At 68.8% G+C, this 112607-nt stretch carries 115 protein-coding genes (2 of these 115 only partly in view); 39 read left to right on the top strand and 76 right to left on the bottom strand.

Annotated elements, in window-relative coordinates; genetic code table 11:
• A protein-coding gene (locus V9K99_RS27820; RefSeq protein ID WP_337006730.1) for a hypothetical protein crosses the window boundary here: on the bottom strand, positions 1-251 show its 5' portion. Its footprint begins 202 nt before the window's first position; only the first 251 of its 453 coding nucleotides appear in the window; it begins with the start codon at positions 249-251; its stop codon lies off the left edge, out of view.
• 154 nt (positions 252-405) lie between these two features.
• Between V9K99_RS27820 and V9K99_RS27825 the strand changes: the two genes are divergently transcribed.
• From V9K99_RS27825 to V9K99_RS27855, 7 genes are all read left to right on the top strand, one after another.
• Positions 406-1683, top strand: coding sequence for an MFS transporter (locus tag V9K99_RS27825; protein WP_337006731.1), 1278 nt, complete (start codon positions 406-408; stop codon positions 1681-1683).
• The gene (locus V9K99_RS27830; protein ID WP_337006732.1) at positions 1683-2321 is read left to right on the top strand and encodes a pyridoxamine 5'-phosphate oxidase family protein; all 639 of its coding nucleotides are present in this window, start codon (positions 1683-1685) and stop codon (positions 2319-2321) included. Before V9K99_RS27825 ends, V9K99_RS27830 begins: the two co-directional genes overlap by 1 nt.
• Positions 2322-2399: 78 nt before the next feature.
• Positions 2400-3539: a sensor histidine kinase gene (locus V9K99_RS27835; protein ID WP_337006733.1), complete on the top strand. Its 1140-nt coding sequence runs from the start codon at positions 2400-2402 to the stop codon at positions 3537-3539.
• Positions 3540-3646: 107 nt separating this feature from the next.
• A complete protein-coding gene (locus V9K99_RS27840) occupies positions 3647-4561 on the top strand; it encodes an ABC transporter ATP-binding protein (protein ID WP_337006734.1) in 915 nt (304 codons plus the stop codon).
• Entirely contained in the window at positions 4558-5322 is a 765-nt protein-coding gene (locus tag V9K99_RS27845) for an ABC transporter permease subunit (protein ID WP_337006735.1), read from the top strand. The genes V9K99_RS27840 and V9K99_RS27845 overlap by 4 nt, the downstream gene beginning before the upstream one ends.
• 22 nt (positions 5323-5344) lie before the next feature.
• Positions 5345-6043 (top strand): response regulator transcription factor, encoded by a 699-nt coding sequence (locus tag V9K99_RS27850; protein WP_337006736.1) that lies wholly within the window; start codon positions 5345-5347, stop codon positions 6041-6043.
• Entirely contained in the window at positions 6040-7524 is a 1485-nt protein-coding gene (locus V9K99_RS27855; protein ID WP_337006737.1) for a sensor histidine kinase, read from the top strand. Before V9K99_RS27850 ends, V9K99_RS27855 begins: the two co-directional genes overlap by 4 nt.
• On the opposite strand, the gene V9K99_RS27860 is transcribed toward V9K99_RS27855, so the two are convergent.
• On the bottom strand, positions 7471-8682 hold the full coding sequence (locus V9K99_RS27860) for an alpha-hydroxy acid oxidase (RefSeq protein WP_337006738.1): 1212 nt from the start codon (positions 8680-8682) through the stop codon (positions 7471-7473). The genes V9K99_RS27855 and V9K99_RS27860 overlap by 54 nt on opposite strands.
• Before the next feature lie 106 nt (positions 8683-8788).
• On the opposite strand from V9K99_RS27860, the gene V9K99_RS27865 reads away from it, so the two are divergent.
• Positions 8789-9487 (top strand): FadR/GntR family transcriptional regulator, encoded by a 699-nt coding sequence (locus V9K99_RS27865; protein WP_337006741.1) that lies wholly within the window; start codon positions 8789-8791, stop codon positions 9485-9487.
• On the opposite strand, the gene V9K99_RS27870 is transcribed toward V9K99_RS27865, so the two are convergent.
• The gene (locus tag V9K99_RS27870) at positions 9484-9912 is read right to left on the bottom strand and encodes a DUF6069 family protein (protein ID WP_337006743.1); all 429 of its coding nucleotides are present in this window, start codon (positions 9910-9912) and stop codon (positions 9484-9486) included. The genes V9K99_RS27865 and V9K99_RS27870 overlap by 4 nt on opposite strands.
• Positions 9913-10063: 151 nt before the next feature.
• On the opposite strand from V9K99_RS27870, the gene V9K99_RS27875 reads away from it, so the two are divergent.
• From V9K99_RS27875 to V9K99_RS27900, 6 genes are all read left to right on the top strand, one after another.
• Positions 10064-11233, top strand: coding sequence for a sensor histidine kinase (locus tag V9K99_RS27875; protein WP_337006744.1), 1170 nt, complete (start codon positions 10064-10066; stop codon positions 11231-11233).
• A complete protein-coding gene (locus V9K99_RS27880) occupies positions 11230-11877 on the top strand; it encodes a response regulator transcription factor (protein ID WP_337006745.1) in 648 nt (215 codons plus the stop codon). Before V9K99_RS27875 ends, V9K99_RS27880 begins: the two co-directional genes overlap by 4 nt.
• A gap of 22 nt (positions 11878-11899) precedes the next feature.
• Positions 11900-12565 (top strand): response regulator transcription factor, encoded by a 666-nt coding sequence (locus V9K99_RS27885; RefSeq protein WP_337006747.1) that lies wholly within the window; start codon positions 11900-11902, stop codon positions 12563-12565.
• A 33-nt stretch (positions 12566-12598) separates the two neighbouring features.
• On the top strand, positions 12599-13060 hold the full coding sequence (locus tag V9K99_RS27890) for a hypothetical protein (RefSeq protein WP_337006749.1): 462 nt from the start codon (positions 12599-12601) through the stop codon (positions 13058-13060).
• Positions 13061-13356: 296 nt separating this feature from the next.
• Positions 13357-14253, top strand: a complete 897-nt coding sequence (locus V9K99_RS27895) for an ABC transporter ATP-binding protein (RefSeq protein WP_337006751.1) — start codon at positions 13357-13359, stop codon at positions 14251-14253.
• The gene (locus tag V9K99_RS27900) at positions 14243-15088 is read left to right on the top strand and encodes an ABC transporter permease subunit (protein ID WP_337006753.1); all 846 of its coding nucleotides are present in this window, start codon (positions 14243-14245) and stop codon (positions 15086-15088) included. The genes V9K99_RS27895 and V9K99_RS27900 overlap by 11 nt, the downstream gene beginning before the upstream one ends.
• Here the strand turns inward: V9K99_RS27900 and V9K99_RS27905 are convergent.
• The 4 genes from V9K99_RS27905 to V9K99_RS27920 are packed head-to-tail and all read right to left on the bottom strand — an operon-like array spanning position 15081 to position 20438.
• The gene (locus tag V9K99_RS27905) at positions 15081-16361 is read right to left on the bottom strand and encodes a glycoside hydrolase family 125 protein (RefSeq protein WP_337006756.1); all 1281 of its coding nucleotides are present in this window, start codon (positions 16359-16361) and stop codon (positions 15081-15083) included. The genes V9K99_RS27900 and V9K99_RS27905 overlap by 8 nt on opposite strands.
• Positions 16362-16371: 10 nt before the next feature.
• On the bottom strand, positions 16372-17637 hold the full coding sequence (locus tag V9K99_RS27910) for an ROK family transcriptional regulator (RefSeq protein WP_337336411.1): 1266 nt from the start codon (positions 17635-17637) through the stop codon (positions 16372-16374).
• The gene (locus tag V9K99_RS27915; protein WP_337006760.1) at positions 17634-19196 is read right to left on the bottom strand and encodes a hypothetical protein; all 1563 of its coding nucleotides are present in this window, start codon (positions 19194-19196) and stop codon (positions 17634-17636) included. Before V9K99_RS27915 ends, V9K99_RS27910 begins: the two co-directional genes overlap by 4 nt.
• Positions 19197-19235: 39 nt before the next feature.
• Positions 19236-20438 carry a cysteine desulfurase-like protein gene (locus tag V9K99_RS27920; RefSeq protein WP_337006762.1) on the bottom strand — a complete coding sequence of 401 codons (1203 nt, stop codon included), beginning with the start codon at positions 20436-20438 and terminating at the stop codon, positions 19236-19238.
• Positions 20439-20566: 128 nt separating this feature from the next.
• Between V9K99_RS27920 and V9K99_RS27925 the strand changes: the two genes are divergently transcribed.
• Positions 20567-21520, top strand: a complete 954-nt coding sequence (locus V9K99_RS27925) for a DMT family transporter (RefSeq protein ID WP_337006764.1) — start codon at positions 20567-20569, stop codon at positions 21518-21520.
• Between the two features lie 163 nt (positions 21521-21683).
• On the opposite strand, the gene V9K99_RS27930 is transcribed toward V9K99_RS27925, so the two are convergent.
• From V9K99_RS27930 to def, 4 genes are all read right to left on the bottom strand, one after another.
• Positions 21684-22670 (bottom strand): DMT family transporter, encoded by a 987-nt coding sequence (locus V9K99_RS27930; RefSeq protein WP_337006965.1) that lies wholly within the window; start codon positions 22668-22670, stop codon positions 21684-21686.
• A 54-nt stretch (positions 22671-22724) separates the two neighbouring features.
• Positions 22725-24104 carry an RsmB/NOP family class I SAM-dependent RNA methyltransferase gene (locus V9K99_RS27935; protein WP_337006766.1) on the bottom strand — a complete coding sequence of 460 codons (1380 nt, stop codon included), beginning with the start codon at positions 24102-24104 and terminating at the stop codon, positions 22725-22727.
• A gap of 76 nt (positions 24105-24180) precedes the next feature.
• Entirely contained in the window at positions 24181-25110 is a 930-nt protein-coding gene (gene fmt, locus V9K99_RS27940; RefSeq protein ID WP_337006768.1) for a methionyl-tRNA formyltransferase, read from the bottom strand.
• A complete protein-coding gene (gene def / locus V9K99_RS27945) occupies positions 25107-25655 on the bottom strand; it encodes a peptide deformylase (RefSeq protein ID WP_337006770.1) in 549 nt (182 codons plus the stop codon). Before def ends, fmt begins: the two co-directional genes overlap by 4 nt.
• Positions 25656-25816: 161 nt before the next feature.
• On the opposite strand from def, the gene V9K99_RS27950 reads away from it, so the two are divergent.
• Positions 25817-27088 carry a C39 family peptidase gene (locus V9K99_RS27950; RefSeq protein WP_337006771.1) on the top strand — a complete coding sequence of 424 codons (1272 nt, stop codon included), beginning with the start codon at positions 25817-25819 and terminating at the stop codon, positions 27086-27088.
• A 4-nt stretch (positions 27089-27092) separates the two neighbouring features.
• Positions 27093-28220, top strand: a complete 1128-nt coding sequence (locus V9K99_RS27955) for a hypothetical protein (protein WP_337006772.1) — start codon at positions 27093-27095, stop codon at positions 28218-28220.
• Here V9K99_RS27955 and V9K99_RS27960 read toward each other — a convergent pair.
• Both V9K99_RS27960 and V9K99_RS27965 read right to left on the bottom strand, forming a co-directional pair.
• Positions 28213-28833 carry an HAD family hydrolase gene (locus tag V9K99_RS27960; RefSeq protein WP_337006773.1) on the bottom strand — a complete coding sequence of 207 codons (621 nt, stop codon included), beginning with the start codon at positions 28831-28833 and terminating at the stop codon, positions 28213-28215. The genes V9K99_RS27955 and V9K99_RS27960 overlap by 8 nt on opposite strands.
• Before the next feature lie 10 nt (positions 28834-28843).
• Positions 28844-29842 (bottom strand): Lrp/AsnC family transcriptional regulator, encoded by a 999-nt coding sequence (locus V9K99_RS27965; protein WP_337006774.1) that lies wholly within the window; start codon positions 29840-29842, stop codon positions 28844-28846.
• A gap of 97 nt (positions 29843-29939) precedes the next feature.
• Between V9K99_RS27965 and V9K99_RS27970 the strand changes: the two genes are divergently transcribed.
• Positions 29940-31268: an MFS transporter gene (locus V9K99_RS27970; RefSeq protein WP_337006775.1), complete on the top strand. Its 1329-nt coding sequence runs from the start codon at positions 29940-29942 to the stop codon at positions 31266-31268.
• Here V9K99_RS27970 and V9K99_RS27975 read toward each other — a convergent pair.
• Entirely contained in the window at positions 31201-32412 is a 1212-nt protein-coding gene (locus V9K99_RS27975) for an MDR family MFS transporter (RefSeq protein ID WP_337006777.1), read from the bottom strand. The genes V9K99_RS27970 and V9K99_RS27975 overlap by 68 nt on opposite strands.
• A gap of 72 nt (positions 32413-32484) precedes the next feature.
• Between V9K99_RS27975 and V9K99_RS27980 the strand changes: the two genes are divergently transcribed.
• Positions 32485-33474, top strand: a complete 990-nt coding sequence (locus tag V9K99_RS27980) for an ArsR/SmtB family transcription factor (RefSeq protein ID WP_337006779.1) — start codon at positions 32485-32487, stop codon at positions 33472-33474.
• Here V9K99_RS27980 and V9K99_RS27985 read toward each other — a convergent pair.
• The 10 genes from V9K99_RS27985 to V9K99_RS28030 form a co-directional block, all read right to left on the bottom strand.
• Positions 33471-35495 carry a primosomal protein N' gene (locus tag V9K99_RS27985; RefSeq protein ID WP_337006780.1) on the bottom strand — a complete coding sequence of 675 codons (2025 nt, stop codon included), beginning with the start codon at positions 35493-35495 and terminating at the stop codon, positions 33471-33473. The genes V9K99_RS27980 and V9K99_RS27985 overlap by 4 nt on opposite strands.
• Positions 35496-35576: 81 nt before the next feature.
• Positions 35577-36770 carry a methionine adenosyltransferase gene (gene metK, locus V9K99_RS27990; RefSeq protein ID WP_337006781.1) on the bottom strand — a complete coding sequence of 398 codons (1194 nt, stop codon included), beginning with the start codon at positions 36768-36770 and terminating at the stop codon, positions 35577-35579.
• Between the two features lie 178 nt (positions 36771-36948).
• Positions 36949-38064, bottom strand: coding sequence for a winged helix DNA-binding domain-containing protein (locus V9K99_RS27995; protein WP_337006783.1), 1116 nt, complete (start codon positions 38062-38064; stop codon positions 36949-36951).
• A 187-nt stretch (positions 38065-38251) separates the two neighbouring features.
• On the bottom strand, positions 38252-39562 hold the full coding sequence (gene coaBC / locus V9K99_RS28000) for a bifunctional phosphopantothenoylcysteine decarboxylase/phosphopantothenate--cysteine ligase CoaBC (protein ID WP_337006785.1): 1311 nt from the start codon (positions 39560-39562) through the stop codon (positions 38252-38254).
• Between the two features lie 36 nt (positions 39563-39598).
• Positions 39599-39901 carry a DNA-directed RNA polymerase subunit omega gene (gene rpoZ / locus V9K99_RS28005; RefSeq protein WP_337006787.1) on the bottom strand — a complete coding sequence of 101 codons (303 nt, stop codon included), beginning with the start codon at positions 39899-39901 and terminating at the stop codon, positions 39599-39601.
• A 2-nt stretch (positions 39902-39903) separates the two neighbouring features.
• Positions 39904-40515, bottom strand: a complete 612-nt coding sequence (gene gmk, locus V9K99_RS28010) for a guanylate kinase (RefSeq protein ID WP_337006967.1) — start codon at positions 40513-40515, stop codon at positions 39904-39906.
• A gap of 71 nt (positions 40516-40586) precedes the next feature.
• A complete protein-coding gene (mihF, locus tag V9K99_RS28015) occupies positions 40587-40901 on the bottom strand; it encodes an integration host factor, actinobacterial type (protein WP_132320042.1) in 315 nt (104 codons plus the stop codon).
• Positions 40902-41027: 126 nt separating this feature from the next.
• Positions 41028-41402 carry a hypothetical protein gene (locus tag V9K99_RS28020; protein ID WP_337006794.1) on the bottom strand — a complete coding sequence of 125 codons (375 nt, stop codon included), beginning with the start codon at positions 41400-41402 and terminating at the stop codon, positions 41028-41030.
• Between the two features lie 221 nt (positions 41403-41623).
• Entirely contained in the window at positions 41624-41956 is a 333-nt protein-coding gene (locus tag V9K99_RS28025) for a hypothetical protein (protein WP_337006796.1), read from the bottom strand.
• A 45-nt stretch (positions 41957-42001) separates the two neighbouring features.
• Positions 42002-42850 (bottom strand): EamA family transporter, encoded by an 849-nt coding sequence (locus V9K99_RS28030; protein ID WP_337006797.1) that lies wholly within the window; start codon positions 42848-42850, stop codon positions 42002-42004.
• Positions 42851-43089: 239 nt separating this feature from the next.
• Between V9K99_RS28030 and V9K99_RS28035 the strand changes: the two genes are divergently transcribed.
• Positions 43090-43944: a LysR family transcriptional regulator gene (locus V9K99_RS28035; protein WP_337006799.1), complete on the top strand. Its 855-nt coding sequence runs from the start codon at positions 43090-43092 to the stop codon at positions 43942-43944.
• Here V9K99_RS28035 and V9K99_RS28040 read toward each other — a convergent pair.
• The 9 genes from V9K99_RS28040 to pyrR all read right to left on the bottom strand — a co-directional run bounded on the left by V9K99_RS28040 (position 43941) and on the right by pyrR (position 54661).
• Positions 43941-44951, bottom strand: a complete 1011-nt coding sequence (locus V9K99_RS28040; RefSeq protein ID WP_337006801.1) for a DUF4037 domain-containing protein — start codon at positions 44949-44951, stop codon at positions 43941-43943. The genes V9K99_RS28035 and V9K99_RS28040 overlap by 4 nt on opposite strands.
• A 20-nt stretch (positions 44952-44971) precedes the next feature.
• Entirely contained in the window at positions 44972-45829 is an 858-nt protein-coding gene (gene pyrF, locus V9K99_RS28045; RefSeq protein WP_337006803.1) for an orotidine-5'-phosphate decarboxylase, read from the bottom strand.
• Complete coding sequence (locus V9K99_RS28050; RefSeq protein ID WP_337006805.1) at positions 45826-46842, bottom strand: quinone-dependent dihydroorotate dehydrogenase; 1017 nt, start codon at positions 46840-46842, stop codon at positions 45826-45828. The genes pyrF and V9K99_RS28050 overlap by 4 nt, the downstream gene beginning before the upstream one ends.
• Positions 46835-50137: a carbamoyl-phosphate synthase large subunit gene (carB, locus tag V9K99_RS28055; RefSeq protein WP_337006807.1), complete on the bottom strand. Its 3303-nt coding sequence runs from the start codon at positions 50135-50137 to the stop codon at positions 46835-46837. The genes V9K99_RS28050 and carB overlap by 8 nt, the downstream gene beginning before the upstream one ends.
• On the bottom strand, positions 50137-51258 hold the full coding sequence (gene carA, locus V9K99_RS28060; RefSeq protein WP_337006809.1) for a glutamine-hydrolyzing carbamoyl-phosphate synthase small subunit: 1122 nt from the start codon (positions 51256-51258) through the stop codon (positions 50137-50139). The genes carB and carA overlap by 1 nt, the downstream gene beginning before the upstream one ends.
• Complete coding sequence (locus V9K99_RS28065) at positions 51255-51749, bottom strand: PH-like domain-containing protein (protein WP_337006811.1); 495 nt, start codon at positions 51747-51749, stop codon at positions 51255-51257. Before V9K99_RS28065 ends, carA begins: the two co-directional genes overlap by 4 nt.
• Complete coding sequence (locus V9K99_RS28070) at positions 51746-53041, bottom strand: dihydroorotase (RefSeq protein WP_337006813.1); 1296 nt, start codon at positions 53039-53041, stop codon at positions 51746-51748. The genes V9K99_RS28065 and V9K99_RS28070 overlap by 4 nt, the downstream gene beginning before the upstream one ends.
• Positions 53042-53117: 76 nt before the next feature.
• Positions 53118-54062, bottom strand: a complete 945-nt coding sequence (locus tag V9K99_RS28075; protein WP_337006815.1) for an aspartate carbamoyltransferase catalytic subunit — start codon at positions 54060-54062, stop codon at positions 53118-53120.
• On the bottom strand, positions 54059-54661 hold the full coding sequence (gene pyrR / locus V9K99_RS28080) for a bifunctional pyr operon transcriptional regulator/uracil phosphoribosyltransferase PyrR (protein ID WP_337006817.1): 603 nt from the start codon (positions 54659-54661) through the stop codon (positions 54059-54061). Before pyrR ends, V9K99_RS28075 begins: the two co-directional genes overlap by 4 nt.
• 205 nt (positions 54662-54866) lie before the next feature.
• Here pyrR and bldD point away from each other — a divergent pair, with 205 nt between their 5' ends.
• Positions 54867-55379, top strand: a complete 513-nt coding sequence (gene bldD, locus V9K99_RS28085) for a transcriptional regulator BldD (RefSeq protein WP_026163359.1) — start codon at positions 54867-54869, stop codon at positions 55377-55379.
• A 240-nt stretch (positions 55380-55619) separates the two neighbouring features.
• Here the strand turns inward: bldD and nusB are convergent, their stop codons facing one another.
• Both nusB and efp read right to left on the bottom strand, forming a co-directional pair.
• Positions 55620-56030, bottom strand: coding sequence for a transcription antitermination factor NusB (gene nusB / locus V9K99_RS28090; RefSeq protein WP_337006827.1), 411 nt, complete (start codon positions 56028-56030; stop codon positions 55620-55622).
• A gap of 25 nt (positions 56031-56055) precedes the next feature.
• Positions 56056-56619: an elongation factor P gene (gene efp / locus V9K99_RS28095; protein ID WP_337006829.1), complete on the bottom strand. Its 564-nt coding sequence runs from the start codon at positions 56617-56619 to the stop codon at positions 56056-56058.
• 106 nt (positions 56620-56725) lie between these two features.
• On the opposite strand from efp, the gene V9K99_RS28100 reads away from it, so the two are divergent.
• The gene (locus tag V9K99_RS28100) at positions 56726-57439 is read left to right on the top strand and encodes a hypothetical protein (protein WP_337006831.1); all 714 of its coding nucleotides are present in this window, start codon (positions 56726-56728) and stop codon (positions 57437-57439) included.
• Here V9K99_RS28100 and V9K99_RS28105 read toward each other — a convergent pair.
• Positions 57423-58310 (bottom strand): LysR substrate-binding domain-containing protein, encoded by an 888-nt coding sequence (locus V9K99_RS28105; RefSeq protein ID WP_337006833.1) that lies wholly within the window; start codon positions 58308-58310, stop codon positions 57423-57425. The two genes, V9K99_RS28100 and V9K99_RS28105, sit on opposite strands and share 17 nt — an antisense overlap.
• 87 nt (positions 58311-58397) lie before the next feature.
• Here V9K99_RS28105 and V9K99_RS28110 point away from each other — a divergent pair, with 87 nt between their 5' ends.
• Positions 58398-59489, top strand: a complete 1092-nt coding sequence (locus V9K99_RS28110) for an alpha/beta fold hydrolase (RefSeq protein ID WP_337006835.1) — start codon at positions 58398-58400, stop codon at positions 59487-59489.
• A 1-nt stretch (position 59490) separates the two neighbouring features.
• Here the strand turns inward: V9K99_RS28110 and fxlM are convergent, their stop codons facing one another.
• Positions 59491-60690, bottom strand: a complete 1200-nt coding sequence (gene fxlM, locus V9K99_RS28115; protein WP_337006837.1) for a methyltransferase, FxLD system — start codon at positions 60688-60690, stop codon at positions 59491-59493.
• Between the two features lie 4 nt (positions 60691-60694).
• The gene (locus tag V9K99_RS28120; RefSeq protein ID WP_337006839.1) at positions 60695-61192 is read right to left on the bottom strand and encodes a MarR family winged helix-turn-helix transcriptional regulator; all 498 of its coding nucleotides are present in this window, start codon (positions 61190-61192) and stop codon (positions 60695-60697) included.
• Between the two features lie 68 nt (positions 61193-61260).
• On the opposite strand from V9K99_RS28120, the gene V9K99_RS28125 reads away from it, so the two are divergent.
• Entirely contained in the window at positions 61261-62157 is an 897-nt protein-coding gene (locus V9K99_RS28125) for an EamA family transporter (RefSeq protein ID WP_337006841.1), read from the top strand.
• 2 nt (positions 62158-62159) lie between these two features.
• Complete coding sequence (locus tag V9K99_RS28130) at positions 62160-62771, top strand: NAD(P)-dependent oxidoreductase (RefSeq protein WP_337006843.1); 612 nt, start codon at positions 62160-62162, stop codon at positions 62769-62771.
• Positions 62772-62809: 38 nt separating this feature from the next.
• Here the strand turns inward: V9K99_RS28130 and V9K99_RS28135 are convergent, their stop codons facing one another.
• From V9K99_RS28135 to V9K99_RS28145, 3 genes are all read right to left on the bottom strand, one after another.
• Entirely contained in the window at positions 62810-63508 is a 699-nt protein-coding gene (locus V9K99_RS28135) for a helix-turn-helix transcriptional regulator (RefSeq protein WP_337006845.1), read from the bottom strand.
• A 258-nt stretch (positions 63509-63766) separates the two neighbouring features.
• Positions 63767-64207 (bottom strand): type II 3-dehydroquinate dehydratase, encoded by a 441-nt coding sequence (gene aroQ / locus V9K99_RS28140; protein ID WP_337006847.1) that lies wholly within the window; start codon positions 64205-64207, stop codon positions 63767-63769.
• A gap of 9 nt (positions 64208-64216) precedes the next feature.
• Complete coding sequence (locus tag V9K99_RS28145; RefSeq protein WP_442914749.1) at positions 64217-65056, bottom strand: zinc-binding dehydrogenase; 840 nt, start codon at positions 65054-65056, stop codon at positions 64217-64219.
• On the opposite strand from V9K99_RS28145, the gene V9K99_RS42765 reads away from it, so the two are divergent.
• Positions 65037-65126, top strand: coding sequence for a hypothetical protein (locus tag V9K99_RS42765; protein WP_442914750.1), 90 nt, complete (start codon positions 65037-65039; stop codon positions 65124-65126). The two genes, V9K99_RS28145 and V9K99_RS42765, sit on opposite strands and share 20 nt — an antisense overlap.
• On the opposite strand, the gene V9K99_RS28150 is transcribed toward V9K99_RS42765, so the two are convergent.
• A complete protein-coding gene (locus V9K99_RS28150; protein WP_337006851.1) occupies positions 65107-65700 on the bottom strand; it encodes a TetR/AcrR family transcriptional regulator in 594 nt (197 codons plus the stop codon). The genes V9K99_RS42765 and V9K99_RS28150 overlap by 20 nt on opposite strands.
• Before the next feature lie 67 nt (positions 65701-65767).
• On the opposite strand from V9K99_RS28150, the gene V9K99_RS28155 reads away from it, so the two are divergent.
• The gene (locus V9K99_RS28155) at positions 65768-67807 is read left to right on the top strand and encodes a HelD family protein (protein ID WP_337006853.1); all 2040 of its coding nucleotides are present in this window, start codon (positions 65768-65770) and stop codon (positions 67805-67807) included.
• Here V9K99_RS28155 and V9K99_RS28160 read toward each other — a convergent pair.
• The 8 genes from V9K99_RS28160 to V9K99_RS28195 form a co-directional block, all read right to left on the bottom strand.
• On the bottom strand, positions 67765-68850 hold the full coding sequence (locus V9K99_RS28160) for a Gfo/Idh/MocA family protein (RefSeq protein WP_337006855.1): 1086 nt from the start codon (positions 68848-68850) through the stop codon (positions 67765-67767). The two genes, V9K99_RS28155 and V9K99_RS28160, sit on opposite strands and share 43 nt — an antisense overlap.
• A gap of 29 nt (positions 68851-68879) precedes the next feature.
• A complete protein-coding gene (locus V9K99_RS28165; RefSeq protein ID WP_337006857.1) occupies positions 68880-71663 on the bottom strand; it encodes a carboxypeptidase regulatory-like domain-containing protein in 2784 nt (927 codons plus the stop codon).
• An 87-nt stretch (positions 71664-71750) separates the two neighbouring features.
• Positions 71751-72848 carry a 3-dehydroquinate synthase gene (aroB, locus tag V9K99_RS28170; protein WP_337006859.1) on the bottom strand — a complete coding sequence of 366 codons (1098 nt, stop codon included), beginning with the start codon at positions 72846-72848 and terminating at the stop codon, positions 71751-71753.
• A complete protein-coding gene (locus V9K99_RS28175) occupies positions 72845-73345 on the bottom strand; it encodes a shikimate kinase (protein WP_337006861.1) in 501 nt (166 codons plus the stop codon). The genes aroB and V9K99_RS28175 overlap by 4 nt, the downstream gene beginning before the upstream one ends.
• A complete protein-coding gene (aroC, locus tag V9K99_RS28180; protein WP_337006863.1) occupies positions 73342-74547 on the bottom strand; it encodes a chorismate synthase in 1206 nt (401 codons plus the stop codon). The genes V9K99_RS28175 and aroC overlap by 4 nt, the downstream gene beginning before the upstream one ends.
• 43 nt (positions 74548-74590) lie before the next feature.
• Complete coding sequence (locus tag V9K99_RS28185) at positions 74591-75004, bottom strand: type II toxin-antitoxin system VapC family toxin (RefSeq protein WP_337006865.1); 414 nt, start codon at positions 75002-75004, stop codon at positions 74591-74593.
• The gene (locus tag V9K99_RS28190; protein ID WP_337006867.1) at positions 75001-75261 is read right to left on the bottom strand and encodes a type II toxin-antitoxin system Phd/YefM family antitoxin; all 261 of its coding nucleotides are present in this window, start codon (positions 75259-75261) and stop codon (positions 75001-75003) included. The genes V9K99_RS28185 and V9K99_RS28190 overlap by 4 nt, the downstream gene beginning before the upstream one ends.
• Before the next feature lie 114 nt (positions 75262-75375).
• On the bottom strand, positions 75376-75576 hold the full coding sequence (locus V9K99_RS28195) for a hypothetical protein (protein ID WP_337006869.1): 201 nt from the start codon (positions 75574-75576) through the stop codon (positions 75376-75378).
• 114 nt (positions 75577-75690) lie between these two features.
• On the opposite strand from V9K99_RS28195, the gene V9K99_RS28200 reads away from it, so the two are divergent.
• The gene (locus V9K99_RS28200; protein ID WP_337006871.1) at positions 75691-76812 is read left to right on the top strand and encodes an ADP-ribosylglycohydrolase family protein; all 1122 of its coding nucleotides are present in this window, start codon (positions 75691-75693) and stop codon (positions 76810-76812) included.
• Between the two features lie 194 nt (positions 76813-77006).
• Here V9K99_RS28200 and V9K99_RS28205 read toward each other — a convergent pair whose 3' ends face one another.
• From V9K99_RS28205 to V9K99_RS28250, 10 genes are all read right to left on the bottom strand, one after another.
• Entirely contained in the window at positions 77007-77714 is a 708-nt protein-coding gene (locus V9K99_RS28205) for an A24 family peptidase (RefSeq protein WP_337006873.1), read from the bottom strand.
• 11 nt (positions 77715-77725) lie between these two features.
• On the bottom strand, positions 77726-78799 hold the full coding sequence (locus tag V9K99_RS28210) for a DUF2330 domain-containing protein (RefSeq protein WP_337006875.1): 1074 nt from the start codon (positions 78797-78799) through the stop codon (positions 77726-77728).
• Positions 78800-78812: 13 nt separating this feature from the next.
• Complete coding sequence (locus V9K99_RS28215; protein WP_337006877.1) at positions 78813-80258, bottom strand: FAD-binding oxidoreductase; 1446 nt, start codon at positions 80256-80258, stop codon at positions 78813-78815.
• Positions 80245-81069 carry a shikimate dehydrogenase gene (locus V9K99_RS28220; protein ID WP_337006879.1) on the bottom strand — a complete coding sequence of 275 codons (825 nt, stop codon included), beginning with the start codon at positions 81067-81069 and terminating at the stop codon, positions 80245-80247. Before V9K99_RS28220 ends, V9K99_RS28215 begins: the two co-directional genes overlap by 14 nt.
• A gap of 1 nt (position 81070) precedes the next feature.
• Positions 81071-82264, bottom strand: a complete 1194-nt coding sequence (gene mltG, locus V9K99_RS28225; RefSeq protein ID WP_337006881.1) for an endolytic transglycosylase MltG — start codon at positions 82262-82264, stop codon at positions 81071-81073.
• The gene (gene ruvX / locus V9K99_RS28230; protein ID WP_337006883.1) at positions 82261-82719 is read right to left on the bottom strand and encodes a Holliday junction resolvase RuvX; all 459 of its coding nucleotides are present in this window, start codon (positions 82717-82719) and stop codon (positions 82261-82263) included. The genes mltG and ruvX overlap by 4 nt, the downstream gene beginning before the upstream one ends.
• Positions 82720-82740: 21 nt before the next feature.
• The gene (gene alaS / locus V9K99_RS28235; RefSeq protein ID WP_337006885.1) at positions 82741-85410 is read right to left on the bottom strand and encodes an alanine--tRNA ligase; all 2670 of its coding nucleotides are present in this window, start codon (positions 85408-85410) and stop codon (positions 82741-82743) included.
• Between the two features lie 5 nt (positions 85411-85415).
• Positions 85416-85655: a DUF6167 family protein gene (locus V9K99_RS28240; RefSeq protein ID WP_337006887.1), complete on the bottom strand. Its 240-nt coding sequence runs from the start codon at positions 85653-85655 to the stop codon at positions 85416-85418.
• A complete protein-coding gene (locus V9K99_RS28245) occupies positions 85652-86074 on the bottom strand; it encodes a DUF948 domain-containing protein (RefSeq protein WP_337006889.1) in 423 nt (140 codons plus the stop codon). Before V9K99_RS28245 ends, V9K99_RS28240 begins: the two co-directional genes overlap by 4 nt.
• 129 nt (positions 86075-86203) lie before the next feature.
• Positions 86204-86332, bottom strand: coding sequence for an excalibur calcium-binding domain-containing protein (locus V9K99_RS28250; RefSeq protein WP_337006891.1), 129 nt, complete (start codon positions 86330-86332; stop codon positions 86204-86206).
• On the opposite strand from V9K99_RS28250, the gene V9K99_RS28255 reads away from it, so the two are divergent.
• Positions 86322-86915, top strand: a complete 594-nt coding sequence (locus V9K99_RS28255) for a hypothetical protein (RefSeq protein WP_337006893.1) — start codon at positions 86322-86324, stop codon at positions 86913-86915. The two genes, V9K99_RS28250 and V9K99_RS28255, sit on opposite strands and share 11 nt — an antisense overlap.
• Positions 86916-86946: 31 nt before the next feature.
• On the opposite strand, the gene V9K99_RS28260 is transcribed toward V9K99_RS28255, so the two are convergent.
• The 4 genes from V9K99_RS28260 to V9K99_RS28275 all read right to left on the bottom strand — a co-directional run bounded on the left by V9K99_RS28260 (position 86947) and on the right by V9K99_RS28275 (position 92019).
• On the bottom strand, positions 86947-87255 hold the full coding sequence (locus V9K99_RS28260) for a nuclear transport factor 2 family protein (protein ID WP_337006895.1): 309 nt from the start codon (positions 87253-87255) through the stop codon (positions 86947-86949).
• Entirely contained in the window at positions 87252-88619 is a 1368-nt protein-coding gene (locus tag V9K99_RS28265) for a replication-associated recombination protein A (RefSeq protein WP_337006897.1), read from the bottom strand. Before V9K99_RS28265 ends, V9K99_RS28260 begins: the two co-directional genes overlap by 4 nt.
• Positions 88620-88681: 62 nt before the next feature.
• Positions 88682-91159, bottom strand: a complete 2478-nt coding sequence (secA2, locus tag V9K99_RS28270; RefSeq protein WP_337006899.1) for an accessory Sec system translocase SecA2 — start codon at positions 91157-91159, stop codon at positions 88682-88684.
• Between the two features lie 62 nt (positions 91160-91221).
• The gene (locus tag V9K99_RS28275; RefSeq protein ID WP_337006901.1) at positions 91222-92019 is read right to left on the bottom strand and encodes a GNAT family N-acetyltransferase; all 798 of its coding nucleotides are present in this window, start codon (positions 92017-92019) and stop codon (positions 91222-91224) included.
• A gap of 103 nt (positions 92020-92122) precedes the next feature.
• On the opposite strand from V9K99_RS28275, the gene V9K99_RS28280 reads away from it, so the two are divergent.
• Together V9K99_RS28280 and V9K99_RS28285 are read left to right on the top strand one after the other, a co-directional pair.
• Positions 92123-92725 (top strand): AMIN-like domain-containing (lipo)protein, encoded by a 603-nt coding sequence (locus V9K99_RS28280; RefSeq protein ID WP_337006903.1) that lies wholly within the window; start codon positions 92123-92125, stop codon positions 92723-92725.
• A 136-nt stretch (positions 92726-92861) separates the two neighbouring features.
• The gene (locus V9K99_RS28285) at positions 92862-94085 is read left to right on the top strand and encodes a vanadium-dependent haloperoxidase (protein WP_337006905.1); all 1224 of its coding nucleotides are present in this window, start codon (positions 92862-92864) and stop codon (positions 94083-94085) included.
• A 48-nt stretch (positions 94086-94133) separates the two neighbouring features.
• Here V9K99_RS28285 and V9K99_RS28290 read toward each other — a convergent pair whose 3' ends face one another.
• A complete protein-coding gene (locus V9K99_RS28290; protein WP_337006908.1) occupies positions 94134-96149 on the bottom strand; it encodes a GxGYxYP domain-containing protein in 2016 nt (671 codons plus the stop codon).
• 285 nt (positions 96150-96434) lie between these two features.
• On the opposite strand from V9K99_RS28290, the gene V9K99_RS28295 reads away from it, so the two are divergent.
• From V9K99_RS28295 to V9K99_RS28305, 3 genes are read left to right on the top strand one after another with little or no spacing between them, the layout of a single operon-like run.
• Positions 96435-96776 (top strand): ArsR/SmtB family transcription factor, encoded by a 342-nt coding sequence (locus V9K99_RS28295; RefSeq protein ID WP_337006910.1) that lies wholly within the window; start codon positions 96435-96437, stop codon positions 96774-96776.
• 3 nt (positions 96777-96779) lie between these two features.
• On the top strand, positions 96780-97286 hold the full coding sequence (locus V9K99_RS28300) for an SRPBCC family protein (protein WP_337006912.1): 507 nt from the start codon (positions 96780-96782) through the stop codon (positions 97284-97286).
• Positions 97286-97906, top strand: coding sequence for a dihydrofolate reductase family protein (locus tag V9K99_RS28305; RefSeq protein WP_337006914.1), 621 nt, complete (start codon positions 97286-97288; stop codon positions 97904-97906). The genes V9K99_RS28300 and V9K99_RS28305 overlap by 1 nt, the downstream gene beginning before the upstream one ends.
• Before the next feature lie 20 nt (positions 97907-97926).
• On the opposite strand, the gene V9K99_RS28310 is transcribed toward V9K99_RS28305, so the two are convergent.
• From V9K99_RS28310 to V9K99_RS28320, 3 genes are all read right to left on the bottom strand, one after another.
• Positions 97927-98280 carry a GntR family transcriptional regulator gene (locus V9K99_RS28310; protein ID WP_337006917.1) on the bottom strand — a complete coding sequence of 118 codons (354 nt, stop codon included), beginning with the start codon at positions 98278-98280 and terminating at the stop codon, positions 97927-97929.
• 90 nt (positions 98281-98370) lie between these two features.
• Positions 98371-98796 (bottom strand): VOC family protein, encoded by a 426-nt coding sequence (locus V9K99_RS28315; protein ID WP_337006919.1) that lies wholly within the window; start codon positions 98794-98796, stop codon positions 98371-98373.
• Entirely contained in the window at positions 98793-99260 is a 468-nt protein-coding gene (locus V9K99_RS28320; RefSeq protein ID WP_337006921.1) for a helix-turn-helix transcriptional regulator, read from the bottom strand. Before V9K99_RS28320 ends, V9K99_RS28315 begins: the two co-directional genes overlap by 4 nt.
• A 70-nt stretch (positions 99261-99330) precedes the next feature.
• Here V9K99_RS28320 and V9K99_RS28325 point away from each other — a divergent pair, with 70 nt between their 5' ends.
• Positions 99331-100668 carry a DUF2254 domain-containing protein gene (locus V9K99_RS28325; protein ID WP_337006923.1) on the top strand — a complete coding sequence of 446 codons (1338 nt, stop codon included), beginning with the start codon at positions 99331-99333 and terminating at the stop codon, positions 100666-100668.
• Here V9K99_RS28325 and V9K99_RS28330 read toward each other — a convergent pair.
• On the bottom strand, positions 100626-101543 hold the full coding sequence (locus V9K99_RS28330) for a proline iminopeptidase-family hydrolase (RefSeq protein WP_337006925.1): 918 nt from the start codon (positions 101541-101543) through the stop codon (positions 100626-100628). The two genes, V9K99_RS28325 and V9K99_RS28330, sit on opposite strands and share 43 nt — an antisense overlap.
• A 185-nt stretch (positions 101544-101728) precedes the next feature.
• On the opposite strand from V9K99_RS28330, the gene V9K99_RS42770 reads away from it, so the two are divergent.
• On the top strand, positions 101729-101905 hold the full coding sequence (locus V9K99_RS42770; protein ID WP_442914745.1) for a hypothetical protein: 177 nt from the start codon (positions 101729-101731) through the stop codon (positions 101903-101905).
• Positions 101906-101922: 17 nt separating this feature from the next.
• On the opposite strand, the gene aspS is transcribed toward V9K99_RS42770, so the two are convergent.
• From aspS to V9K99_RS28350, 3 genes are read right to left on the bottom strand one after another with little or no spacing between them, the layout of a single operon-like run.
• Positions 101923-103707: an aspartate--tRNA ligase gene (aspS, locus tag V9K99_RS28340; protein WP_337006928.1), complete on the bottom strand. Its 1785-nt coding sequence runs from the start codon at positions 103705-103707 to the stop codon at positions 101923-101925.
• Positions 103704-105038, bottom strand: coding sequence for a histidine--tRNA ligase (hisS, locus tag V9K99_RS28345; protein ID WP_337006930.1), 1335 nt, complete (start codon positions 105036-105038; stop codon positions 103704-103706). The genes aspS and hisS overlap by 4 nt, the downstream gene beginning before the upstream one ends.
• Positions 105035-105724, bottom strand: coding sequence for an MBL fold metallo-hydrolase (locus tag V9K99_RS28350; protein WP_337006932.1), 690 nt, complete (start codon positions 105722-105724; stop codon positions 105035-105037). Before V9K99_RS28350 ends, hisS begins: the two co-directional genes overlap by 4 nt.
• Positions 105725-105919: 195 nt before the next feature.
• Between V9K99_RS28350 and V9K99_RS28355 the strand changes: the two genes are divergently transcribed.
• The 3 genes from V9K99_RS28355 to V9K99_RS28365 all read left to right on the top strand — a co-directional run bounded on the left by V9K99_RS28355 (position 105920) and on the right by V9K99_RS28365 (position 108567).
• Positions 105920-107188 carry a DUF349 domain-containing protein gene (locus V9K99_RS28355; RefSeq protein WP_442914746.1) on the top strand — a complete coding sequence of 423 codons (1269 nt, stop codon included), beginning with the start codon at positions 105920-105922 and terminating at the stop codon, positions 107186-107188.
• A gap of 58 nt (positions 107189-107246) precedes the next feature.
• A complete protein-coding gene (locus tag V9K99_RS28360) occupies positions 107247-107918 on the top strand; it encodes a hypothetical protein (RefSeq protein WP_337006936.1) in 672 nt (223 codons plus the stop codon).
• A gap of 223 nt (positions 107919-108141) precedes the next feature.
• Positions 108142-108567: a hypothetical protein gene (locus V9K99_RS28365; protein ID WP_337006938.1), complete on the top strand. Its 426-nt coding sequence runs from the start codon at positions 108142-108144 to the stop codon at positions 108565-108567.
• Between the two features lie 84 nt (positions 108568-108651).
• On the opposite strand, the gene V9K99_RS28370 is transcribed toward V9K99_RS28365, so the two are convergent.
• The 4 genes from V9K99_RS28370 to secF all read right to left on the bottom strand — a co-directional run.
• Positions 108652-109125 (bottom strand): hypothetical protein, encoded by a 474-nt coding sequence (locus tag V9K99_RS28370; protein ID WP_337006940.1) that lies wholly within the window; start codon positions 109123-109125, stop codon positions 108652-108654.
• A gap of 5 nt (positions 109126-109130) precedes the next feature.
• Positions 109131-111494: a RelA/SpoT family protein gene (locus tag V9K99_RS28375; RefSeq protein WP_442914747.1), complete on the bottom strand. Its 2364-nt coding sequence runs from the start codon at positions 111492-111494 to the stop codon at positions 109131-109133.
• A gap of 152 nt (positions 111495-111646) precedes the next feature.
• Entirely contained in the window at positions 111647-112186 is a 540-nt protein-coding gene (locus V9K99_RS28380) for an adenine phosphoribosyltransferase (RefSeq protein WP_337006942.1), read from the bottom strand.
• Positions 112186-112607 carry the final stretch of a protein translocase subunit SecF gene (gene secF / locus V9K99_RS28385; RefSeq protein WP_337006944.1) on the bottom strand. Its footprint extends 760 nt past the window's final position, so 422 of the gene's 1182 nt are visible here — the last part of the coding sequence; its start codon lies beyond the right edge, outside the window; the stop codon is at positions 112186-112188. Before secF ends, V9K99_RS28380 begins: the two co-directional genes overlap by 1 nt.

Raw genomic sequence — 112607 nt, forward strand, 5'->3', positions numbered from 1 at the left:
GGCATGATCGGGGTCAGGGCGGACGTGCACATGTCGCCGGCGGCCAGGGATCTGGTGCGGTGCTCGAACTCCGTCGGCAGGTCGACGGCGATGGCGGCTCGGTAGTGGGTGTCCTCGTCGCACAGCACGACGGTGAACGTGCCGCGCTGGCGGTCGCCGAGGCTCACCAGAAGGTCGACGACGTCGGCTGCCAGCGCGGGATCGGAGAGTGGGTGATCGGTCCAGGTCTGTGGGAGGTCTTGGAAGCTCATACCTACAAGGTGCCGTCGTTTCGGCCCCGCTTCTGAGTTATCCACAGACCAATTTCCACTCACAAATGGCCCATCGGACAAGCACTGAAGTGGACCTGCCTGATGGGCCGGCAGGCTCCTAGGCTCAAGACATACCGAGCCGAGGGAGACTCCGATGAGCATCACGACCGACCGCATCCGCAGCGGACGCGACAGCGTTCTCCCGCCGGCCGGCGCGCCGCGGGACCTGGCCATGGCCCAGCTCGCCAACTCGGTCGGCGACGGCGCCTTCATCGTCACGAGTGCCCTGTTCTTCACCCGCGTGGTCGGCCTCTCGACAGCACAGGTCGGCCTCGGACTGACGATCGCCTGGTTGGTCGGATTCTTGACCGGCGTACCGCTAGGCAACCTGGCGGATCGCAAGGGCGCGCGTGGGGTTGCGGTGGTGCTGGCGTTGACGACGGCGGCTTCGGTCGGGTCGTTCATGGTCGTGCGGAGCTTTCCGTTGTTTCTCCTAGCGGCAGTCACCTATGCATGCAGTCAGACAGGTCTCACCGCCGCGCGTCAGGCACTGCTGGCAGGGTTGGTGCAGCCGGCCGAGCGCACCCGGATCCGCGCGTTCCTGCAGTCCACAGTCAACGCCGGACTCGCAGTCGGCGCGGCACTCGGCGGTATCGCGCTCCACTACGACACGGCAACGGCGTACCTGATTGTCTTCGCTCTCGACGTTCTCAGCTTCCTGATCGCAGCCCGGCTCATCCACCGAGTGCCACGAGTCGCGATCACCACCCGCGTCCAAGGTGAGCCGCGTCTCGCCGTACTGCGCGATCGTCCGTACGCCGTACTCGCACTGCTCAACGCGATCATGCTCCTCTTCATGCCTCTCCTCAGCCTGGTCGTACCGCTGTGGATCGTCACCCGCACCGACGCGCCGGACTGGGTCGTCGCCTCGCTCCTGATCGTCAACACGATCGGAGTCACCCTCTTCCAGGTGCGCGCAGCGCGCAGCGTCAAGGACCTCACGACAGCCACTCGCTCGATCCGGTACGCCGGAATCGCCATGCTGGCCGCGTGTTCGGTGTTCGCCATCTCGGCCGTCGACATGAGCGCCACGACGGCTGCCGTCGTACTCATCGGCGGTGCGGCACTCCTGACCCTTGGCGAGATGAAGCTGGCGTCCGGGGCGTGGGAGATCAGCTTCGGACTGGCGCCGGCCGACAAGCAGGGTCAGTACCAGGGCTTCTTCGGAACCGGCCCGGCCATCGCCCGCATGCTCGGTCCGGCGCTGCTCACCACAGTGGTTCTCGGATGGGGTCCGATCGGCTGGATCGCTGTGGGTGCACTGTTCCTGGGTACCAGTTGCGCAACTGGTCCCGCCGTACGATGGGCTGCGCGGACGAGGGCCGTCAACGAGGACGCCCTGCCGTCGTTGGTAGAGGAGAACGCCGCCTGATGGAGATCCCAGGACTGGTAGAGATCACGACGTACGACGAACTGCGCGAGATCGTGCCGGCACCACTGGCTGCCGCCGCAGGGAAGACCCGCAAGGAACTGCACGAGCTGGATCGGCAGTGGCTGGCCGCGTCGCCGTTCTGCCTGATCGCCACCTCGGCGGCCGACGGTTCCTGCGACGTGTCCCCCAAGGGCGATCCAGCCGGATTCACCAAGGTCTTCGACGACAGCACGATCGCGATCCCGGAGCGTGCGGGCAACCGGCGGGTCGACGGGTTCACCAACATCCTCTCCAACCCGCACGTCGGGCTGATCTACTTCATCCCCGGACGCGGTGACACGCTGCGGATCAACGGGCGGGCGCGGATCGTCAGGGAGGCCCCGTTCTTCGACGAGATGATCGTCCGGGGCAACCGTCCGCAACTGGCCCTGCTGGTGGAGATCGAGGAGATCTTCCACCACTGCTCGAAGTCGTTCCTGCGCTCGCAGCTGTGGAAGCCGGAGACCTGGGAGCCGGACGCGATGCCGAGCCGCGCGAAGATCTCCAAGGCGCTGGAGCGCAAGGACGACGACCTGGCCGAGCTCGAGGCGTACTACGGCAAGACGTACGAGGAGAAGATCTACCAGGTCAAGTACTGAACTACCGCGGATGGAGCAGAGCCGGATACTCCGTGGCGACGATGACACCCGGCTCTGCGGCCTCTACGGTTTCGTACTGTGACCACGACTGAGCCGATCGCCGCACCGACCCTGGGATCCCGGGTGCGGCGCATCGCGCTGCCCGTGATCCTCAGCGTCTTCATGGTGGTCGGCACGTTCGGCGCCGCTGACGGCCAGCCGGAGCGCCGGGACGCCGACTGGTTCATGGTCGTCCTGCTCCTGATCGGGTCGCTGTCGCTCTACTGGCTCCGGACCCACCCGATCCCGGTGCTGTGGGCAACGGTCGTGTCCACGCTCACCTACATGCTGATGCAGTACCCGTGGGGCCCGGTCATCTTCTCGTTCGTGATCGCCGCCTTCACGGTGATCCGCTACGGTCACCGGCTGGCCGGCTGGGTCGGCATCGTCGCCCTGTACGTCGGTCATGTCGGCGGCCGGATGGTCCTCGGGATCAACGAGCAGGGCGTGTACCAGATCCTCCTGGTCGGCACGTGTTTCGTCGTACTGGGGTTCACCGCGGAGCTCTTCCGCGCCCAGCGGGACCGGGCCATGGCGGCGGCCCGGACGCGGCGGGAGGCCGAGCTGCGGAAGGCCGGCGAGGAGCGGCTGCGGATCGCGCAGGAGCTGCACGACGTGGTGGCGCACCACATCTCGCTGATCAACGTGCAGGCGTCGACCGCGCTGCACCTGGTCGATCGGCAACCCGAGCAGGCCGGTCCGGCCTTGGCCGCGATCAAAGACGCGAGCAAAGAGGCGCTGGTCGAGCTGCGGTCGATCGTCGGGATCCTGCGGCAGTCGGACGAGTCGGCGCCACGGCAGCCGGTCGCCGGGCTGGAGCGGCTCGACCACCTGGTCAGCCGGACGTCACGTGCCGGTCTGGAAGTTCACACCATCGTCCACGGCGACCCGCACCCGTTGCCGACCGGGCTGGACCGCGCGGCGTTCCGCATCATCCAGGAGTCGCTCACCAACATCGTCCGGCACGCCAAGGCGAGCTCCGCGACCGTCCGCATCCAGTACGGCGACCAAGCGCTCGTACTGCAGGTCGACGACGACGGCCAGTCCCTCACCGGCCCACCGAAAGAGGGCAACGGCATCATCGGCATGCGAGAACGAGCCACCGCCCTCGGCGGCACCCTCACCGCCACCCGCACCCCCGCCGGCGGCATGCGCATCACCGCCCACCTACCGCTGTAGATTTCCTGCGAAAAACCACCACCGCCCGGCCCCGCCACCAGCAGATTCACAGAGAACTCCCAGAAGCTCACAACGACCGTCCAGATCCGCTGGTCAGGCTCTGGGCCATGACAACGATCGACGTACAAGGGCTGACCAAGCGGTACGGGTCCGACACCGTGGTGGACGACTTGTCCTTCACCGTGGCACCCGGGCAAGTGACCGGCTTCCTCGGCCCGAACGGCGCAGGCAAGTCCACGACCATGAAGATGATCATCGGTCTGGCCGCTCCGACCCGAGGTTCCGTCAGCATCGGCGGCCGGCGCTATCGAGACCTCCCGGTGCCACTGACCGAGGTGGGCGCGCTGCTCGACGCGAGTGCGGTCCACGGCGGACGTACGGCGTACAACCATTTGCTGGCGCTTGCCGTCAGCAACGGACTCCCCCGGCGCCGGGTCGGCGAAGTGCTCGCCCGGACCGGGCTCGAGGGCGTGGCCGGCAAGCGGGCCGGCGGGTTCTCGCTCGGCATGCGGCAGCGGCTCGGCATCGCGGCGACGCTGCTCGGCGATCCGCAGGTGCTGATCTTCGACGAACCGGTGAACGGTCTCGACCCCGAGGGCATCCGCTGGATCAGGGACTTCATGCGCTCGCTGGCCAGTGAGGGCCGGGCGGTGCTGGTCTCCAGCCACCTGATGAGCGAGATGGCACAGACCGCCGACCACCTGGTCGTCATCGGCAAGGGCCGGCTGATCGCCGACATGGGCATGGCCGACCTGATGCACGCCAACGGCGAAGGCACCGTGCTGGTCCGCACATCGGATCCGGATGACTTCGCACGAAGGCTGACCGCGGCCGGCGCCGCCGTACGGGACGGGCTGGAGAACTCACTCGTCGTCTCCGCGATGAGCAGCGCGGAGATCGGCAAGCTCGCCGCCTACCACGGCGTCGCGCTCAGCGAACTCACCCCGCAGCGGGCGTCACTGGAGGACGCCTTCATGGAACTGACCAGGGACAGCATCGAGTACCAGGGGGCGGCCGCATGACGATTCTGCACGCGGAATGGATCAAGCTCCGCAGCCTCCGCTCGACCTGGTACACCCTGGCCTGCCTCTTCGTGGTCGGCCTCGGGATCACCTTCCTGTCCATGAGTTCGGCCGGGAAGCAGTACGCCGGCGCTACCGCCGAAGAAAGGTCGGTCTGGGATCCGACCAGCATGAGCCTGACGACGTTCATCGTCGCCCAGCTCATCATCGGCGTACTGGGCATCCTGATCGTCACCTCCGAGTTCGCGACCGGCCTCATGCAGACAACACTGGCCGCCACACCCCGCCGGCATCGACTGCTGGCGGCCAAGGCGGTGGTGGCCACCGCTGTCGCCGTACTCGCAGGCCAGGCGCTGATGTTCGCCGCGTTCTTCCTCGGACAGACACTCCTCGCCGGACACGACGTACCGAACGCGGCGCTCGGCGATCCCGGCGTACTGTCCGCGGTGAGCGGAGGCGGTCTCTACCTGTCGGCGATCGCCCTTCTCGCGCTCGGTCTCGGCACGATCATGCGGGCCACGGCGGGAGCGCTCGCCACCCTGGTCGGGATCGTCTTCCTGGTCCCTGCCATCGCAGGCCTGTTTCCCTCGTGGATGAAGGGTCTCTTCAACTTCTGGCCGACCCTGGGACCGACCGCTGTCTTCAAGACGGTGCCGGATCCCGACTTCCCGCACCCCTGGCTGAACCTGGGCGGGATGTGTCTCGGTGTCGCCGCCGTACTGGCCGTCGCGTTCGTCGTGTTCCGGCGCCGCGACGTATGACCGTCTCCGTATCCTGGCGGGCATGGCGATGACGCGGCTGCTCGTGGTCGACGACGAAGCGACCGTTCGTGAGTTGCTGTCCGCGACACTGCGTTTCGCCGGATTCGAGGTGACCTCCGCGGCGACCGCTTCCGAAGCGGTCGCCGCGGCTGCCGAGGAGCCGCCGGATCTGGTGCTGCTCGACGTCATGCTGCCCGACATGGACGGTTTCGAGGTGGTACGGCGGCTGCGCGAGCAACGCGTGGACACCCACAACGGGCCGGTGCCCGTGCTGTTCCTGACCGCACGGGACCGTCAGGCCGACAAGATCACCGGGCTCTCCCTCGGCGCCGACGACTACGTGACCAAGCCGTTCGACCTGGAGGAGCTGATCGCCCGGATCCGCGCGATCCTCCGTCGTACAGCCGGCCACCAGACCGACGTACTGACCGTGGGGACACTCGTGCTGGACGCAGAGGGGCACCAGGTGACGCGGGCGGGCCAACCACTGCGCGTCTCCCCAACTGAGTTCCGGCTGCTGCATTACCTGATGGAGAACGCCGGGCGGGTGGTGTCCAAAACACAGATCCTCGACCGGGTATGGCGCTATGACTTCAACGGAGACACGAGCATCGTCGACACCTACATCTCCTACCTGCGGCGCAAGGTCGACGACGAAGAGCCCAAGCTCATCCAGACCGTGCACGGTGTGGGCTACGTGATGCGGGCGCCGAAGCGATGAGGCGCGTCTCGCTGCGGGCCCGGCTGTTGCTGCTCACGACCGCGTTGCTGCTGGCCGGACTGAGCCTGATCAGCGCGGTCGTCTCGACCCAGCTGGAGCGCTATCAGCTCGACCGGCTCGACGGCCAACTGCGCTCGTTCACCGAGATCATCTCGAGCGTTTCGACGACCGGGCCGTCCAGGAACACGCCTGCTCAGCCCCAGCTCCTCGACCCGGCCCTGGAGCTGATCGGTACGCCGTACCTGGTCTATCTGGACAAGGACGGCGCGATTGTGGGGTCTATTCACTCCTCGCGATTGGACCCCTCGACCCTGCCATCGCCCGACGAACTGCGGTCGCTCAAGACTGACGGGACGGCCGTCGACCTGCTCGCGGCGGACAGCTCGGGACGGTGGCGAGCCATGGCACGGCCGACCGTCGGATGGGCCGGAAAGGTGATCGCCGCCGCGCCACTGACCGAGGCCGATGCCACGATCGCCCGGCTCCGGGCCAGCAGCCTGGTCAGCGGCGCCGCACTGCTCGTCCTGCTGACAGCGGTCGGCTGGTGGGCCCTCGGCCGGGGTCTGCGACCGCTGCGCCGGATCGAGCACACCGCGGCCGCGATCGCCGACGGCGACCTGAGCCGGCGAGTACCCGGGCTCGCCGCACCCAGCACGGAGATCGGCCATCTCGCGACGTCGCTCAACACCATGCTCGGCCAGCTCGAACAGGCCTTCGCCGACCGGGCCGCGTCCGAGGCCCGGATGCGCACGTTCCTGTCGGATGTCAGCCACGAGCTGCGCACTCCTCTCGTCGGCATCAAAGGCTCGACCGAGCTCTACCGAATGGGCGCGCTGCCCGACCGGACCGACGTCGACGAGGCGATGCACCGCATCGACCGCGAGGCCACCCGGCTCGCTGCCCTCACCGAGGACCTCCTGCTGCTCGCCCAGCTCGACGAGGCACCCGAAGGACAGCTCGACCAGGCACCGATGGACCTACGCACTCTCGCGAACGACGCCCGCCACGAGCTACGCGCCCTCGACCCCTCCCGCCTGATCACACTCACCGGCCCGGACGGGTACGCCGTACCCGGCCCTGCGCCTGTCCACGGCGACGAGAACCGACTGCGCCAGGTCATCACCAACCTGGTGGGCAACGCCGCCGCCCACACCCCGCCCGGCACACCGGTCCGTATCGGCGTCGGTACGACGGACGGCCGCGCCGTACTCGAAGTCGCGGACCAGGGCCCGGGCATGACACCCGAACAGGCGGAACGTGCCTTCGACCGCTTCTACCGAGCCGACCGCTCCCGCAACCACTCCGGCGGCGCCAACACCGGCCTCGGCCTGGCCATCGCCCGCTCCATCGCCCGAGCCCACAACGGCGACGTAGAACTACACACAGCCCTAGCCAGAGGCTCGACCTTCCGCCTCACGCTCCCCTGCTTACGGCAGGCGGACGTGGGAGGGGTTGAGGTCGGCTACTCGGGAGACGCCTAGGAGGGCCATGGTGCGGCGGACTTCCTTGGTGAGGATCTCGGCGGCTCGGGCGACGCCGCGTTGGCCGCCGGCCATCAGGCCGTAGAGGTAGGCGCGACCGACCAGGCAGGCGTCGGCGCCCAATGCGATGGAGGCGACGATGTCGGCGCCGGACATGATGCCGGTGTCGAGGTAGATCTCGGCGTCGCTGCCGACTGCCTTGCGGACCTCGGGGAGGATGCGCAGCGGGGTGGGTGCCCGGTCGAGCTGGCGGCCACCGTGGTTGGAGAGCACGATCGCGTCGGCGCCCGCGTCGACCACCCGGCGCGCGTCCTCGACGGTCTGGATGCCCTTGACGATCAGCGGGCCGGACCAGATCGAACGCAGCCAGTTGAGGTCGTCGATCGTCATCGTCGGGTCGAACAGCTTGTCCAGCAGCTCCGCGACCGTGCCGTCCCAGGTGGACAGCGACGCGAACGTCAACGGCCGCGTGGTCAGCAGGTTGGCCCACCACGCCGGGTGCAGCGACGCGTCCAGCACGGTCTTCGCGGTCAACGACGGCGGGATGGTGAACCCGTTCCGTACGTCGCGCAACCGCGCACCTGCCACCGGTACGTCGACCGTCAGCATCAGAGCCTCATACCCGGCCGCGGCCGACCGCTTCACCAGGTCCTCACCGGCGTCGCGGTCCTTCCACACGTAGAGCTGGAACCACTTGCGCGCATCCGGTGCGGCCGCGGCGACGTCCTCGATCGACGTCGTACCCATGGTGGACAGCGCGTACGGGATGCCGATCTGCTCGGCGACCTTGACGACCGCGCTCTCGCCCTCGTGGTTCATCATCCGGGTGAACCCGGTCGGCGCGAACGCGAACGGCAGCTCCGAGCGCCCGCCGAGGATCGACGTGCCGAGATCGATGTCGGAGACGTTGCGCAGGATCGACGGCTGCAATTCCATCTCGGCGAACAGCTGCCGGGCCCGGCGCAGGCTGATCTCCGCCTCGGCCGCACCGTCGGTGTAGTCGAACACCGAGCGCGGCGTCCGGCGCTTGGCGATCGCCCGCAGGTCGGAGATGGTGAGCGCCTTCTCGAGCCGGCGGTCGGTCGCGTTCACCGTGATCGGCTTCGGCCGCAGCAGCGGCTTGAGCTCGGACCATTTGGGTAGCTGTCGATCGGTCATCAGTACTCCGAAAGGCCGGCAAGGGCGGACGGGGTCGTGTGGTCGGACCACAGCATAGCCTGTGGTCCGACCACACAGGTAGAGTCGTCCACATGGGGAACCGCGGGTGAAGAACTACGAGCTGGTCCTGCATCGGGTCGAGGCCGACCTGGCGGCCGGACGACTGCGGATCGGCGAGCGGCTGCCCGGGGAGCGGGTGCTGGCCGAGCAATTGGGGATCAGCCGGCCGTCGGTACGCGAGGCGGTCCGGGTGCTGGAGGCGATGGGAGTCGTCCGGACGGCGACCGGGTCCGGGCCGGAGGCGGGTGCGGTGATCGTCGCGGAGCCGGTGTCGCCGCTGACCGCCGTACTGCGGTTGCACCTGGCAACCAATCACCTGCCGATGGGCGACGTCGTCCAGACCCGGATCCTGCTGGAGTCCTGGGCCGCCCGGGAAGCCGCCGGGCGGCAGGTGGAGACCGGCGACCTCAAGCTCGCGGAGGACCTGCTCGACCAGATGGACGCTCCTGGGTTGTCACCCGAGGAGTTCCATCTGCTCGATGCCGAGTTCCATGTCGCGTTGTCCGGCCTGGCGGGGAACGTGCTGATCGCGGCGGTGATGGCTTCGTTGCGTTCGGCGATCCACGGGTACGTGCTGGCCGCCGTACCCAATCTGCCGGACTGGGAGGCGGCCACGGTCGGGCTTCGGGCTGAGCACCGCGCAATCCTGCAGGCGATCCGGGCCGGTGAACCCGACGACGCCGCCGACCTGGTCACCGCGCACATCCGCGGCTTCTACCAGGCTGCCCGACTCAACCTGCCTTAGCAGCGTTCAGCCGCGGACAACGCGGTACGACGGAGGCCGAGGACGACTGCAGCCCCGACGACGAGGTGGAACGAGGCGAGGCCGAGCTTGGCGCCGAGACCGACACCGCCGACGAGCGGGCTGCCGAGTGACAGGACGCAGGCGGCCACGGCGAGGATGGTCCAGACCTTGCGGGCGTTGAGAGTACGGCGTTCCAGGACCGCAAGCAGACCCCATCCAGCGAAGGCCATCGCGGCCGAGGCGAAGAGGATCGAGCCGACGCCGACGTGGATCCGTCGAGTCCCCTGCAAGGCTTCGAGTTCGACACCGGCGACCGGTGCCAGCAGAGCCCACAGCGCGAGGGCGGCGACCACGGTGATTCCGACAACCGCGAGCCGGCTGCGGCCCTCGACGCGGGTCGGACGGACATCGAGTTGGACTGACATGAATTCCTCCTGAGGGTTGGACCCCCAACGTCGCCGACCAGACCATCTACTGGCATCGGCCGGAAAGCTCGGCCGACCCGGTCCGAAGTCGGCGAGACACCCGACTTTGGTCGGTGGTCGCGGACCGGATGAGCGGCCTAGGGTCGGCAGCATGCAGGAAGACCGAGCCGACGACCGGCGCCCAGTGATGTGCGCGTCGGTACTGCGGCCCAGATGGGCCGACCTGATCGCGGTCCTCGCGATCGGTGGGTTGTCCGCTGCCACGATCGTCGGCCGTCACAGCAACCCCGCCGAGCGGCCGTGGCTGGTCCTCGACATCATCGTCGGGATCGTTGCTTCCGGCCTCATTCTCGTCCTGGGCCGCCGCCCGGTCGGCGGTGCCCTCGTCCTCGCCGGGCTTGCCGCCCTCTCCCCCGCCGCGACGCCACCGGCCACCGTCGGCACCCTGACCGTGTCGCAGCGCCGTCCGCTCCGGACCGCGGTTCTCGTCGCACTCGCGGGCATCGCCGGCCACCTGATCCAAGGACTCTGGCGGCCGATCGGCAACCTCCCGTTCGGCTGGTTCGCCGTCCTCGACGTCGCCGTCCACGCCGCGCTCCTCGGCTGGGGCCAATGGACCCAGGCGCGGCAGCAGGTGCTCGACTCACTCCGGGAGCGCGCGCGGAGGGCCGAGGCCGAGCAGGGTCGCCGGGTCGCGGAGGCGCGGGCCCTCGAACGCACCAAGATGGCTCGCGAGATGCACGACGTACTCGCGCATCGGTTGTCCCTGCTGGCGACGTACGCCGGGGCCCTCGAGTATCGGCCTGACTCGTCACCCGAGAAGCTCGCTCAGGCGGCCGGGGTGATCCGTGGCGGCGTCCACCAAGCGCTCGACGAGTTGCGCGAGGTGATCAACGTCCTCCGGGATGAAGACGTCTACGAGGGCCGTCCGCAGCCGACGTTCCGGGATCTCCGGGCGCTGGTCGAGGAGTCCCGCGAGGCCGGTACGGCGATCGCGTACGACGACCGGGTCGCCGACGCCGCGACGTTGCCCCCGGCAACCGGACGAACGGCGTACCGGGTCGTGCAGGAAGGACTCACCAACGCACGCAAGCACGCGGCCGGGCATCCGGTGACACTGACCGTGACCGGGCGGCCGGGTGAAGAACTGCGGATCGAGCTGACCAACCCGGGATCGAACGGCACCTCGCTCACCCCCGGTAGCGGCACCGGACTGGTCGGCCTGACCGAGCGGGTCCAGCTCGCCGGCGGAACGCTGGATCACGGCACGCGGCCCGGTGGCGGCTTCCGGCTCATGGCCTCGCTACCGTGGCCGTCATGACCATCCGCGTATTGGTAGTGGACGACGACGCGTTGGTTCGGGCGAGTCTGGAGATGATGCTCGACGGGGCGAACGGGATCGCGGTGGTCGGCCAGGCGGCCGACGGCGACGAGGTGCCGGCGGCGGTGGACGCGCACTTCCCGGACGTCGTACTGATGGATCTACGGATGCCGCGGGTGGACGGGATCGCGGCGACCCGGCGGGTCCGGGCGCGGACCAATCCGCCTGAGGTCGTCGTGCTGACGACGTTCGACACCGACGAGAATGTGCTGCACGCGCTGCGGGCCGGGGCGAGCGGGTTCCTGCTGAAGGACACCCCACCGGCGCAGATCGTCGACGCCGTACGGCGGGTTGCGGCGGGCGACCCGATTCTGTCGCCCGGCATCACCCGGCGGCTGATGGACCGGGCCGCCACCCAGGCCGACGCGCACACGATCGCCCAGGAGGCACTCAAACGGTTGTCACCACGGGAGTACGACGTGGTCCTCGCGGTCGCTCAGGGCAAGTCGAACGCCCAGATCGGCTCCGAGCTGTACATGAGCGTGGCCACGGTCAAGGCGCACATCTCCCACATCCTCACCAAGCTCGAGCTCGGCAACCGGACCCAGATCGCGCTCCTCGCTCACGACGCGGGCTTGGCCTGACGGATGCTCTAGCGTGGGCAGCATGATTCGGGTGCTGCTGGCGGATGACCAGGCGTTGGTGCGGGCCGGATTCCGGTCGTTGCTGAACGCCGAGGACGACATCACGGTGATCGGCGAGGTGTCGGACGGCGCCGAGGCGGTCACGGTGGCGCGGGCGGAGAAGCCCGATGTGGTGCTGATGGACATCCGGATGCCCGGCACCGATGGGCTGGAGGCGACCCGGCAGATCGGCGCCGACGCGGAGCTGGCCGACGTCCACGTGGTGATCCTGACGACGTTCGACCTGGACGAGTACGTGTTCGAGGCGCTGCGGGTCGGGGCGAGCGGGTTCCTGGTCAAGGACACCGAGCCGGTCGAGCTGCTCCAGGCGGTGCGGGTGGTAGCGCGCGGCGATGCGCTCCTTTCCCCCGGTGTCACCCGGCGGCTGGTCGCCGAGTTCGCGACGCGGAGCCGGCAGCCGCACGCCAGCAAGGAACTCGACGTCCTCACCGACCGCGAGAAGGAGATCGTCGCCCTGGTCGGCGAAGGACTGTCGAACGACGAGATCGCCGAACGGCTCGTACTCAGCCCGGCGACCGCGAAGACCCACGTGAGCCGCGCGATGATCAAACTCGGCGTCCGCGACCGCGCCCAACTCGTCGTCGTCGCCTACCAAACCGGCCTGGTCCGCCCAGGCTGGCTCGGTTGACCTTCAACCAGGTCGAAGCCGGAGAGTCCGGGTATGACGCTCCTGGACAAGATCACCGCCGCGGTCGAGCTCGGCCGCACCGGCGCGCCTGAGACCGCTCGCACCCGGCTGACCGAGCTGTGGGAGGAAGCGGGTGACGATCAGTTCGCTCGCTGCACGGTTGCGCACTATCTGGCCGATCTCCAGGCGGAGACTGCGGACGAGCTGACCTGGGATCTCCGGGCGCTCCAGGCGGCCGGAGTGGCCGAGCCCGCCGAAGGCGTTCCGTTCACGGTGGGCGCGATGCTGCCGTCGCTGCACCTGAACCTCGCCGACGACTACCGACGGCTGGGTGACGCCGCGAAGGCCGAGGAGCATCTGGGGATCGCCCGGGCGCGCCTCGGTGTTCTCGGTGATGACGCGTACGGCGACCTGATGCGAAGTGCTGTGGAGCACGTGACGGCGGCGCTGGCAGCAGGAAGCACCAAGCGGCTGGCGAGCAACCCGAGCACCTGACCGCACCCCCGCCACTGAAGCCACCGTGCGGACACCATTGAAGCCACCGTGCGCCGCCACTGAAGCCACCGTGCGGGCACCACTGAAGCCACCGTGCGCGCGGGCCATCGACTGTGGCGACCTTGCTGTTGGCAAGCGTGTTCCCGCGACCAAGTCGCCACACTCGAGGTATCGCAGGCCGTCCGTGCCCGCGAGTGAAGCCACCGTGCGTGGGGCAGAAGTACTCCGGCTGCGGTAGTGGCGGTCACTCCCACGGGACGACGCGGGACTGCGCCTGTGACCGGCAGGCTCGGGGTATGGATGCACTAGTTGAGGTGACCGGGCTGACGAAGCGGTACGGCGACACTCTCGCGGTCGACGGTGTCGATCTGACTGTTCTTCCCGGGGAGGTCTACGGGTTCCTCGGGCCGAACGGTGCCGGGAAGACGACGACGCTGCGGATCCTCACCGGGCTGATCGCGCCGACGAGCGGTGACGTGCGCGTGCTCGGCGGTTCGCCCGGGCAGGCCGACGTACTCGGGCGGACCGGGTCGATGATCGAGTCGCCCGCGTTCTACCCGTACCTGTCCGGCCTGGACAACCTGCGACTGCTGGCCGAGTACGCCGAGGTGCCGCGGCGGAAGATCGACGAGGTGCTGGAGCTGGTCGACCTGACCGATCGGGCCCGGGACCGCTTCTCGACGTACTCCCTGGGGATGAAGCAACGGCTCGGGGTCGCCGCGGCGCTGCTGAAGGATCCCGAGCTGGTGATCCTGGACGAGCCGACCAACGGGCTCGACCCGGCCGGGATGCGGGACATGCGCCGGCTGATCCGCGAGCTCGGCTCCGGCGGGCGGACGGTGCTGCTGTCCAGCCATCTGCTCGGCGAGGTGCAGCAGATCTGTGACCGGGTCGGGATCATCAACTCCGGCCGGATGGTTGCCGAGCACAACGTCGAGGAGTTGCGCAGTGAGCGGGAACTCGTCGTTCGCGCCGAACCTCGCGACCAGGCGCTGTCGGTGCTGACCAGCTTCGGCACGGTGCACCAGTACGACGACACCCTGCGCGTGCAGGTGGATCCGGACCGCGCGGCCGAGGTCAATCGAGTCCTGGTCGAGGCCGGGATCGCGGTGTCCGAGCTGCGCAGTACCGAACGAGCTCTGGAGGACATCTTCTTCGAGCTCACGAGCGAGGAGAAGGCCGATGTTGGGTAGCTACCGCGCGGAGGTGCTGAAGCTCCGCAAGCGTTCGGCGGTCTGGGTGCTGTTCGGCGCAGGGCTGGTTCTCAGCCTGATCTTCGGCTACCTGCTCCCGTATCTCGGCTACGCCACCGGTGACGAGAACCCGCAGACCGACGGCGTACCGCGCAGTGCGATCCTGCACGGGATGCTGCCGGCCCGCGTCATGGACAACACGATCGGCGGCTACCCGATCTTCGCCGGCGCGCTCGCGCTGGTGCTGGGCGCGATCGTGGTCGGTGGCGAGTACACCTGGGGCACGCTCAAGACGATCCTCACCCAGCGCCCCGGACGAGTCTCCGTCCTGGCCTCGCAGTTCCTCGCCTTGGCGACCATGATCGCGGTCTGGGTGCTCGGCATCTTCGTCGCCTGCGCGCTCTGCAGCATCGGGATCGCGGCGGCGGAGAACGGCTCGATGGACTGGCCCGCAGTGACGGCCATCCTCGAGAGTCTCGCCGGCGGCTGGCTGGTGCTGATGATGTGGTGCCTGGCCGGCGCGGTCCTGGCCGTTGCCTTCCGCAACGTCGCGCTGCCGATCGGACTCGGCGTGGTCTGGATCCTCGGCATCGAGACGTTACTGGCCGGGGTGGTGAGCAGCCTGCTGCCAGATCTGGAGTTCCTGTCCGACGCGTTGCCGGGCACGAACGCGGGCTCGCTGGTCTTCAGCGTGACCGGGATGGCGGCCGCCGACGCGCCGCCCGGAGTCCGGGATGCGGTCGGCGGCGGGCGGGCCCTGCTGACCTTGCTGGCCTACTGCGCGATCTTCGCCGTACTGGCGGCCTGGACGACGCGCCGCCGGGACGTCACCTGATCCCCGCGTGGACCCCTGCATGTACCAAGGCCAGCTCGCAGAACATCGCGTTGGCCCAGGAGAACCACTCACGGGTGAACTGCGTCGGGTCGTCGACGTCGAACCCCTCGTGCATCTGGCCGGTGCCGCCGGTGGTGTCCCGGAGGAGCTCCAGCAGCCGCTGGCGCTCCTCCGCCGACGTACTGGAAATCCCCTGCACAGCAAGGGCGATGTGCCACACGTAGTTCGGCGGGGTGTGCGGGCTGCCGATGCCGGCAGCGTGCGAACCGCTGTAGTAGTAGGGGTTCTCCGGGCTGAGCAGGAGCTTGCGGGTGGCAAGGTACGTCGGGTCGTCCGCGGCGGCGTATCCGGTGAGCGGGATCGACAACAGGCTCGGCATGTTGGCGTCGTCGATCAGCAAGGTCCCGCCCATACCGTCGACCTCGTAGGCGTAGACGCGACCGTGGACAGGGTGCTCGACCGTGCCGTGCTGGGCGATACCGTCGTCGATATCGGCCCGCAACTCCTTCGCCCGAGTGGCCAGCCCCGAGTCGTGCAGGACCTCGGTGGCGATCACCTCGAGGTATCCGAGCACCACCGACGCGAACATGTTGCCGGGCACGTTGAACCCGAGCTCGGTCGCATCATCACTCGGCCGGAACGCACTCCACGACATCCCGGTCGGCTGCGTCAACCGCCCGCGTCCCTCCCGGACCAGCGTGTCCGTCGGTACGTCGTCATGCCGCTGGAACCGGTACGGCGATCTGTTCTCGTGATCCTGCTCGACCGTCCACAACGCGATGATCGCCTCGGCCGCGGCCTTGAACCGCTCGTCGATCACATCGGCACGGCCGGTGATCCGCCAAAGCCGGTAGGCCAGCTCGATCGGGTAGCAGAGCGAGTCGATCTCGTACTTGCGCTCCCACACCCACGGCGACATCTCGGTCTCGTCGGTCGTGTGCCCGGCGCCGTTCGCTTCCCGGTTGAAGGCGTTCGCGTACGGGTCGAGGACGACGTACTCCAACTGCCGGTGCAGCACTCCGATCAGCACGTCCTGCAACGCGGGATCCTCGGGACACAGCAGCAGGTACGGCCGGAGCTGAGCGGCGGAGTCGCGCAACCACATCGCCGGGATGTCACCGGTGAGCACGAACGTGGTCCCGTCCGGCAACCGCTCGGCCACCGCCGGCAGGTTCTCGGCCATCGACCGCCGGAACATCTCCGCGATCACCTCGTCCCCGGTCGCCCGGCGGACATCCTCGGTGGCGCGAGCCAGCACCTCGGCATCGATCATCGACAACACATCACCTTTCAACAGCAAGTTCTGGCAGGAGCACCGACGGGTTCGGCGAGAAGGTCTGGTCGAGTACCAGGCTGGCTGCCCCGATCGCGCCGACGTCCGCGCCGAGCGCCGTACCGGCGACCTCGAACGGATGGACCGAACGGACCAGGAAACGTTCCTCCAGTGCGGCCTGGACGGCGTCGCCGAAGAACGGGGCGAGCTGCTCCCAGTGCGGGCCGCCGAACACCACCCGCTCGAGATCCAGCAGGTTCGCGATGTCCTCGACCACCTTGGCGATCCGCTCGGCGAGCGCCACCACGATCTCGCGCGCGATCCCCGGTCCGGACGCCAGCGAACACAGCTCGGCGAACGCCGCGTCCACCGCGTGCCGGTCGTCCAGGTCGATGCCCTGGGCAAGTATTCCGGCCTGGACCGCCTGCTGGACCAGGTATCGCGGCTGACTCGTCTCGCCGACGCAGCCGCGCCGTCCGCAGTAGCAGACCGGGCCGTCGGGATCGACGATCACGTGACCGATCTCGCCGACGTTGCTGGACGAGCCCCGGATGACCTCGTCGCCGATCACCAGACCCGCGCCGATCCCGGTGCCGAGGTAGAAGAACACGAAGCTGCCGCGTCCGTTCGGACCACCGGCCCACTTCTCCGCCGACGCCGCGGCCGTCACATCCTTGTCCAGCAGGACAGGCAGACCGGTCCGCGCACGCAACTCATGCCGCAACGGCACGAGATGCCACGCCGCCAGATTGGGCGGATCAACGACGACACCACGCTCGACGTCGATCGGACCGGGCGCCGCGATCCCCACACCGACCACCCGATCCCGCGGTGCCTTCGCCTCCTCGATCGCCTCCTCGACCGAGACCGCGATCGACGAGATCAGTACGTCGGGGTTGTCGCCGTACGGCGTCTCGACTCGGCGCCGGGCGACGACCTCGCCGGTCAGATCGAGCACCACGACGGTGACGACGGCCGGGTCGAGGTGGACACCGACCGAGTACTGCCCGGTGGGTTCGAGCTCGAGCAGGGTGCGCGGTTTGCCGAGGCCGTTCCCCCGCTGCCGACCGGCTTCACGGACCAGTCCAGCGTCGAGCAACCGCCGCGTGATGTTCGAGATCGCCTGCCCCGACAGGCCTGTCGCTTCCGCGAGCTCGACGCGGCTCAGCCTCTCTTCGGTACGACGGATCGCGTCCAGCACCACCGCATCATTGAAGCCGCCGACACGATCCAGATTGGTCCCCCGGCGTACTGCCACAAGTCCCCCAGCCGTCACGATGAAACCGGATCCGCGCCCCACGCACGTGACCAGTCGTAGTGGATCGTTTCGGCGCCGGATCGCCACGAGGTCGGCGCGGTGTTCACCAGCCAGTCGGCCGGCTCGATCCCGGACGCGTCTCCACCACTGAGCGCCAACCGTATACCTTCGCTCAACGCGCGGTCCGACTGCTCCGTCCGCGCCGCCGGATCGACCGACACGAAGAGCGCCGTACCCGAACGTGCGATGAGGTCGAGGAACCGTTGGTTCAGCTCCCATGGCGTCTCCGGCGTGCACGGCACACAGTCCGCGTCGACGGTGAAGAACCGGTTGTGCTGCGGCAACCGGAACGCGAGGCTGTTCACCCCCATCTTCCGGGTCCGCTCCCAATCGCGTCCCGAGGTGTCGTCCCCGGTCCGCTGTACGTCGACCAGCCCGGCCGCGAGGTGGCCGACCGTGTTGCACCCGATCAGTACGACGTCGTCCGCGGCCGAACGGATCTCGCGATAGAACGCCAGCACGATCTCGGCCGTCGTACGTGTGACGTCGTGGAACTGCCAACCGCTGTTGGTGAGCTCCGAACCCATCGCCGGCCCGAACCGTCCGAAGACGTCGAACGTGCTGAAGTCGTGCTTGACCAGCTCGAAACCCCAGTCCTTGAACCGCCGCAGATCCGCGCGGACCAGATCGAGGACTTCCGGGTACGACGGATCGAGCGTGCGAACGCGACGGTCCGGGATGCCCCACGGACCGGGCTCGCGCGACAGCAGTGGGCGGAACCACAGACCGGGGCGAGCACCGATTGCCTTGATCGCAGCGGCGGTGCCGGCCATGTCGTCGAAGACTCCGGGAGTGCCGGCGTCCCAGGGTCCGCCGACCGCGATTCCGCCCGGGTACCAGCCGTCGTCGACAACGCTGAAGGGCTTGACCGGGTGACCGTCGGCGAGCTCGACGATGGTGGTTGCGTCGTTGAGGACTGCCTTCTCGTCGAAGTTCTCGCCGTACGCGTAGTACCAGTTGTTCGCCCCGACCACCGGCGCGGGCTCAGGTCGCGCCGGCAGCCGGGAACTCATGGCGGCGACCGCTGCATGCAGGGTCAGCCAAGGGGTGCCCGCGTCCTCGAACCGACGGACGGTTGCGGCGGTGAGGGTCCGGCCGTTCAGCTGGGTCGGGCCGCCGCCGTTGCGGAGATCGAGCCAGAGGGTGAAACCGTCGGCGTCGACCGTCCAGGAGCAGAACGCGTTCGGCTGGACGTCCACGCCGGCGCCGCTGGACCGGCCGGTCCGGGGGTCATGGGTGAGGAAGTACCACGGCAGCAGTCGCTCGGGTTGCTGGTGCCGCCACTGCAGGTCGCCGTACGAACGTTCCCAGGCGTCGCCGAGGATCAGCGCCTCGGCGGGCAGCGGTTCAACCCAGCGGAGGGCGACGCGGGAGACGGTCTGTGCACTGACGTCGATGACACCGTCCGCCCAGGTGACATCAACGCCTGGTGCCGACCAAGTAGCGCCGGTGCGGACGGCTGTGGTCTGGGTGTCCGAGGGGCCGACCTGGACGAAGACCGCGCTCGGTTCGTTCACCTGACTCCCTCGCGGACGGAATTACCCCACGGACTTTAGTTAGTGGTCAGAAGAACCGTCAAGACTGCTCACGGCGTCGACGAGACGGTCGACATCCGACTGGTCCGTGTACGGCGCGAGCCCGACGCGGACGGCTCCGGCGGCGCCCAGGCCGAGGTGCCGGGCCGGCTCGTAGGCGTAGAACGACCCGGCCGGCGCGTTCACGTTGACCGCCGCCAGACGCTCCGCCACCGCGGACGGCGTCCAGCCATCCACGGTGAAGAGCAGGGTCGGCGTACGACGTGCCGCATGCCCGTAGAGCGTGACGCCTGGGATCGCCGCCAACCGGGCTTCCAGATCCTCCCGGAGGTTGTCCTCGTACTCCTCGACGAGCTGCAACGAACTCTGCAGCCGCTCACGCCGAGTCGATCCGGAGCCGCCGAGACCGGCCAGGAAGTCAACGGCCGCGGTGGTTCCGGCCAGCATCTCGTACGGCAGGGTGCCCAGCTCGAACCGCTCCGGTACGACGTCCGTCGCCGGTGCGAGCTTGTCCGGCCGAAGGGTCTCGAGGAGCTCCGGCGAAGCGGTCAGCGCACCGAGATGCGGACCGAAGAACTTGTACGGCGAGCAGACGTAGAAGTCGGCGTACGACGCGTCGATCGGCGCATGCGCGGTCAGGTGGACGCCATCGACGTACAGCAGGGCCCCGGCCTGATGGACGAGGCCGGCGATGCGGACCGTGTCGGGCCGGGTGCCGATCAGGTTGGAGGCGCCGGTGATCGCGACGAGCCGAGTGTTCTCGTTGAGGAGCGGCGCGATGTCGTCGAGCTCGGACGTCTCGGTGTCGAAGCTGAGCCAGCGGATCGTCGCGCCGACCGCCTCGGCGGCCTGCACCCACGGGCGGACGTTCGCGTCGTGGTCGAGGCGGCTGACGATGACCTCGTCGCCGGGCCCCCAGGTCTTGGCGAGCGTCCTGGAGAAGTCGTACGTCAGCTGGGTCATGCTGCGGCCGAACACGATGCCGCGCGAGTCGGTTCCGAGCAGGTCGGCCACAGCCTCGCGCGCGGCCACGACGATCTCGTCGGCTCGGCGCTCGGCGGCGGTGAGCGTGCCGCGGTTGGCGAGCGCCGACGTCATCGTCGCGGCGACCGCATCGGCGACCACCTGCGGGGTCTGCGAGCCGCCGGGACCGTCGAAGTGCGCGGCCCCTTCGTCGAGGGCGGGGAACTGCTTCCGGACAGCAACGACATCGAAGACACCCATGACGGTCATCCTCTCCCGGTACCACCGCGTCTGCCACCGGTTGTCCATTTCCGACGAGCGCTGCCCGATGACGGGCAAATTTGTACAAGTTGTCGGTGAGGTAGTGCAGGATGTCAGGAGTGAGCACCGTGACGACTACTGACCGGGTCCCGCTGCAGGCCTGGCTTCCGACCATGCTGGCCCTGGCGGCCATCTGGGGTTGCAGCTTCCTGTTCATCTCCGTCGGCGTACGGGAACTGCATCCGCTCTACCTGGCCCTCGGGCGGGTCGTCGCCGGGTCGCTGGTCCTCGTGATCATCCTGGCGGTGAAGCGCGAGTCACTCCCTCGCGAGCCGCGGTTGTGGGTGCACTCGTTCGTGGTCGGCGCGGTCGGGTCGGCGATCCCGTGGACGCTGTTCGGGTACGGCGAGCAGCGGATTCCGTCCCTCCTGGCGGGGATCTGGAACGGCATCACCCCACTCGTCGTGCTGCCGATCGCGGTGCTGATCTTCCGGACCGAGACGTTCTCGCTGCAGCGGGTGGTCGGACTGATGGTCGGGTTCGGCGGCATGCTCGTCGTACTCGGCGCCTGGAACGTCCAGGGCGGCGCCGACCTGACCGGTCAGCTGCTGTGCATGCTCGCGGCCGTCTGCTACGGCTTCGCGGTGCCGTACCAGAAGCGCTTCATCGCCGGCACGACCCTGTCCGGTACGGCGTTGTCGGCGAGCCTGCTGATCTGCGCAACGGTGCAACTCGCGATCGTCGCGCCGATCGTGACCCGCGAGGCGCCGCCGGTGCCGTGGTCGCTGTCGATCGAGGTGCTGGGCAGCGTGATCGCACTCGGCGCGCTCGGGAGCGGGCTCGCGTTCGTGCTCAGTCTGCGCAACATCCGGCTGATCGGCGCGAGCCGGTCGTCGATGGTGACCTACCTGATGCCGGTGTTCTCGATCCTGGTCGGCGTGATCGTGCTGCACGAGCACATCACCTGGTACCAGCCGGTCGGCGCACTGATCGTCCTGCTCGGCGTCGCGGTCTCGCAGGGCCTACTACGCAACCTCAGGCGCAAGCCCATCCTCACCACAGAGGCACCGGCAACCACCTAGCCCTTCCCCCAACCACGGTGCCTTCAGTCGCCAAGCTCACCCAGGGGCTCGGGATGATCGAGTGTGAGTTCCGTGCGTCCGGAGAGCGCTTGTCGACGGCACAGTTCTTTCACTCGATCACGTCACCGCCTGCGGATGCACGGTGGCTTCAGTGGCGGGGGTGTCAGCGGCGGAGGTTGGGGAGGGCGGCGACGACCACGGCGAGTAGGGCCAGCACGGTGCCGGCGACGACCGGGAAGGTGACGGCCTTGTCGGCGGCGGGGACGAACAGGTCGATGAACAGGCTCGCGATCAGCTGACCGGCGATCGTCCCCAGCCCGAGCACGAACACGCCCACCACCCGGACGACCGCCGCGGCCGCGCAGATGAAGACCACGCCGCACGAGCCGCCGAGGTACAGCCAGGGTTCGCTCGGCAGGTGATGCGACGCACCCCGCATCGTGAAGTCGGCGAGGAAGACCACGAGCAGTGCGCCGAAGCCGACGAGGAAGTTGACCACGCCGGCCGCGACCGCGCCGTACGCATCCTGCGAGGCAGTGCGTGCGACGCGCCCGTTGATGGCTTGCTGGACCGCCGTACCGATGCCGCCGAGTGCGGGAAGTACGGCGAGCAGCAGGCCGCCCGGGTGACTCAGTTGCGAGGACACCGCCAGTACGACGGCCGCCAGCGCCATGACCGCACCGACGACGCGGAGCGTGGTGTACGGCTGTGGACCGGCCGGACCGAAGCCGAGGCGATCGACGACCAGACTGCTGACCGCCTGCCCGGCCACGACCGCGACCGTGAACACGGCGACCCCGATCACGGACACGGTGACGGACTGGGTCGCGACCAAGAACGCACCCGACAGTCCGCCGAGACACTGCCACCAGCGCAGACCGCCGTACCCGCGCATCGGGGTCCGGATCGCCCGCCAGACGTTGCCAAGTGAGCGGCGGATCTGCGGCACCAGCGCCGTACCGATCAGCAGGACCATCAGGCCGGTGCCGAACGAGATCAGCGCGGCCGCGACACCGTCGGCGAGGACATGGCCGAGTTCGCCGTTGAGGCGGGACTGGATGGCGACCAGCATCCCGATGCCGAAGGCTGCACTCAGACCGACGAGTTGGTACTGCCGGTCCGAGCGGGCAGGGCGGCGGGTGGCGGTCATTGTCACCGGTCTATCATGACCGTCGCGCCTATTGCACCTGACAGCAGGTCCGGCCTATGACTTCCTGATCAGCGCGAGATACATCGCGTCCGTCCCGTGCAGGTGCGGCCAGAGCTGCACGTCCGGGCCGTTTCCGAGATCAGGCACGCCTGGGAACAGGTCCCGCGCGTCCTCGAGACGTGCGTCGTCCCTCTTCCCGAGTACGGCGTCCACCACGGCGCGGGTCTCGTCGGGATGCGGCGAGCAGGTGACGTAGGCCACCACGCCGCCCGGCCGGGTCGAGGTGATCGCCGAGTCGAGCAGGTCCTCCTGCAGAGGACGCAGATCCACGACGTCTTCCGGCGTACGACGCCAGCGAGCTTCCGGGCGACGGCGAAGCGCGCCGAGACCGCTGCACGGTACGTCCGCGAGCACCCGGTCGAACGAAGCGGCCGGCCAGGTCGGCTTGGTGCCGTCGCCGACCAGGACCTTGTGGTCGCCGGGGATCGCGCGCAGGTTGGCGCGGACGAGTTCGGCGCGATGCTTGAGCGGCTCGATGGCCGTCAGCTGTCCTTCACGCTGGTGAACGATCGCCGCGAGCAGAGCGGACTTCCCGCCCGGCCCGGCGCACAGGTCGAGCCACTTGGTGTCCTCACCATCGAGCGGTGCAGTCGCCAGGGCGGTCGCGACCAGCTGCGAGCCTTCATCCTGAACACCGGCCCGACCGGTGGCCACCGCGTGGATCCGCCCGGGATCACCGCCACCCTGCAACACAGCGGCGTACGGCGACCACCGAGCCCGCGAAGCACCGGCCTCGATCAGCTCGTCCACATCCGACAGGCCAGGCCGAGCCACCAACATCACCCGAGGCGGCTCGTTGTCGGCATCCAGCAACTCCTCGAGACCCTTGCCGTCCAAGGCCTCCGCGAACGCTTCGATGACCCAGCGCGGGTGTGCTTTGGCGATCGCCAGGTAGCCGAGGCGGTCCTCGTCGGCGGGCGGGGCGACAGCGCCGATCCACTGCTCGAGGGAGCGTTGACTGATCTTGCGAAGGACGGCGTTGACCAGGCCGCTGCGCTTCTGTCCGATCTCCGAGCGGGTCAGCGTGACCATCTCACTGACGGCGGCGTACGAGTCGACCCGCATCCGCAGCAGCTGATGTGTGCCCAGGCGAAGCAGGTCGAGGAGCTCCGGGTCCAGGTCGGCCAGTGGGCGTGACACGTTGCGTGCGAGGAAGGCGTCGTACGTGCCCTGCCAGCGCAGTGTGCCGTGCACGAGTTCGGTGCAGAACGCGGCGTCCCGGCCGCCGAGGCGTTGCTCGCGGAGCGCCTTGTTGAGCGCGAGGTTCGCGTACCCACCCTCGGAAGTCACCTGCCGGATGACCTGATAGGCGACCCGGCGAACCCGATCCGGCCGCCGCTGCGGCGCCCTATTGCGAGGCGAACGGTCACTCACGCCTCCACCTCGCTGGCGCTCGGCTCCGGCGTGAGCGACAACACTGCTCTGCAAATTGTTCGCTCGCTACGCTCGCTCACGTGGCCGGTCCCAGGCGGTCCTCATCGGTGAGGCGAACACCGCGGGCCCAGTCGGCCGCGGCCATCGGCTTCTTTCCCTGCGGCTGCACCGTCACCAGCTCAACCGCCTTGCTCCCGGTGCCGATCTTCACGCTCGACTTGGTGGCCTGAAGCTCACCAGGCTTCAGCTCCTCGTCGGTCCGCCGTACGGCGAGCACCTTCAACCGCTCACCGCGGAACGTCGTCCACGCGCCCGGCGCCGGGTTGCAACCGCGCACCAGCCGATCCACCCGCTGGGCCGGAGCACTCAGGTCCAGCTCGGCGTCCTCGACATTGATCTTCGGCGCCAGCGTGACACCGTCGGTGGGCTGCTCCCGCGCCTCGAGTACGCCGGCCTCGACCCCGTCCAGGGTGTCGACCAGCAACTTGGCCCCGGACTCGGCCAGCCGGGTGAGCAGATCACCGGCGGTGTCCTCGGGACCGATCGGCTCGGTCAGTACGCCGTACACCGGGCCGGCGTCGAGCGCCTTCACGATCCGGAACGTGCTCGCCCCGGTCACGTCGTCACCGGCGATGATCGAGTGCTGCACCGGCGCCGCACCCCGCCAGGCCGGCAACACCGAGAAGTGCAGGTTGATCCAGCCGTGCACCGGGATGTCCAACGCTGCCTGCGGCAACAATCCGCCGTACGCGACGACCGGGCAGCAGTCCGGCGCGATCTCGGTCAGCCGGGCCAGGAACTCGGGGTCACTCGGCTTGACCGGCTTGAGGACCTCGATCCCGAGCTCCTCGGCGAGCTGAGCGACCGGCGACGCGACCAGCTTGCGACCACGGCCGGCCGGCGCGTCCGGTCGGGTGACCACGGCAACCACTTCGTGGCGGCTGGCAACGATCGCCTTCAGTGCGGCGACAGCGGGTTCCGGCGTACCGGCGAAGACGACTCTCACAGACCAAAACCATTCATCGAGTGCGGTGACACCTTCACCTGCGGGACGCCGCCGAGACCGGACCAGTCCGCCTCACGGATCGCCTTCATCGCCTGTTTCCGGGTCTCGGTGTCGAGGCGGTCGACGAACAGGACGCCGTCCAGGTGGTCGGTCTCGTGCTGGATGCAGCGGGCCAGCAGGTCGGATCCTTCGATCACGATCTGGTCGCCGTACATGTTGAAGCCCTTGGCGATCACCGACTGGGCACGGCGGCAATCGAAGGTGAGGCCGGGGATGGACAGACAGCCCTCCGGGCCGAACTGCTCGTCCTCGGACAGGGTCAGCTCCGGGTTGACCAGGTGGCCGAGCTCGCCGTCGATGTGCCAGGTGAAGACGCGCAGACCGACACCGATCTGCGGCGCGGCCAGGCCCGAGCCGGGAGCAGCCTGCATGGTGTCGGTGAGGTCCTGGACCAGGCGGCGCAACTCGGCGTCGAAGTCGACGACCGGCTCAGCCTTGGTGGTCAGGATGGGGTCGCCGAACAGGCGGATGGGTGTGACCGACAACAGACTCTCCACAGCGTTCCACGGACCTGGACGTGGTCAGTCTAGTTGGGTGCGGCGGTGGGTCCCGGCCGGGAGGCCTCTCCACATTGTTGCCACAAGCACGTACTGTGGTCTCAGGCGTACCTACAGTCACTACCGTCACACGCCCAACGGGAGACCCAATGCCCACAGCAGCACGGGGGGCAACTCTGATCCTCCTGGGTGTCTTGCTTGCTCAGGCACCCCTCACCGCCGCCGCCTACGAGCCGCGCGACAGTACGACGTCCAGCACACCGACCACCGCGGTCCCCGCCGCCACCCCCTCAGCCGAGCCGATCGTCACCCCGACGCCCACCGAGACGCCGAGCCGGCCCGTCGCCGAGCCTCCGGCCGCCCGGTCATGGAGCGAGCTGGCGAAGCAGGTGACCGAGACCTCACCCGACAACGTCGAACTGCGGGCCGCGGACACCTCGACACAGGCTTCGTCGGTGATGCGGTGCTTCAAGCTCGAGGACGAGAACTACTGCCTGGGGCTGGGCTTCGTAGATCAGCTCCCGACTGGCGCTCAGGAGCAGGAGATGATGGCACCGCCGAGCCTGCGGGCCGATGGTGAAGTCGGCGTCGAGCAGGACATCCCGACCGGCGACCTCACTCCGCAGGCCTTTGTGGCGAACCGTACGACGATGCCGAAGAGCGCACGCCTGACCGCCGAACTGGACGAGATGCAGGACGCCTGGGCCGGCCGCGAGAAAGCCCGCTCGCTCCGGCTGCTCGACGCGTCCACCGAGACTCCCGCACCGAAGCCGACTCCAACCACACCGGCTCCGAGCACCACACCGACACCTAGCACGCCGACGCCCACGCCGACCCCGAGCACACCGACTCCCGTCGCGCCGGTGAAGTTGCCGGCGTCGTCGTACATCATGAAGGGGTTCCAGACCTCGCAGGAGAAGGGGTACTGGTGTGGGCCGGCGACGTTCCAGTCGATCGACTGGGCCGACGACAACCAGCGGGACACCCAGGCGTCCTGGGCCAAGGATCTCGGTACGACGACCTCCGGCACAGGCATCTCCGCGATGGTCAAGCAGACCAACCTGAAGACCAACTGGGACCTCGCGGCCGGGACCTACATCGTCCAGAACGTCGGCCACTGGAACGCGCAGAAGTTCTTCACCGTGCATCAGAACCACCTCGGCGACGGTCAACCGGCGCCGGTGATCGAGCACACCCAACTGCTGAAGCGCTACTTCCCCTACCTGGCCTTCAACCACAGCGGCCACTACCAGGTCGGCCGCGGATACGACCGGGCGAAGGGCACGATCGCGATCTACGAGGTGTTCAACGAGCGCCGGTTCAACAGCCGCGGCAACGTCACCGACGGCCCGAAGAACATCCCGGCGACCGCCCTGTTCAACGCGACCCTGGCCAACTCCTTCCAGAACATCGGCCTCTGACACCATGCGTCGTACACCCGTGGCGGCCGTCGCCGTCCTGCTGCTCGTCGCCGGCTGCTCCTCCACGGACAGCGGCACCAGTAGCCCATCCAGTACGCCGACCAGCCGCAGTACGACGCCCACACCGTCAGCGCCCACCGACACCGGTACGGCGCTGCCAGTGTGGACCAAGATGATGCGGCAACCGGTCGACGGGCTGCACCTGGTCACCCAGCAGCGGAAGTACCTCGTCACCCGCGGCAGCGACGAGGCGGGTACGACGACCATCACCGACCGGACGAGCAAGAAGGTCGTCGTCCGGCACATCCCGCCGGCCGGGTTCGTCGCCCAGTCGCCGGTCGTGATCGACGACCGATGGGCGCTGATCGAAGACATCCGGTCCGAGGGGCCGGACCCGGAGATCCGGGTGTACCGCTACGACCTGGCCACCGGCCGGCCGACGGACCTGGGCAAGCAGCTACCGAAGGTCTCCGAGCCGGAGATCGGCGCCTCCGATGGCACGTTCGCCTACAGCTCGACCGACGCCCGCAACCGGTCCTGCCTGATCATCGCCGAACTCGCGACGCTCGAGTCGCGGACCGTCGCCTGCGTGGCGAATCCCGGGTACGTCGCCGATCCGGTGGTGTCGGCGGACACGGTGACGTTCAGCGAGATCACCGCGCCGGAGACCTCTCGACGCTGCAAGCGCATCCTGACCGCCGCGCTGTCCGGCGGCCAACCGCGACCCGTGCCAGCGGCAACGAACTGCATCCAGTGGAGCGGCGCTTCCTTGCGCGGGGCAACGGTATGGTCCGAGGTCGGCGCGTCCGATCCGGACCAGTATCAGAGCAAGGCGTACGTCCGGGAGTCCGCCGACTCCCCCGCCCGCGCCCTCGGCGTGATCGTCACCGACACGATCATCTCCTGTGGCATCTGGATCCTCTGGGAAACCAGGACCGTCGACAACGGCAACGAGGCCTACCAGATCAACCGCTGGCGCCCCGGCCTCGAGCGTCCACAGCGCATCTACACCGGCAAACCAGGCACCGCGCTGACTCCCCTCACCTGCCAAGACAACACCCTCTACGTCGAGGCAGCCCAGCTAGCAACCACCCCGGCCTACACCGAAACCTTCTCCGCCCCAGCTACTTGAGCGGGAGGCCGCGGGCGCGGAGGTGCTTCCGTAGGGACGCCGCGTCGGTGAAGAGTTCGGCGTCGAGGCCGACTGTGCGGGCGCCGTCGACGTTGTGTTGGACGTCGTCGGTGTAGAAGGTGCGGGCCGCGTCCAGGTCGAACCGCTCCAGCAGGATGCGGTAGATCTTCTCGTCCGGCTTCGTGGTCTGCTCGACACCGGACACGACCTCGCCGTCGAACCCGGTCAGGATCGGGAACGTCTCCTTCGCGACCTCCCACTTCTCCGCCGAGAAGTTGGTCAGCGCGTACGTCGGGATGCCCAGCTCCCGCAGTTCGGTGACGACCGCGACGGTGTCCTCGAACAAGCCCTTCACCATCTTCAGCCAGCCGGTGTCGTACGCCTCGATCCACTCGGCGTGCTCGGGGTGCAGCGCGGTCAGCTCCGCGATCGCCTCCGCCCACGACCGGCCCGCGTCCTGCTGGTGGTTCCACTCCCGCGTCGTCACCTCGGTCAGGAACCGGGTCCGCTGCTGCTCGTCCGGGATCAGGTCGGCGTACAGATAGTCGGGGCTCCAGTCCAGCAGCACCCCACCGATGTCGAACACCACCACGTCGATCGTCCGCTCCGTCATGCCCGCAACCCTATGCGAACGGCGCCGCGGCCTTGACGGTCCGCAGAATCGGCACGGTCTCGAGAGCGGTGATGTGCTCGATGGCGCCGAGTCGCTTGGTCAGATAGGTGTGCAGGGCGTCGGGGCTTGCGCAGAGCGCCTGGGTGACGAGATTGGTACGGCCGGTGGTGGCGGCGACGAATCCGAGTTCGTCGTGCTCGGTCAGGGCCTGTCCGACCGCGTCGAGGTGCGCCGGCGGAACGGACAGCCAGAGCATCGCGCTGGTGGTGAAACCGAGCGCGCCGGGGTCGACATCCACGTCGAAGTAGATCGCACCGCTGTGCTGCAGTTCGTCGAGCCGCCGGGCGACGGTCGCAGTCGACCAGCCGGTGCGTACGGCGAGATCCGCAAGGGTGGCCCGCCCATCGTTGCCGAGAGCGGCGAGAAGCTTCCCGTCACCCGCGTCGAGCGCCCGAACCGGCCCACGACCGGCGTGGGGTCCGGCACCGGCGATCGGTCCAGAGCCGGCGGCCCCGGCCGCGGGGATCGGTCGGAGGGCCGCTTCCTGCGCGGGGGTCAGGCTCTTGGCCCGTCCACGCCAGGCGGTCGGACCGCCGACGTACATGTGCAGGAGGTGGTGCGCCGACACCGACGTGATGCCGGAGGTCCGCGGGATGTCGTGCAGGAGCAGGGTGTTCCCGTCGCTTGGGGTGGTGTGGACGATCGAGACGATCTCGGTCCCACCCGACGCCAGTTTGATCCAGCTCGTGTCGGGCCGGCGGGCGAGCGCCGCCGCGAGGTCCTGCGCTGCCTGCGGTGCCGCAGTCAATCGAACGAGCCACAGCGACCGACCGGCGACCTGCGGATCCGGCAGCCCGACCACCCGCAAAGCCGCCTCCGCCCGCAGCCGGTTGAACCGCCGCGCCACGGTCTGCGTCGACACCCCGATCACCTCGCCGATCCGGCTGTACGGCGCTCGTCCGTCCAGCTGCAGCGCGTGGATCAGGCCCCGGTCGATCTCGTCCAGCATGTGAAGATCATCGCGCGATCCCGGCTTGGATGGAAGATTTCTGCAGCTTGCACGATCTTTATGGAAGCTCAGACCACCCGACGCGATCGTTCTGGATATGACAAAGATGCGATGGGTAGGGCTGATCGCCCTGTTGGTGGCCGAGGCGATGAACTTGCTGGACGCCACGATCGTGCAGGTCGCTGCCCCTGTGATCCACGGTGATCTGGGCGGGCGCGCGGCGGACATCCAATGGTTCAGCGCGGCGTACACCCTGCCGTTCGCGGCCCTGCTGATCACCGGCGGCCGGCTCGGCGACCGCTTCGGCCGGCGCCGGATGTTCCAGCTCGGGGTCGCTGGATTCGTGCTGACCTCGACGATCTGCGCGCTGGCGACCCAGGCCGCCGTACTGATCGGCGCCCGGGCGATCCAAGGAGCCGCGGCGGCACTGGTGATCCCGCAGACGATCGGCTTGATCAAGAGCAGCTTCGACGGGCCGGAGCTGTCCAAGGCGCTGGGCACCATCGGCCCGGTGATGGGTCTGGCGGGGATCTCCGGTCCACTGCTCGGCGGCTTCATCACCGAGGTCAGCTCGTGGCGAGCCGTCTTTCTGGTCAACGTGCCGCAGGGCATCGGCGTACTGGCGCTGGCTCACCTCTTGCCCGAGTCGCGTGCACCTCGCCGACCCGGCCTCGACCTCGCCGGAACCGCTTTACTTGCTGCCGGTACGGGACTCGTCGTCTACCCGATCCTGCAGTCGCGGGACTGGATACTGCTGCCGATCGGCGCCATCGTCCTCGGCCTCACGGTCCTCCAGCAATCACGGTTGAAGAACCGGCTCGTCGAGTTGAGTCTGTTCCGGAATCACGGCTTCGGTGCTGCGTTGATCACGTCGACGCTGTTCTTCGCGGTGATGAGTGGGCTGACGCTGGTCGTCGTACTGCATCAGCAACTCACGCTCCACCACGGTGTGATGCGGTCCAGCCTCACGCTGCTGCCCTGGTCGGCCGTCTCCGGGATCACGTCTTGGTGCGCCGGGCGGTGGCTGATCCCGCGGTTCGGTTCGCGACTCATGTACGTCGGCCTCGCCGTGCTGCTCGTCGGAGTACTAGGAGCTCACGTCTGGTTGCTGCCCGCACTGGCCGTGTGCGGAGCCGGTGTCGGTCTCTTCACGACGGCCTTCTTCACGGAGGCGTTGCACCGCGTGCAGCCGCAGGAGACCGGGTCAGCGGCGGGGTTGCTCAACGCTGTTCAGCAGTTCGGTGGGACGCTCGGCGTCGCCGGGCTGGGCACGACCTTCCTGCACCACCCGGCGACACCGGATCGATCCTTCTGGGTCGCGACCGCGGTGATCGCAGCGACGGTCGCGACAGCTCACGTCATGCGGTCGCCGCGTTCGCGGCGGCTCGAGCGTGCAACGCCGGCGCCAGCGCGAACTGCCCGATGAAGATGACCACACCCAGCAGTGCGCAGCCGACCCAGGTCGCGGTCGGGCCGAGGTATTCGAGGGCGTTCGTCCCGGCCAGCGGCCCGACCACCGTGCCGATCCCGAAAGACATCCCGGACATGCCCATATACCCGCCGCGCAGGTCGACCGGAGCGAGGTCCGCGAACACCGCGCCGATCACCGCCGCGAACCCGATCTCCCCGATCGTCCACACGACGACCGACAGCCCGTAGCCCCACCAGTCGTGGACGACCGCGCCGAGTCCGAACCCGAGTCCGACGACCAGCATCGACACCGCCAGCAGCTTCGGCCGGTCGAACTTCGCCAGCCGCTTGCCGAGGAACGGCTGGACCAGCACGATCACCACCCCGTTGAGAGCGATCACCAGCCCGTACGTCGACGACGGGAGACCGTCATCCGCCATCGCCAGCGGCAACGTCGAGTAGCCCTGGAAGTAGATGGTGGCGTAGCCGATCTGGAGCAGGATCATCAACAGGAACACGGTGTCCCGGAGTGCGACCGGCAGCAGCGGTCGGCGCGAGGTGCCCTCGTCCAGGGCCGGTCGGCTCTCCGGCACCATCGTCCAGATCACCAGGCCGGCGATCACCGACGTACCGGCGTTCAGCCAGAAGAGCAGGCCGTAGCCGATCGACGCCAGCACACCCGCGCTGACGGTCGAGACGGAGAAGCCGAGGTTGATCGCCCAGAAGAGCAGGCCGTACGCGCGGACTCGCTCGCCCGGCTGCAGCATGTCGGCCACGGTCGCCGACACCGCCGGACGGAACAGGTCGCCGAGCAGACCGACCACGAATGCCGCGGCCCAGATCATCGCCATCGACCGGACCGAGCCCAGCAGGATGAGTGCGGCGGCGGTGCCGAAGAAGCACGTCAGCATGGTGACGCGGCGACCGACGCGGTCGGCCAGCCAGCCGCCGACGAGCTGCGACGCGACCGAACCGGCACCGACCGCAGCTGCGACGGCACCCGCCGTACCGGCCGAGAGGTGACGATCCTGGGTCAGGTACAGGACGAGGAACGGCTGGACGAAGCTGCCGAGGCGGTTGACCAGCTGGCAGACCCAGAGCGCCCAGAACGCCCGCGGCAGGGCGGGCGCGGGCGACTCGGCAACGGCGACAGAACTCATGAGGACAACACTCGGCGGCGGCCGTCCGATTGTCGACGATTAGGCAGAGGCCTAATCGGCTAGGGTGGGGAGGTGATCACGATCAGGTTGAACGCCGGTGACGTGGGCCGGATCCGGTTCGCGCTGTCGCCGGTGTGGGAGGCCGTGACCAGCGTGCGTGCGTTGAGCAACGACACCGCGCGCAGCGTGCACGGGCCGTGGTTGCAGAAGGTCCGGCCGTTCATCGACGGTCCGGACCTGACGTTGCTCAAGGCGCTCATCCCGGCAGACGGGTACATCCCCGACTTCATCACCCCGGCTCCGCCGCGGCGGTCGACCAGTCTGGAGTCCGGGCTGGCCACCATCGCCGCCACCCCGCACCACCTGGTGGTGGACGAGATCACCAAACTGCACCACGAGAATCCGCACCCGATGCTGCCGGATCTGATCGCTCATCCGGCCAAGGCCGTCGACCTGGTCACCGCCTCGCTGGAGACGTACTGGCGGCGGGCCATCGAGCCGGACTGGCGGCGGATGCGGTCCCTGCTGCAAGACGATCTGACCTTCCGGCTGGACGAGCTGGCGAGCGGCGGGATCGAGCGCCTGTTCCGCAATCTGCATCCGTCGTTGCGCTTCAGCGGCGACCGGATCGAGATCGAGCGGCCGTTCTGCTGCGACGGCGAGCCGATGGCCGGCCAAGGGGTGCTGCTGGTCCCCTGCGTGTTCGCCTGGCCGGTCGCGCTCGGGGTGACGGCGGCGCCGTACGTGCCGACGATCACCTACCCGCCGCGGGGTCTCGGGCGTCTGTGGGAGGACCGCCAGGACACGACGGATTCACCGCTCGCCGACCTGGTCGGGCGGACCCGCGCGGCGATCGTGAGTCACCTCGATCTGCCGATGTCGACCACCCATCTGGCCCACCAACTCGGGGTCTCCGCGCCGACCTTGAGCGTGCACCTCGGCATCCTGCGCAACGCCGGCGTGGTCGACTCACGCCGCGACGGCCGGGCCGTGCTCTACTACCGCACCGAGCTCGGTAGCCAACTGCTCACCGCTGCCACTCCTCTGGCTTCCACGGCCTAACCGAAGCTCGGCGGGTCCACCTGGACTCGGACCGAACCGGGATTCTTCTTTGCACTGCGGGCGGCCTGAGCCTCCTTCAACGCGCGGGCAAGGACCGACCCGGCGGCTCGAGGCGTCCGCACAACTGCTCGCACCGTCTCGTCGTCAACGTCCACCGGGCCAAGCACCTCCAACCCAGCGGTTGCCGGCAGCAACTGCCTGAGCCGGGCGATCAAATCGGTGACAGCCTCGGACGCACCAGTGAGCTCGGCCAGCTTCGCAGCCGGCGCCAGGCGAGCGGCCCGGCGTTCCTCGACCTCCCGGGCCGCGAAGCCCTCAGGACTCCAGCGGACGACCGCCTGCAACGGCAACGCGGACGGTTCGCCGACCAGGATGACGGCCCCATTCGCGCGGACCAACGCGGCCGCATTGAACCACCGTCGTACCGCCTCCTCCGGCGCACGAAGGTCAGGACGAGCGAGCATCAGCCAGGTGTCGAGCAAGAGCGCGGCGCTGTAGCCGCCTTCGGCAACCGGCTCGGCACCGGGTGTGCTGACGATCAGGGCCGGCTTGTCCGGTACGACGTCCAGGACGTTATCGCCCCCCGACGTACGCACGACCAATCCAGGAAACGCGCGCCCCAACTCCTCCGCCGTACGACGAGCGCCGACCACGGCAGCGCGCATCCGGGTGTCACCACACTCCGGGCACCGGTGATCTGTCGCCGGCCGGCCACAGATGCTGCAACTCGCCGGGCCGGCTCCCCCGGTCCGACGCAACGTCCCGCCGCACGTCGAACACCGCGAAGGAGCCCGGCAGGTCTGACACACGAGGCTCGGCAGATAGCCCGCCCGCGGCACCTGCACCAGCACGGGCCCCGACCGCAACCCCTCCCGCGCGATCTCGAACGCCCGATGCGGCAACCGCGCCGCCCGCGCCCCGGGATCACGCGCGAGATCGGTGTCCGACTCCCCCGCGATGTGCACCGCCGGAGCCGCCGCCCGGATCACCGTCCGGTCCGCGATCAACTCGGCCGCGAACCCGGACTCCAGCAGCGCCGCATCCTCCACCGATCGCGCGAACCCACCGAGCAACGCGGCACAGTTCTGCCGAAACGCCCGCAGCAGAAGGACTTCCCGGGCATGCGGATACGGCGCCCGCGGCTCGGCGTACGAGTCGTCGCCGTCGTCCCACACCGCGACCAGCCCGAGATTCGCCACCGGCGCGAACGCGGCCGCCCGCGTCCCGATCACCACCCGCGCACACCCACGCAGCGTCGCGAGGAAGGCCCGATAGCGAGCAGTCGGCCCGAGATCCGCCGACAGCGTGACGAACCCTCCTCCACCGAGCACCGCCGTACAGGCCGCCGCCAACCGCTCGAGATCACGCGCATCCGGCACGAGCAGCAACGCACCACGACCCGACGCCGCACACACCGCCGCGGCCTGCGCGAACGCGAGCGCCCAATCAGCCCCCGGTACGGCGGTCCAGATCGCGCGCGGCGACTCCGACCGAGCGACCGCATCGAGGAAGCCCGGCGGGTACGCCGACCATTCGGAGCGCGAGGTGGACAGCGGTGGCGGCGCGGGCTGGTCGCAGCGCAGCGGCTCACCCTCGACCTTCGCGTGCCGCGGCGGGACGGCGAGACGCGTGACGTCCGCGAAGACCCCGGCGTACCGGTCGGCGACGGCGCGACACAGTTCGGCGATCTCCGGCGTCAGCACCTGCTCGGGCGAGACGACCTTGCGGATCCGGGACAGCTTGCCGTCGTGCTCGGAGGACTCGAGCCGCTCCAGCACGAACCCGTCCAGATCCTTGCCGGCGAAGCGCACCTTGACCCGCGCCCCCGGCTGCGCGGCCTCGGCCACGTCGTCCGGGACCAGGTAGTCGAACGGGCGGTCCAGGTGCGGCAGCGACACGTCGACCGCGATCCGGGCCACCGGCAACGTCGACGTGATCCCGGCCGGTTCCTTCGTCCGGGACTTGCGAACGGTGTCCCGCAACAGCGTCAGCTGCTCAGCTGAGTCCCCGTTCGATGTCACCGGGAAACTCTAGTCCTCAGGAGCGACAGTCCGGGCGAAGACAGCGCCCGGCTGTGGACAAGCCACAGCCGGGCGCGCCGATCACTTGTTGATGGCTGCCTTCAGCTCCTCGACCCGGTCGGTCCGCTCCCAGGAGAAGTTCTCGCCGGTACGGCCGAAGTGGCCGTTCCGCGCGGTCTGGGCGTAGATCGGCCGGAGCAGGTCCAGGTCCCGGATGATCGCGGCCGGCCGGAGGTCGAAGACCTCGCGGACCGCGTCGCTGATCTGGTCCACCGGCACCTTCTCGGTCCCGAACGTGTCGACGTAGAAGCCGACCGGCGCGGCCTTGCCGATCGCGTACGCGACCTGGCACTCGACCCGGTCCGCCAGCCCGGCGGCGACGATGTTCTTGGCCACCCAGCGCATCGCGTACGCCGCCGACCGGTCCACCTTGGACGGGTCCTTGCCGGAGAACGCACCACCGCCGTGCCGCGACATCCCGCCGTACGTGTCGATGATGATCTTCCGGCCGGTCAGCCCGGCGTCGCCCATCGGGCCGCCGACCTCGAACCGCCCGGTCGGGTTCACCAGCAGCTTGTAGCCGTCCGACTCGATGTCGAACTGCTCGAGCACCGGGTCGACCACGTGCTTCTTGATGTCCGGGGTCAGCATCGAGTCCAGGCTGATGTCGGCCGCGTGCTGGCTGGACACCACCACGGTGTCGATCCGGACCGCCCGGTCACCGTCGTACTCGACCGTGACCTGGGTCTTGCCGTCCGGCCGCAGGTAGGCCATCGTGCCGTCCTTGCGGACCTCGGACAGCCGGGCGGACAACCGGTGCGCGATGGTGATCGGCAGCGGCATCAGCTCGGGCGTCTCGTTCGACGCGTAGCCGAACATCAGTCCCTGGTCGCCTGCCCCCTGCAGGTCCAGGACGTCCTGGGACGCGTCCGCGCGCGACTCGTACGCCGTGTCGACCCCCTGCGCGATGTCCGGCGACTGGCTGCCGATGGCCACGGTGACACCACAGGACGCGCCGTCGAACCCCTTCAGCGACGAGTCGTAGCCGATCTCCAGGATGCGTGCCCGCACGATCCCCGGAATGTCGACGTACGCCGTCGTGGTGACCTCACCCGCGACGACGACCAGCCCGGTGGTGACCAGGGTCTCGACCGCCACGCGGCTCTTCGGGTCCTCGGCCAGCAACGCGTCGAGGATGGAGTCGCTGATCTGGTCAGCGATCTTGTCCGGATGACCTTCGGTCACCGACTCGGACGTGAAAAGGCGCCTCGCCACAAGTTCTCCTCGGATTCCTCTTGTGCCGCGCGGCCTCGACCGCGCGATCCCCCCATGCACCGGCGGTTGGCGATGCATCTTCGAGAGTATGCCAGCAGTTTCCACCGGAGTCCCGGTGACGCTCCGAAATCATCCACTATCCGAGACTTGTGATCATATTCTGGACAATCTGTGGATTTCAGGCGTGCGGACCGACCGAGACGTCGCCCACGGTGAGCGAAGGGGTGCAGCCAAGGATGGCAGCCAACCGGTCCACCTCGGCGTCCAGCAGGCGCAGCCGGGTGCGGCTGAGTGAGGTCAGTGCCTCGACGGTGACCTGCAGCTTCCGGCCGGATTTCTTCTGGTGCCACACACCGGCGACCACGCCGTCGACCAGCAGCAGCGGGTAGTTGCCGGCCTGACCGCGCGCGAGTGCCCGGGTGAACGCCTTGCCGGGGAAGAGCAGCTCTCTCGGGAAGCTGCCGACGCCGTACGCGTCGAAGTACGGCAGCAGCCTGACACCACGGACCGGCTCGTCCGGGAACTCGTCGTCTCCGGGTGCGCACCAGGCAGGTTGGCCGTCGAGCTCGACCTGCGGCAGGCCATCGAAGTACGGCTTGACGAACCCGAGGCTGGTCTTGAGCCAGCGGGCGAACTGCTGCGGAGTCGCCGGGCCGTACGAGTACAGGTAGCTGTGGAGGAGTTCGGTGAACGCCTTCTCGGCAGGCAGCGGCTCGAACGGCTTGAGGCGATGCGGGTTCGAGTACGTCGTGTTGCGGCCGCGATTCGGTCCGTAGCAGAGGACACCGGCGTTGGCGGCGTCCGGAATCACCTGCCGCCAGCGTGGCCAGTTCCCCTGGAAGGCCTCCATGACCGGATCACCTGCCCATGAGCCTGTCCGCCGTACGACCTCCTCAGTCAGTTCGTCGACGGTCAGGTCGTCTGCGGCGAGCGCCTCACCGATGGCAGCGATCACCTCAGCGGTCTGCTCCGGCGTCATCCGCATCGGCTCGGGCCGCGGCGGACCGGGCGGCAGAGCCGACAGCGCACCGGTCCACATCGGCAGGTCCTCGAGCGGAAGCAGATGAACAGTGCCACGCGGCCCGAACGACTTCACGACCCCATCGGCCTGCTGGACCGTCTCCCTGGTCGCACCGTCAAGCCGGAGTGCGACAGACACCTCCCCCGCCGACAGCACCTGCGCATGCGCCCCACACATCGCCCGTACGACGTCCGCCGCCGAGCCAGCCGGGTTGTCTGCCAGGTGGTGCCGCCGCATCCGGCGAGCAACCACCGACCGCCAAGAGATCTCCATAGCTCCGACGCTAAAGCCAGAACCGGTCAGCTATTGACCGCTCCTCCCCCGGCACCATTTCAGGGGTCAACCCCCGAGGTTGTGGGTTGCGTGTCCAAAATACGGGTCCGCAACCCACCAGTTGAGGGGTTGACCCCTCAAATGGGACACGGCGCGGGGTGGTGGAGGCTGGGGCTGGGAGTGGGCGTTAGGGCCAGTGGCTGGCGACCAAGTTCCAGATCACGCCCGCCAAGGCGTCCTTGGAGCCCGACGGGACGGGGAGGGCGTTGCCGTCGCGGTCGAGGATGACGGCCTCGTTGTTGTCGCTGCCGAACACCTTGCCGCCGGAGACGTCGTTCACCACCAGCAGGTCGCAGCCCTTGCGCTCCAGCTTGGCCCGGCCGAGCTCGAGCACACTGTGCTCCGCGTCGCCGGTCTCGGCCGCGAACCCGACGATCACCTGGCCGGACCGGTTGCGGTCGTGCGAGATCGTCTGCAGGATGTCCGGGTTCTGCACCAGGTTGACCGCTGGGACCGAGCCGTCGGAGGTCTTCTTGATCTTGTGCTCGGCCACATCGGCCGGCCGGAAGTCGGCCGGGGCCGCCGCCATCACGATCGCGTCCGCGTCACCCGCGCGGCCGGTGATCTCGTCGTACAGATCCCTGGTGCTGGTCACCGGGACGACCTGGACACCGGCCGGGTCGGGCAGCTCGGAGTTGGCCGCGACCAGGGTCACCTTGGCGCCCCGGGCGGCGGCGATCCGGGCCAGCGCGTAGCCCTGCTTGCCGGACGAGGAGTTGCCGAGGTACCGGACCGGGTCGAGGTGCTCGCGGGTCCCGCCGGCGCTGATCAGGACGTGCTTGCCGGTCAGGTCGGCGACCGCCTGCCCGGCGGCCCGGGCGGCCTCGTCGGCGAGCATCAACTGGCTGATCGCGAAGATCTCGGACGGCTCGGGCAACCGGCCGCGACCGGTGTCGGTGCCGGTGAGGCGCCCGACCGCGGGGTCGAGGACAGTGATACCGCGGGACCGGAGCGTGGCCACGTTCGCCTGGGTGGCGGGGTGCTCCCACATCTCGGTGTGCATCGCGGCCGCGAACAGGATCGGGCAGCGAGCCGTGAGCAGCGTGTTCGTCAGCAGGTCGTCGGCCAGACCGTGCGCGGCCTTGGCGATCAGGTTGGCCGTGGCCGGGGCGACGACAACGAGCTCGGCCGCCTTGCCGATCCGGACGTGCGGGACCTCGTGCACGTCGTCGAACGGGTCAGCCGTCACCGGCTGTCCGGACAGCGCTGCCCAGGTCGCCGCGCCGACGAACTCCAGCGCCGCCGCGGTCGGCACCACCCGCACACTGTGCCCGGACTCGGTCAGCCGCCGCAGCAGATCACAGACCTTGTACGCCGCGATGCCGCCGCCGACTCCGAGGACGACGTTCGGGCGCGCCGACTGAGCGGTCTGCGCGGGAACGACAGAGTCCCCCGGGCCATGTATGGCTCCGGGGGTCTGGTCACCGGTTGCGGACATCAGCTGACCCCGTTCCCGGTCGTCATCGCGACTGAGTTAGGCGGACTTCTCCGCGGCAGCGGCTTCCGCCTCGGCCTCGGGGTCGATGTCGGTGCAGGTCAGCACGCCCTCGTTGATCTCGCGCATCGCGATCGACAGCGGCTTCTCCTGGACGTGGGTCTCGACCAGCGGACCGACGTACTCCAGCAGGCCCTCGCCGAGCTGCGAGTAGTACGCGTTGATCTGCCGCGCCCGCTTGGCCGAGTACAGCACCAGCTTGTACTTGGAGTCGGTGTGGGTGAGCAGGTCGTCGATCGGCGGGGAGGTGATGCCGATGGCGACTGGTTCCTTGGCAGACAAGTTCAGCTCTTTCCAGGGATGTGGGGTGATCGGATCAACTTTACCAACTGATCGGCGGCTTCCCGAACCGAGGCGTTCACGATCGTCACGTCGAACTCCTTCTCGGCGGCCAGTTCGAGCGTCGCGGTCTCCAGCCGGCGCTCCCGCTCCTCGGCCGTCTCGGTGCCGCGGAAGACCAAACGCCGTACCAGCTCGTCCCAGCTCGGCGGGGCGAGGAAGACGAACTGCGCCTGCGGCATCGTCTCGCGGACCTGGCGGGCACCCTGCAGGTCGATCTCGAGCAGCGCCGGCCGGCCCTCGGCGAGCTTGTCCAGCACCGGCTGCTTCGGCGTACCGTACCGGGCTGCCTTGTGGACGACGGCCCACTCGAGCAGCTCGCCGTCGGCGATCATCCGGTCGAACTCCTGGTCGGACACGAACAGGTAGTGCACCCCGTGCACCTCGTTCGGCCGGGGCTTGCGGGTCGTCGCCGACACCGAGATCCAGATGTCCGGGTACCGCTCGCGAATGTCCGCGGCCACCGTGCCCTTGCCGACCGCGGTCGGCCCGGCCAGCACGGTCAGCTGGGCGATCCCGCCGCCCGAGGTGCGTGGCGGGTCCTGCCGCGGAGCCATCGTCTCGTCCGTCCTGTGCGTGGTCATGTTCACACCAGTGTCCAACGAGCCGGCCAGGGTTTCGGTCTGGCTCACTCGGCGAATTCGCGTTCGAGGGCGGCGATCTGGTTCGAGCCGAGGCCGCGCACCCGCCGCGTCTCCGAGATCCCCGCGCGTTCCATGATCTGCTGGGCGCGGACCTTGCCCACGCCAGGGATGCACTGCAGCAGCGCACTGACCCGCATCTTGCCGATCACGTCGTTGGTCTGCCCCTCGTGGAGCACCTCCGTCGGAGACGCTCCCGAGTGCCGGATCCGGTTCTTGATCTCGGCTCGTTCACGCCGCGCCGCCGCGGCCTTGTCCAGAGCCGCCGCTCGCTGCTCCGGGGTCAAAGAAGGAAGTGGCACCGTTTCACCTGTCCCGTTGTATGGCTTCGCAAGGGAACCTAACACGGGTTCGGGCAGGTCACGGCGCAGGAGCCGCGCAGGTTGCGCAGTCTGCCCCGCGAGGCAGGGGAATCGATCGTTCAAGTCTCAGTTCAGCTGCGGGACGTCGACCTTGCAGGAGTCCTTCGCGTGGGTGGTGATCGTCTTGTACGCCGTCATCACACTGCCGGTCTGCTTGCTCAGGCGAGCCAACTCGACACTGTCCGTGCCCGCTGCTTTGGCCTTCTCGGCGAACGCGACCACGACACCCCAGTCGTCCTTCACCTCGGCCGGCGCGGAGCCCTGCAGCTTCTTCGCGTCCTCGAGGATCTTGGTGTAGTCCGCCGGGTTCTGCGGGTCCACGTTGACCGCGCCGGCGGCGTACCCGGCCAGGTCGACGCAGTAGGCCTGCTCTTCGGTGCAGGCGGTCAGGCTGGCGGTGCCGGCGATCAAGGTCGCGGCGACGGCGAGTGTGCGCTTCACAGCTCTCATCCTCGGGGGTCGGGAGAGGTCGGTCCTCGGGGGTGGTGCTGTCTGCGACGCTACAGCTCGTGACCAAAAGATCCGAAACGCCCACTTTCCCGTTCGGGCTTGCCCCCTGAGCTGGAGGGTTGCCCCCTCGGATTCTCAGTGGGCAACCCCCGAGCTGAGTGGATGCCCACTCAGCTCGGGGGTTCGCGCGGTGGGGGACGGCCCGGTGCGGGTCAGGCGTCGAGGTCGAGCTTGCAGGTGTCTTTGGCCTGCTTGCTGATCGCCTGGGCGGCCGGGGCGACCTTCTCGGCCTCGTTCTTCGACAGCTCGGACAGCTTGCCGGTGTCACCCTTGGCCTCCGCGGCCTTCTCCGCGAAGTCGATGATGATCTTCCAGTCGTCCTTCAGGTCGTCCGGCGCGGACTTGGACACCTTCTTGGCCTCGCCGAGCATCTTGTTGACGGCGTCGGCGTCCTTGATGTCGAGGCCCTTGCTCGCCTCGGCATAGTTCTTCAGCTCGCCGCAGTAGTCGCCGCCCGAGCACGCCGTCAGCGTACCGACGCTCATTGTCACTACCGCCGCGAGGGCCGCAACCTTACGCAAATCCGTTCCTTACTCTTCCGCGGGAAGACCGTCGCTCCCCGTCGAACCGCCACCTTTCCGAACCGCGGGGTCAAGATCGGGCCGGCCACGCCGTGAAGAACGTCGCATCGAGAGACTGGAACCGCGCCGTGATGTCCCGCGTCGCCCGGCCGACAAGGCCACCGCGTTGGCGCTCACGATCACCCCGATGGCGATCCATTCGAACTGCCCCAGGCGCTGGTCGAGGACCACGAGGCCGACGAGCGCGGCGAGGACCGGGTTGACGCTCATGAAGACACCGAAGAACTGCGCCGACACCCGCCGCAGGCTGAGTAGATCGACGAGGAACGGTACGGCGGATGACAGCACGCCGGCCGCAACGGCGTACGCGAGGGCCGCAAGTGTCGGCGGGTGATGCCAAAGCACCACGATGCCGATAGGTACGTAGGCCAGCCCGGACACCGCGGCGGCGGCTCCCACGCCCTGTACGCCGGGGAGCTCCCGGCCGATGCGACGGTTGAGCAGGATGTAGCAGGCCCAGCAGAGAGCGGCCAGCAAGCCCAGTCCGACGCCGAGGTAGTCCGTGGTCGCCTGCGGCCGGGTCAGCACCACGACAGCGGGCGCCACGGCGAGGGCACAGACGAGGTCGATCAACCGCCGCGAACCCAGCAACGCGACCGCCAACGGCCCCAGGAACTCCAACGTCACCGCCAGACCGAGCCCCACCCGATCGATTGCCGTGTACAACGAAAGGTTCATCACGGCGAACACCGCCGCCAACCCAAGCACCAGTCGCCACTGCCGCGCCGTCAGCTCCCGCAACCTCGGCCGCCCAACCGCAACCAGCACCACCCCAGCCACCCACTGCCGAACCGCCACCACCCCCACCGGCCCAACCACCGGAAACGCCAAGGTCCCCACCGCAGCCCCCACCTGCGTAGACAACCCAGTCCCCAACATCATCAACACCGCAACCAACCGCCCCGCGCGTGCAGGATCGACAGGTTGTGTCGAGAGGTCTGGCCGCGGTGCGGCCGAGGTCGTCGTCATGTCACGAGCGTGCGATCGGTGACGGCTCAGGCAAAATGCACTGACGCGACCATCTATACGCTGGGGTTATGGATGTGGAGCTCAGGCAGTTGCGGTGTCTGGTGGCTATTGCGGATGCGGGGACGTTTACGGATGCGGCGATCGAGCTTGGGGTGTCGCAGGCGGCGGTGTCGCGGAATCTGCTGGCGCTGGAGCAGCGGCTCGGGGTTCGGTTGTTGTATCGAACCAGCCGGACGATCACGCCGACGACCGCGGGCACCCAGGTGCTGGCGCGGGCTCGGCAGGTGCTGGCCGAGGTGGACGAGTTGGTGCGGGAGGCAACAACCGGGCACACGCGGCTGCGGGTCGGGCACGCGTGGTCGGCGGCGGGACGGCACACGGCCGAGTTCCAGCGACGCTGGGCCGCCGAGCATCCGGAGATCGAGCTACAACTCGTGCGCACCAACACGGCCACCGGCGGACTGGCCGAAGGCCTCTGCGATCTGGCCATCGTCCGAACGCAGGTCGACACCAGACGCTTTGCCCACGCGACGATCGCTCAGGAACGCAGGTACTGCGCTTTGGCCGCAGACGACCCCCTGGCGAAGAAGCGCTCTCTCACCCTCGGCCAACTCCACGACCGCACCATCGCGATCGACCGCCGTACCGGAAGTACCACGGCCGATCTCTGGCCCGAGGACGCACGGCCGACGTTCGAGTACTCCCAGGACGTCGACGACTGGCTCGCCACCATCGCATCCGGACGCTGCGTCGGCCTGACCCCGCATGCGACCGTCACGCAGTACCGCCGCGACGGAATCGCCTACCGCCCGGTCCGCGACGCTCCTCCGGTCGACGTCCACCTCATCTGGCACCGCCAGGACCCGCACCCCGCGACCCAGGCCGCCGTCACCCTCCTGACCGACCTCTACCAGGGCGACTAGTCGAACAGCGCGACCACTTGCCGGCGGTCACGCGCGGCCCACAGCACGTTCCGGATCTGGTCGATCCCGCCGATCGGCCAATGGTCGGCGATCCGCCGTACCTCCGGATCCTTGATCTCGGCAACCAACGCACCCGGGAAGTCACCCCAGACCACCTTGAACGGCCGGTCCCACAGCTGCTCCACCCCGACCGTCACCGGAGCAGTGATCCGCAAAGCGTTGTGCACCCCCGCCACACCCGAGTACGCCGCCATCAACGCCTCCTCGCGTTCCTGCCACGACTCGGCCCGCAGCACCTTCCAGAACAGCGGCGACAACTCAGCAGCGCAGGCCAGCCGAGAGAACGCAGTCCCGAACCACTTCGAGTACGGCGCATACTCTCGCTCCATCAGGAAGCACAGCCGCATCAGGTCGTGTACGAGCTGCGACCCGATCAACGCCGACCCGAGCTCATCCCCCACGAACCCGGCGCGGCCGGCCAGATTCACCTCCGGGTGCACCCGCCACCACGCCGCCACCTGCAGATAGAGCCATACGTCGCGAGGATAGTAGGCGAGCCGGTCGCGGACCGCCGTCAGCCCGACCTCGTCGTGGAAGACCTCCCCCGCGGTGACCATCCGCAGGTTCTGCTCCGGGAAGGTGAACCAGTCCCGCGCCGCGATCTCACTCTCCACATCGAAGTCCAACTGCTCCAGGAAGTACCCCCGGACCGTGTGCACCCCGTACTGCGTCGCCCGATCCGCGAACTCCGACGGCACGTCCCGGCGCAGTGCCTCGTCGAGCGCGGCACCGTGCCGGGTCCGGTCCTCCTTGCGCAGGAACAGCTCGACCCGAGGCTCCCAGTTGTGATCCCCCGACATCTCGTCGTCGAAGCCGAGCACCTCCGAGCCCCGGCCGAGCAACGCCGCGGCATAGGGCAACTCCGGGAACGATGCCTCGAACACAGGTCGGACCGCCTCGGTGTAGAACCGCCGGCTCAACTCCAGGCCGGAGACGAAAGCACCCATACCGAGAACGGTAACGGCGGTCAGTACCCCAGCACGCTCCGGAAACCGTCGTTTGCCCGATCGGCCGCGTCCTGGAGGGCACCAGCCGAAGGCCCGGCTCCGAGGATCTCCCGAGAGCTCGCCGGTACGACGTTCCGCACCGCCGACCCGAAGACTGCAACCAGATCCTCGGCCGTCCCACCCTGAGCACCGAGTCCCGGTGCGAGCAGAGGGCCGCGAATGTCCAGATCCTCGTCCGTGGAGTCGATGGTCGCGCCCACCACCGCGCCGAACGAACCGAGGGCGTCGGGGGCGGCATCCGAGCCGAGGTCCGTCGCGTTCAGTTCGCGCAGCCCGTCCAGTACGGCGCCGGCGACCGTCGGACCCGCGACCGTCCGGGCGGACTGGAACTGCGGCCCCTCCGGGTTCGACGTCAGCGCGAGCACGAACAACCCCGCACCCGCCGCCCGCGCCTCGTCGATCGCGGGCTGCAGCGAGCCGAACCCGAGGTACGGGCTGACCGTCAGCGCGTCACACGCCAGCGGCCCCTTCTCCGCCAGGTACGCCGACGCATACCCGGCCATCGTCGACCCGATGTCACCGCGCTTCGCGTCGATGATCACCAGCGCACCCGCGTCCCGCAGCCGGACCGTCGCCTGCTCGAGTACGGCGATCCCGGCCGACCCGAATCGCTCGAAGAAGGCCGACTGCGGCTTGAACACCGCGACCCGATCTGCCAGCGCGTCGACCACGCCGTACGTGAACGACGCCAGGCCTTCCGGGGTGTCCGGCAGTCCCCAGGAGTCCAGCAGATGTGCGTGCGGGTCGATCCCGACGCACAGCGGACCGCGGGTGTCCATGGCCGCCCGGAGCCGGGCGCCGAAGGGTTCGTTGCTCATGTGACTCCTCGATTGATACGGCGGACGAGGCCGGGCCCGCGATAGATCAGCCCGGTGTAGAGCTGGACCAGGCTGGCCCCGGCGTCGAAGAGCCGGGTGGCGTCAGCCGGCTCGAGAATGCCGCCGACCCCGATGATCGGCAGCGCTCCCCCGGTTTCCGCATGGATGTGGGCGACCGTCTTGGCCGCGATCTCGGTCAACGGCCGGCCGGACAGTCCACCGGCTTCGTCCGCCAGCGGATGCCCAGCGACGCCGGACCGGTCGATCGTCGTGTTCGTGGCGATGATCCCGGCGATCCCGACGTCGGTGCAGACGCCGAGCAGTTCATCGATCGCCGACGGGGTCAGGTCCGGCGCGATCTTCACCAGGATCGGCTTACCCGCCATCCCGGCGACGCTCAGCGCGGCCGCTTCGGAATGCAAAGCGGTCAGCAACTCCCGCAAATGCCCGGCATCCTGCAACGCCCGCAGCCCGGGCGTGTTCGGCGAACTCACATTGACCGCGAAGTAGTCGCCGTACCGGTAGAGCCGTCGCAGCGAGGTCACGTAGTCCTCGACGGCGTCCTCCAGCGGGGTCACCTTCGACTTCCCGATCGAGATCCCCAACGGGTACCCGAGCGGTCCGTACGCCGCCAGCCGCGCGGCCAATGCCTCCGAGCCGAGGTTGTTGAACCCCATCCGGTTGATCACGGCCTCCTGCTCGACCAGCCGGAACAACCGCGGCCGCTCATTCCCCGGCTGCGGATGCGCAGTCACCGTGCCGACTTCGACGAACCCGAACCCGAGCGCCGGCCAGGCCCGCAACGCGATCCCGTTCTTGTCCATCCCCGCGGCCAGCCCGACCGGCCCCGGGAAGCGGATGCCGAAGACCGTCCGCTCCGGGCCGATCGGCAACCGGCCTACTCCGGGGACGCGGCTCAGCAGTCGCAAACCCTGCAAGGTGCGCTCGTGCGCGACCTCCGCGTCCCCCTTCCCCAGCCGGAACAGCACCGGCCGGACGAACCTGCTATACACCGCGGATCCTCGGCACCCAGTCCTGCAGGGACCGCACGCCGATGTCTCCGGCCCGCTGCGCCTCGATCCCCTGTACGGCGGCCGCCAGCCCTTGGACCGTGGTGATGCACGGGATGTTCCGCGCCACCGCCGCACTGCGGATCTCGTAGCCGTCCAGTCGCGGCGACCCGCCCTGGGTGATCCCGATCGGGGTGTTGACGATCAGGTTGAGCTCACCGTCCTGGACCATCTGCACGATCGTCGGCTCGCCGTTCGGACCCGGTCCCTGGCTGCTCTTGCGAACCGTGACCGCCTCGACCCCGTTGCGTCGCAGGACGTCCGCCGTACCTTCGGTCGCATAGATCTCGAAGCCCAGGTCGGCCAGCCGCTTCACCGGGAAGATCATGTGCCGCTTGTCCCGGTTCGCCACCGACACGAACACCTTGCCGGAACCCGGCAGCGGCTGGGACGCCCCGGCCTGCGACTTGGCGAACGCCGTACCGAAGGTGTCGTCCATGCCCATCACCTCACCGGTCGAGCGCATCTCCGGCCCGAGCACGGTGTCCACCGACCGGCCGTCGACAGTCCGGAACCGGTTGAACGGCATCACGGCTTCCTTGACGGCGATCGGCGTGGACGTCGGCAACGTGCCGCCGTCCCCGACCGCGGGAAGCATCCCCTCGGCCCGCAGGTCGGCGATCGACGCCCCGAGCATCACCCGGGCCGCCGCCTTCGCCAGCGGGGTCGCGGTCGCCTTGGACACGAACGGCACCGTCCGCGACGCACGCGGGTTGGCTTCCAGGACGTACAGCACGTCACCGGCCAGCGCGTACTGCACGTTCAGCAGACCTCGTACGCCGACGCCGCGAGCGATCGCCTCGGTCGACACCCGGATCTTCTCGATGTCCGCGTTGCCCAGCGTGATCGGCGGCAGCGCGCAGGACGAGTCGCCCGAGTGCACCCCAGCCTCCTCGATGTGCTCCATCACGCCGCCCAGGAACAACTCGTCGCCGTCGAACAGCCCGTCGACGTCGATCTCGACCGCGTCGTCCAGGAACCGGTCGATCAGCACCGGATGCTCGAAGGCCTCGCCACCGCCGAGCCGCTCCAGCGCCGCGTCGAGCTCGGCCGCGCTGTAGACGATCTCCATCCCGCGACCACCCAGTACGTACGACGGCCGGACCAGCACCGGGAAGCCGATCTCCTCGGCGATCCGCTGGGCCTCCTCGGCCGACAGCGCCGTACCGTGCTTCGGCGCCGGCAGCGACGCGTCCGCGAGCACCTTGCCGAACGCACCCCGCTCCTCGGCCAGGTGGATCGCCTCGGGCGATGTGCCCACGATCGGTACGCCGGCATCCGCGAGCCGCTGCGCCAGACCCAGCGGCGTCTGACCGCCGAGCTGCACGATCACTCCGGCCACCGGCCCGGCCTGCATCTCGGCGTACACGATCTCGAGCACGTCCTCACAGGTGAGCGGCTCGAAGTACAGCCGGTCGGAGGTGTCGTAGTCGGTCGACACCGTCTCCGGGTTGCAGTTCACCATCACCGTGCAGTAGCCGGCCTCGCGCAGCGCCATCGACGCGTGCACACAGGAGTAGTCGAACTCGATCCCCTGCCCGATCCGGTTCGGCCCCGACCCGAGGATCAGCACCGCCGGCTCGGTCCGCGGCGCCACTTCGGTCTCCTCGTCGTACGACGAGTAGTGGTACGGCGTCTCGGCCGCGAACTCGGCCGCACACGTGTCGACCGTCTTGTAGACCGGCCGGATCCCCAGCGCCTGGCGGACCCCACGTACGACGTCCTCGGTCAGCCCGCGGATCTCGGCCAGCTGCAGGTCCGAGAACCCGTGCCGCTTGGCCAGCCGCAGTACCTCGGGAGTGAGCCGCGGAGCCGCCGCCACCTGCAACGCCGTCTCGTGGATCAGATAGAGCTGGTCCACGAACCACGGATCGATGCGAGTCGCGTCGAAGATCTGCTCCGGCGTCGCACCGGCCCGGATCGCGTCCATGATGGTCCGCAGCCGCCCGTCGTGCGGCGTCTTGATTGCCTCCAGCAACGGCTCCAGCTCGGTCGCGGGCTGGCCGGCCCAGGTGAACCGGGCCTCCGGCTTCTCCAGCGAGCGGAGCGCCTTCTGCAGTGCCTCGGTGTAGTTCCGGCCGATCGCCATCGCCTCGCCGACGCTCTTCATGTGCGTGGTCAGCGTCGCGTCCGCGGCCGGGAACTTCTCGAACGCGAACCGCGGCACCTTCACCACCACGTAGTCCAGCGTCGGCTCGAAGCTGGCCGGCGTCTGCTTCGTGATGTCGTTCGGGATCTCGTCCAGGGTGTAGCCGATGGCGACCTTGGCGGCGATCTTGGCGATCGGGAAGCCGGTCGCCTTCGACGCCAGCGCGGACGAGCGGGACACCCGCGGGTTCATCTCGATCACGATCAGCCGGCCGTCCACCGGGTCGACCGCGAACTGGATGTTGCAGCCGCCGGTGTCGACCCCGACCTCGCGGATGATGCCGATGGCCAGGTCCCGCATCACCTGGTACTCGCGGTCGGTCAGCGTCATCGCCGGGGCGACCGTGACCGAGTCGCCGGTGTGCACGCCCATCGGGTCGACGTTCTCGATCGAGCAGATGATCACGACGTTGTCCGCCTTGTCGCGCATCACCTCCAGCTCGTACTCCTTCCAGCCGAGGATCGACTCCTCGATCAGCACCTCGGTGGTCGGGCTGGCGACCAGTCCGGCGCCGGCGATCCGGCGCAGGTCGGCCTCGTCGTACGCCATCCCGGAGCCGACGCCGCCCATCGTGAACGACGGCCGCACCACCAGCGGGTAGCCGAGCTCGCCGGCCGCGCCGAGGACGTCCTCGAGCGTGTGGCAGATCCGCGACCGGGCCACCTCGGCGCCGAGCTTCTCGACGATCTGCTTGAACGACTCCCGGTTCTCACCGCGCTGGATCGCGTCGACGGACGCGCCGATCAGCTCGACGCCGTACTTCTCCAGTACGCCGTTGTCGTGCAGCGCGATCGCCGCGTTCAGCGCGGTCTGGCCGCCCAGGGTGGCGAGCAGCGCGTTCGGCCGCTCCTTCTCGATCACCTTCTCGACGTACTCCGGGGTGATCGGCTCGACGTAGGTGGCGTCGGCGAACTCCGGGTCGGTCATGATCGTGGCCGGGTTCGAGTTCACCAGGACGACCCGGAAGCCCTCCTCCTTGAGCACCCGGCACGCCTGGGTGCCCGAGTAGTCGAACTCGCAGGCCTGGCCGATCACGATCGGACCGGAGCCGATGACGAGCACCGACTCGATGTCTGTACGACGTGGCATCAGCTACGACCTTCCATCAGCTCTACGAACCGGTCGAACAGGTACGCCGAGTCGTGTGGACCGGCCGCCGCCTCCGGGTGGTACTGGACCGAGAACGCGAGCACCCGGCCGTCGCGACCGGTGAGCCGCAGTCCTTCGACCACGTTGTCGTTGAGGGAAACATGGCTGACTTCAGCCGTTCCATACTCCGTCTCGACCGTCTCGCCGATCGGCGCGTCCACCGCGAACCCGTGGTTCTGCGCGGTGATCTCCACCTTCCCGGTGGCCCGGTCGAGCACCGGCTGGTTGATGCCGCGGTGCCCGTACTTCAGCTTGAACGTGCCCAGTCCGAGCGCGCGCCCGAACACCTGGTTGCCGAAGCAGATCCCGAAGTACGGCTTGTTCCGCTCGAGCAGCTGCTTGAGCAGCGTGGTCGGGTGCTCGGTCGTCTCCGGGTCGCCCGGTCCGTTGCTCATGAAGATGCCGTCCGGGTTGACCGCCAGCACCTCGTCCAGGGTCGCGGTGGCCGGCAGCACGTGTACCTCGATACCGCGCTCGGCCATCCGCTTCGGGGTCATCGACTTGATCCCGAGGTCGAGTGCGACCACCGTGAACCGCTTCTCCCCTTCCGCGGGAACGACGTACGGCTCGAAAGTCGTCACCTCGGAGGCGAGATCCGCTCCCACCATCGGCGGCTGCTCGAGCACCTTCTCCAGCAACACGGCCGGGTCGAGGATCTCGGTCGAGATCCCCGCTCGCATCGCGCCGCGCTCGCGCAGGTGCCGGGTCAGTGCGCGGGTGTCGATCCCCGAGATCCCGACGATCCCCTGCCCCTTCAGCTGGTCGTCGAGCGAGCGCGTGGCCCGCCAGTTCGACGGAACCCGGGCCGGGTCGCGGACGACGTACCCGGCGACCCAGATCTTCTGCGACTCGTCGTCCTCGTCGTTGATCCCGGTGTTGCCGATGTGCGGCGCGGTCTGGGTGACGATCTGCCGGTGGTACGACGGGTCGGTCAGCGTCTCCTGGTAGCCGGTCATCCCGGTGGTGAACACCGCCTCGCCGAAGGTCTCGCCGGTCGCCCCGTACGACGTACCGGCGAACGACCGGCCGTCCTCCAGGACCAGCAATGCTGGCTGGCTCATCTTTGCTCGGCTCCGATCAGGGTCGAGATGGAATCGGTCAGGGGGGCGGTGTCTGCCTTCCGGCGGGGCCGGAACCCGGTGTCGAGCTCATGGCCGTCGTGGTTCCAGGTCACCACCACCAGGCCGGACTTCTCCGCGGTCACCTTGCCGGCGATCCCGCGGTCGGTCCGGACTCCGGTCAGGTGGTCGACGGGGATGAACACATCCGCCGCTCCTTGCCGGTGGAAGATCAGGCCGGCCTCGCTGACGGCCAGGTCCGCGGTACTGCGGACACCCAGTTCGTGCACGGCGATCCGGTCCATCCAGTCGCCTGCCGACGTCGTGGCGACGTACACGCCCTCCACGCCTCGGGTCTTGTCGTCGACCGGTACCGCCGGCAGCGGCGCCAGGTCGACCTGCCGGGACTTGCGGTTCCGCCAGCCCCGGTACATGCCGTAGTAGGCAGCTGCGATCACCAGCAGCGTGCCGAGAATGCCCAGGAAGGCCTTCACTTGGCCAGCTTCCCGCCGAGGACGGTCGGCGTACCCCGGAGGAACGTCGCCACCACCTTGCCCGGCAGCGTCATCCCGTCGAACGGCGTGTTCCGCGACAGCGACGCCGACTCGGTGGGCACGACCTTCCGCTCCACCAACGGATCGACGAGAACCAGGTTGGCCGGGGCACCGGCCTCGAGCGGCCGGCCGTGCTCGGCGCCGACCTGGCCGATCGCGGCCGGCCGGTAGCTCATCCGGTCGGCCACATCCGCCCACGTCATCAGCTGGGTGTCGATCATCGCCTGCTGGACCACGCTCAGCGCCGTCTCCAGGCCGAGCATGCCGAACGCGGCCGCGCTCCACTCGCAGTCCTTGTCCTCGACCGGGTGCGGCGCGTGGTCGGTGGCGACGATGTCGATGGTGCCGTCGGCCAGGCCCTCGCGAACCGCCTCGACGTCCTCCTTGGTCCGCAGCGGCGGGTTCACCTTGAAGACCGGGTTGTAGGAGGCGGCCAGGTCCTCGGTCAGCAGCAGGTGGTGCGGGGTCACCTCGGCGGTCACCTCGAACCCGCGCCTCTTCGCGGCCCGGACGATCTCGACCGAGCCCTTGGTGGACAGGTGGCAGATGTGCAGCTTCGAGCCGACGTGCGCGTTCAGCAGGATGTCGCGGGCGATGATCGCCTCCTCCGCGACGCTCGGCCAGCCCGTCAGGCCGAGGACGCCGGACAACGCACCCTCGTTCATCTGCGCGCCCTGAGTGAGCCGCGGCTCCTGCGCGTGCTGAGCGATGACACCGCCGAACGCCTTCACGTACTCCAGCGCCCGGCGCATCAGCGCCGCGTCCCAGACGCAGTCGCCGTCGTCGGAGAACACCCGGACCCGGGCGGCCGAGTCCGCCATCGCGCCGAGCTCCGCGAGCTGCGTGCCCTTCCGGCCGACCGTGACCGCGCCGATCGGATAGACGTCGGCGTACCCGGCGTCGCGACCGAGGCGCCAGACCTGCTCGACCACACCGGCGGTGTCGGCCACCGGATCGGTGTTGGCCATCGCGAACACCGAGGTGAACCCGCCCAACGCCGCCGCCCGCGTGCCGGTGAGCACGGTCTCCGCGTCCTCCCGCCCGGGCTCGCGCAGATGCGTGTGGAGGTCGACCAGACCGGGAAGTGCGATCAGCCCCGCAGCGTCGATCGTCTCGACGTCCTGCGGCGTCTCCAGGTTGGTGCCGACAGCAACGATCTCGCCGTTGTCGATCAGCAGGTCCGCCACCTCACCGCCCAGGACCTTGGCTCCGGTGATCAGGTACGAGCTCATCGACGTCCTCGCTTCGCTCCGGGCGCCGATGAGGCGCGAGACGGGCTGTGTTGTTTGGTGAACTCGCTCCGCTCGTTCACGCGGTGGGCTCCTCGTGGTTGTTCTCGTTGTTACCGGACAGCAGCAGGTACAGCACGGCCATCCGGATGGCCACGCCGTTGGTGACCTGCTCGACGATCACCGAGCGGGTCGAGTCGGCGACGTCGGCGCTGATCTCCATCCCGCGGTTCATCGGGCCGGGGTGCAGCACGATCGCCTCGTCCGGCAGCTGTGCCATCCGGTGTACGTCGAGGCCGTAGCGGCGGGTGTACTCCCGGGCGCTCGGGAAGAACGCGTCGTTCATCCGCTCCCGCTGGACCCGCAGCATCATCACCGCGTCGCTCTTGGCCAGCGCCGAGTCGAAGTCGTACGACGTGGCACACGGCCAGCTCGTCATGTCGACCGGCAGCAGCGTCGGCGGCGCGACCACGGTCACGTCGGCGCCGAGGGTCGACAGCAGCAGCACGTTCGACCGGGCCACCCGCGAGTGCAGGACGTCTCCGACAATCGTGATGCGCCGACCCTCGAGCGAACCGAGGTGACGGCGCATCGTGAAAGCGTCGAGCAGTGCCTGCGTCGGATGCTCGTGCGTGCCGTCGCCGGCATTGACCACCGAGCCGGTCATCCAGCCCGAGGTCGCGAGCAGATGCGGTGCGCCGGACGAGCCGTGCCGGCAGACGACACCGTCGGCACCCATCGCCTGCAACGTCAGCGCGGTGTCCTTCAGGCTCTCGCCCTTGCTGACACTCGAGCCCTTGGCGGAGAAGTTGATCACGTCGGCCGACAGCCGCTTGGCGGCCGCCTCGAACGAGATCCGGGTCCGGGTGGAGTCCTCGAAGAACAGGTTCACCACGGTCCGGCCGCGCAGCGCCGGCAGCTTCTTGATCGGCCGGTCAGCCAGTGACCGCATCTCCTCGGCCGTGTCGAGGATCAGGTTCGCCTCGTCGCGGGACAGATCCCCCGCGCTCAACAGATGCCTCATGCCTTCGCCCCCGCCCCTGTCTTGTCAGCGCTCGGTGTCTTGTCCGCGATCAGTACGGCGTCGGCACCGTCGTACTCGGTCAGGTGGACGGTGACGCGCTCGACCAGGGAGGTGGGCAGGTTCTTGCCCACGTAGTCGGCGCGGATCGGGAGTTCGCGGTGACCGCGGTCGACGAGGACCGCGAGCTGGACCGCCCGGGGCCGGCCGATGTCGCCGATCGCGTCCAGCGCGGCCCGGATGGTGCGGCCGGAGAACAGCACGTCGTCGACCAGGACGACGACCTTGCCGTCGATCCCGTCGGGCGGGATGTCGGTGTGCTCCAGGCCGCGGGGGGGTTTGAGACCGATGTCGTCGCGGTACATCGTCACATCGAGTGACCCTGTCGGCACACTCTGCCCCTCGACGGCCGCGATCCGGGCCGAGATGCGGGCGGCCAGGCCGACGCCGCGGGTGGGGATGCCGAGCAGGACGACGGGGTCGGCACCACGGTTGCGCTCGAGGATCTCGTGCGCGATCCGGGTCAGTGCCCGGGATATGTCGGAAGCGTCCAGGACCGTGCGCGGCGCCGCTTTCGGGCCACCGCTCTGGGCATGGTTCATCGCTACCGTTCCTCCTTTCCCGCCTCTCTGGACGGGTCTTTAAAGGACGTTCGGACCGCTTGACATCGTATCGGATGTGACACGCCGTCTTGACGCTGGCCTCTGACCCAGAATATTGTTACTCTGTGTAACCGAGGGGGGTTTCACCGACCGGCCCGTTCCGGCAGGCCGGACATGACGAAACTAGTCGGAGGGAAGAACCAGCGTGCCTAGCGAATACGCGAAGACACTGGGTGGCAAGTTGCGTGCCATCCGCCAGCAGCAAGGGCTGTCGCTGCATGGCGTGGAAGAGAAGTCCAAGGGTCGCTGGAAGGCGGTCGTCGTCGGCTCGTACGAGCGCGGCGATCGAGCCGTCACGGTCCAGAAGCTCGCAGAGCTCGCCGATTTCTACGGCGTGCCGATCCGTGAGTTGCTGCCCGGTTCCGCCAGCGCGGCTGCCGCGGCTGCCGCTCCTCCCCGGTTGATCCTCGACCTGGAGGCCCTGCAACACCTCGACGCGAGCGAGGCCGGTCCGCTGACGCGGTACGCGGCCACGATCCAGGCTCAGCGAGGTGACTACAACGGCAAGGTGCTGTCGATCCGTCAGGACGACATGCGCACCCTGGCCGTGATCTACGACGAGTCGCCGACGACTCTGACCGAGCGCTTCATCTCCTGGGGTGTCCTGAACCCGGAGGCGAAGGGCGACGTCGAGGAGTCCGAGGCCGCCGGCGCCTGATCGAAGAAGGCAGCAGAGACGGTCGGGGCTCGTAGCAGCTGGCCCGCGGCCGCCCGCCTGCTCAACAGAACAGCGACACGAACAAGCAGGAACCACCTCTCCTGCCGCACCAGGCCGGGGCCGTTCCCCCGCGCCGCACTGAACGGGGACGCAGAGCCGGCCCGGGACCGTACCGAGACGGTCACCGGGCCTTGATTTCCGGACTCCCGAGAGGGCTCGCCCCCCTCGCTCCTCAGCTCCTCAGACGCCGAGGGTGGGCTTGAGCTGCAACAGCCGGGCCAGCAGCCCGTTGACGAACGCCGGCGACTCGTCGGTGGACAGATCCCGGGCCAGCGCGACCGCCTCGCTCACCGCGACCACGTCCGGCACCTGGTCGTCGAACAGCAACTCGTAGCTTCCGATCCGCAGGATGTTGCGGTCCACGGCTGGCATCCGGTCCAGCGACCAGCCGACCGAGTGCGTCTCCAGCAGATCGTCGATCACGTCGATGTGCTTCGCGACGCCCTCGACCAGCGCCACGGTGAACTCGTTCACCGGCGGGTCGGCGTCGGCCACCCGGTCGGACAGGGTGCCGCCAACCGGCAGCCCCCTGACCTCCGACTCGTACAGCACGTCGAGTGCGCGCTTGCGGGCCTTGCTACGGGCAGACATGTTCTGTTGTCAGCTCTCTCGGCAGTCAGGAGGTGACGCGACCGAGGTAGTCACCCGTGCGGGTGTCGACCTTGACCTTCTCGCCCGTGGTCAGGAACAGCGGAACCTGGATGGTGTACCCGGTCTCCAGCTTGGCCGGCTTGGTGCCACCGGTGGACCGGTCGCCCTGCAGGCCCGGCTCGGTGTACTCGACCAGGAGCTCGACCGAGGCCGGCAGCTCGACGTACAGCGGCAGCTCTTCGTGCACCGCGACGATGGCGTCCTGGTTCTCCAGCAGGAAGTGCGACGCGTCGCCGACGACCTCGGGCTGGATCTGCAGCTGGTCGTAGGTGGACTTGTCCATGAACACGTACGCCGACCCGTCGTTGTACAGGTACGTCATGTCGCGCTTGTCGACGGTCGCGATCTCGACCTTGACGTCCGCGTTGAAGGTCTTGTCGACCACCTTGCCGGACAGCACGTTCTTCAACTTCGTCCGGACGACGGCGCCGCCCTTGCCGGGCTTGTGGTGCTGGAACCAGACGACGGACCACAGCTGCCCGTCCAGGTCGAGCACCATGCCGTTCTTGAGGTCGTTCGTCGTTGCCACGCGGATATGCCCTTCAAATTGATCAGCGGTAACACCGGATTGTAGCGGTCACCTGCCCGTTCCTCCGATTCCGCGGCCCGGACGGGCCTTACGCTGGCAGTCCGCAGTGTCAGCGATGATCCGGGAGGCAGCCGTGGAGTTCGCGATCTTCATCGTGATCATGATCGTCGCCAGCCTGGTCGCGAAGGCCAAGCAGCAGTCGGCGAAGCCCGGCGAGCCGAACGCCCGGGTGCAGAAGCTGATCGAGCGGATCCAGGCCCAGCAGGGTTTCAACCAGCCCACGCCCCCGCAAGGCCAGTTCACCCAGCCCGCGACCCAGTTCCAGCCGCCCCCGCAGTACCAGCCGCCGCAGCCGCAGTACCAGCCGCCGGCGCAGTGGCTGCCGTCGTACGGACCACCGCAGGGCCACCGCCCGCCGCAGCACAATCTGCCGACGCCGCGGAAGGACACGGACACCCGCGTGCTGGAGATGATGAACGCCGGCAACGAGGTGGCGGCCATCCGGTTGCTGTGCGACGAGCAGGACATGGGCATCCTGGAGGCGCAGACGTACGCCCGCGGCCTGGTCGCACCGGCCGCGCCCGCCCCGGATCAGTCCAAGCCGACCGCTGCGACGACATCGGAGCCGGAAGGCGAATCCGAGACCCGGTACGTCGGTTCGGCCGCGTTCGCCGAGTCGATCTTCGATCTCGACCGCGAGGAGGACACCTGGGCCAGCGGCTGGGTCGACACCCCCGAGCCCGAGGACCGCTCCGACATCGACGAGCTCTGGCAAACAGTCCGCAACCCACCGCGCCCCGGGCCTACCCAGCAGCGATGACGGCGGAGATGAAGTTGCCCACCACCGGGTTCGTGGTGTCGGCGCGGTGGGCCACGGCGAGGTGTACGACGCGCGTCTGAGGCCGCAGCGGTCGGAACACCGCGCCCGGACGCCGGGTGCGTGCCACCGAAGACGGCACGAACGACACTCCGAGCCCGCCTGCGACGAGCGCGACGACCGTCTGCATCTGCACCGCCTCCTGTGCGACCACCGGAGTGAATCCGGCCTCGGCGCAGTAGCGGAGGATCTGATCGTGCAGACCGGGCCCAAGTGCGCGCGGGAACAACACGAACGGCTCCTCCGCGAGATCTGCCGCCGCGACGAGCCGCTGCCGCGCCAGGGCGTGGTCATCTTGCAGGACGGCGACAAGCCGCTCGGCGGTCACAGGTTGCACGTGGAGTCCGTCAGCCTCCGCGCCCAGCAGCGGCGGGCGCAACAGCCCGACGTCCAGCAGACCGTCCTTCAGCGCGTGCACTTGCTGCGTTGTCGTCAGCTCTCGCAGCCGCAGCGTGATCCTGGGATATCGCTGCCGGAAGCCCCGCAACGCCTGCGGTAGCAACAGGTTCGTGGCTGAGCCGACAAAGCCCAGCGTCAGCTCGCCCGCCTCTCCCCGGCCCGCTCGCCGGGTGGCGCGTTCGGCCGAGCGCGCTGCGTCGAGCAGGTCACGCGCCGCCGGGAACAAAGCCTCACCGGCCGCGGTGAGCCGCACCTTTCGACTGTCCCGGTCGAACAGAGAGACGCCGAGATCGGCCTCGAGAGCCTTGATCTGCTGGCTCAGGGGCGGCTGCCGGATGCCGAGCCGTTGGGCCGCCCGGCCGAAGTGGAGTTCCTCGGCGACGGCCACGAAGTAGCGCAGGTGTCTGAGCTCCATCCGGCAACGATATGCCGGAGCTATCGATCCCACCGCTGCACGCTATCGGACGTATCGACAGCCCGTGGGTGACAGCAGAATCGCAACATGCGCCGTATGTTCATCGCCTTGTTCAGTGCCATCGCAGCCATCACGACCAGCACGGACGCCGCGAGTGTGCCATCAGGAAGGCCGTCGCCGGTCCATGACGTCGTACGCACGGATTTCCACGTCACCAGCGACCCCGGAGTCCGCATCGCCGTACGCGAGGTGCGGCCCGAACAGCCGCACGAGAAACCGCCGGTGCTCCTCCTGCACGGCGCTCGCGTGCCGGGAGTCGCGAGTTTCGACCTGCCGGTCGCGGGCGGCTCCCTCGCCGCCGACCTGGCCCGGGACGGCCATCGGGTGTACGTCATGGATGCGCGAGGCTACGGGGGCTCGACCCGCCCGCCCGCGCTGTCGCAACCACCCGAGCAGAACGCGCCGGCGGTGCGTTCATCGGACGTGGTGCGCGACATCGCCGCGGTGGTGGAGCAGATCGCCCGGCACACGCGCGGCGGACAGGTCGCGCTGCTCGGATGGGCCACCGGCGGGCACTGGCTCGGTCAGTACGCCGCTGCGAATCCAGCTCGCGTCAGCCATCTCGTGCTCTTCAACTCCCTGTACGGCCCGTTCGACGGGCACCCGACGCTGGGCCGGGGAAGCGACAACGAGGACCCGGAGCATCCCGGCAGGTTCAACGCGGCCCGCTACGGGGCATACCGTCTCAGCACCGGCGCCAGCCTGCTGCCCTCCTGGGACAACAGCATTCCGGTCGAGGACAAGTCCCGGTGGCGGGACCCCGCCGTCGTCGAGTCCTATCTGGACGCCGCACTCGCGTCGGACCCGACGAGCGACACCCGCAGGCCGGCCAGCTTCCGGGCACCGTCGGGAGCGATGGAGGACAGCTTCTACCTCGCCACCGGCCGCCAGCTGTGGGATGCCAGTCTCGTCACCGCCCGCACGCTGATCCTGCGCAGTGAGTACGACTTCTGGAGCAGGCCAGGTGACGCCGCGCTACTCGCACAGCATCTGGTGCACGCGCCTGCCGTGCGTTCTGTGGAACTGAAGGGCGCGACGCACTACGCGCACCTCGACAGAGCCGAACGCGGCAGAGGCCAGCTCCTCACCGAAGTCCGCAACTTCCTCGCCACTTCGTGAGCTAACCAGCCCAGTTGACGACGAAGCAACCCTGCCGCCGCGCGATCCGGAACCCATCCGGTACGGCGTCCTGACCCGAGTAGACCTGGAACGACGGCCCCGGCCCGTGCCGGTGGTGCACGTCCCAGATCCGCAGCTGGTCGACCAGCCGAGCCATCAGATCAACGGCATCCGGCCCATGACCGTTCACCCCGAGCTCCACGAACGACCCCGGTCTGCGCCGGGCCGGACACGACGTCAGGTAAGCGACACTGTCCCGGGTCGCCACCGCCGCAGCACCCCACCGCGGCGTCGGTGCGGCAGTCTGCGCGGATCGTTCGGCGGACAAAGCGCAGTACCCGGGCAAGGTCGCCGCAAGCCAGAGGTTGAGGTCGGAGAGCGGCTCGTCGCGGTTCATCACGACCCCTGACCAGACCTGCTGACACGGCTGCTCCAGGACGCCGTCGTACGGATGCGCCTCGACCTCCTGGTCTTCGTCGAAGGTGACGTACACCTCGTCGCCCGCGATCGGGACCAGCCGCTCGTAGTTCGCCCCAACGCCCTGCATGCAGACGAACCCGCACAGCGTCGTCGACCGGCTCTCCAGATGGTCGTCCACCCGGTCGAACGCGATCGACCGCGTCTGCCCCCGAAGCCGCAGCGGTACGACGATCCTCCCGCCGGGCCGGAGCTGGTCGATCCAGGCCGACGCGATGTCCCACGCCGTCACCGTCACCACGATCCGGTCGTACGGCGCGCCCTCCGGCACCCCGAACTCACCATCCGCCCGCACCACCCGGACGTCGTCGTACCCAGCCGCGGCCAGCACCACGGCGGCCCGGTCGGTCACCTCGGGATCGATGTCGACCGTGGTCACCGATCCCTTCGGCCCGGCCAGCTCACGCATCAGCGCCGCGTTGTAGCCGCCGGATCCGATCTCGAGGACGTGATCGCCGGGCTGGATCTCGGCCTGCTCCAGCATCAGCGCGACGATGCTCGGCTGCGACACCGAGCTGATCACGATCCCGGCCTCGTTCCGCTTCATCAGTACGACGTCATCGGCGTACGCGCGATCGAGGGGCGCGTGCGGGACGAACAGATGCCGCGGCACGGTCCGGAACGCGGCCGCCACCCGCGCGTCCCGAATGGAGCCTTCGGCAACCAAATACCGGGTCAGGGCCGCACGCAACGACTCTGCCAGGAGCGAGTCGTCGGCTTCCATGACCTCAGTCCCGCTTGTCCCCGAGCGATTCGAGCAGGGTTCGGAGGAGGTCCACGAACTGCTCCCGCTCAGCCTTGCTCAGCCCGGCCAGCAGTTGATGCTCGGTCTCGAGGTGGGCCGGCAGCACGTTGTCGATCAGCTCCAGGCCCTGGTCGGTCAGCGTCACCCGGACGCCCCGCCCGTCGGTCTCACTCGGCGTCCGGGTGACCAGACCGCGCGCCTCGAGCCGGTCCAGTCGCTGGCTGATCGCGCCGGACGTCACCATTGACGACCGCATCAGACCGGCCGGGGTCAGGCTGTGCTCGGCGTTGCTGCGCCGCAAGGTCGCCAGCACATCGAACGACGCGCGGTCGAGGTCGTAGCGCGCGAAGTTGCGTCGCAGCTCACCGTCGAACAGCTGGTTGAGCCGGCCCACCCGGCCGACCACGCCCATCGGGGACGTGTCCAGGTCCGGCCGCTGCTCACCCCATTGCTCGAGCACCAGGTCGACGTGATCAGCCATGACTCCAGCCTAGGGCCTGTCTGAGTGCAGGGATTGAAAATTGCTTAGCGCTGAGATACTTTATCTTAGTGCTAAGCAATCGAGTCGCCCTCCTCCTGATCACGGCGATCACGCCGACGCTCTGGGGCACCACCTACCTGGTGACCACCGAGCTCCTCCCACCCGACCGTCCGTTCCTCGCCGCGCTGATCCGGACGTTGCCGGCCGGTCTGCTGCTGGTCGCGATCACCCGGCTGCTACCGCGCGGCAGTTGGTGGTGGCGGTCGCTCATCCTCGGCACCCTCAACATCGGGGCATTCAACGCACTCCTGTTCGTCGGCGCCTACCGGCTGCCGGGCGGAGTGGCTGCAACCGTCGGCGCGATCCAGCCGCTGTTCGTGGCACTACTGTCGACCGGCCTGCTGCGCGAGCGGCTCTCACTGCGGACAGTCCTGGCTGCGATCGCCGGTGTGTTCGGAGTCGGCCAGCTGGTACTGAGAGCGGACGCGCGCCTCGACACCTGGGGTGTGGTCGCAGCGCTCGCCGGCGCAGTCGTCATGGCGCTCGGCGTCGTACTGAGCAAGCGCTGGACCTCACCCGCTCCCCTGCTGGCCACGACCGGCTGGCAACTGGTCGCCGGCGGGCTGGTCCTGCTGCCGGTCGCGTATCTGACCGAGGGAGCGCCGCCAGCGATGACTGTCCAGAACATCATCGGCTACGCGTACCTGACGATCCTCGGCTCCGCGGTCGCCTATGCCCTGTGGTTCCGGGGCATCCGCGGTCTCTCCCCGACCGATGTCACGTTCCTGCTGCTGTTGAGTCCGGTGACGGCGACCATCCTCGGCTGGCTGGTGCTCGACCAGCGCCTGACCACCGCCCAGGCCATCGGCGGACTCGTCGTCCTCGCCGCCCTCGTCAGCTCACAGCTCAGACGGAGGAGGACCAGTACGCGGCCAGTCCTCGTCCCCGTCACGGAAAGGTGCTGAGCATGCGCATCCTCGTCTTCGGGGCCTCCGGTGCCGTCGGCAGCCGAGTCGTCCAGGAAGCAGTTGCCCGCGGCCACCAGGTGACGCCGGTCAGCCGGACCGCCTCCGATCACCGCCACCAGGGCGACGCCTCCGACCCGGACGACGTCGCCAGGCTGAGCCGGGACCACGACCTCGTCATCAGCGCGACCCGCCCGCGCCCCGGCCAGGAGGACGAACTCGTCCAGGCCGCCAAGGGCCTGCTGATTGGTCTGCGCTCCAGCGGCGTACGGCTGATCCTGGTCGGCGGAGCCGCCAGCCTGATCGTTCCCGGCACGGACCTGATGCTCGTGGACTCACCGGACTTCCCGGACACCCTGCGCCAAATCGCCCTTGCCTGCAACGAGCAGTACGACGTGGTCCGCGCGAGCACCGACGTTGACTGGACCTACGTGAGCCCGCCGGCCCTCCTCGAACCAGGCATCCGGACCGGTACCTATCGACTGGGCCGGGACCACCTCGTGACCGACGCCGACGGCCAGTCGTCCATCTCGATGGAGGATTTCGCGATCGCGCTGGTCGACGAGGCCGAACAGGCACTGCACGTCGGCACCCGATTCACCGTTGGCCGCTAGGCCCTCGCGCGAGGCGAGGGGCCTAGCGGCCGGGTATGTCAGATCAGGCCCTCGCGCAGTGCGTAGGCGACGGCGTGCGAGCGGTTCTTCAGTTGCAGGCGGCTGGTCACGTCGTGGAGGACGTTCTTGACCGTCCGCTCCGAGTAGGACAGCTCCCGCGCGATCTCCTGGGTGTCCTTGCCGTCTGCCACCAGCCGCAGTACCTGCGTCTCGCGGTCGGACAACCCGGTGTGGGACAGCCCACGCGGCGCCAGCACGTGCCGCTGCATCCGCGACACCTGACCGAGCAACCGGCCGAGCAGATCCGGCGGCAGGCTGCCGTCACCCGCCGCGGCGGCCTGCAGCAGGTGCACGATGCGGTCGGCCGTCGCCTCGGTCCGCCGAAGCACCCCGGACACCCCCAGCTCGACCGCGGTCATCAACGCGTCGTCGTCGATCGCGCTGCCGATCAGCACGGCCCGGCGACACCCCCGCTGGGTTGCGGCCCGGAGCACCTGGACGGCCGCGCTGTCCAGCGAGTCGACGGCGATCAACGCGACCACTGGCGGGGCGGTGCGCTGATCTGCCGATTGGCCCTGCATCGGCTGGCCCTGGATTGACTGGCTCTGCCTCGACGCCAGGTCGGCGTCGGTGAGCAGGACGATCTCCGGCCGCTGCCGAAGTGCGTGCACCAGCCCGAACTGCGAGAGCGGGTCGAGCGCTTTCACCCAGACAGGAATACGTTGTTGCGTCGTCATACTTGTCACTCCCCCAGAGCGTTGATGAACGGAACGGATCGAATCCGTAGTCACACGAACCCCCAAAATCGTCGATTCCGATCGTGCGCCCGAACCTTCAGCCAGCCTTAAGACCGGTGACGGCCGGTATCACGACCCGACGCCAAGCGTGAACCACCGGCATTTCACCGACGTCTCACCCCGATCTCTTGGCCAGGAGATCGCTGCAGCAGGGTCCGTCCTCACCTGCTAGATGCCCGAAAGGGCAGATTGGTTACGTCACTCCGCCAGGGAGCTGATCGCGCGCAGCGCGAGCCGGTAGGAGTCGACTCCGAAGCCGGCGATCGTGCCGGTCGCCACGCCGGCCACGACACTGGTGTGCCGGAACTCCTCGCGGGTCGCCGGGTTGGTGAGGTGGATCTCGATCAGCGGCGCGGTCCGTTGGGCACAGGCGTCGCGCAGCGAGTACGAGTAGTGCGTGAACGCGGCCGGATTGAGTACGACGGGGAGCTTGCCGTCGGCCGCCTCGTGCAGCCAGCCGACCAGCTCGGCCTCGTCGTCGGTCTGCCGGACCTCGACCTGCAGCCCGAGCTCGGCGCCGGTCTTCTCGCAGTCGGCGACCAGATCGGCGAACGTCGTCGTGCCGTACTTCTCCGGCTCCCGCGACCCCAGCCGCCCGAGGTTCGGTCCGTTCAGCACCAGCACACGTCGCCCAGTCACCCCAACACCCTAATGCAGCGGGTCTCGGACCAAGACCAGCTTCGTCGTCCGGGCGGCGTAGGCGGTCGGGGCGTCCTCCCAGTCGGCGGTCAGCGTGGTCACCGACTCCGCCGGGAAGTCCTCTCGCGCCACGAAGTCGAGCAGTTCCGGCAGCACCGGCCGGACGTGCGAGACGCCGACCCGGAGCGTGATGTCGTTCGCGTACATGTGCATCAGCGGCACCTTCGTTCCGGGCGCCAAGTAGTAGCCGACCGCCGTACAAACGCCTCCCGGTCGGAGCGCGCGGATCGCCGTACGAACACCGCTCGGCGTCGACGACGCCTCGACGGCAACGTCGTACCGGCGGGACAGCCGTGGCAGCACCACCGCCGCCTTCCGGCCGCGCCCGGACACGCGGTGCACGCGTGCCCCGAAGGCCTCGGCGATCTCCAGGCGTTGCGGGCGGTCGTCGATGTAGTCGACATGTGAGGCTCCATGGCGTACGGCGAGGCCGGCGGCGTACAGCCCGATGCTTTGACCGCCGCCGCCGAGGACCAGAACGCTCCCGCCCTCCCGAGTACGCAGCGGTGGGACGACCGCCCGCCAGGCGTCGGCAAGGTTGTCGCTCGCCGCGGCAACGCGCACCGGGTCGACGCCGTCCGGGACAGGCACGAGCATGTGATCCGCGTAGGGCACGCGGAGCGCGTCTGCGACCATCCCACCCCAAGGCCCGCTCGCCCGGCCGAAGCCGTACGCCGCCAGCGCCGCCACCTCACCCCACTGCAGACGACCCGGCCTGACGAACTGCAGTTCACGCATCCGGGAACTCGCCGAACTCGCCATCGCCACCATCGAGGGCGCCGTCCTCATCGCCCGCGTCCACCGCAGCACGACCCCGCTCGACGCCGCCGAACGCCACCTCACCAGACTCCTCGACTGAGGCGGTCGAAGGCGGTGACGGCCTCTACCCGGGCGGTCGGGTAGTAGGTGTCGGCCGAGGTGCCGGAGCTCATGGCCTGCCAGTTGCGGCGGCTGAGGATCTGGTGGACGGAGATGAGACAGCCGGCCGCGATCTCGGCCTGCAGGTTGTTGCCCAGCGCAACCGCGAGGGCCTGTTGGTCGCTCGCGACGAACCGGGCCAGGCGGGTCTCGAGGGCCGGCGTGTTGAAGACGAGCCGGTTGTAGGCGAGGACTTCGGGGTGGTCGTTGAGACCAGTGACGGGGTTGCGCTCGGCGAGGCCGGTGAGGAAGTGGTCCCGGAGGGCCTCGATGGGTGGCGCCGACGACGCCTGGACCACCCGGGCGGCCTCGTGCTGGTGGTCGGCGATGCGATGCAGGACCAGATCCTGTTTGGTCGCGAAGTACTTGAACAGCGTGGGTTTGGAGACCTCGGCGGCCGCGGCGATGTCGGCCACCGAGACCTCGTCGAAGCCGCGCTCGAGGAAGAGCGCGATCGCCGCCTGGGAGAGCGCGTCGTGGGTCTGCTGCTTCTTCCGTGCGCGCAGTCCGGTCATGGGTTGACGATAGCAAAGTGTTAACCTGGACAAAACATTGACCGGGTTAAGCTTTTGAAGGAGCGCGATGCGGGGGCTGGACGAAGAACGCGGGTACGCCGACCGCTGCCGGGAAGCCCTGGCCCGGATGGTCGCGGGCGCCCGGGAGAACGTGGTCGTCGGCGAGGACACCTGGGGCGATCGGTACACGGCCGAGCGCCTCGGCTACTACCTCAAGACCCTGGCCCGCGACCTGAGCGAGGAGGGCGACAACCCGCCGTTCTTCGGCCTCATCCGGTACGGCGACGACGCGACCGCCGGCGAACACCGCGGGCAGGGCTACTACCTCGGTCGCCGCCACATCTCTGACGCCATCGGCCGCCCTCCCCTGGTGATCGACTGGCGCGCACCGGTCTCGACCGCCTTCTACCGCGCCTCGGCCACGGATCACCGCGGCATCACCACTCGTCGCCGCTTCGGCTGGTCCGCCAACAAGCTCACCAGCTTCGAGGACGAGCACCTGCGGGCCGGCCAGGGATCGGGGCAGCGATCCGGCAAGAGCGACCTGGTCCGGCGCGAGATCGAGCGGGCCAGGGTCGGACCGATGCGGGACATCGTCGCGACCATCCAGCCCGAGCAGGACGAGGTGGTACGCACCGACCTCGAGGTGTCGGTCTGCGTGCAAGGTGCGCCCGGGACCGGGAAGACCGCGGTCGGCCTGCACCGGGCGGCGTACCTGCTCTATGCGCATCGGAGCCGCTTGCGGCGGAACGGCGTACTCGTGCTCGGGCCGAACAAGGCGTTCCTGCACTACATCTCCGCTGTCCTGCCGACGCTGGGTGAGGTCGATGTCGAGCAGACGACGATCGAGGAGCTGCTCGGCGGCGACAGGATCAAGGGGACGGACGAGCCGACTGCGGCTGCGGTCAAGCACGATCCGCGGATGGCCGACGTACTGCGGAACGCTGTCTATGCGCGGATCGGACGGCCTGAGGAAGCGGTCGTGGTCGCAGACGAGTCGTACAAGTGGCGGGTCAACCAGCATGAGTTCGAGGCGATGGTGACCGAGGCGCGGGCGGATGCCGCGACGTACCTGATCGGCCGGGAGCGGGTGATCTCGCGGATCGTCGCCGCACTGCAACGGCAGGCCGAGGCCCGCGGCCAGAACTGCAACGCTGCCTGGCTGCGCCGGATGACCCGCGCCGCCACCCCCGCGGTCGACGCTGTCTGGCCGAACGCCAAGGCCGACGAACTCCTGGCCGAGCTGCTGAGCAACCGCGATCTACTGACCGCCGCCGCCCGCGACATCCTCACCCCGGATGAGCAGGACGCCATCGCCTGGAAGCGCCCGCGCAAGGCAAAGTCCGCCCGCTGGACCGCCGCCGACGCGATCCTGCTGGACGAAGCCAGCGCCGTGCTCGAACGCGGCCCGACGTACGGCCATGTGATCGTCGACGAGGCCCAGGACCTCTCCCCCATGCAATGCCGCGCGGTCGCCCGCCGCAGCGAACACGGCTCCATCACGGTCCTCGGCGATCTGGCCCAAGGTACGACGCCCTGGGCCGCGCGAGGCTTGACCGACCAGCTCACCCACCTCGGCAAGCCACACGCTGAGCACATCGCCCTCACTACCGGCTACCGCGTCCCCGCGGACGTCGTCGCCCTAGCGAACCGCCTTCTCAGCAAGCTCCCTGTCGACGTCCCCGAGACGACGTCGTACCGCACCGACGGCCGACTGACCATCACTCGGGTCGACGACCTCACGGTCGCCTGCGTCGAGGCCGTACAGGCCGCGCTCGAGCAGGAAGGGTCGATCGGGGTGATCGCGGCGGACGAGTGGGCCGCGACTTTGGCGGATGGGTTGAAGGCGCAAGGGATCGAGGCCACACCGCCGGAGGACGACGGCCGGGTGGCCGTAGTCCCGGCGAGCCTGGCGAAGGGGCTCGAGTACGACCACGTCGTCGTGATCGAGCCGGCCGAGATCGTCGGAGCCGAGCCCAGGGGTCTCAACAGGCTGTATGTCGCGCTCACTCGCGCGGTGTCCCGGCTCGACGTCCTCCACGCCGAGGAGCTACCGCCCGAACTTCAGGACCAGGGTGCTCCCGGACCGCCCATCTGCTTGGCGTAGTCGGAGCCCCGGGTCAGCTCGCCCCGACGGACCGGCTTGTCGGTGAAGGCTGACGCGTAGATCGCCGCCGCAAGCTCGAGAGTGTTCCGGGCTTCCGCGAGCGGGACCGGCGCCGGCTCACCGGCCGTCAACGCATCCAGTACGGCGTTGAGCTGAGCGGTGTGCCCACTCGGAACCACAGGCAGGTCGGTCGACCATGCAGCCGCCACCGCGTCTTGTGAAGGCCCCGGCGTGATCGTCCAGTCCTCGTTCTTGTAGCCGTAGAGGTGTTCCAGCTCGACCGTCGCGTTCTCGTAGTCGAAGCGGAGCTGGGAGGTCTCCCGCGGCGAGACCAGCGAGTTGACGATCGACGCCACCGCGCCGTTCTCGAAGGTGACCAGCGCCATCGAGACGTCCTCGGTCTTGGTCGGCCGGGCCTGCCGGGCCGCGATCGCGGTCACCTTCTCCCACGGCCCCAGGATCGACAGCAGCAGGTCGAACTGGTGGATCCCGTGGCCCATCGTCGGACCGCCGCCCTCGACCTCGAAGGTCCCGCGCCACGGCATCGCGAAGTACTCGTCGTCCCGGTACCAGGTGGTGTTGCACAAGGCAACCAACGGCCGCCCCAGCACGCCGCCGCCCGCCAACTCCCGCAACCGCACCGCCCCGGAGCCGAACCGGTGCTGGAAGATGCACACAACCTGGGCGGACGACTCCCTCTCCGCGTCGAGCAGCGCGTCGAGCTCGTCCAGCGACAACGTCGGCGGCTTCTCCGTCAGGACGTTCACGTTCGACGCCAGGCACTCCGCGGCCAACGGGACGTGTGAGCTCGGCGGCGTACACAGGTGGACGAGATCGACGTCACCGGCCGCGAGCAGCTCGGTCAGGCTCGGGTACACCGCGGGGATGTCCCACTTGGTCGCGAACGCGTTCGCCCGGTCGACGTCGACGTCAACGGCACCGACGAGCTCGGCGCGGTCTGCACACGCCACCACCGCCCCGGCGTGCGCGTTGGCGATACCGCCGGTGCCGACGATCGCGATCCGGTACTTGCTGTCAGACATACAGCACCTTTCAAGAGGCTGAGTCGATTTCAGATGCCATAGGAGATGCGTACGTCGTCGACGTACGCACTGCCGTAGTTCGAACTGTTGGCGTAGAACGCGATCCCCGCCACCGCGGGCATGGCGGTGCGGAACGGCTGGCCGTCGCTGATCCGCGTGCCGTCGAGGTAGAGGTCGAACCGCTCGTTCACGGTGTCCACGACCAGCCGGACGTCGTACCAGCGACCGAGCTCGTACGACGCGACAGTCCGCGACGTCGAGCCCTCGTACGCGATGATGTTGCCCTTGTCGAACGCCAGGCTGACCGCCGCGCCACCGCTCGCGTTGTAGAGGTACGGCAGGCCGAACCAGTTGCTGCCCGACACGTACGGCTGATCGCGCATCACCCGAGCCTGCACTGTCACCAGCCCGCGCAGCGGAGTCGCGAACACCTGGGACACCCCGGTCCCGGCGGTGCCGCCGGTGTTCGCCGTACGGGTGAGCCGGACGCTCCGGTCCGACGCCGACGGAACCTCGACGACGTCCACCGCGTTGCCGGTCGAACTCACCGTCCAGCCACCACTGCCGTTCGGAAAGGCCCCGATCGGGAGGTCGTCGAACTCATGGACCTGCAGGTCCTCACGCGCCGAAGCCAACAAGAATGCGCCCGCGTCGGCGGCGGCCGCGGGCAAGACCGAGATGCCGGCCCGCTCCACAGCCTGCCGTCCTTCGAGTTCCGCCACGACGGTGTAGCCGCTCCCCATCGGCACGTCCGGCACCACGAATCCGCCGTCCGCACCCGACCGGGCCGAGCCGATGACCTCGCCGCCGGACCGCACGGTGACAACCGCACCTGCCAGCGCCGCCGCCCGCTGATCGAGCACCCGGCCGGCGATCGACCCATCGGTGTCCTGCAAGTCAATGGTCAGATCCTGCCGAGTGGTATCGCCACGGTGTACGACGACGGTCGCACTCCCGGCGTCATAGCCGTCCTTGCTCGCCCTGATCGCGGCAGCCGTCTCGAACGGCAGACCCTCGATCCGGTAGAACCCACCGGCCTGGGTCGACGCGCTGTAGATACGACCTGGCGTCTCGACCACCACGGCTGCCCCCTCCACCGGATGACCGAACTGATCGCGGACGAAGCCGTTGATCGACTCCCAGTTCTGCCGCTGCGGCGTCCGGTACTCGAAGGCGCCCAGGTCGGGCAGGCCGCGATAGAGCGCCGTACCGGCGTAGTCCCGGCCACCGTTGTCCGCGACCGCGACGCCCGTGCCGACCGCCACTGATCCCGAGCTTGGTACGAGCGCCAACGCCCGATCCAGCTGTGGCCCACTCGCCTCCGTGCCGTACGGCCCGGTCAGGGCAGCCGTGAAGAGCGGATCACCCAGCACCGGACGACCATCGGACTGCGGTACGACGAGGGACGCGCCGCCGTACAAGTTGTTGTCATAGGTGATCGTCGGACTCGTGGTGAGCGAGGCGTTGGCGCGGGTGGAGTAGAGGATGTTGTTGCGGATGTCGTACGTCGCGTTGAGCGAACTGCCGTACCCGTAGATCAGGTGGTCACTGCGATCGCTGTAGATCGTGTTGTTGTAGATCTTCGCCGTCGCCGCGCGGTCGGAGTGCAGGTAGATCTGGTAGCGCGAGTTCCGGGCGATGGTGTTGTACCGGATCACCGTGTCGCCGAACGAGAACTGGCAGATCAGGATCCCGTCGCCGTTGTGGTGGACGAAGTTGTACTGCACCAGGATCCGGGTGGTCGCCTTGTCCGGGTCGATCGCGTTCGAGTCCGCGCCGCCGGCCTTCTGCTGTGTCTCGTACACCTCGTTGTGCTGGATCACCACGTCGTCGGCGTAGTAGGCCTCGATGCCGGACGTCCCGGCGCGGTAGACCACGTTGCCCTCGACCAGGCCGCCGCGCAGGTCGGTCAGGTACATCCCGTTGCAGGCGTAGTCGCTGCCGTCCTGCTGAATGAAGTTGTTGCGGATGACCACGTTCGTGTGCGGGGTGAAGCGCGGGTCGGTCGCGTTCGCCCGCTCGCCCCAACCGGTCTTCACCGCGCCCTCGCTCGAGCCGGTGTGCTGTTTGACGACGATGCCGGCGAAGGACGTGCGCTTGACCGACGAGTTCTCGACCAGGATGTCGTTCAGGACCGTCGCCGTACCGGGTGCGGCGATATCGGCGACGGTGCCGCGGAAGACGATGCCGCCGGTGTTCTTCGAGCGGTCCCACCCGGTCTGGAAGGTGACGCCGGGCTTGTTGCCGGCCGCATCGCCGCCGATCCAGTTCACCTCGCCGGTGACGTCGTGGACGTCGACGCTGTCGATGACGAAGTGGCTCAGCGTGCCGCCGATGTCGCCGGCCACCTGGATGCCGCGCAGGTCGCGGAGGTTGGTGCCAGGCTCGCCGGTCAGCGGCCTGGTGTTGGTGACCTCGAGGTTCCGGATCTCCCAGTCGTGCTGGTTGAACAGGCGAACCGTCTCGGCGACCTCACCGGCGCCGTGGATCGCGGGCTTCGCGCCGGGGCCGTACTTGTCGATGGTGATCGGCCGGCGAGTCGCACCCGAGCCCTTCGGCCACAACTGACCGCCCCAGCTCTGGCCGGCGCGGAGCAGGATCTGGTCGCCCGGCTCGAAGGTGGTCTCGTTGACCTTCCGCAGGGTGCGCCAGGCGCGACCGGGCGACGTCCCCTTCGCGTCGTCGGAGCCGTGGACGGCATCGACGTAGTACTTGGTCCCGTCACCGGACTCCGTCGCTGCCGCACTGGCCGGCAGCAGCCCCACCCCGAGCAACACCACGCCCAACAGGGCGCGCCCTAGCCTCTTGCCCATCGGAAAGCCCTTTCCAAGACGTCTTCAGCATCCTGGAGGGATTTGCACCGATGTACAAGAGGCAGTCCGGCAGGTGACCGGATCCGGTCAGCTGATCTCTGCGTACGCCGCGATCAGGAGGCTGGGATCGGGAGCCTCGAGGATCGTCGGCTTGGCCAGGCCGTCGAGGACGACGAAGCGGAGCCGGTCGGCCCGGGTCTTCTTGTCCAGCTTCATCGCGTCCTGCAGGTGCGGCCAGGCGTCGGCGCGGTACGCGACCGGCAGCCCGAGCGATTCCAGTACGGCGCGATGCCGGTCAGCGGTCGCGTCGTCGAGCCGGCCGGCCGCCCGGGCCAGTTCGGCGACGAACACCATGCCGATGCTGATCGCGGCGCCGTGCCGCCACTTGTACCGCTCGACCCGCTCGATCGCGTGGCCGAGCGTGTGCCCGTAATTCAGCGCTTCCCGGCCGATCGCTCCCCCGGCCGTGGTGGTCCGCTCACGCAGGTCCGCGCCGACCGTGTCCGCCTTCACCTGGATCGCGCGCGCAATCAGTTCCTCGGTCGCGTCGTACGCCGGGCTCGACGCGCCGGCCGGGTCCTTCTCGACCAGGTCGAGGATCACCGGGTCCGCGATGAACCCACACTTCACGACCTCGGCGAGACCGCTCACGTAGTCGTTGCGCGGCAGCGTCTCCAGCGCGGCGAGGTCGCACAGCACCCCGGCCGGCTCCCAGAACGCGCCGACCAGGTTCTTCCCCTCGGCCGTGTTGATCCCGGTCTTCCCGCCGACCGCGGCGTCGACCATCCCGAGCAACGTCGTCGGAATGTGGACCACGCGAACCCCGCGCAACCAGGTCGCGGCGACGAAGCCGGCCAGGTCGGTCGTGGTCCCGCCGCCGACACTCACGATCGCGTCCGAGCGGGTGAACCCGGCCTGCCCGAGCACCGACCAGCAGTAAGCCAGCACCTCTGCGGTCTTGGCCTCCTCCGCGTCCGGGATCTCGATCGCGTGCGCGGTGTAGCCGCTCGCGGTGAGGTCGTCGCGGATCGCGTCGCCGCTGCTCCGCAACGCCCGCGGATGAATGACAGCGACCCGCTGGACACCGTCACCGACCAGCCCGGGCAGCTCCCCGAGCAGGTTGTTGCCAATGACAACGTCGTACGGCGCCGCCGCGGCAACCCTGATCCGCGTCGGTTCACTCATCCGAGGTGCTCCAGGATCTCGTCGGCGATCTGGTCGGGGGTCTTGTCGTCCGTGGTCACGGTCAGCTTGGCGGCCTCGACGTACAGCGGACGGCGCGCCTCCATCAGGTTGCGCAACTGGGTCCGGACGTTGCCGAGCAGCAACGGCCGGGCGACGCCGAGGCCGACCCGCTTGGCCGCTTCGCCCAGCGACACGTCCAGGAAGACGACGTTGTGGCCGGCCAGGTCCGCGCGCGTGTCCGGGTCGAGGATCGCGCCGCCGCCGAGCGACAGCACCTCGCCGTCATCCTTCAGCGCCGCGGCGATCGCGGCCCGCTCGAGGGCGCGGAAGTGCTGCTCGCCCTCATCGACGAAGATGTCGGAGATCGGCTTGCCGGCCTGCGCCTCGATGTCGGTGTCGGTGTCGCGGTGCTTGGCCTGCAGCCGCTCGGCCAGCAATGCGGCGATGGTCGACTTGCCCGAGCCGGGCGGACCGATCAGAACAACGACCGGGCTCACTGGTCTGCCCACTCCCGCGGTGTGATGGTGGACGGCAGGTTCGCCAGGTACGACTTGTGGTTGCGCGAAGTCTCCGCGACCGAATCGCCGCCGAACTTCTCCAGCGACACCTCGGCCAGCACCAGCGCCACCATCGCCTCGGCCACGATGCCCGCGGCCGGTACGGCGCACACGTCGGACCGCTGGTGATGCGCCGCGGCCGCCTCGCCGGTGGTGGTGTCGATCGTGCGCAGCGCCCGCGGCACGGTCGCGATCGGCTTCATCGCCGCCCGCACCCGCAGCGTCTCGCCCGTGCTCATCCCGCCCTCGGTGCCACCGGAACGGCCGCCGGTCCGCCGGACCACGCCGTCCTGGGCGACGATCTCGTCGTGCGCCTGCGATCCCGGCGTCCGGGCCAGCTCGAACCCGTCGCCGAGCTCGACACCCTTGATCGCCTGGATGCCCATCAGCGCACCGGCCAGCTTGGAGTCGAGCCGCCGGTCCCAGTGCACGTAGCTGCCGAGGCCCGGCGGGAGGCCGTCCACGACCACCTCGACCACACCGCCGAGCGTGTCACCGGCCTTCTGCGCGGTGTCGATCTCGGCCACCATCGCCTTGCTCGCGTCCGCGTCCAGGCAGCGCACCGGGTCCGCGTCCAGCTTCGCGACATCGTCGTACGACGGGATGACGCCGTACGGCGCCTTGACCGTGCCGAGCTCGACCACGTGGCTGACGATCGTCACGCCGTACGCCTGCCGGAGGAAGCGGGCGGCGACCTCGCCGAGCGCGACCCGGGCGGCGGTCTCGCGGGCGCTGGCCCGCTCGAGCACCGGGCGGGCCTCGTCGAAGCCGTACTTCTGCATGCCGGCCAGGTCCGCGTGACCGGGGCGCGGGCGGGTCAGCGGCGCGTTCCGGGCCAGGTCGGCCAGCGTCGCCGGGTCGACCGGATCGGCGGACATCACCTGCTCCCACTTCGGCCACTCGGTGTTGCCGACCTGGATCGCGACCGGGCTGCCCAGCGAGAGGCCGTGCCGGAACCCGCCGACGAACGTCACCTCGTCCCGCTCGAACTTCATCCGGGCGCCGCGGCCGTACCCCAGCCGACGACGAGCGAGGGCGTCGGCCACGTCGTTCGTGGTGACCTGGACGCCTGCGGGAAGACCTTCGAGTACGGCGACGAGCGCTTGTCCGTGCGACTCGCCGGCGGTGAGCCAGCGCAGCATGCCCCGATTCTTCCACGCGCCACACAACGCCTTGACCCCGGTCTCACCGGTCCCCGAACGGGTTGAGCAGCCGCACGCCGGTCGGCTCCACGTCCGCGGTGTTCCGGGTGACCAGAGTCCAGTCATGAACCAGCGCGGTAGCCGCAAGTAACCCATCCACCAACGGCAGCGGAGAACCGGCGTTCAGCCTGCCCCACAGCTCGGCGATCTCCACCGTCACGGGAACGATCCGGTCGGCGTAGCCCGCGACGAGCCGCTGACTCCAACTCTCGATCACCGCGGCCTGCGCCGGGTCCCGGTTCTCCAACCGCTCGATCCCCTGCCGGATCTCGCCCACCACCACCACACTCAGATACAGCTCACTGGACCTCACCGACCCGATCCAGCCAGAGGCGCCGGTATCCGGGGCCTTCCGCCTGAACTCCGACACCACGTTGGTGTCGAGCAGGTAGCTCACTCGAACTCGACCTGCCGCACTGGAGTGTCCGAGCGCTCGATCTCGAGCACGCTCAGGTCAGGAGCCGCGGCCAGAAAATCCTTGAAATCCACCAGTTCCTCCCCGACCATCCGCCGGTAGTCCACGATGTCCAGCACGACGGCGACCTGCCGGCCGTGCTTCGTCACGAACTGGGGACCGTCCGCCTGAACAGCCCGGATCAGCTCGCTGAAGTGTTGTTTCGCCTCTTGTAGCTGCCACTGTCCCGCGACCGTCATCACTCATCACCTCGGAAACAGTCTAGACAGACTAGACAGAATTAGCCAGGCCACGCCACTCTGCCATCTGGTGACCGAGCGGGGGCTGGAGAAGCCGCAGGTCTACTTCTGTGGCTACTGGCGCCGCATGCACGCCTGAGCGGTGTCGGAGGAGAGCGCGTCCCGGAAGGACAGGACGACGTCGAACGTCTTGCCGAGTGCCGAGTCCTCACAACCCGTCGAGCCCCGCGCGGCCTGACCGCCGGCGATCGCGGCGCCCGCGAGGGCGAGAGTGACAAGGCCCGCCACGGTCGTACGGCGGATTGCGCTGGTCATCAGGCGGCTCCTTTCGATCTATCAACGACCGTAGAAGTTCGAGGCTCCGCGGGAACTGGCGCAGGAACCCGTCTTCGGGGTAGCGCTGACACCACCATCGATAGGGTTTGCGGCATGACGAGGGCTGCGGAGGAGACCTGGCGGGCGCGGATTCGCGGCTGCCTGCTCGGTGGAGCGATCGGCGACGCGCTCGGCGGTCCGGTCGAGTTCGACAGCGGCCGGTCGATCGTTGCCGTGCACCCCGATCGGCTGCGGACGTTTGTGTCCGGGTCGGCCGGCTGGCCGCCGGGAACGATCACCGACGACACCCAGATGACGCTGTTCACGGTCGAAGGGCTGATCCGCGCCGGGGTGCGGACCGATCGCGGGATCGGGTTCACGGTGGCGGTCGTGCACCACGCGTACGACCGCTGGCTGGACACGCAGACCCTGCAGGCTCCGAGTGGTGAGCGCGACGGCTGGCTGCAGGCCGAGCAGTGGCTGTACGCACGGCGCGCGCCCGGCAACACGTGCCTCACTGCGTTGTCGGAAGCCCGTCAGGGCGGTGACAGGATCCCGCAGTTCGGTGGGCAGGCGGTCAACGACTCCAAGGGCTGTGGTGGGGTCATGCGCGTCGCCCCGTTCGGGCTGCTGCCGGCGAAGTGGTTCGACACCGAGTGGGTCTTCAACGCGGCGGCCGACGCAGCGGGCTACACGCACGGTCACCCGACCGGCAAACTCGCCTCGGGCGCGCTGGCCGTGATCATCCGCGAGATCTGTGGTGGCGCCGACCTCGACAAGGCATTGGACACAGCTGCTGCAATGCTCGCCGAGCGCCCGGACCACGCGGAGACGAGTAAGGCACTGGCCGCCGCGCGCCAACTCGCTGCCAGCGCGCCGGGCCACGGACCGGTCACTGTGGAGCAGCTGGGTGGTGGCTGGGTCGCGGAAGAGGCGCTGGCCATCGCTGTGTACGCAGCACTCGCCTACCCGGCTCCAGAGCAGTTCCTCGACGCACTGGCGCTGTCAGTCACCCACTCTGGTGACAGCGACTCCACCGGCGCCATCTGCGGCAACATCCTGGGTGCCCTCCACGGTGAGACGGCTCTACCCGCAGAGCTCGTCTTCACCGTCGAGGGCCGACGCGTCATCCTCCAACTGGCCGACGACTTCGCTCTGGAGTTCACCACGCCTGCCCGCCTCCACGGCGACTACGGCCCCCACACCACCTGGAGCACTCGCTACCCCGGCTGGTGAGCCTGGATGGACAGCTTGTGCTGGAACACGTTGCGCGGGTCCCGGCCGACGAAGGCACGACGATGAGCGGACCGGACCTCCACCACTCACCAACCCTCGCCGATAGCCGATCCGAGCCCGTGGCTGAGCGCGAGCGGTGTGGGTTGTGTGCGGTTGGTGAGTGGCGGAGAGCATCGGGGGAACGACTGCGTCCCCTAGCCGACGTACAAGCGCGCGAGTGATCCACCGAGTGCGACGCCGGCCAGGGCGCCGATCAGCATGAACGGGCCGAACGGGACCATCTGCTTGCGCGTCATCACTCTCGCCACGATCAGCGCGATCCCCACGATCGCGCCGAGGAAGAAACCGCCGTACAGACCGCTGATGAACTCACCCCAGCCCAGCCAGCCGAGCGCGAGCCCGAGCAACCCCGACAGCCGGACGTCACCGAAGCCCACACCCCGCGGAAACACGAACCACAGCACGTAGAACACCGCGAACCCGATCACGGCCGCCAGCACCGCACGGCGGAGCGACCCCCACTCCCCCGACACCACGGCCGCACCGAGTAGCGCGAGTCCGATCACCAAGTACGACGGCCAGATGATCGCCGACGGCAAGTACCGCGTCCGCGCATCGATGTACCCGAGCACGGCACCCGACACGGCCAGCAGCAACCACGCCACCAGCACCGGGGTTGTCCCGAGCATCCAACCGATCAGGCCGCCGGACACCGCCGCGAGTAGACCACACCAGTACGCGGCCCGCCGCCCGGCCAGGTCGGCGTACGGGATCTTGACCTCGCCTTCCTCCAGCGTGGGCTCGGGGATGCGCCGCATCAGCCAAGGGCCGATCAGGTACGCCGCAGGTCCGCAGAAGGCCACACCGGCCCCTGCGGCAAGCAACGCGTTGTCAGCCGGCACGATCCTGGAGCCTAGACGATGGTGGCCGACCGGCGGGCCAGAATCCTCGCGATGACCGCCGCGCCGACGCCCAGCAGCAGTACGCCGCCGAACAGCACCCCGAGCGTGCTCCAGAAACCGTCGTTGCGGGTGACGTACTCGATCCGCTGGTACTCGTCGTCGGTCGCGGACCGCTCGAACGTGAAGTCGTCGGTGATCCGGCTCGGGTCGGTATAGGTGGCCGAGTACGCCGTCAGGAAGTAGGCCGGCGCGGTCACGGTCGGGTCGCCGGCGATCGCGACCGCGTCCGCGTCATCCTTGACACGTCCCGCGTACAGCAGCTCCGGCGTCACGTCCGGGTCCGGCAGCTTGGTCGCGTCGACCCGATGCGCGGCGGCGACGTACACGGTGACCGTCTGCTGGGTCGTGGCGCCCTTGCTGAGCCGCATCGGGTAGACGATCCGATCCGACGCGAACGTCAGCCGCAACGGCGGTGTCGCCCCGCTCATGCGCTCGCCCGGCTGCTTCGGTGCGAGCTTCACCGCGACGATCTCCCAGTCCTCCGACAGGTACGGCGTGAGGTTCTCGGCCAGCGTGGCCGGTACGACGTATCCGTTCGTACTCAGCCAATCGGTCACCGCGGACCCGCTCGTCCCCTCGAGTCGCGCGACCTGGAACGGCCCGAGCACCATCTGCTCCCGCACGTTCACGCCGCCACCGGCCGCCGTGGGGGCGCCGGCCGAGTCACGACCGCTGCCCATGATGCCGAGGTCCCGGAACGGCCAGTAGGTCTTGCGGACGACGATCTTCGGCCGGGTCATCCGGTTCAACCGGTCGAACACTCCGGTCTCGCCGAGCTCGACCTTGGCCGCGGCCGGCACCGGCATGATCCAGGCCGCCTTCTTCGACGAGCCGTTGATCGCCATCGACAACGTGATCTGCTCAGTGCCGCCGCCGTACCGGACCAGCGCGTTCTCGCCGTACGCCCGGGCCTGAGAATCGGCGTCCGGCAGGTAGCCGCCGCAGGCGCACGCCCAGGCAGGTGTCACCCCGGCCGCCACGAACCCCAGAGCCAACACACCGGCAACGACCCGCCAAAGCTTCACGGCCGAAGACTAGCTAGACAAGGGTGTACGCGGTGTGGAAGAAGTTGGCCGGGTCGTACTTCTTCTTGACCACGCGCAGCCGGGCCAGGCTGGTGCCGTAGTACGTGCTGACCGAGCGGCCGGTCTCGACGTAGTTCACGTAGCCGCCGGCCGAGTACTTCCGGACTGCGCGGTGCCCGTTGGTGACGAAGGTCTGCGCGACCCGGAGCTGCGCCGACGACGGGTGCGCGGCCAGGCCGGAGTACCACTGGACCACCCCGAGCGCCGTCCGCCACGGCCAGGACGCGCCACCGGCCGGCTGCTTCGCCGCCTGCCCACCGAGCGGATCGATGATCGCCGACGCCGGCGTCTTCGCCCGCGCCGCCGTCTTCACCGCCCCGAGCAGCGCGGTGATCGTGGCCGCGTCCATCGGACCCCGCAGTACGTCGGAACCCGCCAGGAACCCGGTCCGCGGGCTGGTCGTGCCGCCGCCGAGATACCGGACCGCCTCCATGTGCGTCTTCACCGTGATCGAACGCGCCGAGGCCCGGGAGCCGACGAACGACTCCAGTTGCGCGGCCGCGGCCGCCGCGTTGCCGGTGGTCGAGATCCCGAGCACGTGGATCGACAGCGTTCCGTTGCTGCGGGCATCGATGTGCAGGTTGCCCCAGGACGTGATCGGCGCCGACTGGGCGAACTTCTGCCAGCCGCGGACGACCGCCGCCGCCTTCGACTCCGGCCAGGTCAGCCGGAAGAACCCGAGCTTCGTCGCCGGGATGGTGGCGAACCGGAACGAGGTCACCACACCAAGGTTCCCGCCGCCGCTGCCCCGCAATGCCCAGAACAGGTCGGAGTCGACCGTCGTACTGACGTTCCGGGCGACGCCGTCGGCCGTGATCACGCCCATCGAGAGGATCCGGTCGCAGGTCAGCCCGAAGGCCCGGGTGTGGATCCCCATGCCGCCACCCAGGGAGAGTCCGGCGACACCGACCGTCGGACAGGTGCCCGTCGGCAGCGAGCGCCCGTACTTGTCCAGGAAGGCGTGGACGTCGTACAGCCGTGCTCCGGCTCCGACGGTGAGCACGCCGTTCGAGTAGCTCATGCCGCGGATCGCGCCGAGGTCGACCATCAGGCCCTTGCTGATCGTGGACGCACCGACGTACGAGTGGCCACCGCTCTTCGGGACCATCACCAGCTTGTTGACCCGGGCGAAGTTGATCGCCTTCTGGACATCCGTGGCGTTGGCGGCCTTGACCACAGCGGCCGGCTGGACCGAGTCCCATCGCGGGTTGAAGAGCTGGTGCGCGGCCGGATAGCCGGACGTCGACGGCATGAACAGCCGACCGCTGAGGGAACGCGAGAAGCTGTTCCAGTTGGGTGCGGCGGCACTGGCGGTCTTGGTGTCGGAGCAGCTGGTCAGCGCGACGGCGGCAACAGCGCCGCCGGCTTTCAGTAACGTACGGCGGTCAAGCTGGCTCACGATCGTCGAGCTCCTCACGCGCGGCGGCCCTCATGGCCGCCAGTGGCGCGGGCGACCTACCCGTCATCATCTCGACCTGGAGGGTCGCCTGATGTACGAGCAGATCAAGGCCGTTCAACAGTTCTGTACCGATCCGGTGTGCCGCGATCGCCAGCCCGGTCGGCCATGGGTGGTACGCCACGTCGAACACCACCGGCGCGACCGCCGCGAAATGCTCGGCCCACGGGTCGACCGCACCACCGGGCAAGGTCGAGATGCACAGGTCGAACCCGCCGATCGCCTCGACCTGCGAGAAGTCCGCAACCGACGTCTTCAGCCCCAGCTCGGCGGCCAAGTCGAGCAGCCGCTCCGCTTTGGACAGATCCCGTACGACGAGGGTCACCTCGGTGACCCTCAGTCCGCGCAACGCGGCCAGCGTGGACGCGGCGGTCGCCCCGCCGCCCAGCACCACGGCCGAGTCGGCAGCGGTGATCCCCCGCTCGGCGAAGGCGTTCACCAGCCCCGGTACGTCGGTGTTGTGCGCCGACCGTGATCCATCCGGCTCGAACAGCATCGTGTTCGCCGCACCGATCAGCTCCGCGACCGGGTCGACGGTGTCGACCAGGTCGAGCGCGACCCGCTTCAGCGGCATCGTCAGCGACAGTCCGCGGACGTCGTCACCGAGCGAGGCGACGAATCCGCGCAACTCGTCCTCGCCGACCTCGAAAGCGTCGTACTGCCAGTCCAAGCCGAGTGCGGCGTACGCGGCCCGATGCATCGCCGGCGACAACGAGTGCGCAATCGGCGAACCGAGAACAGCACAACGGGTCAACTCAGCACCGTCCCTTGTGGGCGGCACACCACGCTTGCAGCTTCTTCACGTTGGCCAGGTGCTCGTCCGACGTGGTCGCGAACGCGGTCTCGCCGGTGTCGAGGTTGATCAGGGTGAAGTACAGCCACGACCCCTGGGCCGGGTTGAGCGCCGCCCGCAGCGTGTCCTTGGTCGGCGAGTTGATCGGCGTCGGCGGCAGGCCCTTGACCTTGTAGGTGTTGTACGGCGAGTCCATGTCGCGCTGCTCCGGCGTGGTGAACACCCCACCGTCCCGGCCGACCACGTAGTGGATGGTCGAGTCCATCTGCAGCCGCATCCCGACCCGCATCCGGTTGTAGATCACCCGGGACACCTTGGCGTAGTCCTGCGGCCGGTTCGTCTCGGCGCCGATGATGCTGGCCACGATCACCGCCTGGTACGGGTCCAGCTTCTTGCGCTGCGCGGTCTTGGCCAGGTCCAGCTCGGCCGCGGTCTTCGCGTACTTGGCCGTCATCAGCTTGAGCATCGTGTACGCCGTCGCACCCTTCGGCACGTCGTACGTACCCGGGTACAGGAAGCCCTCGGCGTTGTTGCGCGCGTACGGCGGCAGACCGAGCGAGGCCGGCTTGGCCAGCGCGGCCGCGGCAGAGCCGGCCGGCAGCTTGAGCTTCGACTTCTGCAGCGTCTCGCTGACCTCGGCCTTGGTCAGGCCGGCCCGGAAGCTGATCCGGGTGACCAGGATCGACTTGGCCGTGTCCAGCATCAGCTCGAGCGCGGCCTTGGCCGACATCTCCTTCTTCAGCGTGTAGGTGCCGGCCTGGATCTGGCGCGACCGCGGGTCGTCCCGGGCCACCCGCTCGAACGCCCGGGCGCTCTTCACCACGCCCTTCTTCTCCAGCGTGTCCGCGATCGCCTGCGAGCTCTGCCCCTGGGTGATCTCGACCACGACCGTGCCGGTGCCGGCGCCCTCGAAGTCGGGTGCGGCGAACATCTGCTCGATCGCGTCCCGGCCCTTGCCGAAGCCGATCACGGCCCCGGCCACCAGGGCGCCGACGACGACCAGCGAGATCAGGCCGGCGAAGCAGCCGAACCCGCGCCGGGCGCGGGCCTTGCGGCGGTTCGCCCGGCGCTCGACCCGGCTCTCCGGCCGCAGCCCGAGACCGGTGCCGAGATCGTCGCCGTCGGTCACGTCTTCTTCCAGCGATGTTCTGTTCACAGGGGCCTCCCGGGTGGGTTCCCAGTCTCGCGCTCGACATCGAGAGCGTGTTGCAGAATCACGACCGCCGCGGCCTGGTCGACCACGGCCCGCCGCTTGGAGCCCTTCTTTCCCCGTTCCCGCAGCATCCGCTCGGCGGTGACCGTGGTGAACCGCTCGTCCACCAGCCGCACCGCCGTCCCCGAGTTGCCCTCCTGCACTTTCGTGCGCACGAGTTCCGCCGTGGCCCGGATCTTCACCGCGGCCGGACCCTCGCCCCCGGACAGCGAGCGCGGCAGACCGACCACGATCTCGACCGCCTCGAACTCGGCGGCGAGTGCGGCGATCCTATCCAGATCACCGGGCCCCCGGCGGATCGTCTCCACCGGGGTGGCCAGGATTCCGTGCGGGTCGCTGCTGGCGACGCCGATCCGGACGTCGCCGATGTCCAGGGCGAGCCGCACGCCGGGTCTCATCGGGCTCCCATCAGGAACGCATCAGCCCGTCACGAGCTGGCCGATGGTGTGCTCGACCGCGGCCAGCGCGTCGTCCGAACCGGCCGCGTCGGTGCCGCCACCCTGCGCGACATCGTCCTTGCCGCCGCCGCGACCGCCCAGCTTCTCGGCCGCGACCCGAACCAGGTCGCCGGCCTTCAGCCGCCACTCACGAGCGGTGTCGTTGAGCGCGACCACCACACCCGGCTTGCCGTCGTTCACACTCAGTACGGCGATCACGGCCGGCTTGTCGGCCGCCATCCGGCCGCGCACGTCCAGCGCCAGCTTGCGCAGGTCTCCGCCGTTCACACCGTCCGGCGCGCGATGACCGACGTACTGGACGCCGAAGACGTCCTTCGGGTTCGCGGACAGCTCGGCGGCCGCGGCCAGCACCTGGCCGGCCTTCATCCGCTCAAGTTCCTTCTCCGCGACCCGCAGCCGCTCCGCCAGGTCGGCGACCTTCGCCGGCAGCTCCTCCGGCCGGGTCTTCAGGTTCTCGCTGAGCAGCCGGACCAGCGCCCGCTCGCGGCCGAGGTAGTGCAGCGCCTCCATGCCGACGAACGCCTCGAGCCGGCGGACACCGGCACCGACCGAGGACTCACCGGTGACGGTGAGCGCACCGACCTGCGACGAGTGCTTCACGTGCGTGCCACCGCAGAGCTCACGGGACCAGGGGCCGCCGATCTCGACGACCCGGACCTGCTCGTCGTACGTCTCACCGAACAGCGCCAGCGCACCCCAGTCCCGGGCCTCCGGCAGCGTCATGTACTGCGCCGACACCGGCAGGTCCTGGCGGACGGCGAGGTTCGCGACCTCTTCGATCTCGGACCGGGTCGCCTGGTCCAGCGCCGACGACCAGGCGAAGTCGAGCCGCAGGTAGCCGGGCTTGTTGTACGAACCGCTCTGCAGCGCGTTCGGGCCGAGCACCTGCCGCAGCGCGGCGTGGACGACGTGCGTCCCGGAGTGCGCCTGGCACGCGGAGACGCGCCACTCGTGGTCGACCTCGGCGTGCACGTCCAGCCCCGGCTGGAGGACACCCTCGAGCACCTCGACCCGGTGCACGATCAGGCCCTTGACCGGCTTCTGTACGTCGAGCACCCGCAGCTTCACGCCGTCGGCGACGATCAGGCCCTCGTCGGCGATCTGGCCGCCGGACTCCGCGTAGAACGGAGTCTTCTCCAGCACCACCTCGACGGTCTCGCCCTGCTCGGCGGACGGCGCGACCACGCCGTCGCGGAGCAGACCGCGGACCTGCGAGTCGGTGGCGAGCTCCTGGTACCCGGTGAACTCGGTGACGCCCTTCTCCCGCAGCTCCCGGTAGCCCGAGGTGTCCGCGTGACCGGCCTTCTTCGCCCGCGCGTCCGCCTTGGCCCGATCGCGCTGTTCCTTCATCAGCGCCTTGAAGCCCTCGGTGTCGACGTTCAGGCCCTGCTCGGAGGCCATCTCGATAGTCAGGTCGATCGGGAAGCCGTACGTGTCGTGCAGCTGGAACGCCTTGGAGCCCTCGAGCTGGTGTGCGCCGCCGGCCTTGGTCTCGCGGACCGCGATGTCGAAGATGGTCGTCCCGGCCGTGAGAGTACGGCGGAACGCCTCCTCCTCGCCGTACGCGACCTGGCTGATCCGGCCGAAGTCGGACTCCAGCTCCGGGTACGACTTCTTCATCTGCTCCAGGCTGACCGGCAGCAGCTCGACCAGGCTCGGGTCCTCGTAACCGAGCAGCCGCATCGAGCGGATCGCCCGGCGGAGCAGCCGGCGCAGCACGTAGCCGCCCTGCTCGTTGCCCGGGTTCACGCCGTCGCCGATCAGCATCAGCGCACTGCGCACGTGGTCGGCGATCACCCGGAACCGGACGTCGTCGACGTGCTCGACGCCGTACTTGCGGCCGCTCAGCTCCGACGCCTTCTCGATCACCGGGTAGATCTCGTCGATCTCGTACATGTTGTCGACGCCCTGCAGCAGGTAGGCCACCCGCTCCAGGCCGAGACCGGTGTCGATGTTCTTCTTCGGCAGCTCGCCGAGGATCGGGTAGCCCTCCTTGCCGCCACCCTCACCACGGATGTTCTGCATGAAGACCAGGTTCCAGAACTCCAGGTAGCGGTCGCCCGCCTCCCAGTCCCGGTCGGCGCCGAACTCCGGGCCGCGGTCGATCAGGATCTCCGAGCACGGGCCGCAGGGACCCGGGATGCCCATCGACCAGAAGTTGTCCTTCATCCCGAGCCGGACGATCCGGTCGTCCGGCAACCCGGCGACCCGCTTCCAGATGTCGATCGCCTCGTCGTCCTCGTAGTACACCGAGGCGTACAGCACCGACTCGTCGAAGCCGTAGCCGCCGTCGCCCTGCGGCCTGGTGACCAGGTCCCAGGCGTACTCGATCGCCTTCTCCTTGAAGTAGTCGCCGAAGGAGAAGTTGCCGTTCATCTGGAAGAACGTGCCGTGCCGGGTGGTCTTGCCGACCTCGTCGATGTCGAGCGTCCGGACACACTTCTGCACACTCGTCGCGCGCGCGTACGGCGGCGTCTGCTGGCCGACGAAGTAGGGCACGAACTGGGCCATGCCGGCCACGTTGAACAGCAGGTTCGGGTCCGGCGACGGCAGTGGCGCGCTCGGCACCACGGTGTGGCCCCGGTCCTCGAAGTACTGCAGGAACCGCCGCCTGATCTCACTGGTTTCCATGGGTGTTACCGGTAGTCCTCACGCGTGTCTGTGGTCGTGTCGATGCCGAGGGCGTCGCGCAACTCGGTCTCCCGCTCGGCCATGCCTTCGCGCACCTCGTCGCCGAAGTGCCGGATCGCGGCGGCCACCTTGGCCGCGGACTCCTGCAGGCTCTCCGGGGCCAGTACGGCGGCGCGCTTCTTCAGCCGGGTCACGGCGTACACACCGACCGCGATGCCGATGATCAGCCAGAAGATCCGCTTCACCGGACGTCACCCCGCTTCCGTGCCTTGCGTTCGGCCTTCATCTCTTCCTTCACTCGCCGGCTGACGTCCTTGCGCTGGCTCTCGCCGAGCGCCTTGCGGACGCCGTACGTGAACGCCGCCGCCTTCACCAGCGGGCCGCCGGCCGTCGCCGAGAACAGCGACATCAGGGCCGCCGCGTTGGTGGTCACCGTGGTCGCGTTGTCGGTGATCGTGTCGACCTTGGCGAGCTGTGCGTTGGTAGTAGCCACGGTACTGGTCACTTCACCGAGCAGCGGAACGCTGGAGTCGGAGACGCCCTTCACCATGATCCGGGTCTCGTCCAGGACCTTGCCCAGCTTCAGGATCGGATAGGCCAGCAGGCCCACCAGGATGAGCAGCGCGCAGGCGGCTATCAGCCCCGCTACTTCACCGACGCTCATGGGAAACGATCCACCTTCCGTTGCGACCTCGTGGACCGCCCGACCTTATCGCGCGCCCTCGTCACACTCCGCTCCAGGACACCATCCCCCACATCACAGTCCCCCACCAAACCGCGTGACCGGGAGTGATCAGGAGCTGCCGCGCTCGCAGGCGACGCCGTCGCCGTTGCGGTCCAGGGCCTCGGTGTAGCCCGGATCCCCGCGGTACAAGGGCGCCTTGCCGGCGGCCCGGACCTCGGCGCAGTTCTTGTACACCACCGGGGTGGTGCTCGGCGTCGTACTCGGGGCGGGTGTGGCGGTGCTGGGCTCGGTCGAGGTTGGCGCCGGGCTCGAGGGTGCCGGCTCCGACGACGGCTGTGTCGACGGCGTGGGCTGGGTGGGCTGGGACGGGGTTTGCGACGGCGACGTGGTGGGTGACCAGGGCGGCTTCGGTGCGGCCGGCGTGGAGGAGGACGGCTGCGTCGACGGGAACCAGCTCGTGGCCGGACCGGACGGCCTCTCGCCCGAGCGTGACGGGCTCGACGGCTGCCGGGTCGTCGGCTCCCGCGGCGGTACTCCCGGCCGCCGGCTCGGCGAGGCGCCCGCGGGGTTGCCGGCCGAGGGCGTGTCCTCGGATGCTGGTGTGTCTGTGGATGTCGGCGGCTGGGTGGTCACTGCGTCGCGCGCTCTGAACGGGGCGAAGAACAGTAGACCGGCCAGTGCGAGCACAACTGCTGCCAGCGCACCGAGCTTGAGTGGGCGGGGGCCGGCGTACCGGCCGACCAGTCTGCGGACGGGCTTTCCGTGCCTCAAGATGTGTGAACCTTCCACCCCCAGGCCGACTGGCAGCCTACCCACCTGAGCCAACGACCCAACCCGGCCCCCGGCGCGCCTCAGTCGAAGGTGACGGTAAGTGCCTGCACGGCTCCATCGGGTGCCCAGCTGAGCTGCATCGTCCCGGTCCCGCCGCTTGCCCAGCGGAACCTGACGGCGTCTCCGTCGGGGCCTACCAGGCTCATGGTCTCGGTCGGCGGGTTCTCCCGGTACGCCTGCGCGATCGCCGTACGTCCCTCGAACGGGCCCGCCGGTACGCCGACGAAGGTCATCGTGGCGTCTTCGGCGAAGCGGTTGGCGAAGGTGTCCCAGTCGCCGGTGGTGACGGCGTCATTGAAGGCGTCGACGTGGTCCGTCGTACGGCTCACTTGCGCTCCCGGAGGATCTTGCGGATGTTGGCGACGCGATCGGCGTACGCCGCCTCGCCACCGCGACGGGTCGGGTTGTAGTAGTCGGTGCCGTCGATCACGTCCGGGGCGTACTGCTGCGGGACGATGCCGCGCGGGTCGTCGTGGGAGTACTGGTACGACGATCCGTGGCCGATCTTCTTGGCACCGGAGTAATGGGCGTCGCGCAGATGTGGTGGGACCGGGCCGACCTTGCCCGCCTTCACGTCGGCGATCGCCGCGTCCACGGCCATGATCACCGCGTTGGACTTCGGCGCCAGCGCCAGCGCGACGACCGCCTGGGCCAGGTTGATCCGGGCCTCGGGCATCCCGATCAGCTGGACCGCCTCGGCCGCCGCCACCGCGACCCCGAGCGCGGTCGGGTCGCCCATACCGATGTCTTCACTCGCGGAGATCACCAGCCGTCGCGCGATGAACCGCGGATCCTCACCGGCCTCGATCATCCGGGCCAGGTAGTGCATCGCCGCGTCCACATCCGAACCCCGGATCGACTTGATCAACGCCGAGGCCACGTCGTAGTGCTGATCGCCGGCCCGGTCGTACCGCACCGCGGCCCGGTCCACCGCCGTCTCGAGCGTCTTCAGGTCGATGACCTCGGCGTCCTTGGCCCGCGCACCACCCGCGGCGGCTTCCAGATAAGTCAGCGCCCGCCGGGCATCTCCCCCGGCCATCCGGAGCAGGTGCGCGCGAGCGTCGTCCGCGAGCTCGAACTCCCCGTTCAGCCCACGCTCGTCGGTCAGCGCCCGATCCAGCAGTACGGCGATGTCGTCGTCGGTGAGTGATTCCAGGGTGAGCAGCAGCGACCGCGAGAGGAGTGGTGAGATCACCGAGAAGAACGGGTTCTCGGTGGTCGCGGCGACGAGCGTGACCCAGCGGTTCTCCACACCGGGCAGGAGGGCGTCCTGCTGGGCCTTGGTGAACCGGTGGACCTCGTCGATGAACAGCACGGTCTCGACCGAGCCGGTCGCCCGGGACAGATCCCGCCGAGCCCCGTCGATCACCTGCCGGACGTCCTTCACCCCCGCGGTGACCGCCGAGAGCTCCACGAACTTCCGGTTGGTCTGGTGGGAGACCACGGCCGCGATCGTCGTCTTGCCGGTCCCGGGCGGACCCCAGAGGAGTAACGACATCGGCTGGTCACCCTCGACCAGCCTTCTGAGCGGCGACCCGGGCGCGAGCAGATGCTGCTGCCCCACCAACTCGTCGAGACTCCGCGGCCGCATCCGCACGGCCAAGGGCGCGGCCGTGTGATCCACGTCCGCCAGACTCCCACCGCCCCGAGCAGGCGCAGGAGCCCCCGGAATCTCAAACAACCCGTCACTCACACCAGAAGCCTAACCAGCCCCACCGACACTCCTACCCAGCCGGCCGAGCCGGTCCAGCCGAGTTACTTCTTCTTGTCGGTGGGCTCGTCCTCGTCGTCGGCGTCGCGGAGCTCCTCCGGGAGGTCCTCGTCGTCTTCGTCGCCGAGGTCGCGGAGTTCCTCGGGGAGGTCGTCTTCGTCGAACTCCTCGGCGGGGATCTCCTCGGACTGGGCGGCCGACTCGGGCTTGATGGCGTTGCGGAGGCGGCCGAGGATTCGGTCGGCCTCGGTGCCGAACGGGTTGTCGTTGATCAGATACGTCCAGGTCGCCGTCGGCCGCGGCACCCCGCTGGCCGCCTCGTCCAGGCCGTCGGAGGTGATCTCGGCGGTCTTGAACGTCTCGACCGCGTCGTCCCACGCATCCGCGATCAAGGTGTCGAAGGACGCGATCGCGGACTTGTTGAACTCGTCGATCGGCTTCAGGTGCACGATGCCGCCGGCCAGCGACCGCAGGTGGATGCCCTCCCGCAGGTCGGCCAGGTACGCCAGGTGGTCGGTCCAGCGCCGGTCCAGGTGGTGCAGCGCGATCCGCCGGGCCGCGTCCTTCACCACGTCCTCGCCGAGCTCCTCGACCAGTTCGTCGTACCGCTCCTTGGCCCGTTCGGCCAGCTCCTCAGCCGCGAGATCGTCGACCAGCACCTTCTCCCGGGCGTCGAGCAGGATCGCGCGCTGCTGACCGGTCAGCCGGTGGTACGACCAGGTGGTCCGGTGCAGCTCCGCGTTGGCGCCGTCCGCGACCCGCTGGGCGTGCTCGAGTACGCCGATCGACTTGCGATCCGTGAGCCGCCCGGAGGAGTCCGGATTCGGCCGCAGACCCGACGAAACGGAGTACCGAGTCACCAGCTCGTCGGCCAGGCTGGCGAAGAACAGCGACCCACCCGGGTCACCCTGCCGACCCGCACGTCCACGCAGCTGGTCGTCCAGCCGCCGCGACGCGTGCAGGCCGGTCCCGATCACGTAGAGGCCGCCGAGCTCGATGGCCTTGTCCTTGTCGTGCGACTCGTCCCGCCCACCGAGGCGGATGTCGGTACCGCGGCCGGCCATCTGCGTCGACACGGTCACCGTCCCCGGCACACCGGCCTCGGCGATGATCGCGGCCTCCTCGGCGTCGTTCTTCGCGTTCAGTACGACGTGGGTGATCTCGGCCGCCTCGAGCCGGTCGCTCAGCTGCTCGGACTCCTCGACGCTGTGGGTCCCGATCAGGATCGGCCGGCCGGTCTCGTGCACCTCGGCGATGTGCTCGACCAGGGCGGCGTTCTTCTGCTCGACGGTCAGGTACAGCCGGTCCGGGTCGTCGATCCGGATGTTCGGCTTGTTCGGCGGTACGACGGCCACCTCGACGTCGTAGAACTCCTGCAGCGACTCCCCGACGACGACCGCCGTACCGGTCATGCCGCACAGCGTCTTGTAGCCGGTCACCAGCGCCTGCACGGTGATGCTGTCGAGCACCTCACCGGAGTCGCTGACCGGCACGGCCTCCTTGGCCTCGACCGCCGCCTGCAGACCGTCGGGCCAGCGCTGCAGCTTGGCGATCCGGCCGCGGTTGTTGTTGATCAGGCTGACCTTGCCGTCGCGGACCAGGTAGTCGACGTCCTTGCGCAGCAGCACCTCGGCGTGCAGCGCGACGTTGATCTGGGTCAGCCGGTCGAGGTTGTCGTCCTCGTACAGGTTGATCCCGCCGAGCGTCTCCTCGACCTTGTCCGTGCCCTTGTCGGTCAGTGCAACGGTCCGGCCGTCGCCGTCGATCTCGTAGTCCACGCCCGCTCGCAGTGTCCGGACCAGTTGTACGACGTCGTCGTCCAGCTCCTCGGTCCGGGTCGCGCCGGCCAGCACCAGCGGCACCCGGGCCTCGTCGATCAGCACCGAGTCGGCCTCGTCCACCAGCGCCACGTCCGGCTTCACCGTGACCCGGTCGGCCACGTCGGTGACGAGCCGGTCGCGCAGGATGTCGAACCCGATCTCGCTGACCGGCGCGTAGCAGACGTCCGCCTGGTACGCCGTACGCCGTTCCTCCGGTGTGGACGCCTGGCCGATGTGCGACACGCTCACGCCGAGCAGCTCGTACACCGGGCCCATCCACTCGGCGTCGCGGCGGGCCAGGTAGTCGTTGACCGCGAGCACGTGCACCTTGCGGCCGCCGATCGCGTATCCGGCCGCGGCGATCGCACCGGCCAGCGTCTTGCCCTCACCGGTCGCCATCTCCACGACCCGGCCCTGCAGCATCGCCAGCGCACCGACGACCTGGCCGTCGAACGCGCGCTCGCCGATCGCCCGCTGACCCGCCTCGCGGGCGAGCGCGAGGAACTCGATCTGCTCGTCCTCGTGCAGCCCACCGGTGGTGCGCAGCTCGGCGACCGCCTCGGTCAGCTCTTCGTCGGTCAGGGACTGGACCGATTCCTCCGCCTCGCCGACCAGCTGGGTGAGCCGCTCGTACGGGCCGAGATCGATCGAACCGGGGCGCTGCAGCAGCCGGCGGAAACGAGACGCGATCTTCAGTGCCATGATTCGGCAACGTACAGCCTCGGCGTGTCGTTCCGTGCACCAGGTCAGCGTGTCCCGAGATGTCACGGCCTCCATTCGTACGGCGTCGTCGTGGTGACAGCGTGGAGACCCAGTTTCTGGAGGATCGGGCGGGAGTCCTCGGAGGCATCCACCCGGATGAACTCGTAGCCGCGCTCCTTCGCCAGCCGGGCCCGGTGCGCCAGCACCGCGCTGTACAACCCCTGCCGCCGCCACTCCGGCAGCGTCCCGCCGCCCCACAGACTGGCGAACCCCGTCCCCGGGTGGAATCGCACCCACGCAGCCGTCAGCGCCGGCCCGTCCGGCCCCCGCAACACGTCCTCGACCAGGAACACCGACAACCGGTCCGGGAACATCCGCGCCTCGCCGGCCAACCGCTCCTCGATCCGCTCCAGCCCGTTGTGCCACAACGTGTCCATCAGTACGGCGATCCGGTGATAGTCGGCCGGGCCGTCGGCCTCCCGCAGCCGCACCTTCGACGGCAGCGCGGACGGTCGCGCCAGGATCGCGTCGATCTCGCCGAGGATCAGCGTCTCCGGCTCCTCCGCGGTGAACCCGGCCCGGACCAGCCGCTCACCAAGGTCGGCCGGTTCGTCGTACGCGTAGGTCTTCCACTCGAACGGCAGGCCGCGCTCGCGGAAGAAGGCGACCTCGGCCGCGATCACCCCGTCCGGGTCGTCGCCCAGCCCACGCGGGGTCTCGACGAATCCGGCGCCGTCGGGTCCTTCGACGTACGAGCGGTGCACCAGGCCGTCGTGTTCCACCTTCCAGCCGGGGATCGTGTCCGCGTCCGGCAGCCGGATCCGGCGGTGGAACACCTCGAGCAGCTCATCTGGGGTCATCTGCACATCGTGCCTGAGCGACTACCAGAAATCACCAGGCCTGAATGCCAACCAGTTGGCCACTGGTCTCGTCCAAGTCAGTGTTCCTGAAAGGGGGGACATCATGTACATCCACCACATCACTCGCAAGACGATCCTCGCCGCTCTCGCCATCATGGCGGTCCCGGCAGCAGCGATCGCCGCACCGGCCGTCGTCGGCTCGTCGTCCGCCCCCCAGACCGTCGCCGTCGCCGGCAGCACCGCGACTTCCTGCCCGCGCGGCTGGGGATCGTTGCCCGAGGCAAACAGTCGGATGGTGCAGTCGCCGATCACGAACGTCCGCACCGGAAGGCATGCCTGCTTCGACCGGCTGGTCGTCGACCTCCGCGGCCGCGCGCCCGGGTACGACGTCCGCTACGTCACCAACGTCACCCAGGACGGCTCCGGTTTCACTGTCCCGCTCCGCGGCGGCGCGAAGCTGCAGATCATCGTCCGGGCCCCGGCGCACACCTCGGCCGGCCAGCCGACGTACCAACCGGCGAACAAGCGTGAACTGACCAACGTGTCCGGCTACAGCACCTTCCGCCAGGTCGCGTACGCCGGCAGCTTCGAGGGCCAGACCACGATCGGCCTCGGCGTCCGCGCCCGCCTGCCGTTCCGCGTCTTCACGCTGGCCGGCCCTGGCTCCAACAGCCGCTTGGTGATCGACGTCGCTCACCACTGGTAAAGACCCCACCCCAGCGGTCGCCCGGAGTTCCCCCACCGGGCGACCGCCCTTACCTCAGGCCGGTGACCGTGAATGTCTAGTGTCCAGGTAGTAATACAGCGGGTGATGACCCGTTGCGAACTGTCACCATCACTGGGTGAAGACCTTACGCAGACCCCTTGCCCTGGGAGTCGTACCCGCCCTCGCCCTGTCCGCTCTGATCGCTGTCCCCTCCGCGGCCTCGACCAGCACGGCAGATGTCGCACTCGAGTGGTACGACGTCACCGCTGACACGATCACCGCCGCCGGTGCGCCCACGCAGGTGACCAACAACCGCACCTGGGCGATCGGCTGGCTTGCCGCCAGTCGCGCCCTCCTACGGTCGCCGGCCGACTCGGCGCCGTACAACGAAGCTGCCCTGGCCGGTGCGGTCCACGAGACCCTGGTGACACTCGTACCGGCCCGCAAGACCGACCTGGACCAGTCGCTGGCCACCACGCTGGCCCGCATCCCAGACGGTGCCGCCGAGACCGCGGGGCTCGCCGCGGGACGCCAACAAGCAAAGGAAGTCCTGGCCTCCCGGGCCAACGACGGACTGGACCCCGCATCGATCAATGCGCCTTTCACTCCCCCGTCAACGAACCCGGGCGTCTGGCGGCCCACACCGCCCAGCTACAGCCCTGCTACGCAGTACGGGAACCGCCTGGCCAAGCCGTTCCTGTTGAAGAGTGCCAGCCAGTTCCGGCCAGGCCCGCCGCCCGCGCTCGGGTCTCCGCGCTACAACCGCGACCTCGCCGAGGTCCGCGCCGACGGTGCACTCAACAGCAGCACACGCACCCAGGCCCAGACCGACACCGCCACCTTCTGGCTCGGCTCGTCGTACGTGCTCTACACCGCTCCGCTGCGGGTAGCGCTCGCCGAGGCCGCAGGACACCAGGTGGTCGAGCGAGCCAAGCTGGTCGCGCTGTTCCACGTGGCCTCGGTGGACACGCAGATCGCGACGTCTGACACGAAGTACGCCTACCAGCGCTGGCGTCCGGTCACAGCACTCCGTGCGACCACCGACCCGGACTGGACGCCCCTGCACAACACTCCGGCCCACCCGGACTACCCGAGCGGGCACAACACCTACTCCGGCGCAGCCGAGCAGGTGCTGACCACTCTGGTCGGAGCACGCACCGCCAAGCCGTACACGATCGGCAGCCCATCGGCACCTGGTGTCACCCGCACGTACGGCGACTGGCGCCAACTGACCGTGGAGAACGTCGATGCCCGGGTCTGGTCCGGCATCCACACCCGCACGGCGGACACGGTCGGCGTGACCCTGGGCAAGCAGGTCGCAGCCAACGCCGTACGCAACGCCGACAAGCTGTTCCGGTGAACCCACGCTCCGGCGGGCGATGGCGGACCGCCCGCCGGAGCGTGTCTCCTACAGAACGCGGTTGAGCAGGTCGAAGAAGGTGTTGCCGAGGACCAGTTCGTACGGGTCCGTCAGCAGTGGCGCCAACTCGGCGATGTCCGACGGCGTCCAGCCCCAGGCGTTGATACCGCCGGCGATGAAGAGCGGCTTGCTGCCGTCCCAGCCGGCGATGTGGGCGTCCAGGGCAGCCTTGTACTCAACGGCTTTCCCAGGTGCGCCGAAGTTCCCGATGATCGGCAGGCCACCTCGTCGTACCAGGAGATCACCGCCCTCCCAGGACTGGATGATCCCCTTCAGCGGCGTGTGATCGGCGTACCCCTGAGCGATCTCCTCGGGGAACGCGACCCAGCCGTTCGCGTCCCGATGGTTGTAGGCGTACACAAGGTCCATCCCGGTACGGCGCATGAACGCACCGGACAGCTTGAGATACGCGGTCAGCTGGTCGGCCGGCCACGAGCCCGGGTAGGTGTAACCGGCTCCGGACGGTCCACAGATCAGCAGGTCGTTCGCTGTAGCGGTCCGCTGGTAGTAGCTGAACAGGCCGGGCCCGATCTCGGCGAGCAGCGGGCTGATCGTCCAGTTGACCATCCCCTCGCCGCGCTTCGGGTCGTCCCACAGGTCGCGCATCCGCCGCTGGCAGTACTGCACGTTGTCGCCCTCGCCGAAGGTCAGCGTGACGTAGACCTTGTTCTTCGGCTCCAGCCGCCGTACCGGCCGGACCTTGTCCGAGATCGGCGCGACGAACCCGGAGTGCACGGTGCCGTTCATGTAGAAGTCCGCGGGGATCACCTGCGAACCACCTTGGGACGCGAGGTCGACACCGCTCCACTCCCCCGCGACGTCGTTCGAGAACCAGCCCGCGTACGGAACGGTCGGGCCGACCCTGTCGAAGTGCTCGGTCAGCAGGTCGCCGGTCGGGCCGTTCGGCGGCAGCCAACTCACCAGGGCCTTGGTCGCCACCACGTAGTCGCGGAAGTACGGGAACGGCTCGATCCGGGTCGGCGCGGTGTCGGTCGCGGTGACCAGATACTGGTTCCACATCTCGACTGTCACCACCAGGCTCGTCGTACCGGCCGGCGGGGCGAAGCGGTAGATCCAGAAGTTCCCGCCGTCGGCGAACCGGTTGCCCTCGCCGCCGATCGAGGAGTTCGCACCTTCGAACAGGTACGGCGCCTCTTCCGGTGTGTTCGGCAGGAACCGGGCGATCTCGGTCCCGTTGGCCTTGACCGACACCGACAGCACCGACGCACCCCAGCCGTCGTCGCCGAACGAGTCCCCGAACCGGACGAACACCGCCTCCTTGCCGAGCTTGGCGGAGACGTCGAGGTCGTAGCTGCCGCGGTTCGAGGAGTCGCGGATCTGCCGGGTCTCGCGGGCGATCTCCTGCCAGACGACGTTCTCGGCCTGGACCACCATCGTCGGCGGAAGGCCGGTGAGCAGCTTCTGGTTGCAACGCGGGAACAGGTTGTCCAACTGCCAGCGATACGTCTTCACCCGATCGCCGTCGAAGACACCGCGCAGGTCCTTCACGATCCGCAGGCCGTGCGCCTTGGCCTGATCGGCGTCCGCGACGACCGCGTTCTCCAGCCCGGCCAGCGTGGTGGCGACGTTGAGGGAGTCCGGTACGGCGGGATCGTGAACGATCGCGCCCCGGATCCGGTGCCGGAACTTCGCGATCAGGTCGAGCGGATCGTCGTACCGGGTGGTGGGCAGGCGCATGTCCGCCAGCCATTTGGCGTCCGGACCGTCGGGGGTGCCGGGTGAGTAGAGGAAGTAGAGCTCGGGCTTGGTGCGGTTGACGATGCCCTGCAAGGTGGTCAGCAGGGTCTGATCCCCGCCGCTCAACTTGCTGACATCGCCGTAATGCAAGCGCTCCGGCCGGCCGAAGCCGGGCAGCAGCCGGGTCGCACCGGCCGAAGCATTGGCAGCGTTGTCGGCCGCGGCCGCGGGCAGGGCCTGGAAGACCCCGAACCCACCCGCCGTCACCGCACCACTGCCCGCCAGGAACGTTCGTCTCGAGACCATCGTGACCACTCCCCTGTCGCTGACATCGATGTCAAATCAGCGGGGAGATTAGCAACGACAAGAGAGCGTGTACATAGCTCGTTACAACGTTGACCAGAGCAATCTGGAATCGTTTCCGCCCACAACCTCCCCCACGCGCGCTGCGCGCTTATCGCGCGCGGGTTCGGCCGGGCTGCCGGCTACCCGAGATTCGGATCAGAAGATCCCGTTGAATCGTCATCCGACAAGGCTCACCCGGTTCCCAACGGGCTTGACGCATTCCGATATAGGTATATGTTAGCTGCCATGGCACGAGCAGCGACGACTTCGGACGTCTTCAACGCGATCGCCGAGCCGCAGCGCCGCGAGATCCTGGTGCTGCTGCGGGCGGGTGAGCGGCCGGTGACCGACCTGGCCCAGGAGCTGGGGATGACCCAGCCGGGGGCATCCAAACACCTGCGGGTGCTCCGGGAGGTGGGGCTGGTGCGGGACCGCAAGGCAGGCAAGCAGCGCCTCTACGGCCTTGACGCTCGCGGGCTGCGACCGGTCCACGAGTGGACCGGCGGGTTCGAGCGGTTCTGGAACGAGAGCTTCGACCGACTGGACGCCTACGTGCAGGACCTCAAGCAGGGAAGGCAGGAGGAGTAGCTGATGAGTGCGACGGAACGAGGAGCGCCAGTGCAGTCCGCGACGGCCGACCGCGAGATCGTCATCTCCCGGGTCATCGACGCCCGTCGGGAGCTGGTGTTCGAGGCGTTCACCGAGGTGCGGCACCTGTCGCGATGGTGGGGACCGGAGGGGTTCACCACCACCACGCGGGCGTTCGAGTTCCGCGTCGGCGGGGTGTGGGACTTCGTGCTGCACGGGCCGGACGGCACGGACTACACCGAGTGGATCTCCTGGACCGAGATCGTCCCGCCGGAGCGGATCGCGTTGCTGCACGGTGAGTCCCGCGACGACCCGAACGCCTTCGAGTCGGTCCTGACGTTCGAGCCCGACGGCGCGGCGACCCGGATTGAGATGCGCACGGTGTTCCCCACCAAGGAGCTGCGCGACGAGGCGGTCGAGAAATACCACGCGATCGAGGGCGGTCAGCAGACCCTGAGCAATCTGGCTGCCTACGTCGCCGAGATCGTTCGGAAGGGAGCTGAGGGCTGATGGCCGGGAAGGTGTTCTTCAGCGTGTCGATGTCGCTGGACGGTTTCATCGCGCCCGAGTCCCCCGAGGAATTGATGGGGCGGCAGTGGATGGAACTGCAGCGGTGGATGTTCCCACTGCGGTTCACCCGGGAGAACCTGAAGCTCGGCGCGGGCGGCGAGGAAGGGCGCGACAACGACATCGCGCGGGAGACATTCGAGCGCACAGGCGCGAGCGTGATGGGCAAGCGCATGTTCGAGGCCGGCGAGCAGGCGTGGCCTGAGGAGGCGCCGTTCCACACGCCAGTCTTCGTCGTGACGCACGAGAAGCGTGATCCATGGGAGCGCCCCGGCGGGACCACGTTCTACTTCGTCAACGACGGGATCGAGCCCGCGCTCGACCAGGCCCGCGAGGCCGCCGGCGACCGCGACGTCCGCATCGCCGGCGGCGGCGCGACGATTGTGGAGCACCTGACCGCCGGCCTGGTCGACGAGTTCTCGATCGCGCTGTCACCCGTGCTGTTCGGCGCCGGAATCCGCCTGTTCGAGGGCGTGGACGCGTCCAGGGTCGCGCTGGAGCCGGTCCGTTCGGAGCCGTCGCCGCGGGTGACCCACCTGACCTACGCCGTGCACCCACGGTAGCCGCAGCGCACGCGTGGGTGTTACCAGGCGCGGTGGAGGATTTCGGTGGCTTCGGGGAGGCTTAGGCCGGCGCGGTGGGCGGCGTGGGCGAAGACGGTGGCGGCGGCGCGGGTTTCCTCGTCGTCGACTCGGCTGCGGGAGGCGAGCACGAAGGTGCCGTTGCGTCCGCGGGTCTCGATCAGGTGCTCGGCCTCGAGCTCCTTGTACGCGCGAGCCACCGTGTTCACCGCCAGCCCCAGGTCTCCGGCCAGCTGACGAACCGTCGGCAGCCGCGTCCCCTGCGCCAGCTCACCGCGCCGGATCAGCCCGTCGATCTGGTCCTTCACCTGCTCGTACGGCGGCTTGGCCGCAGCCGGGTCGACCGAGATGATCACGCGACCACCGGCCGCTTGCTGATGGCAACCATCCGGACCTCCGAGTCTTTGTGCCGAACGTATTGACACAAAGACTCGGGGTCAAGTGGATCAGGCGAAGTCCTCCGGGCTGTAGGGCTTCTGCTCGACCAGGACGAGCCAGTTGCCGGAGTTGTCCCGCAGTACCGCCTCCACGCCGTACGGGCGGTCGGATGGTTCCTGGATGTACTCGACGCCCTTGGCGACCAGTTCCTGGAAGGTCTTGTGGCAGTCGTCGGTGGCGATCCCGAACCCGTGCATCGATCCCTTCGCCAGGCTCCGCCGGATCACGTCCGCGGCTTCCTCGTCCAGCGGCGGTCCGGGCAGCATCAGCGCCAGCCGCAGCTCGGGGTGGTCGGCCTGGTACACGGTGCACCAGCGGAAGTCGCCGAGGTTGATGTCTTCCTTGAGCACGAAGCCCAGCTTCTCGGTGTAGAACGCCTTCGCCTCGTCGATGTCGCTGACGTAGACGGTCACCAGGCTGACGTTGGTGATCACGGTTCCTCCTCGGAGATGTCGTCGTCGGTACGACGGTAGGCCCCGGCCGACCCTGATGGCTTCTCCGGAATTGCGGAGTTCAGCCCGAGCATGAATACGAAGCAGCCGGGGATCCGCGCGCCGGACTGGGTTCGCTGGTACTGCGACGGACTCATCCCGACCAGTTCGGTGAACCGCTGCGAGAACGACCCGAGACTGCTGTACCCGACCAGCCCGCACACCTCGGTCACGGTCAGGTTCGTGGCCCGGAGCAGGTCGGTGGCCCGCTCGATCCGGCGCCGGGTGACGTACTGCATCGGCGTCTCGCCGTACTCGGCCGCGAAACACCGCAGGAAGTGGTACTTCGACACGCCGGCCGCGGCCGCCAGCCCGGCCAGATCGAGCGGCTCCGCATAGTTGCGGTCAGCAACATCCCGCGCACGCCGCAGATGCGCCAGCAACTCGACCGGTACACCACCCACCACCCTCCGAGCCTAGACCGTTGACCGGCGCCGGGGGCTGGCGCGACCCTGACCACAGGGAGGGGAGGTCGGGATGCGGCGGGACGCGGCGAGCGAGTACCTGCGCGGAGCCCTCTGGGCGATGCCGTCGGTGGCGGTGCTGATCGCCCTGATCGCCGGCTCGGGTCTGTCGTTCATCGAGGTGGAGCCGGGGTCCTGGCGGGACCGCTTCCTGTTCCAGGGCACCGCCGACGACGCCCGGACCCTGCTGATCGCGATCGCCAGCACGATGGCCACCGTGATCGCCCTGGTGCTCGGCCTCACCGTGGTGGCACTCCAGCTCGCTTCCACCCAGTTCTCCCCCAGGCTGCTGCGCAATTTCCTCCGCGACCGGGTGAACCAGTTCGTGCTGAGCGTCTTCGTGGCGACTTTCGTCTACAGCAGCGCCGGCCTCTACACGGTCGGGGTGAAGGCCGGCGAGCGGACCGACCAGTACCCGCGACTCGCGGTCACTGTCGCGCTGGCGCTGCTCTTCGTCAGCCTGCTGATGCTGGTGTTCTTCGTCCATCACCTGACCCACTCGATCCAGATCGACGAGGTCATGCGCAAGGTCGAACGGAGAACGCTCCAGGTGATCGACCGCGACCTGCCGACGATCGGCGTGACGACCGAGCCTCGCCCGGAACCACCGGAGTGGGCAGTCGACGTACCGGCGTACCGCTCCGGCTACGTACAGACCATCCACCCCGAGCCCCTGGTCGCCGCCGCGACCGCCGCGGGTGTGACGGCGTCGGTGACGCGCATGGTCGGTGAGCACGTCATCGCCGGGTCCGCGCTAGTCCAGGTCTGGCAGGACCCGCCCGGCCCGCCACCTGCCCTGGATCGGCTCGCCGCGGCGACGAGGGACTCCATCCGGATCGGCTTCGAGCGCACAGCCGAGCAGGACGTCGCGTTCGGCGTCCGGCAACTCGCTGACATCGCGGTGAAGGCGCTGTCGGCGGCCATCAACGACCCCTACACCTCGATCCAGGCGATCGAGCACCTGTCCGTCGTGATGGCCTCGCTGGCCAGGCGTGAACTCGGCAGCCAGCTACTGCGTGACCAGGCCGGCGTGTTGCGGGTCGTCGTACCCGGGCGAGATCTCCAGTACTACCTCGATCTGGCCTGTGGACAGGTACGGCGGTATGGCAAGGCGGAGCCGCGAGTCGTCCGGGCGCAGCTCCGGACCCTGCACAGCACCGGGCAGTTCTGCTCCGATGACGACGGCCGGCGCCTCGTCATCGACCAACTGAAGTTGTTGATGGCCGACGCCGAGCAGGCCATCTTCCAGCCCGCCGACTTCGTCCTCGTCCGCGAGCACGCCGACCGCGTCCTTCGCGAACTGAGTGCTCAGGCCTCCCCGCGGAGGAAGGACTCGACGACCGCCAGGTAGCGGTCCGGCTCCTCGACGTTCGGCAGGTGGCTGGACTCGGCGAACGTCTCCCAGCGGGCACCGGGGATCAGGTCCGCGTACGGCGACACGCACACCGGCTGCGCCTCGTCGTACTGACCGGAGATGACAAGCGTTGGTACGGCGATGTGCGGCAGCCGGTCGATGACGGACCAGTCCTTCATGCTGCCGACGACGTGGAACTCACTCGGGCCGTTCATCGTGTGGTAGACGGTCGGGTTCTCGTCCATCGCCGCGAAGGCGGCCGCCACCTCGGGCGGATTCGGCACCACCCGGCAGACGTGCCGGTCGTAGAACACCTTCATCGCGGCGTGGTACTCCGGGGAGTCCGTGGTCCCGGCCTCCTCGTGCTTGCGCAGCGTCTCGTCGACGTCGGCCGGCAGCTCCGCCCGCAGCGCGGCCGCGGCCTCGAGCCACAACGGCATCGACGCCGGCGAGTTGGAGATGACGAGCCGCTTCAGCCCGGCCGGACGTCGTACGGCGTGCTCCGACCCGAGCATCCCGCCCCACGACTGACCGAGCAGGTGATAGCTGTCCGCGATGCCGAGGTGGTCCAGCAGGTTGTCCAGCTCGGCCAGGAAGAGATCGACGTTCCAGTACGACGGATCCGCGTCAGGCAGATGGGTCGAGTTGCCGCACCCGATCTGGTCATAGTGGATCACCGGCCGGGCCGGACCGTCGGGATCCGCGATCGCGGTCAACGACAGCAGGTACTGATGCGTCGCCCCCGGACCGCCGTGCGCGGTCACCAACGGTGTGACACCGGACGCCAGGTCCCCGGTGATCCGATACCAAGTCTCGCCGTCGGAGAACGGCACCCGCCCCTCAGTCGTCGGCGGCAAGATCTCGTAGGTCATAGGTTGGATCGTATGAGGGTCGGACAAGGTGGAGACGGGCCAGGACCACATACGCCGGACGGCAGCGCTGTCGAGCTGTACGAACTCGCCCCTGTCACCGGCGAGGACGAGGTGATCGACGCCGCGATCGAGCCGGCAGCACCATCGTCGAACTCGGCTGTGGGACCGGCCGGATCAGCCGACCATTGCTTGCCCTCGGCCACCACGTGGTCGCCGTCGACGAGTCGCCGCAGGTGCCCGAGATGCTCCAAGGATCTTCCGTCCGGGAGAAAGACGATCGCCGCTTCGTCATCTCCGACGTCGAGCACCTGCCCGGCAACCGACAAGACCTGGGTCCGCGCCAAGCTCACCTGAGCCTGTGAGTTACGGGCGGCTTCAGCTACTGCTGGGCGTCGCCCTTCTTCTCCGGCTTGGCGTCGACGCCGGCCTCCTTGCGCTGCTCCGGCGTGATCGGCGCCGGCGCGGCCGTCAGCGGGTCGAAGCCGCCGCCGGACTTCGGGAAGGCGATCACGTCGCGGATCGACTCGGTGCCGGCCAGCAGCGCGGTGATCCGGTCCCAGCCGAACGCGATGCCGCCGTGCGGCGGCGCGCCGAACTTGAACGCGTCGAGCAGGAAGCCGAACTTCTCGGTCGCCTCCTCGTCGGTCAGCCCCATCACCGCGAACACCCGCTTCTGCACGTCCTCGCGGTGGATACGGATCGACCCGCCACCGATCTCGTTGCCGTTGCAGACGATGTCGTATGCATACGCCAGCGCCGACCCCGGGTCGGTGTCGAACGTGGCCAGCGAGTCCGGCTTCGGCGACGTGAAGGCATGGTGTACGGCGGTCCACGCGCCGGAACCGACCGCGACATCACCCGCGGCGGTCGCCTCGTCGGCCGGCTCGAACAGCGGTGCGTCGACGACCCACACGAACGACCAGGCCGACTCGTCGATCAGGCCGCCACGACGGCCGATCTCCAGCCGGGCCGCACCGAGCAGCGCCCGCGACGACTTGACCGGACCGGCGGCGAAGAAGATGCAGTCACCCGGCTTCGCGCCGACGTGGTCGGCGATGCCCGCGCGCTCCTCCTCGGACAGGTTCTTGGCGACCGGGCCGGCGAGCTCGCCGTCCTGGCCGACCAGCACGTACGCCAGACCGCGCGCACCCCGCTGCTTGGCCCAGTCCTGCCACGCGTCCAGCTGCTTCCGCGGCTGGTCCGCGCCACCCGGCATCACGACCGCACCGACGTACGGCGCCTGGAACACCCGGAACGGCGTGTTCTTGAAGTACTCGGTGCACTCGACCAGCTCCAGGCCCATCCGCAGATCCGGCTTGTCACTGCCGAACCGCGCCATCGCCTCGGCGTACGTCATCCGCGGGAGCGGCGTCTGGACGTCGTACCCGACGAGCTTCCAGAGCGCGGTCAGGATCTCCTCGGACAGTGCGATCACGTCGTCCTGGTCGACGAAGCTCATCTCGACGTCGAGCTGGGTGAACTCCGGCTGCCGGTCGGCGCGGAAGTCCTCGTCGCGGTAGCAGCGGGCGATCTGGTAGTACCGCTCCATCCCGGCCACCATCAGCAGCTGCTTGAACAGCTGCGGCGACTGCGGCAGCGCGTACCACGAGCCCGGCTGCAGGCGGGCCGGCACCAGGAAGTCGCGAGCGCCCTCCGGCGTCGACTTGGTCAGCGTCGGCGTTTCGATCTCGACGAAGTCGTGCTTGGCCAGCACCTCACGTGCTGCCTTGTTGACCTCGCTGCGCAGGCGAAGCGCCGTACCCGGGCCCTGGCGACGCAGGTCGAGGTAGCGGTACTTCAGCCGGACCTCTTCGTTCACCGGGGTCGCGTGGTGCTCCTCGACCGGGAACGGCAGCGGCGCGGCCTCGTTGAGGACCTCCACCTCGGAGGCGATCACCTCGATCTCGCCGGTCGGCAGGTTCGGGTTCGCGTTGCCCTCGGGGCGGGCGCTCACCTCGCCGGTGATCTTCAGGCAGAACTCGGCCCGCAGCGGGTGCGCGACCTCCTCGTCCCGGATGACCACCTGGACGGTGCCGCTGGAGTCGCGCAGGTCGATGAACGCCACGCCGCCGTGATCACGCCGCCGCGCCACCCAGCCGGCCAGGGTGACGGTCTGCCCGGTGTGCTCGGCGCGCAACGAGCCTGCGGAATGGGTACGGATCACTGGTTCTCCTGAGGTGTGTCGATACGGGGAAGAAGGTCTGTCGCGGCGGGGGTCCAGGTGGCGGGATCGGCGGGCACCTGCTCGCCGCTGCGGATGTCCTTCACCTCGGGGCCGTTCTCGGTGCTGAACCACACGAACGGGATGCCGCGCCGGTCCGCGAACCGGATCTGCTTCCCGAACTTGGCCGCCGCCGGCGCCACCTCCACCGGGATCCCCCTGGCACGTAGCTGTGCCGCCGTACGCATGGCCTCGGCCCGGTCCTCTTCGGCGTTCAGCGCGATGACGACGGCGGTCGGCGTACTGCGGGTGGCCTTCACCAGCCCCTTGCTGAGCAGCCGGTGCAAGAGCCGGGAGACGCCGATCGAGATCCCGACACCCGGGTACGTCGTCTTGCCGTCGGAGGCGAGCGAGTCGTACCGGCCACCGGAGCAGATCGACCCGTACGACTCATCGCCGATCAACTGGGTCTCGTAGACGGTGCCCGTGTAGTAGTCCAGGCCGCGGGCGATCTTGAGGTCGGCCAGCAACAGGCCTGGTGCGTGCTCGTTGGCGGCCGTCATGATCTGGGTCAGCCGCTCGAGGCCCTCGTCGAGGATCTCGTGCTGGACGCCGAGCGCCCGGACCTGATCGGCGAACGAAGCGTCCGCGGTGGCGATCTCGGCCAGCCGCAGTACCTGCTTGGCCGTCTCCGGGGACAGCCCCGGCCCGCCGGTCAGCAGGTCGGTCACCTTGTCCGGGCCGATCTTGTCCAGCTTGTCGACGATCCGGAGCACAGCGGGGATGTCCTCGATGCCGAGCCCGCGGTAGAAGCCCTCCGGGATCTGCCGGGTGTTCACCTGGATCCGGAACGCCGGGATCGGCAGCTTGCGGAACGCGTCCGCGATCACCAGCGGCAGCTCCACCTCGTAGTGGAACGGCAGCTCACCGCTGTCGACGATGTCGATGTCGGCCTGGGTGAACTCGCGGAACCGGCCCTCCTGGGGGCGCTCGCCCCGCCACACCTTCTGGATCTGGTAGCGCCGGAACGGGAACACCAGCTTGCCGCTGTTCTCCAGCACGTAGCGGGCGAACGGCACGGTCAGGTCGAAGTGCAGACCGAGCGCCGCGTCCTCGTCGCTGTCCGCGGCCAAGCGCCGTACGCCGTAGATCTCCTTGTCGGCGTCCTCGCCCTGGTTGGACAGCCGCTCGACCGGCTCCACCGCGCGCGTCTCGATCGACGCGAATCCGTGCAGCTCGAACGTCTCCCGGATCACGTCGAGGAACTGCTGCTCGACGATCCGGTCTGCGGGCAAATACTCCGGGAACCCGCTGAGCGGGGTCACCTTACTCATGACTTCGGTATCTCCAGGTCCTGCAAGTAGGGGTTGGTCGCCTTCTCCCGGCCGATCGTGGTCTGGCCGCCATGACCCGGCAGGACGACGATCTCGTCGCGCATCGGCAGGATCTTGGTGGCCAACGTATGCAGCATGGCCGGATGATCGCCGCCTGGCAGATCCGTCCGGCCGATCGACCCGGCGAACAACACGTCACCGGAGAACAGAACCGCGGGCACGTCTTCCGGCCCGTCGTACGGCGTGGTGAACGTGACCGAACCCCGGGTGTGACCGGGGGTGTGGTCGACGGTGAAGCTCAGGCCGGCCAGCTCCAGGTCGAGACCGTCCTTGAGCTCCGCGACGTCGTCGGGCTCGGCGAACTCGTGGTTGCCGCCGAGCAGCATCCGCGCCGACTCCGGGCTGATCCCAGCCATCGGGTCGCTCAGCAGGTGCCGGTCGTCGGGGTGGATCCAGGCGGTCGCGTCGTACGTCCCGCAGACCGGAAGTACGGAAAACATGTGGTCGACGTGACCGTGTGTGAGCAGCACCGCGACCGGCTTCAGCTTGTTCTCCCGGACCACCTGCTCGACCCCCGCGGTCGCGTCCTGACCGGGGTCGATGACGAGGCATTCCGCGCCCTGGCCGGTGGCGACGACGTAGCAGTTCGTACCCCACGACCCCGCGGGGAACCCGGCGATGAGCACGACTGACCTTCCTGGAACGGTTCGGGACCACCCAAGGCTACCGGTGTCGCACGGGTGAGTTCGAACCGGATTGTGACGCAACACCGTTGCGCCGGGGCGGCGAGTTTGTGATTGTTCAGAGATAAGCGTCGAGAACAGCGGCTCGACGCGCCCGGACGGACCCTGTTCGCGCGGTTGAACCAGGGACTGACCAGAATGGGCAACGAGCGCAGTACATACCGCCGGAAGGGGCGAGTTGTGGCCGGAGAGAGCTGGGGCCGGGTAGCGGAGGACGGAACGGTCTTCGTACGGACCAAGGACGGTGAACGGGCAGTCGGCCAGTGGCCGGACGCGAACCCAGAGGAGGCCCTCGCCTTCTACACCCGCCGGTACGACGCACTGGCGTTCGAGGTGGACCTGCTGGAGAAGCGCGTCCAGGCGGGCACCGTGTCCCCCGACGACGCCCGGGCCGCGGTGAAGAAGGTGACCAGCGCGATCGTCGACGCCCAGGCGGTCGGCGACCTCGACGGCCTGCAGGCCCGGCTGGAAGCGCTCACCCCGCTGGTCGCCCAGCAGCGCGAGAAGCGCAAGGCCGAGCGGGCCGCGAAGGTCGAGGAGGCACGCTCCGCCAAGACCAAGATCGCCACCGAGGCCGAGACGATCGCGGCCGGTACGGACTGGCGCCACGGCGTCACCCGGCTGCGCGAGCTGCTGGACGAGTGGAAGGCGCTGCCGCGGCTGGACAAGTCCAGCGACGACGAGCTGTGGCACCGGTTCTCCTCGGCGCGGACGACGTACACCCGACACCGTAAGCAGCACTTCGCCGAGCTGTCCTCGAAGCGCGAGGAAGCCGCCGTGGTGAAGGAGCGGCTGGCCGCCGAGGCGGAGACGCTCGCGTCGTCCACCGACTGGGGCCCGACGTCCGGGCGCTTCCGCGACCTGATGCGGCAGTGGAAGGCCGCCGGCCCGGCGCCGCGCGAGGTCGACGACAAGCTGTGGGCCCGCTTCCGCGCCGCCCAGGACACGTTCTTCGGCGCCCGCGACGCGATCCAGGCCGAGGAGAACGCCGAGCAGGTCGAGAACCTCAAGGCCAAGGAAGACCTGCTGGTCGAGATCGAGGCGATCCTGCCGGTCGAGGATGCCAAGGCCGCCCGCGAGCAACTCCGCGAACTGCTCGACCGCTGGGACCAGATCGGCAAGGTCCCGCGCGACTCGATGCGCGCCATCGACTCCCGCCTGCGCGCCGTCGAGCAGGCCGTCAAGGCCGCCGAGGACGAGGTCTGGAACCGCAGCAACCCCGAAGCCCGCGCCCGCGCCGAGGCCACGGTCAAGCAACTCCAGTCCCTCATCGCCGACCTGGAGAAGCAGGCCGCCAAACACGAGGCCCAAGGCAACACCCGCAAAGCCAACGAGGCCCGCGAAGCCATCGCAGCCCGCCGAGAATGGCTGACCCAAGCCCAAAACGCCCTCTCCGACTTCAGCTGAAGCCCTAGCCTGTGGACAACGCCCGGCACGGATCGGCCGATACGGCCATCCTGCTGGGATGTTTCAGTACGACCTGCCCTACTACTTCGCCGGCATCCCCTTCACCCGGCGGCAAGTGCCGCGCAAGCTCGTCTGGCTGCTCGCCCGCGGCGAGATCCGCCAAGTCATCGAGGGCGTGCACGTCGACGTCCGCGTGCCGGACTCACCTGAGCTGCGGGCCGACTCGCTGCGCCTCGTGGTCCCACCGGAGGCTGTCGTCTGTGGTCGGGCAGCCGCGTGGTTGCACGGCATCGATACGACTGCGCTAGGCCCCGAGCCCTCGCTGAGCCCGCAGTGGACCTTCCAGCCGCGGCAAACAGTCGAGGTCCTGGGCCTCAAGGTGCTCACCCCGGCCGCGACAGCCATCGAGCTCGCCCAGCACCTGGATCGCCCCTTCGCGCTGTCCGCCGTGGACGCGCTCCTGCACTCCCGCAAGGTCACACCCGAGGAACTCAAGACCACGTCAGCCGCCTACTTCGCCGACGACAGCACCTCCCGGGTTGCCCAGCTCCTCCGCCACGCCGACGCCCGCGCCGCCTCCCCCGCGGAGTCCTGGCTACGACTGCGGCTGATCGACGCCGGTTTCGGCCGCCCCGACCTGCAGATCCGCGTCGACGGCCCGCGCAACTCGTACCGTCTGGACGTCGGCTACCCGGATCGCCCGGTGGACGGCCGCCGGCTCGGTCTCTAGTACGACAGCGATAGGTGGCACTCGGGCCCCAGAGCTGAGTCGCGGGACGAAGTCCGTCGTACTGAGCTTGACGGCCTCGGGTGGCACATCATCTCGGTACGGCGGACCGACTTGTGGGGCTCGTATCCGGCGTTGGAGCTCGCCGTCGGTGCCTTCCTCTGCCAGCATCCGCGGCTCCCGAGGCGGTGGTGAATAAGCTGGATGGGCCAGAGAGGGGGACGCCTTGCGGTACGCCAGTCACTCGCCCGACTTCCCGTATGACCTGCCGACCATGTGCTACCTCGAGGTCGGTGCCGACGGCTCGGTGCAGTCGCCTCCACCGGATGGTGTCGAGGCGCGGGTGCGGTCGGGTGAGAGCCGCCTGTATGCGGTGTGGCCGGGCAAGTACCGCAGCGACCTGTTCCTCATCGACGACGTCGACGACTACGAGAAGGCCCTCGGCATCCAGCACGACCCCGTCCGCACCGGCTTGCTCGACCACGAGCACCAGATCAGCTGGCAGCTCAGCGCGGACGAGCAGAACCCGACCGCGTCGTACGTCTTCGTCGAGACCACCTTGGACTGCGGGTGTGAGATCAAGGACCTCAAAGCCTTCGCCCGCCAAGCCCGGGCCCAACTCGGCTGGGATATCGCCACCACCGGCGGCTGAGCACTTCAATCCGCTTCACCCCCGACGGCAACCCCCAGGGCCTCACCTACACCCTCCGCATTCGCCGCAAGAGCCTCGCCTAGCTCACAAGCAGAGCCGGCAGTCCGTGTAGTCGCCGAGGAACAACCCGTGCCTGGGGCAACGGGTGAACGCGACCTCAGCCGGACTCGGATCCCACATCCGTGGCAACTCCACCGGCTCCACAGGCGGTCGGTACGAACGGACCACCTCGGCATACTCCGCCAGATACCGATCCGCGTACGGCGCTTCGTAGCTGAGCAACTCCCATCGGAAATGCGCCTGCGCCAGCTCGACCACCCGCACCAGGAACGCCCGCTCAGCTTCCCAGTCGGCCGACCAAGGCAACTCGTCCAGGTCGAAGCTCTCGTTCCCCAGCCCGATCCGCGAATTGCACAGCAGCAACGCGAACCCGCGCTCGAACGACGTCTCCGCCAACTCACAAGCAGGCAGCGCAAGCACGTCAAGGAAGACTTCCGAGCCCCCGTTGGACAGCTTCACCCCCGGCCCGGAGGCCGAGCCGCCGAACCAGTTGCCCACCGCACCTACTGGGTCACGCGGTAGACGTCGAACACGCCCTCGACCGAACGCACGGCCTTGAGCACGTGTCCCAGATGGGTCGGATCACCCATCTCGAAGGTGAAGCGGGACTTGGCGATCCGGTCACGCGTCGTGGTCAGCGCCGCCGAGAGGATGTTGACGTGGTAGTCGGACAGCACCCGGGTGATATCCGACAGCAGCCGCGCCCGGTCCAACGCCTCGACCTGGATCGCGACCAGGAACACCGACTGAGCCGTCGGAGCCCACTCGACCTCGACGATGCGTTCCGGCTGGGTCTGCAGGTTCTCGACGTTCGCACAGTCGGCGCGGTGCACGGACACACCCGCGCCCCGCGTGATCCAGCCGATGATCTCGTCGCCTGGCACCGGCGTACAGCATCGGGCCAGCTTCGACAGCACGTCCGTCGCGCCCTTGACGATGACACCGGCGTCGCCGCGAGCCGACCGCTTCCGCCGCTCCTTCGAGGCCGGCAGCCGGAGGCCCTCGGCCAGGTCCTCGGCCGCGCCCTCCTCACCGCCGTACGTCTCGATCAAGCGCCGTACGACGGCCTGCGCGCTCACGTGGCTCTCGCCGACGGCGGCGTACAGGCCGGTCACGTCGGGATAGCGCAGTGAGTTCGCCACCGCGGTCAGGGTCTCGTGCGACAGCAGGCGCTGGAGCGGCAGGCCCTCCTTGCGGAGCTGCTTGGCGATCGCGTCCTTGCCGTGCTCGATCGCCTCGTCGCGGCGCTCCTTGGAGAACCAGTGCTTGATCTTGTTCCGCGCCCGCGGGCTCTTGACGAACGAGAGCCAGTCGCGCGACGGACCCGCGCCCTGCGCCTTCGAGGTGAAGACCTCGACCACGTCACCGTTCTCGAGCGTGCTTTCCAGCGGGACGAGCCGGCCGTTCACCCGGGCGCCGATACAACGGTGCCCGACCTCGGTGTGGATCGCGTAGGCGAAGTCGACCGGAGACGACCCGGTCGGCAGCGACATCACGTCACCGCGCGGGGTGAAGACGTACACCTCGGAGTTGTTGATCTCGAACCGCAGCGAGTCGAGGAACTCCGACGGGTCGGAGGTCTCCCGCTGCCAGTCGACCAACTGCCGGACCCACGGCATCTCGTTCGGGCCGCCGATCTCGGTGGTCGGCGGACCGGCCACCTCGGGCGCGGCCGTGGTCGGGTCCTCCTTGTACTTCCAGTGCGCGGCGATGCCGTACTCGGCCCGACGGTGCATCGCGAACGACCGGATCTGCAACTCCACCGGCTTGCCCTGCGGGCCGATCACGGTGGTGTGCAGTGACTGGTACATGTTGAACTTCGGCATCGCGATGTAGTCCTTGAACCGGCCGGGCACCGGATTCCACCGCGCGTGCAGGATGCCGAGGGCCGCGTAGCAGTCCCGGACCGACTCGACCAGGACCCGGATGCCGACCAGGTCGTAGATGTCGCCGAACTCGCGGCCGCGGACGATCATCTTCTGGTAGATCGAGTAGTAGTGCTTCGGCCGGCCGGTGACGGTCGCCTTCACCTTCGCGGCGCGCAGGTCCTCGTGCACCTGGTCGATCACGGAGGCGAGGTACTCGTCCCGCGACGGGGCCCGCTCGGCGACCAGCCGGACGATCTCGTCGTACACCTTCGGGTGCAGGGTCGAGAAGGACAGGTCCTCGAGCTCCCACTTGATCGTGTTCATACCGAGCCGGTGGGCCAGCGGGGCGTAGATCTCCAGCGTCTCGCGGGCGATCCGCTCCTGCTTCTCCTGCCGCAGGAACCCCAGCGTGCGCATGTTGTGCAACCGGTCGGCGAGCTTGATCACCAGCACCCGGATGTCCTTGGCCATCGCGACGACCATCTTGCGGATCGTCTCGGCCTGCGCGGACTCGCCGTACTTGACCTTGTCCAGCTTGGTCACGCCGTCGACCAGCATGGCGATCTCTTCGCCGAATTCGCGGGTCAGTTCCTCGACCGTGTACGGCGTGTCCTCGACCGTGTCGTGGAGCAGCGCAGCGCAGAGCGTCGGTGCGGTCATACCGAGCTCGGCCAGGATGGTGGCGACGGCGAGCGGATGGGTGATGTAGGCGTCACCGCTCTTGCGCAACTGGCCGGTGTGGTACTTCTCCGCGGTCCGGTAGGCGCGCTCGATCAGGCCGAGGTCGGCCTTCGGGTGGGTGGCCCGGACGACCCGGAAGAGCGGCTCGAGCATCGGCGCGCGGTTCGGGTGCCTGGTGCCGCCGAGGCGGGCGAGCCGGGCGCGGACCCGGGCCGGTGCGATCCGGGGCGGTTGGGCGGCAGGCGGCGGTGACGGAGCCGGCCGCACAGGCGCGCGCGGAGGCTCCTGCGGTACCACGTTCGGTACCGCTGACGTCATCGCCGGGTCTTCGCCCACGTTTGTGTCCCTCCGCCGACAGAGCACCAGTCTAGGGGGAACCGTCCAACGAGGTTGAAACGCCCTGTGGACAACACGCCGGGCCAGACCCTGATCGCGGAGAGTTATCCGATTTCAGATACGCCGCACGACGCTCAGACCGTGACGATCGCGGTGACTTGCTCCCCCGCGAGCCGCTCCCGGCCCGGCAGGAACGACAGCTCCAGCAGGACCGCCGTGGCCGCAACCTCGGCCCCACCCCGCCGGATCAGCCGCAGGCACGCCTCGACCGTCCCGCCGGTGGCCAGTACGTCGTCGATCACGAGCACCCGGTCGCCCGGGGCGAACGCGTCCTGGTGCACCTCGATGGTCGCCTCGCCGTACTCCAGCGCGTACGACTCCTCGTACGTCGCCGCCGGCAACTTGCCCTTCTTGCGCACCGGCACGAACCCGGCGCCGAGGGCGAGCGCGACCGGGGCCGCGAGGATGAATCCGCGCGCCTCGATCCCGACCACCTTGTCCACCACCGGGTTGCCGTCGTCGTCCTTACCGGACGCGGCCAGCGCCTGGACCACCTGGGCGAAGCCGCTGTGGTCGGCCAGCAGCGGGGTGATGTCCTTGAACACCACCCCCGCCTGCGGGTAGTCCGGGATGTCGCGGATCCCGTCCTTCAGCACCTGCTCCAGTGAGCGCATCACTTACCGCGCTTCGACCGCGGCTTGCGCGACGGCTGCGGGCGGCCGGACCCGGTCGCCTTCATCGGACGGGCAGCCGGGGTCGGCGCCGTACCGGACAGTCTGTCCTGCTTCCGAGCGGCCGGGGCGGCGGGAGCCTTCGTACCGGCACCGGCACCCACCGCGACCGGCGCACCGCCGGCCGGGGCCACCGTGGCGGACTGGGCCCGCTTGGCGGTGACGCGACGGTTCAGCGCCTGCATGCCCGGCTCGCGCTCCTTGAACACCGCGAGCAGCGCCGGCGCGATGAACACCGAGGAGTACGCACCGATGGCGATACCGACGAACAGCGCCAGCGACAGGTCCTTCAGTGGCCCGGTCCCGAGCACGGCGGTGCCGACGACGAGGATCGATCCGACCGGCAGCAGCGCGATCAGCGTGG

Source organism: Kribbella sp. CCNWLW201 (genome assembly GCF_037203805.1).
GTDB lineage: Bacteria > Actinomycetota > Actinomycetes > Propionibacteriales > Kribbellaceae > Kribbella.

What these genes read in the sequence shown, in the direction of transcription:
- V9K99_RS28160 (WP_337006855.1), bottom strand. Translation starts at nt 68,850, where the DNA reads ATGTCTGACAGCAAGTACCGGATCGCGATCGTCGGCACCGGCGGTATC.
- V9K99_RS28290 (WP_337006908.1), bottom strand. Translation starts at nt 96,149, where the DNA reads ATGGTCTCGAGACGAACGTTCCTGGCGGGCAGTGGTGCGGTGACGGCG.
- V9K99_RS28300 (WP_337006912.1), top strand. Translation starts at nt 96,780, where the DNA reads ATGAGTGCGACGGAACGAGGAGCGCCAGTGCAGTCCGCGACGGCCGAC.
- V9K99_RS28245 (WP_337006889.1), bottom strand. Translation starts at nt 86,074, where the DNA reads ATGAGCGTCGGTGAAGTAGCGGGGCTGATAGCCGCCTGCGCGCTGCTC.
- V9K99_RS28035 (WP_337006799.1), top strand. Translation starts at nt 43,090, where the DNA reads ATGGATGTGGAGCTCAGGCAGTTGCGGTGTCTGGTGGCTATTGCGGAT.
- V9K99_RS28165 (WP_337006857.1), bottom strand. Translation starts at nt 71,663, where the DNA reads ATGGGCAAGAGGCTAGGGCGCGCCCTGTTGGGCGTGGTGTTGCTCGGG.
- V9K99_RS28120 (WP_337006839.1), bottom strand. Translation starts at nt 61,192, where the DNA reads ATGGCTGATCACGTCGACCTGGTGCTCGAGCAATGGGGTGAGCAGCGG.
- V9K99_RS28110 (WP_337006835.1), top strand. Translation starts at nt 58,398, where the DNA reads ATGCGCCGTATGTTCATCGCCTTGTTCAGTGCCATCGCAGCCATCACG.
- V9K99_RS27830 (WP_337006732.1), top strand. Translation starts at nt 1,683, where the DNA reads ATGGAGATCCCAGGACTGGTAGAGATCACGACGTACGACGAACTGCGC.
- V9K99_RS27845 (WP_337006735.1), top strand. Translation starts at nt 4,558, where the DNA reads ATGACGATTCTGCACGCGGAATGGATCAAGCTCCGCAGCCTCCGCTCG.
- secA2 (WP_337006899.1), bottom strand. Translation starts at nt 91,159, where the DNA reads ATGGCACTGAAGATCGCGTCTCGTTTCCGCCGGCTGCTGCAGCGCCCC.
- carA (WP_337006809.1), bottom strand. Translation starts at nt 51,258, where the DNA reads ATGAGCCAGCCAGCATTGCTGGTCCTGGAGGACGGCCGGTCGTTCGCC.
- V9K99_RS27885 (WP_337006747.1), top strand. Translation starts at nt 11,900, where the DNA reads ATGATTCGGGTGCTGCTGGCGGATGACCAGGCGTTGGTGCGGGCCGGA.
- V9K99_RS27970 (WP_337006775.1), top strand. Translation starts at nt 29,940, where the DNA reads ATGACAAAGATGCGATGGGTAGGGCTGATCGCCCTGTTGGTGGCCGAG.
- V9K99_RS27995 (WP_337006783.1), bottom strand. Translation starts at nt 38,064, where the DNA reads ATGGAGATCTCTTGGCGGTCGGTGGTTGCTCGCCGGATGCGGCGGCAC.
- V9K99_RS28330 (WP_337006925.1), bottom strand. Translation starts at nt 101,543, where the DNA reads ATGACCTACGAGATCTTGCCGCCGACGACTGAGGGGCGGGTGCCGTTC.
- V9K99_RS28280 (WP_337006903.1), top strand. Translation starts at nt 92,123, where the DNA reads ATGTACATCCACCACATCACTCGCAAGACGATCCTCGCCGCTCTCGCC.
- V9K99_RS28150 (WP_337006851.1), bottom strand. Translation starts at nt 65,700, where the DNA reads ATGACCGGACTGCGCGCACGGAAGAAGCAGCAGACCCACGACGCGCTC.
- V9K99_RS28325 (WP_337006923.1), top strand. Translation starts at nt 99,331, where the DNA reads ATGCGGCGGGACGCGGCGAGCGAGTACCTGCGCGGAGCCCTCTGGGCG.
- V9K99_RS28190 (WP_337006867.1), bottom strand. Translation starts at nt 75,261, where the DNA reads ATGACGGTCGCGGGACAGTGGCAGCTACAAGAGGCGAAACAACACTTC.
- aroC (WP_337006863.1), bottom strand. Translation starts at nt 74,547, where the DNA reads ATGCTGCGCTGGCTCACCGCCGGCGAGTCGCACGGACAAGCGCTCGTC.
- V9K99_RS28375 (WP_442914747.1), bottom strand. Translation starts at nt 111,494, where the DNA reads ATGACGTCAGCGGTACCGAACGTGGTACCGCAGGAGCCTCCGCGCGCG.
- V9K99_RS27850 (WP_337006736.1), top strand. Translation starts at nt 5,345, where the DNA reads ATGGCGATGACGCGGCTGCTCGTGGTCGACGACGAAGCGACCGTTCGT.
- V9K99_RS28130 (WP_337006843.1), top strand. Translation starts at nt 62,160, where the DNA reads ATGCGCATCCTCGTCTTCGGGGCCTCCGGTGCCGTCGGCAGCCGAGTC.
- pyrF (WP_337006803.1), bottom strand. Translation starts at nt 45,829, where the DNA reads ATGAGCAACGAACCCTTCGGCGCCCGGCTCCGGGCGGCCATGGACACC.
- V9K99_RS28070 (WP_337006813.1), bottom strand. Translation starts at nt 53,041, where the DNA reads ATGAGCTCGTACCTGATCACCGGAGCCAAGGTCCTGGGCGGTGAGGTG.
- V9K99_RS28355 (WP_442914746.1), top strand. Translation starts at nt 105,920, where the DNA reads ATGGGCAACGAGCGCAGTACATACCGCCGGAAGGGGCGAGTTGTGGCC.
- V9K99_RS28075 (WP_337006815.1), bottom strand. Translation starts at nt 54,062, where the DNA reads ATGAGGCATCTGTTGAGCGCGGGGGATCTGTCCCGCGACGAGGCGAAC.
- aroB (WP_337006859.1), bottom strand. Translation starts at nt 72,848, where the DNA reads ATGAGTGAACCGACGCGGATCAGGGTTGCCGCGGCGGCGCCGTACGAC.
- V9K99_RS28135 (WP_337006845.1), bottom strand. Translation starts at nt 63,508, where the DNA reads ATGACGACGCAACAACGTATTCCTGTCTGGGTGAAAGCGCTCGACCCG.
- V9K99_RS28275 (WP_337006901.1), bottom strand. Translation starts at nt 92,019, where the DNA reads ATGACCCCAGATGAGCTGCTCGAGGTGTTCCACCGCCGGATCCGGCTG.
- gmk (WP_337006967.1), bottom strand. Translation starts at nt 40,515, where the DNA reads ATGGCTCCGCGGCAGGACCCGCCACGCACCTCGGGCGGCGGGATCGCC.
- V9K99_RS27860 (WP_337006738.1), bottom strand. Translation starts at nt 8,682, where the DNA reads ATGACCGATCGACAGCTACCCAAATGGTCCGAGCTCAAGCCGCTGCTG.
- V9K99_RS27905 (WP_337006756.1), bottom strand. Translation starts at nt 16,361, where the DNA reads ATGATCGATGCCGAGGTGCTGGCTCGCGCCACCGAGGATGTCCGCCGG.
- V9K99_RS27895 (WP_337006751.1), top strand. Translation starts at nt 13,357, where the DNA reads ATGGATGCACTAGTTGAGGTGACCGGGCTGACGAAGCGGTACGGCGAC.
- V9K99_RS27825 (WP_337006731.1), top strand. Translation starts at nt 406, where the DNA reads ATGAGCATCACGACCGACCGCATCCGCAGCGGACGCGACAGCGTTCTC.
- V9K99_RS27920 (WP_337006762.1), bottom strand. Translation starts at nt 20,438, where the DNA reads ATGGGTGTCTTCGATGTCGTTGCTGTCCGGAAGCAGTTCCCCGCCCTC.
- alaS (WP_337006885.1), bottom strand. Translation starts at nt 85,410, where the DNA reads ATGGAAACCAGTGAGATCAGGCGGCGGTTCCTGCAGTACTTCGAGGAC.
- V9K99_RS27900 (WP_337006753.1), top strand. Translation starts at nt 14,243, where the DNA reads ATGTTGGGTAGCTACCGCGCGGAGGTGCTGAAGCTCCGCAAGCGTTCG.
- V9K99_RS27965 (WP_337006774.1), bottom strand. Translation starts at nt 29,842, where the DNA reads ATGCTGGACGAGATCGACCGGGGCCTGATCCACGCGCTGCAGCTGGAC.
- V9K99_RS27890 (WP_337006749.1), top strand. Translation starts at nt 12,599, where the DNA reads ATGACGCTCCTGGACAAGATCACCGCCGCGGTCGAGCTCGGCCGCACC.
- V9K99_RS27840 (WP_337006734.1), top strand. Translation starts at nt 3,647, where the DNA reads ATGACAACGATCGACGTACAAGGGCTGACCAAGCGGTACGGGTCCGAC.
- V9K99_RS28105 (WP_337006833.1), bottom strand. Translation starts at nt 58,310, where the DNA reads ATGGAGCTCAGACACCTGCGCTACTTCGTGGCCGTCGCCGAGGAACTC.
- V9K99_RS28025 (WP_337006796.1), bottom strand. Translation starts at nt 41,956, where the DNA reads ATGAGCGTCGGTACGCTGACGGCGTGCTCGGGCGGCGACTACTGCGGC.
- V9K99_RS27950 (WP_337006771.1), top strand. Translation starts at nt 25,817, where the DNA reads ATGCCCACAGCAGCACGGGGGGCAACTCTGATCCTCCTGGGTGTCTTG.
- V9K99_RS27875 (WP_337006744.1), top strand. Translation starts at nt 10,064, where the DNA reads ATGCAGGAAGACCGAGCCGACGACCGGCGCCCAGTGATGTGCGCGTCG.
- carB (WP_337006807.1), bottom strand. Translation starts at nt 50,137, where the DNA reads ATGCCACGTCGTACAGACATCGAGTCGGTGCTCGTCATCGGCTCCGGT.
- nusB (WP_337006827.1), bottom strand. Translation starts at nt 56,030, where the DNA reads ATGTCTGCCCGTAGCAAGGCCCGCAAGCGCGCACTCGACGTGCTGTAC.
- V9K99_RS28360 (WP_337006936.1), top strand. Translation starts at nt 107,247, where the DNA reads ATGTTTCAGTACGACCTGCCCTACTACTTCGCCGGCATCCCCTTCACC.
- pyrR (WP_337006817.1), bottom strand. Translation starts at nt 54,661, where the DNA reads ATGAACCATGCCCAGAGCGGTGGCCCGAAAGCGGCGCCGCGCACGGTC.
- V9K99_RS28155 (WP_337006853.1), top strand. Translation starts at nt 65,768, where the DNA reads ATGCGGGGGCTGGACGAAGAACGCGGGTACGCCGACCGCTGCCGGGAA.
- V9K99_RS28200 (WP_337006871.1), top strand. Translation starts at nt 75,691, where the DNA reads ATGACGAGGGCTGCGGAGGAGACCTGGCGGGCGCGGATTCGCGGCTGC.
- V9K99_RS27960 (WP_337006773.1), bottom strand. Translation starts at nt 28,833, where the DNA reads ATGACGGAGCGGACGATCGACGTGGTGGTGTTCGACATCGGTGGGGTG.
- ruvX (WP_337006883.1), bottom strand. Translation starts at nt 82,719, where the DNA reads ATGAGACCCGGCGTGCGGCTCGCCCTGGACATCGGCGACGTCCGGATC.
- V9K99_RS27955 (WP_337006772.1), top strand. Translation starts at nt 27,093, where the DNA reads ATGCGTCGTACACCCGTGGCGGCCGTCGCCGTCCTGCTGCTCGTCGCC.
- V9K99_RS28195 (WP_337006869.1), bottom strand. Translation starts at nt 75,576, where the DNA reads ATGACCAGCGCAATCCGCCGTACGACCGTGGCGGGCCTTGTCACTCTC.
- V9K99_RS27880 (WP_337006745.1), top strand. Translation starts at nt 11,230, where the DNA reads ATGACCATCCGCGTATTGGTAGTGGACGACGACGCGTTGGTTCGGGCG.
- V9K99_RS27930 (WP_337006965.1), bottom strand. Translation starts at nt 22,670, where the DNA reads ATGACCGCCACCCGCCGCCCTGCCCGCTCGGACCGGCAGTACCAACTC.
- V9K99_RS27975 (WP_337006777.1), bottom strand. Translation starts at nt 32,412, where the DNA reads ATGAGTTCTGTCGCCGTTGCCGAGTCGCCCGCGCCCGCCCTGCCGCGG.
- V9K99_RS27855 (WP_337006737.1), top strand. Translation starts at nt 6,040, where the DNA reads ATGAGGCGCGTCTCGCTGCGGGCCCGGCTGTTGCTGCTCACGACCGCG.
- V9K99_RS28305 (WP_337006914.1), top strand. Translation starts at nt 97,286, where the DNA reads ATGGCCGGGAAGGTGTTCTTCAGCGTGTCGATGTCGCTGGACGGTTTC.
- fxlM (WP_337006837.1), bottom strand. Translation starts at nt 60,690, where the DNA reads ATGGAAGCCGACGACTCGCTCCTGGCAGAGTCGTTGCGTGCGGCCCTG.
- coaBC (WP_337006785.1), bottom strand. Translation starts at nt 39,562, where the DNA reads ATGTCCGCAACCGGTGACCAGACCCCCGGAGCCATACATGGCCCGGGG.
- V9K99_RS28040 (WP_337006801.1), bottom strand. Translation starts at nt 44,951, where the DNA reads ATGGGTGCTTTCGTCTCCGGCCTGGAGTTGAGCCGGCGGTTCTACACC.
- V9K99_RS28380 (WP_337006942.1), bottom strand. Translation starts at nt 112,186, where the DNA reads ATGCGCTCACTGGAGCAGGTGCTGAAGGACGGGATCCGCGACATCCCG.
- V9K99_RS28145 (WP_442914749.1), bottom strand. Translation starts at nt 65,056, where the DNA reads ATGAGGACGGCGCCCTCGATGGTGGCGATGGCGAGTTCGGCGAGTTCC.
- hisS (WP_337006930.1), bottom strand. Translation starts at nt 105,038, where the DNA reads ATGAGTAAGGTGACCCCGCTCAGCGGGTTCCCGGAGTATTTGCCCGCA.
- V9K99_RS27870 (WP_337006743.1), bottom strand. Translation starts at nt 9,912, where the DNA reads ATGTCAGTCCAACTCGATGTCCGTCCGACCCGCGTCGAGGGCCGCAGC.
- V9K99_RS28295 (WP_337006910.1), top strand. Translation starts at nt 96,435, where the DNA reads ATGGCACGAGCAGCGACGACTTCGGACGTCTTCAACGCGATCGCCGAG.